Genomic DNA, 115,343 nt, shown 5'->3' on the forward strand with positions numbered 1-115,343 from the left:
TGCTTTCTATAATTATCTAATGCCATTTTAGATTGTGTAATAAAGTCTAAAGAAGATTGATAGTTTAAAGCAATATATCGATAATAAAGAACATCAATCGTAAACATTTGTGCTAATAAAGATGTTGTAGCGCCCATGCGCATTTCATTTTCATCAGTTTCACCATAATCTAGTACGATATCTGACATTTGAGAAATGGTATTGTTGGGTGAACTAGTTATTGTCACAATTGGAATATGATAATCTTCAACTACTTTAGCAATAGATTGCATTTCACTTTGTGTTCCATTGTTTGTGATAAAAATAACGCAATCTCGACTATCACAAGAAGCAAGCATCGTAGTGAAAATATGTGTTTCTTGTGCAAGTTGTGCATTCATACCAATCCGTGAAAGCTTTTGATATAAGTCGGTCGCTACGACAAAAGATGCACCATATCCATAAATGAATATTCTATTAGAATGTTTGAATTGATCGCAAATGAGATCTACGGTTTTATCGTTCAGATTATTATTTGCTTTAGTTAATGCACCATTTGCACGAGCAAGCATCTTCTTTTTAAGTGATGAGGTGCTTTCATTATCAACTAATTCAACATTATAAACAGTTGTTTCTTTAGGCATGTACTTTGATAGTTCGATTTTTAATTCTTGAAAACCACCATCTACCAATTTTTTACTAAATCGGATAATAGATGATGGACTCGTATCAAGTTCTTGTGCAAGATCTTGAGAATTCATCTTTATGACTTCGTGTGGTGCATTTTGAATATAATTTGCTATTTTTTTCTCGTTTTTTGTTAAATAGGGATACTGGTTATCTATTTCATATAAAATGTTCGTCATTTTAATCACCCAGTTTGTTAGAGTTTCTCATTTTTTTTGTAGTTCCAAATAAAAATGTCATGATAAAGCCACCTATATATGCTGAAATTAAACCAGCAATATAACCTAGATACATATTGTCTGAGATTAAAGGTAATAAAGATAAGCCACTAGGTCCAACAGCTTTAGCGCCTATATGACCAATTCCTCCAATAACAGCACCGCCAATACCGCCACCAAGACATGCAGTGAAAAAAGGTCTACCGAGTGGCAACGTTACACCATAAATCAATGGTTCCCCTATACCTAAGAAACCTACGGGTAATGCGCCTTTTAAAGTATTTCTAAGTGGTTGATTATGACGACAGCGTACCCATAAAGCAAGGGCAGCACCAACTTGACCAGCACCAGACATTGCAGCGATAGGTAGTAAATAGGTTGCGCCAGTACTATTAATAAGCTCGATATGGATTGGTGTAAAAACGTGATGAAGTCCTAACATGACTAATGGAAGGAAAAAGGCACCAATAATAAATCCGCTAAAGATACCACCAACGTCAATCACCCAATTCACAACATGCACTAAACCATCTGATATAAAACCAGCAATTGGCATTATTATAAATATCGTCAATAAACCAATGGTAAGTAGTGATAGGGTGGGTGTGATAATAATATCTATTGATTCTGGTACTGCTTTATGTAGTTTCTTCTCAATCATACTTAAGATCCAAACGGCAAATATAACACCTATAATTCCACCTTGACCAGCAACAAGAGGTTCTCCTGTGAAAATATTTTTTATAGGATTTTCATCGGTTAGACCTGTTAATAATGTTGTACCTCCTATAACACCACCTAAACCTGGTGTAGCACCAAAAACTTTAGCACTATTAATCCCAGTGAAAATGGCTAAGTAAGCTAACATACCATCTTTAATAACATTTAATACGGTAACAAGTTGTTTCATGAAATCTCCAGATATCATGTGCGCAGTTAACATATTGTTTAATACTGCAGCTATACCACCGATTAAACCTGCCCCTATAAATGCCGGGATTAAGGGGATAAAGATGTTAGAAATGGACTTTAAAATACGTTGCCATTTACTTTGCTTTCTTGAATTTTGATAATGCTTTTTATTTTCGTTAGCAAGTTGTTCAGCTTGTGATTTATAGCTTTGATTTTCAGAATGATTGATGTCTTCACCCAATGGTACATGACTGTATTCAGCCATTTTATTAGCGACCTTATTAACAATACCTGGACCAACAATAATTTGAAGATGATCATCTTCGACAATCCCCATGACACCTTCAATTTGATGTAGTTTATCGTAATTTACAATACTTGAATCATTGATAGTTAATCGAACTCTAGTCATACAATGCATTATTCGCTGTATATTTTCGATGCCACCTACAGCTTTTATAATTTCTTGAGCAAGTCGTTCTTCTTTACTCATGGAATTAGCCTCCTTTAACCTTTGATGGCTTGCTTAATCACTCCATTATGTTGTAGTAATTTTTGTTGTGCTTCATCTTTGGTTATGTCACTTAAATTCATGACAATTGCAGTTTTAATATCTTTATCGGCTTTTTCATAGAGTAACTTTGCTTCTTCGTCATTTAAATCACATATTTCTTTAATGATGCGTATTGAACGGTGAATTAATTTCTGATTGGTTGGTTTTAAATCTACCATTAAATTATCATAAACTTTGCCAACACCTATCATTGTCATTGTAGAAATCATATTGAGAACGAGTTTTTGTGCCGTTCCTGATTTTAAACGTGTTGATCCTGTTAGTACTTCCGGACCTACAGGTATTTCTAATGCATATTGCGCTACTTTACTCATTTTACTGTCTGTATTACATGAGATTGAAACACTAGTAGCACCCACTTTGTTAGCATAAGTTAAAGCACCTTTAACATAAGGTGTGCGCCCACTTGCAGAAATACCTATAACCATATCATTTTCAGTTAAACCAATATTCTCTAAATCTTTTTGACCTAGCGCTTCATTATCTTCGGCACCTTCAACAGCTTTTGTCATCGCTTTAGGGCCTCCAGCAATAATACCTATTACTTCATTTGGTGAAGTGTTAAAAGTGGGTACACATTCAGCAGCATCTAGTACACCTAATCTACCGCTTGTTCCTGCACCAATGTATATCAATCTACCGTGCTGGCTAAATTTTGCAATTGACTCATTAATAACGTTTGTTAACTTTGGAATAATAGATTCTATAGCTTTAGGAACTAATTGATCCTCTTGATTCATTGTTTTAAGTGCATCTTGAATTGACATTTCATCTAAATGCATTGTTTGTGCGTTACGTGATTCAGTTGTTAAATCATTCAATGCTTATGTCTCCTTTAAACATATAAATTCAAAAGTATCGCCTGGCTGCATGATTTTAAGAAAAGGAAGATCTTGTTTACAAATACGTGCAAGACGATTGATATTTGAATGTCCTGGAAGAGATGTTTTAATAATTTGAAGTTCACCTTCATAACGACCATTGAGGTGGTTATCGATAGTAATATCTCCAGGCAAACGTTGTTCGATACCAATAGGTGTAATTTTCTGATTCACCATTAATCTAGATGTTTGAGAACGTAAGACATGTTCGGGCGAATCAATTCTTACATGGTGTTTTGCATATAATAGATTTAATAAATGATTATCATTATTTTCGACATTATTGATATGCAATACAAAGTGATGTTGAACAAATATTTGATAAAGTTGTTTAGCTAAATTGATTTCCAAACCATTGTCAGCAATAACGATAGTATTAATACCAGTTAGCTGTAGTTCATGTACAGCTTGAAAAGCATGTTCATGCCTATGATTTTCTATTGTAGGTAAGCCTTTGTATAGAGGACCTCTTAAGTTTGTTCCAGGAATAAAAGCAAATATCTTAGCATTTGGATCGAACAAATGAATAAGATTATTTTGCTGTTGAAGTGATGACAAACTTAATCCTGTATCAGGTCTAGGATAATAATTATGACAATAAATAAGTGTTCGAATATTTGGATTACTATAAATAGTAGATAATATATGATGCGTTATTGTACTAGCATTAATACAACATTGATATCCTCTTTTTTGAATATCAAGAATAAGATTCACATTAAGTTGATCATCAATTCTAATAACAAATTCCCCGTTTGAGAATTGATCTAATAAACTGTAAAAGTGGTGATTAAGTAAAGAAGGATTTACATCAATAATAAAAGTGATTGAATATTGCGATAATAACTGGCACAATTCTCCCAAATGCGACAGTTTAAATTGATCATCTTCTTCTGGTATTTGAAGGGAAGTAAAAATGGTATCGTATCCCTGAGATACCATTGATAGAATATAAGATTCATTCAATCTATGTCCTATAGATACCGAGAAACCAAGCATGATCATCCTCCTCAAATAATTGCTTAATCATATCCGATTATAACGCTAATATTATTAATTTACAATTTGCATATTAGAATAAAGTATAAAATTTTTACAAAAAAATTAAAAAACAATAAAAATTAAAATAAATAGTTGTTTAGAGGTTAATGTGTATTCATTAAATATTGTAGAGAAAGAAGTTTTTTAATTGGTATAAGATTTATAATAAGTTAAACTGTCGAAAATCATTAATTGATAATGATTGATGGTTTGGCAACTGTCTCCATTTTTTGTAATGTTAAAAGGATGTTCGTTGAGAAAGGTGATTAAGTTTTTATAATTGTTTAAATTTGGATCAGTAGGTTTAAATTGATCTGATAATTGTGAGTTCATCCAGTGAGATTCTTCAATGAGTAAAGTGGTAAATTCGTTTAATGTGGTCTCGAATTTGTTATGATTAAAAAGTATATAATACTTTAATTTTTCAGTTATCATAATGAGTTGAGTTAATTTTAATTCTATGTGGGTAAATGTTTCTTGTGAATTCATAAAGCCTCCGTTTAGATATAATGATAAAAAGAAAGGATACATAATATGAAACTTTCGAATAAAGGGTATCGTTTTAAAGATATTGCGTGGAGAGATTTGTTATTAATACCAATTATCTTCATTGGTTTGATAATATTTTCTATGGTAGGTTTTGGGATATTAAATATACATTATACTCACCCAGATAAATTAATGCAGTCAATGATGGCGACTGTTGCACAAGTGATGAGTTATATTATTGCAATTTTAAGTTTTTACCTAATGCATTTAAAATCATTTTCCAAAAGATTTAATAATGGAATTAATTATGTAAAAAAGCATTGGATATTATTAATTGCCATGTTGCTTATAGCACTTGGGGCATCATCGCTTTATGAGTGGTTGATGCAATTTTTACCGAAGTCATTACAGTATAGTGAAACGCAAAATGAATTAGCACTTGATCAATTATTCAAAATACCTTTATTTTTACCTATAGCGTTTCTTTTAATTGTCATTGTTGCACCTATTGTTGAAGAATTGGTGTTTAGACATATTCTTATCGGAGAGTTAGGTAAGAAGTTTAATTTTATTTTTATGGGGATTATTTCAGCAGTAACGTTTACTTTAATACATGTTAGTGGTGCGAAATCACCATTTGAATTTGGGGCATACTTTATATTAGCAATTATATTGGTGGTTAGTTATTTAAAAGCTAAAAGAAATTTAGCGTCCTCAATTACCATTCACATATTAAATAACCTCATATCATTTATATGGACGCTATTTATTGTTTATTAGAAAAACGAAGTATAGCCTGTGACATAAAAGATGTCACAGGCTATATGTATATTGTCGCCTAGTGAGATAGTTATAGAAATCATTTAAAGTCATACTTTTTGTGTAACAAATTAGTATGACTTATTTAATAGCAATAAGCTATTAAGAACAAAAGGTTCGCATGAACTAAAGAGTTCATGCATAAGAGTTACTACGCACTAAAGTGCAAGTACCTCTAATGAATTAGGAGTGAAATAAAGGATTACACTAGCTAAAGCTAGTGCATAAGAACCACTAGCCTAATAAAATTAGGAGTGGTTCTTTATATTTCAGGTGGGGTCTGATAAAAATTGCTGATAGTTATCAATTGTTATATCTTGTGTTTTAATTGTTTTTTCAAATGAATAAGAAATGTCTTGTATATCTCTTATTAAAAGTTCTCTAGTGGAACCTAAGCCAATTTCGAATACGATAGCATGCCATTGACCATCTTTACACAACAATCCAATAAAGATTACATTTTCAGCAACAGTTCGATCTTCTTCGTAAAAATCTACTAGCATCACTTTACGCTCAGAACAGTATATTAAAATATCAGAAAAAATATTGGGTAATGTAACCTGAGTAGTGTCTTCAAATTTTATATAATAGTCCATCTTTTTTAATAATTTGCGTATACGTGTTTGCGGTAAACTTAAACATTGTTTCAAAATAGCCTGAATTTCTTTCGCATAGGGCAAAGTTGAATAAGATTGACTTTCATTTAAAGTAAGAAATAATGCAGAAAGTTGAGCATCTGTTAAAGTTAGCGCAATTTTTGATTGTGATTCTTGAATTTTATAGCCGCCTTGACTGCCATGTGATGCATGTATTTGTACACCTTGATTTTCTAAATCATCAATATCTCTAAGAATTGTACGTTTTGAAACTTTAAATCTTTTTGCTAATTCAGAAGCAGTAATCTTATTACTTTGCTGAATTTCTTGTATCAGTCGATTTTGACGTTCTAATTTATTCAATGAAAGTCACCTCCAATAAACATTACATATTACAATAATTATATCATATAAGCGACAATGATGACATTTGTAGCTTATTTTAGAAATAAAAAGTGAAAAATATCTCAAAAAAATTTAGAAAACGATTACAAACGGAAAAAGTTTATGTTAATATATTATTTGTAACAGGGGGAGCGATTAACAAAGGGGTAGAGCTATATAACAGGTAGCTGATAATCGTTCGAGTTACACTAAAACATCTTCAATATTTATTACTTACTTTCCTTTCTATTTGTCGGCTAGCATAAGACTAGCCGATTTTTTTTATGTCAATAATGTTAATGTAGGACTAAAATTTTTAAGTACAATATATTATGACTATGTTAGAGTAGATTTTAATGAATTATAGTTTTTAAATAAAATTTGAACATACAATGATAAATAGAAAAAAATAAAGAGGTGTTATAGATGACTAATTATCAACTAAATGATATAGATCAAATGGTTACAGAATGGTTAGAAAATATAGACAATATTATCCCTAAATTAATTTTTGATATGCATACTGAAACAAAATTAAATCGATTTGATTTAGTGACGAATGTTGATCAGCAAATCCAAAATGAATTTCAACAATTTTTAAGTAACCACTTACCAGATCATCAATTATTTGCTGAAGAAAAGAGCAATGAAGGGATTGATCCTAGGCAAGGCCATGTATGGATTATGGATCCTATAGATGGTACAGCGAATTTAGTTAAACAGCAAGAAGATTATTGTATAATTCTAGGTTATTTCGTAGATGGAGAACCTAAAATATCATATATCTATGATTATCCACATGGACATTTATATAAAGCGATTGAAAATAAAGGTGCATATGATAATAACCAAATATTATTAGCCCCGCCAATCATAGATATAAAAGATGCCATTCTATCATTTAATACACAAGTGTTGAATGATGAAACAATGCATGAATTATATGAGGCATCCTTTGGACATAGAATTATAGGATCATGTGGTTTAGATTCATTAAGAGTGATTAAAGGTCAATTTGGTGCACATATCAATACTAATCCTAAACCTTGGTATATCGCAGCTCAATTCTTATTTGCAAAAGAACTTGGTTTAAAAATGAGTTCATTGGATGGCAAACAAATAGACTTATCAACTGCAGCGCCATTTATTATAAGTAATGAAGGATGTTATAAAGAAGTCCTTGAAATTTTAAATAGTGGTTCTGGATACGGAAAATAATATTATAAATATATTGCCTCATCACTATATGATGTCCATATTTGACACTTAGATTATTCTTTTAAATTAATTTTTGTATAATAAGACTTTAGAAGTATAGTAAAATTAATTTTCTATTATATAATAATTAAGGTATGTAGTATGTGACACAGTTAAGGAAAAGGAGTGATGGGTGTGCGCAGATCAGAAAAAAATAAAATGAGTCTACCCGCAAAAATTTTAGTTTGGTTTATCGGAATATTATTTATTTTAGCCTTAGTAGCAGTGATTTATGTCGTTGCTAAAATTTTTATCACTGGCGATAAAATACATAATCCTTTAGATAGAGATCATTCTCACTTGAGAGATGGAAAGGTTAATTTAAAAAATGGTGATCCATTTACAATTGCACTATTTGGTGTAGATTCAGATGCTGAACGTAAGGCACAGGGTGGCGGCTCTCGTAGTGATACGATTATGATATTATCAATTAACCCAGAAAAGAAAAAAACTGAAATAGTTAGTGTTCCTAGAGATACACAAGCTAAAATTGTAGGAAAGGGTACAACAGAGAAAATAGCGCACGCTTATGCTTATGGTGGGCCTAGTATGTCTATCAATTCATTAGAAAAATTAATGAATGTACCTATTGATCATTATGCAACCATTGATATGGACGGATTACACGATATGATTGATACACTTGGCGGTATAGATGTTGTCAGCAATGATACTTTTACAACTAATGGCGTTCATTTTGAAAAAGGAAAGAAAACACACGTAAATGGAAAAGAAGCAATGAGCTTTATTCGAAGTCGTAAAGAAGAAGGTGCTGGTGGTGACTTCGGACGTCAAGAACGTCAGCAACTGATATTAGAAGCTATGGCAAATAAAATGACTAGCGCATCTTCTATTGCACACTTCCCATCTTTAATGAATGAAATCCAAAAAAATGTGAAGACAGATTTATCATTAGGTGAACTGAATACTATTAGAAGTAAATATAAAGATGCAAATGATACAGTTAATCGTCATCAACTAGATGGACAAGGTGGCATACAAGACGATGGATTATATTACTTTGTGCCAAGCGATAGCTCTCTTCAAGAAAATGCTAATTTATTAAAAGAAAATCTAAATATGTAATAAAAATTCATAATTTCAATTAATAAAGAACAATGGTGTTAATAGTTAATACCATTGTTCTTTTTTTGCAATTCTCAAAAGCTTTAATTTTATATTAAAATGTAAAAAGTCCTTAACATTGTATGTTTTAAGTTATACAATTAATATGATTCTATCTATTCATATATGTGGGGCATGTAGTTGGATAAGAATAAAAGAAAATGACGTTAGCAATTACGGAAAAATATATAATGGGGTGAAAGTATGAAAGAACATTTAATCGTTACCCTTGACGGAACAGATTATTTAGTTGAACCAGGTACCAATTTATTAGAATTCATACGTTCAAGAGATACATTTGTACCAGCGATTTGTTATAACGAATCAATGGGACCAATTCAAACTTGTGATACTTGTACAGTAGAAATAGATGGCAAAATTGAAAGAGCATGTGGAACATCAATTGATAGACCAATGACAGTTAATACAACAACAGACCATGTTCAAGCTTCTCAAAAAGAAGCGTTAGATCGTATTTTAGAAAAACATATGCTGTATTGTACAGTTTGTGACTATAACAACGGTGATTGTGAAATTCATAATACGATGGATGAGTGGGGGCTCCAACATCAAACTTATGAATATAAAGAAAAGCCATATGAAAAAGATTATGGTCCATTTTATCGTTACGATCCGAACCAATGTATTTTATGTGGACGCTGTGTAGAGGCATGCCAAGATATAGAAGTTAATGAAACAATTAGTATTGATTGGGATAGAGAACACCCAAGAGTAATTTGGGATAATGATGTTCCTATTAATGAATCTTCATGTGTATCTTGTGGTCAATGTGCAACAGTGTGTCCATGTAATGCAATGATGGAAGTCAATATGGAAGGTAATGCTGGTTATATGACTGATACAGAGCCAGGTTCATTAGCTGCTATGATTGATTTAACTAAAAAGGCTGAGCCAGGATATGGACCATTATTTGCCATTTCAGATTCTGAAGCAGAAATGCGTAAAGAACGTATCAATAAGACTAAAACAGTATGTACATATTGTGGTGTTGGATGTTCATTTGAAGTATGGACTAAAGATAGAGAAGTATTAAAAGTACAACCTTCACACGATTCACCAGCAAATAAAATTGCATCATGTGTTAAAGGTAAATTCTCATGGGGCCATATTAATTCAGATCAACGTTTGACTAAACCTTTAGTACGTAAAGATGGACAATTCCATGAAGTAGAGTGGGATGAAGCGTTAAATGTAATCGCTGATAACTTTACTAAAATTAAAGAAAAATATAATGCAGACCATTTAGCATTTATTTCTTCGTCTAAGGCAACTAATGAAGAATCTTATTTAATGCAAAAATTATCACGACAAGTTATTGGTACAAACAATGTTGATAATTGCTCAAGATATTGCCAAGCACCAGCAACAAAAGGGTTATTTAGAACTGTTGGACACGGCGGAGATTCTGGTAGTATTGAAGATTTAGAAAAAGCAGCTATGACTGTACTTATTGGTACAAATACTGCAGAGGCACATCCAGTTATCGCGTCACGTATGAAACGTGCACAAAAACTATTTGGCCAAAAATCTCATGTGTTTGATATTAGAAAACATGAAATGGCTGAACGTGCTTATGAATTCTATCAACCTAAACCAGGAACTGACTTAGTTTGGTTAAGTGCAGTAACAAAATATATCATCGACCATGATTTACATGACAAAGACTTTTTAGATGAATGGGTAGATGATTTTGATAAGTATTATGAATCATTATCAACATTCACTATGGAATTTGCAGAAGAAACAACTGGTATTCCAAAAGAACGTTTAATTAAATTTGCTAATGAAGTAGCCAAAGCTGAATCAGTATCTATTTGTTGGGCAATGGGTATTACGCAACAAGATATCGGTAGTGATTCAAGTACTGCTATTTCTAATTTATTATTAGTTACAGGAAACTATCGTAAACCAGGTACAGGTGCTTATCCATTACGTGGACATAATAATGTTCAAGGTTGTAGTGATATGGGTAGTATGCCAGACAAAATTACAGGTTATCAAAGTGTTGAAGCGGATGATGTTCGTGCTAAATTCGAAAGAGAATATGGCGTAGAATTAAATAAAAAACCAGGTCGTGATAACCACCAAATGATTGAAGGTATTCATAATGGTGAAATCAATTCACTATATTTATACGGTGAAGATACTGGTATCGTTGATTCAAATATCAATTTCGTTCAAGCAGCTTTCGAAAAATTAGACTTTATGGTAGTTCAAGATGAATTTTTAACATATACAGCGACATATGCTGATGTTGTACTACCTGCAAGCCCATCATTAGAAAAAGATGGTACATTCACAAATACAGAACGTCGTATCCAACGTTTATATAAAGCTTTAGAACCTAAAGGCGATTCTAAACCTGACTGGGAAATTTTCCAACTTATTGCTAATCGCTTAGGTTTTAATTGGAATTATCAACATCCTAGCGAAATTATGGATGAAATTGCGCGTTTAACACCTTTATATTCAGGTGTAAGTTATGAGCGTTTAGAAGGGTTCAATAGTTTACAATGGCCAGTTCATGAAGATGGCACAGATGAACCATTACTTTATTTAGAAGGATTTAATTTTGATAATGGTAAAGCTAAACTTTATCCATTAACGTTTGATAATTACTTTAAAGAAGATGAAGTTTATGACCTTCACGTTAATAACGGTCGATTATTAGAACATTTCCATGAAGGAAATATGACGTATCAAACTGAAATGATTAAATATAAAATGCCTAACGCATTTGTTGAAATCTCACCAGAACTTGCTAAAGATCGAGGTATTCATGAAGGCGCAGAATTAAAATTCATTTCTGAATCAGGTGAAGCTACTTTATTAGCACATATTACTGATAGAGTGAGCGGCAAACAAATTTATATTCCATTAAATAATGACGCCCTTGAAAATGGTGCTATGGGTGCGATCAATGCACTTACGAATAGTGATGTGGATCCTGAAACAGATACACCATCATATAAACGAACTAGCGCTCGCATGGAAGTGATTTCTAAACGTGGTAAGTCACCATTGAATCCAACTAACTTCCGTGTAGATAAACAACGTAATCCACAATACAGTGTTAGAGTTGATAAAAAATGGGATCGTGAGGACTATGTTTTCCCGGGAAATCAGGTGAATGACTAATGGCAGAAAGAATAACTGAAATCAAACGTATGCAAAAGTCACCCGAACAAGTTAAAGCAGAAAGTCTTAACGAAGTATTGGATGCTATATCTGAAAACAAAGACAGTATCTTAAAAGCCATACGATTAGTTAAAGTATTAGATGAAGCGAAAATATTAGATGCATTAAATGGTGGTATTAAAGGTAGACAAGTAATTATTAATAAATTTGCTGTTGAACTTAATAAAGACATTTATACAAGATTACTTTCAAATATGGCATCATTAGTATTCTTATTAGGAGACTTAAATGTTAAAGATTTAAGTGAAATGCTTAATAAACTTAATAAAGGTATGCATGTTGCAAATCAAGCAAGCCCTAACTCTAAAACAACGATTAGAAGCTTAATGGGTGTATTAAAAGATGATGATATGAATCGTAGTCTTACATACATGCTAAACTTATTAAAAGGCATGTCTCGAGAAGACTAATTAACATTTGAGGTCAGAACATTTTATCTAGGATAAGCATATTCTCCTATGATGTTCTGATCTCTTTTCTTTATGTCGACAGAAATTTAAAAAATCATGTATCATGTATATTAAATATTATTTTAAAGAATAGAGGTGTCGTATGATAAATCCTAATATATTAAAAGCAATGGCAATTGTATCCAACGTGTTATTAGTGATAGGTATTATCTTTTTAATTATGTTGAAATTAGTGTTAGCCATTACTTTTTTTGCAGTGTCATTAGCTATTAGCTTAGTTATATTTAATGTACTCTTCAGAGATAAAACAGGAATGAAGATTGCTATTAATGTTTCTTTCTTTATAGTTGTCGTGGCAATTGTCGTTGCTTATTTCGTATTATCTAAATAGTTATAAATAGGAGCTTTGAATAAATGAAAAATATGAGTAAAGCCCGCTTGAGTACATTAGTTATCATTGTACTAATTATTATTTTTGGTATTTTGTATATTATTTTCGATACTAATTTATTTAACAATGATAAACGTGTTTCATTTAATGAAGCAGTATCAAGACAACAAAATAAAGGTGTTCTAAATACAAAAGAAGAAAATGGTGAATTTAAAAAGGCGAATGAATCTGATATTAAAAAAGCAATGTCAATTCACCGTGGTGATAATAAACTAAAATACATGGACATATCTGAAAAGGTTCCTATGTCGGAAGCGGAAGTAAATAAGATACTAAAAGGTAAAGGTATATTAGAAAAACAAGGAAAAAGCTTTTTAGATGCCCAAGATAAATACGAAGTAAATATTATTTATTTAATCAGTCATGCTATTATTGAAACAGGTAATGGACAATCAGATTTAGCTCATGGCATTAAAGATGGTAAACATCGTTATTATAACTTTTATGGTATAGGTGCTTTCGATGAAAATGCAGTGCATACTGGTAAAAGTTATGCTAAAAAGCAAGATTGGAATTCACCTAGAAAGGCTATTTTAGGTGGTGCAAAATTTGTTAGAAAGCAATATTTTGAAAATCAGCAAATTTCTTTGTATCAAATGAGATGGAATCCACAAGAACCCGGACAAAATCAATATGCTAGTGATATACATTGGGCAGATAATATTGCCAAGTTTATGAAAAAATATTACGAACAATTTGGTATAAAAAAAGATAAAGTTAGAAAAGATTTTTACTTATAGTCGGTTTCAAATACAAAAGATTAACGTTAGATAGGAAGTTACTATTCATCTGTAATGATGTAGTATACTTCCTTTTTTGTGAAATTTGAAATTTATGTTGTAAGGACCGAATTTTTTTAAAGTTTGAGATATGATAAAATATATTAGAATCACAATGATGAGGTGGAATCATATGAAAATCGCAATCGTCGGTGCAGGTATTGGTGGATTAACTGCTGCTGCACTATTACAAGAACAAGGTCATCAAGTTAAAGTATATGAAAAGAACGACGCTATTAGAGAAATAGGTGCTGGGATAGGTATTGGCGATAATGTGATTAAAAAATTACATAATCACGATTTAGCTAAAGGTATTAAAAATGCAGGTCAAAATTTAACAGCAATGAAAACATTTGATGAACAAAATAATCCATTAATGACTGCTTTTCTTAAACAAGATACACTTAATGTGACATTATCTCGTCAAAAACTAATTAATATTATTCAATCGTACGTTGAACCTGACAGTATTTACTTAAATCATAATGTAACTAAAATAGATAATAATAACTCAAAGGTGACGTTACATTTTATTAAACAGGAAAGTGAAGCATTTGATTTGTGTATTGGTGCAGATGGTATTCATTCCACTGTGAGAAATACTATAGATGAACAAAGTAAAGTACAATATCAAGGTTATACATGTTTTCGTGGTTTAGTGGATGATGTCCAATTAGAAGATCCATTTGTAGCAAAAGAATTTTGGGGTAGAAAAGGTCGAGTAGGTATTGTTCCTCTTGTAGGCAATCAAGCGTATTGGTTTATAACAATTAATACCAAAGAAAATGATCTTAAATACAAATCATTTGGTAAACCACATTTACAAGCGCGTTTTAACCATTACCCAAATGAAGTAAGACATATTCTAGATAAACAAAGTGAAACTGGTATTATATTAAACAATATTTATGATATGAAACCACTCAAATCCTTTGTAAAAGAACGTACTATTTTATTAGGTGACGCTGCACATGCTACAACTCCAAATATGGGACAAGGTGCAGGCCAAGCAATGGAAGACGCAATTGTATTAGCTAATTGTCTAAAAGAATATGATTTTACTAAAGCACTAGAACGTTATGATAAATTAAGAGTCAATCATACATCTAAAGTGATTAAAAAATCACGCAAAATCGGTAAAATAGCTCAATATCAAAATAGATTAATGGTTAAGGCTAGAAATACTGTTATGAAGATATTACCTAATAAAATTGCCTCTAATCAAACTAAATTTCTTTATAAATCTAAAGAAAAATAAAGAGTTACTTCAGAATTTTATTAGATTAGCAGTACTTGTGTCAGAGACATAAAGTTATTAAGAAAAGAGAAACAGCAATCAAGCTCTTTGATGAGCTTGATTGCTGTTTTTAATTACCATTATTTATTATTCACAATAAATTGAGGCGTTTCGCCATTAAGTTTTTTAATAGTGTCGTTAGCAACAATTTTAGCCATCATATCTCTTGCTTCAAATGTTGCATTACCAATATGAGGTGTTAGTACTACATTTTTTAATGTTTTTAATTCATCAGTGATTTGAGGCTCAAATTCATAAACGTCTAAAGCAGCGCCTTCAATTTCTTTATCTTTTAGTGCTTGTACTAATGATTGTTCGTTGACGATAGGACCACGTCCTGCATTTACTAAGTAAGCTGTTGATTTCATTTTCTTAAATTGCTCAGTATCAATTAAATGGTGTAAATCAGGATTGTATGCAGCATTTATAGTAATGAAGTCTGCATTTTCCAATAAAGTATCTAAGTCTACGTATTTAGCTCCGATATCTCTTTCTTTTTCTTCTTTACGGTGAGGCCCAGTGTATAACACGTCCATATCAAATGCACGGGCACGTTTTGCAACTGCACCACCAATTTCACCTAAACCTATAATACCAATAGTTTTTTCAGATACTTCTCGTCCTCTAAAGAATAAAGGTGCCCAACCATCAAATCCTTTAGTACGAGATAATTCATCACCTTCAACGATACGACGCGCAACACTTAAGATAAGACCAATTGTTAAATCAGCTGTTGCGTTAGTTGAAGCTTTCGGCGTATTTGTAACATCGATATTTTTTTCACGTGCATAGTCAATATCGACATTGTTGAAGCCAGCACCATAATTTGCAATGATTTTTAAGTTTTTACCACTATCAATAACTTCTTTATCAACGTTTGTTGATAGTAAACTTACTAATGCTGTTGCATCTTTAACACCATTTATCAATGCTTCTTTACTTATTAAACCTTCGTCATCATACATTTCTACTTCAAAATGCTTTTTCAAAAGTTCTAATCCAACTTCTGGAATTGCACCTGCGATAAATACCTTTTCCATCCTAATCACTCCTTTTATCAACAGTATATAAAAAGATACGAGTCTTAACAATTAATTCAACTATAAGAATAGGTCAAATTAACTTATTAATCGTAATCCGATTACAGCAGCTAATATCATAGCAATACAAATAATACGAAACACATTTTTAGATTCATTATAAAAAATCATACCTATAATAGTACCTCCCGCTGTACCAATGCCTGTCCAAATAGCATAAGCAGTACCCATAGGTATTTCAGTCATTGAAAGCTTCAATGTGCTAAAACTACAGACAAAAGCTATCCCAATTAAAATCATAAATATTTTATTTTTAGTTCGAGACCATTCATTCATAAATACAACGCCAGTAATTTCTAAACAACCAGCGATGATGAGATATATCCATGACATTATTGATGACCTCCTTCAACATCTTCATTCGTTGAAAGTTTTAAACCGACAATTCCTAATATTAATAATATAATTAGAAATAATTTAATAAATGTAAAAGGTTGATTGAAAAAGACCATATCAACAATAACTGTACCTGCAGCTCCTATACCAACAAAAAAAGCGTATACAGTACCTACAGGTAAGCTTTTAGTAGTATCAATCACAAGATAGAAGCTTAAAAATATAAAAATAAGTGTTACTAACCAACTAATAAATGAATCAGCGTTATTCAAACCAGTAACCCATATGATTTCTACTAATCCTGCTAAAATGACTTTTAACCATTTCAATATCGTATTCCTCCTAATAAAATAACAATAAATCTATTCTCTCAAAATCGGTGATAAGAGGCAAAATGTAAGTGTTATAACATAAAAAAACTTGTAAATGATTAATTAATCATTTACAAGTTTGTATTCATTATTCAAATTACTATCAATACTAGATATGGATATAGTTGTATGAACCAGCTTCACTTGCTGAGATTGTACGTGTACTAACAGAGAAAGGTCCACCATTATAGTTCATTTCTGAAACTGTAACTGATCCATCGCTGCTAACATTTTCAACATAAGCAACGTGACCGTAGCCGCCAGCTGATGATTGTAAAATTGATCCTGCTTTAGGTGTGTTGTTTACTGTATAACCAGCTTGTTGTGCTGCTGATGCCCAATTTCTAGCATCTCCCCAAGTTGAACCAATTTTTCCACCAACTTTGTCATATACGTACCAAGTACATTGACCAGCAGTATATAAATTACCAGATGAAGAGTTCTGTGTAGTAGTAGATGTTGTAGTAGTTGTAGTTGAAGTCTGTGTTGTATTATATGATTGATTATTTGGTTGATTAAATTCAGCAGCATCTGCATGATGAGATGTTGTACCGAAATATGCAGCGCCAATGCCTGCTGTTAATGTAGTAATAGTTGCAATTTTTTTCATGATAAATATCCTCCCGAATTTGTTTGGTATTAATATGTAAAGTGATATGGTGTAGCGATCCAAATATCATCTTCATTTACCAATTTAAGTTTTAATCGTTTTACGACAAGAGTAACTTTAACAGATATCAATGACTTTGTGTATGTTGTTACACTATCGTAATTAAATTAAAAAAACCATGACTCTTGTTGTAATAAACAAAAATCATGGTAATAAATATAGTTAACGCTTCCAAAGGCGTTGTTAATATATTTTTTTAATATAAGTAACATTTCTAAAAAACATATATTACAAGAGGTTGTAATAAACTATCCAGAAATTATTTGAAAAATCTTATGCTTAAAGGAATTAAATATTCTTTACCACCATAATATTTTACACATGCAATGATAGTAAAAATAAATGATAGTAAACATAGAACTAATAATGCAATTATGCCAACAATATAGAAGATGATGCCAATTATTGCGGCAGTATCATTATTCATACTTAAACCGATAATAAAAGGTATTAACATAATTACTGTAAGAATGATTGTCCAAATAGTATACGAAATAGCAAAATTAAAATAGTTCTTACCAGCTTTATCAACAAGTTTAGATTCTTTACGTTTAATAACCCAAATAATAATCGGTCCAATAATGCCACTAAATAAACTTAGTAGATATATTAGCATAGACATAAGACGTGAATCTTCATCGTTCGAATCAACCATTTGAGACGTTTGATCAGATATTTCATTATCTTGAAATTGTTCTGCCATAGGAATACCCCCGTTTTATATGTAAATTAAATTTATTACATCTTTACTATATCAAATGTTTATAAATTAATAAATAAGTTTTTAGTTTATATAATAACATGTTTTGTCTTATCGTCTATCTACAGGTTTATTTATTTTAAAATAGGATATATAAAATTATTAGTTTCGTCATTAAGTATTCTGTAACCTAAGTTTATATATAAATTTAATATGTAAATGATGACTAAACTAAATAAATAGTTTAATCATATTGTATTAACAATTATAATGTAGAAATGTAAAATTATTAATGATTTACGAAGGTATAGAGTGGGACTAGGATAACTTTTTATAAAGCCATTTTAGTTCCACCTTTTTAATGAAATATAAATAAGAAAGAGGTTTTTATATGAAAATTGCAATTATTGGATCAGGTAATGGTGCAGTAACAGCTGCTTTAGATATGGTAGACAAAGGGCATGATGTTAAATTATATTGCCGAAATCAATCTATTGAAAAGTTCAATAAAGCATTTGAACGTGGTGGGTTTGATTTTAATAATGAAGGCGAAGAAAAATTTATAGAATTCACTAATATTAGTGATGATATTGAAGATGTAATGAAAGATGCAGAAATTATTCAAGTTATTATTCCTTCTTCATTTATAGAATATTATGCAAAAGTGATGTCTTATCATGTGACAAATAATCAATTAATATTCTTTAACATTGCAGCTTCTATGGCATCTATTCGTTTTATGAATGTATTAGAAGACAGACATATTGATGTTATGCCTAATTTTGCAGAAGCGAATACATTAACATATGGGACTCGTGTTGACTTTAATGAAGCACGCGTTGATTTATCTTTAAACGTACGTAGAGTTTATTTCTCAACATTTAACAGAGAAGAATTGAATGATAGTTATGATAAAGTATCAGAAATTTATCCAAACCTAGTTAAAGAAGAAAGTTTACTTAAAACTAATTTAGAAAATGGTAACCCCGAAGTTCATCCAGGACCAACTTTATTAAATGTAGGTCGTATAGATTATGCAGAAGAGTTCTCATTATATAAAGAAGGAATAACAAAACATACGGTACGTTTACTTCATGGCATTGAATTAGAACGTTTAAATTTAGGACGTAAATTAGGTTTTGAGTTAGAAACCGCTAAAGAATCAAGAATTCAAAGAGGGTATTTAGAACGTAAAGATGAAGACGAACCATTAAATAGATTATTTAATACCAGTCCAGTATTTTCTCAAATTCCAGGTCCTAATCATGTGGAAAATAGATATCTGACAGAGGATATTGCATATGGTCTAGTGCTATGGTCAAGTTTAGGCCGTGTCATAGATGTACCTACACCTAATATAGATGCAGTCATTGTCATTGCTTCTACTATATTAGAACGTGATTTCTTTGAAGATGGTTTAACTGTAGAAGAATTAGGATTAGATAAATTAGATTTAGAATAATTACATGTCAAAAATATTGAAAGGAAAGAGGTCTTGTTTCAAAAAGAAAAGTATAGATAAGGGGAAAATATATGAAAAGACAACCAACTTTTTTAGAATCGATATCTACTATTATAGTTATGGTAATAGTAGTAACTACTGGTTTTGTAATATTTAACATACCTATTCAAGTATTGTTATTGATCTCTTCTGCATATGCAGCTTGTATTGCATACCGTGTAGGCTTACGATGGGAAGATTTGGAAGAAGGAATTTCTAAGCGTTTAAATACAGCAATGCCAGCTATATTTATCATTTTAGCAGTAGGTATTATAGTTGGTAGCTGGATGTTTTCAGGTACAGTTCCGGCACTCATTTATTATGGTCTTAATTTCTTAAATCCGAGTTATTATTTAGTATCAGCTTTTATAATTAGTGCAATTACTTCAGTAGCAACAGGGACTGCTTGGGGATCTGCATCCACTGCAGGGATTGCTTTAATATCAATAGGAAATCAATTAGGCATTGATAGTGGTATGGCTGCCGGTGCAATTATTGCTGGAGCTGTTTTTGGTGATAAAATGTCGCCACTTTCTGATACTACCAATTTAGCAGCTTTAGTTACAAAGGTGAATATCTTTGCACATATCAAATCGATGATGTGGACAACAATTCCTGCATCAATCATAGGTTTAATTGTTTGGTTTTTTGCTGGATTACGCTACCATAGTCAAACTAATCCTAAACAAATTGAACAATTACTACATGAACTTGCAAAGATATATCATATCAATGTATTTGTATGGATTCCTTTAATTGTTATAATCATTTGTTTACTATGTAAAATATCTACAGTACCTGCGATGTTAATATCAAGTTTAAGTGCATTATTAGTCGGTACATTTAATAATCATTTCAATATTGTTGATGGATTTAAAGCGACATTTAATGGCTTTAGCCATACAATGACGAATCATAGCCATGTGTCGAATAATGTTAAAGCACTTATTGAGCAAGGCGGTATGATGAGTATGACCGAAATTATAGTTACGATATTTTGCGGTTATGCATTTGCGGGGATAGTAGAAAGAACAGGTTGTTTAGACGTATTGTTAAAAACTGTCTCTAAGGGTGTTAATTCAGTAGGGACACTGATTTTAATAACAGTTGTATGTTGTCTTATGTTAGTTTTTGCGGCAGGTGTAGCTTCTATCGTCATCATTATGGTTGGCGTTTTAATGAAAGAAATGTTTGAAGAAAGACAATTATCACAAACTGTGTTATCAAGAACGTTAGAAGATTCAAGTACAATGGTGTTACCTTTAATTCCTTGGGGTACTTCAGGTATATACTATGCACAACAATTAAATGTAAATGTTAATGACTTCTTTATTTGGACAGTTCCTTGTTACATTTGCGCAATTATAGCAGTGATATATGGCTTTACAGGAATAGGAATTAAAAAAATTAATAAAAATGAAGTTTAAATTAATAAATAAGTGGAAAGTAATAAATACGTTAAAACAATTACATAGGTATAAATTGTAGCGATTATATCTTCATTATGTTTTAACTATGATAAATATCCTTCTAATTAGAGTAGGGGTTAAGTTTTGTAGCGGAATTTAACCGTGAAATATTAGACTAAACGAATTCTTTTAAACAACATATTAATAAATTGCCAATTATTATGAGAAAGACTAATCAAGAAATTTATTTGAATTTGTTTATAATCAAAGAACCAGGTGAGATATATTGATATTACCTGGTTCGTTTGGTTATTGACTATGTCGAATGATAAGTTACGACATTTTTGATGAGTAAATAATAGTTGCACTAATATAATATAAGAAGACCGAGCTATGAAATCACTAGAAAGTGACTTATAGTTCGGTCTCTTTTTATTAATATTTAAAATTGATTAGTGAATGTAGTTATATGAAGCGGCTTGGCTAGCTGAGATTGTACGTGAAGTAACAACACCAGCACCATGACCATAATTCATTTCAGATACACGTACTGAACCATTACTATTTACACTTTCAACATATGCAACGTGACCATATCCACCTTGAGTTGTTTGTAAAATAGAACCAGCAGCTGGTTTATTATTTACTGTATAACCTGCAGCTGCAGCAGCATTTGCCCAGTTATTAGCATTGCCCCAAGTTGATCCAACTTTACCACCTACGCGATCATATACGTAATAAGTACATTGACCAGCAGTATATAAGTTACCACCATTTGAAGATGCTTGAGATAATGATACACCGTTTGATGATGGTGCAGTAGTAGTAGTTACATGTACATTGCTGCTTGAAGTTGAGTAACTAGCACCAAGACCACCTGTACGTTGGTTGTTTTGATTATAAGCTTGTGTATTATAGCCGTAATCATAACTATTTTTGTAGCTATTGTAATTATTGTTATAACTATTGTAATTATTATTGTTGTAATTGTAAGCTTGAGTATTGTAACCATAATCGTAGCTATTATTTTGGTTTACATGATTTGGACTCCAGTTACCTTTCCAAGTGTAGTGGTAGTTACCTTGTTGATCGATTGTGTATGAGTAACTATATGAACTTGGGTCATTTGGGTTGTAGCCCCCGTTATTATTTTCTGCTGCTTGAGCATCATGACTTGCAAAAGCGAAAGTAGCGATTCCTGCAGTTGCGATTGTAGCTGTAGCGATTTTTTTCATTTGATAAATATCCTCCTAAAATATGTTTAAAAAGTTTAAATAGCATTAATGCTATAGTTTATGTAAGTTTTATTTCGTTTGTTAACGACAAGACATACTTTACCAAAAAAAAGTGAATTTGTGTGCCTTGTTATTGATTTGTAATTTTATGCTAATATTGTTACACAATTTAAAATTAATATAATAGTACATGAAAGGCACATAAATATGGTGGTTAAGCTATTTATCAAATATATTAAAAAAGTTACAAAATGATGTGTTACATATCTGTAAATTTACAGAAAATTTAAATTGAATATAGATGAAAAGTATAAACAAAATTTTTAAGTGTGAGACAACCTCTTTTAATCATACGTTGACTAACGTGCATATTTTAGAATCAAAGTAAGATGAATGAGCAGTGATAAAATATTAAGAAATATGGATAAAGTAACATATAGTTCAAAACATGCTATTTAAATATAATTAAAAATTGATATAATATTAAAATAAATTGCTACTATAAATTTTTGAATCATTATACAATTAAGTAAGAAGATAGATGTTATCTAATTTAAAGATTTAAAAGAAATGGGGACAAAATAAAGATTAGAAATATGTCTATATGCAACGTGAGGAATTTAAATGATAGAAAATTATTCAATTCGTGTTTTCAAGAATTTAATTATTAATAATAGTAAAGAGACAAATGTTAAACTTGTTTATTGGTTGAAAGGGAATGGAGATATATTAATCAACTTAAAAAGATATAAAATGCAAACCGGTAGCATTGCACTTATTATGATTAATGATTTGTATCAAATTAATAGTGAAGAACAAGCTATAACTAGTCTAATAGAAATTTCGGCAAAGGATTTTATGAGATTTATGACTACTGGGACGAGTTTATTAGGTGGAGAAATTAATTCAGAAAATCATACAAGAATATCTTGGTTATTAAAGAAACTAATTGAATTAAGATGTATCAATCAAACTCAATACATGACGATAGATAAAGTTATTAAATACTTGTGTATCGAACTATGTTCAGTTGATTCAAATATTAATGATAATGAAAAATTATCTTTTATTGCTGAACCAGTTCATGAATACTTAGTTAAGAATCATTCACAAAAAATTATTAAAAGTGATCTCGTGTCTGCTACAAAAATACCTAGCCAATTATTAACAGAAATGTTTCGTCATACGCCATTCAATAGTTTTAATCAATATTTAAATCATATTAGACTTAGATTTTGTTTATTAGATATTATTTCAACGAATCTTCCTATTGAAGATATAGCTGGTAAGCATGGGTTTAATCACTATTCTCGATTTATACAACTTTTTAAAGAAGCTTATGGACAAACTCCTAAATTAATTAGAAAGAAATACATAGGAACATCTATCTCAAATAATGAAACTGAAGAAATTAAATTGGACGAAAATGTGTTTAAACTTATACGTAATATAGAGAAAGGTTCTAATAACACATCTATACAATGTGATATTCAATTTTCTGCGCAAGACAAACAGAATTGTATTTTTCCATATCAACTTTATATAGAAATAAATAAATTAATGACGTTGAGTCATTTTGATTTATTAAAATTAAAAAATAAATTGAATTATAGAAGTAATGAGATACATCTCATTATTGACGTTGATTTTGACTTAATTATGCAAAATATAAAAATATTTGAAGATAACATAACTCAATTGTTGACATTAATGGACGATGTACATATGACGCCTGTTTATAAAATCAAAACTAAACAATCTAAGCATTTTACAGCGCAAGAAAGAATAGCATTACAACAATTTATGAATACGTTGTTTCAAGTATCAAGACGCTTTAGAAATGAAAATATTGAATTTTTAATGCATGAATTAAGTTTATTTGAAATAAAAGAACTTAAGCAAATTTTAAATTCATATTTTGATAATCACATTTTGCTATGGAGACCTAATGAAGAACAATTAGCAATAGTTGAACAAGTTGAAACATTCGTTGACTATATTATTCTTCCAATAAATCAGACAGATAAAATCAAATTAGCGCAACCAAATAAGTTAATGATAAGTAATTTATTTACAAATACAACAAAAGAACTTATTGATATAGTTGATTTAAAAAATTTGAAAAATATATTTAAACATCTATGTAATATGAGATCTATTCATTTATATTGGCAACATTTAGATTTGAAAGAAAAACAGTCATCTCAAATTTCATTGTCAGATTCCATTTTATTTATGCTAAATATTTTTAATCAACTACGAGGGGATATAGTTTATCTAGATACACAATTATTAGTTACTAATTATAAAAATGAATATCAATGTATTGCACTATTTGATTTACCTATTTCCAAAAATCCAAATGTTGAGCAAGTTCAATTAAATTTCTCAAGTATTAATAAAATCACTCATGCTGAAATTAACATGATTAATTATCAAACATTTATGAAACCAATGAAAAACGATAATGAATCAATTGTAAGTGAAATGAAAATAGAGAACCTTTATTGGATTGGCGAAATGACTAAAAAAGACATAGAAGAAAGCTTAATTCGATTACCAAGTATGACAATAGCACATATTAAAATATTGATTTAGTTAATTATGCATGACTGATTAGTAGAGAGGAAGATATGTCATGTCATATGTGAAAATGAACTGTTTTGTAGCACACTATATGTTAGTTAAATTAGCTAATGATTATTTAAAATATTCATACCATTTAACTATAAATCATATTAAATTACTCTACTTTATATTATATTTATATGATGAAAATAAGCATATAGATATTAGCCAACTCGAAATGTATAATAAGCGATCGAAATTTTCAATTTTAAAAATGTTGCAATATTTGTATCAAAACAATTGGATATCAAAAGAACGTGATGACAAAGATCAACGAAAATTGGTTATTACTATGTCAGAACAACAGAAGAATAAAATTCATTTATTATTTAATGAAATTGATGAGATGCTAGAATCTCGAAAGATAGTTATAAATCAGAGAGTAAGTAACCACATTTTATATTTTATTAAATGTGGTGAGGTACTTGATGATATGGATGAACAATTAATGATTAATAATCTCTCTTTGGAAGAGGTGTATTTGTTAGCAATATTACTTAATAATGATAATAAAATGACAGTTAAGTATATGAGATATAAAACTCAAGTAGGTATAGTTTCTTTAAGTTCTATAATAAAAAAGTTAAATCAAAAAGGCTATATAATCAAAGAACGTAGTTTAGAAGATGAAAGAACGATTATATTAAAATTGAACGATTGTAAAGCACCTTAATACTTTCTATTATTGAATCATGTTACAATACTTTAAAACAAGGAATGAAGAACTTGTAAATTAGTAAGTGATAGAAGGAGTTAACATATGATTTTAGATAATGTAAATCCCAATGATTTATTTCCAACAGAGAAAAAAGGGCCTTCTGTATTAGGCATTATGGATTACGAAGTTAGAGGACAGTCACAATTTGAAGGTGCATTTATAGCTACTTCAGAAAGAATTATAATGAATGTAGATATGAATGGACAATTTTATTATAGAAGTATTGGGTATGATGAAGTTAATGATATACAATGTGATGGTAAAACAATCACTTTTGATTTTAATATTGGTAAAATTCCAATGCATGATTTTAAATCTAAAGATGTACAAAGTTTTGTTGATTTTGTTAAAGAAAAATTATAATCAAAGTAATTTAGAGTTTCAAAATCAGCTGAATTAAAATTATTAATATAGCGATAAACCGTGAATAAATTAATTCTTAATTTTTTCTGGCTTATCGCTTTTTTTATTTTAAAAGTTTAAACCTGTGGAATTACTTCTAAAAAGTCATTTAATCAGATAGTTATTATAAAATAATTAAAATATAACCAATAATTAAAAGTATTAAAATTTTGATATGCATATTTTAATAACCTTGAATAAAGTTAAATAAATGTTTGTGAAAAGTAATAAATATATAAATGCAAATTCGAGTAATAAAATTATTGAATTTTTATACTTGTTTGTTTAAAATGAACTTTGTAACATGGGTGGAGTTCAATTCAGTTAGATGAAATTATGTGAGCCTTGCTACAACAAGATGTGCATCAGAGGAGTGGTTTTTAAAATGGCAAAAATAAAAAATATTAATGATTTAGTAGAAGCTACATTTCAAGTGAAAAAGTTCTTTAGAGACACTAAAAAGAAATATAATTTGAATTATGAGGAAATTTATATTTTGAATTATATCTTAAAAAGTGGTTCTACTGAGATTTCTTCTAAAGAAATTGCGACATGTTCTGAATTTAAACCATATTACTTAACAAAAGCATTACAAAAATTAAAAGAGTTAGATTTATTATCGAAAAAAAGAAGTGTTCATGATGAACGTACAGTTATAGTATATGTAACTAAAGAACAAAAAGATAAAATTAAAAAGCTCATTGATGAATTAGAACAATATATCTAAGTAACTCGTTTTATTATATTGTATTTCTTATATTAAGGGTTCAAATTCAGGTGATTGATGTAATGGAAAAGTAGGTTTTGGAATTGAGAAGTGGAATGGAGTATATAAATTTATATGATATGCTCCATTTAATAGGGTAGCTAGGAAATGATAGATGTTGATCAGTAAGAAAGTTTATTAAATAGAAAAGAGATTTATTTAATGGTTAGTGAATGTGTTTTTATTGTTAATACGATAAAGAGTATCCATTGATCACAAATTGAATAGCATCTAAACTACATAATATAGCTTCATCCTTATTTTTTAGCTTGAAAAAGGCATGGTTACATTTGTAACCATGCCATTTAATTTAATATTTTCTTAAAAAGTTAATTTCTCTATCATACAGTTCATTAGCAATATAAGATTGGGCTTTTTCAAGTATGGATTCTATATACTGCGTACGGTTAGACAAAATTCTAATTGAAAGTCCATGAGTAGGTAATTGCGTTATACCTAATCGACAGTTTAATTCTTTCTCAAAGTGTTTAATTTGATTATAAATTTCATCAATGAATTTTTGATTTACACTAGGATGAATAAAATATGCTGAGCCTAAGTGTGTATAATTTTCCATGTAACCTAAAGAATCAATTGAATTTTTTTCAGGATTTAACATAAGATTGTCGTATGTTACGAGTTCATTATTGATATAAATTTCATTAACTAAATGCATATATTTATATGAAAAGTTTTTATCATCTGATGAGTAACCAGGTGTGAGAATATCGGTATAAAACATCGCACTTGTTTCATCTAAATCAAAACGATTGTGTTGATAAAATTTAGCATTTTCATAAGCAATGATTGGATCAGCTACGTATTCCATATAAGCATTAGGTTTTAATTGGAAAGTTTGATATTGTTCAACATGATCTTTTAAAGTTTTATAAATTTTTGTAGCACCTTGAGACGTTAGTGTGACACTAGCATTATCTTCAATATTGAAATTCATAGAATAACGGTCACCATCAAGGTAACCACCACCTACATTAACAATGTAGAAAGTAGGGGTAGTTGACCCGTTTAGGTAAACAGGACGTATGACTTTTAATGCTTTTTCAAAAAAGATGTCACGTGCTACAGAACGTTTACCATTGTTAAAAACCGTTAAATCAAGTTGACCTGTCCAAGATTGTTGAGACATTATGATAATCCTTTTAGTAACGTATCTCGTTCAATCCACTCAATAACTTCATCTAGGCCTTCATCTGTTTTTAAGTTTGTAAATGCGAATGGTCTGTCACCACGAAATACTTTTGTATCTTCAGCCATTTGGTCTAAAGAAGCGCCAACGTGAGGTGCTAAGTCTGTCTTATTGATGATAAAGAAATCAGATTTAATCATACCTTGTCCACCTTTACGTGGAATTTTTTCACCTTGGGCAACGTCGATAATATAAATTGAAAAGTCAACAAGTTCAGGACTAAATGTTGCAGCTAAATTATCGCCACCAGATTCAATGAAAATAAGTTCGATGTCATCATTTCTTTCTAACAATTCATCAATAGCAGCAAAGTTCATAGAAGCATCTTCACGAATTGCTGTATGCGGACAACCACCAGTTTCAACACCGATAATTCTATCTTCTGGTAAGACACCTGTATTGACTAAGATTTTTTCGTCTTCTTTTGTATATATATCGTTTGTTATAACGCCAATGCTCATATCTTTAGCTAGACGTCTAACAACTTTTTCTATTAATTGAGTTTTACCTGCACCAACAGGTCCACCAATTCCAATTTTAATTGGTTCAGTCATATATTTGACCTCCTATGAAATAAATATTCTTACATTTACATTTTCGTGTTCCATTTGATTTAATTCTAATCCAGGCGCAGTCATACCAAAGTCACTTTCATCAAGAGATAAAACATGATTTCGTGTTTCTTCTATATAAGGAATCATTTGAGTTACAACTTTTTGACCGGCAGTTTGACCTAAGGGAATAGCTCTTACTGCATTTTGCGTGAGACTAGATACATTTTGATAGAGATAATAATCAATAATTGTACTAATATCAACGCCTAAATAATGACCAAGCATAGTAAAACAAATTGCTGGATGTAGCTTAGCTTTTTTATTTTTCATTTGTTCATGATACCAATGAATCCATTCACTATCGTATAATTCCATAGCTAATTTCACCATTCTTGTGCCCATTTGTTTAGCTCCGACACGAGTTTCTTTAGGTAAACTTTGAACAAAGATAAGTCGATCCATACGTAAGATTTTATCAACATCATTATTGTCTAAGGCTTCGTATACAATTTTCATTGCTAAACCATCAGAATAAGTTAGCTGTTCATTTAAAAATAATTTTAACCATTGAACAAATGTTAAATCATCATGTACCGCTTCATGTTGAATATATGTTTCCAAGCCGAATGAATGACTAAATGCACCGGTTGGAAACTGTGAATCACAGAACTGAAATAAGCGTAAATTTTGATGATCAATCATGAGAATGTCCTATATGTCTAAACGCTTGGTTTACTTTTCTATCTTCATGACTATAAGGAATACCTAAAGATTTAAGTAAATCTTCAACGAGATAGTCATATTGTACTAACATCTCAGTTTCTGTGAACTGTGCAGGTAAATGACGATTACCAAGTTGATGGGCAATATCTCCCATTTCTTTTAATGTACGTGGTTTGATAACAAGTAAATCTTCAGAATTTACATCAACGATAATCATATTTGTATCATCTTTATATAAAATATCACCGTACTGTAAATCGATAGGTTGTTTCAAACGAATACCAATTTCATTACCATGATCCGTTTTTACGCGTTGGATACGTTTAACTAAGTCAGAATTTTCTAGATAAACTTTTTCTACATGTTTATTTTTTTCATCAGCTGATAAATTAGCAATATTGCCTTGAATTTCTTCTATAATCATTAACAATTTTCCTCCTAGAACAAGAAGTATCTTTGAGTTAATGGTAACTCAGTAGCAGCTTCACTTGTAATTTTTTCACCGTCAACAAATACTTCATATGTTTGTGGATCAACATCTAATTTAGGTGTTGCACTGTTATTTTTCATATCTGCTTTAGATAAATTACGAATGTTTTTAACAGGTCTAACCATACGTTGTAAGTTAAGTTGTCTATAAATACCATTTTCAAATGCAGTGTTAGAAACGAAAGTCATTGCTGTATGAGTGATATTACCACCATATTGACCATACATTTTACGATATTTCATAGGTTCTGAAGTTGGAATAGAGCCATTAGCATCACCGTTAACTGCTACATTGATTAAACCACCTTTAACTACAAGTTCAGGTTTAACGCCAAAGAACGCAGGATCCCATAATACAAGGTCAGCTAATTTACCTGATTCAATTGAGCCAACATATTCTGAAATACCATGTGTAATCGCAGGGTTAATAGTGTATTTAGCAATATAACGTTTAATACGATTGTTATCATTATATTCTGAGTCGCCTTCTAAAGCACCACGTTGTTCTTTCATACGATGTGCAGTTTGCCAAGTACGTGTAATCACTTCACCTACACGACCCATAGCTTGAGAGTCAGAACTAATCATACTGAATACACCCATATCTTGTAATACGTCTTCTGCAGCAATTGTTTCTTTACGAATACGAGAATCCGCGAATGCAATATCTTCAGGAATAGAAGCATTTAAATGGTGAGTAATCATTACCATGTCTAAATGTTCGTCTACAGTATTATGTGTATAAGGTAGAGTTGGGTTTGTAGATGAAGGTAAAATATTTGAATATGAAGCGGACTTAATTAAGTCAGGTGCGTGACCACCACCAGCACCCTCAGTATGGTACATGTGTAAAACACGGTTCTTAATTGCTTTCATAGTGTCTTCCATAAATCCAGCTTCATTCAATGTATCAGCATGTAAAGCGATTTGGACATCGAATTCATCTGCAACATCTAAAGCATGACTTAAAGCTGAAGGCGTTGCACCCCAGTCTTCGTGTACTTTTAAACCAATAACCCCAGCGTGAATTTGTTCAATAAGTGCTGTATGATTGACAGCTTGTCCTTTACCTGTGAAACCTACATTGATAGGTAATGCTTCAGCAGCTTCTAACATACGATGTATATGCCAAGGTCCAGGTGTAACGGTAGTTGCTTTTGCACCTTCAGATGCACCAGTTCCGCCACCAATATGAGTAGTGATACCACTTTCTAAAGCAACTTCAGCTTGTTCTGGGTTAATAAAGTGAACGTGTGTATCAATACCACCCGCTGTAACAATTTTACCTTCAGCAGAAATAATATCTGTTGTACTTCCGATGATTATATTGACGTTATCCATAATATCTGGATTACCCGCTTTACCGATTGCAAAAATATAGCCGTTTTTAATACCAATGTCACCTTTAACTACTTTGTCATAGTCAATAATGACTGCATTAGTTATAACTAAATCGGCTACATTTTTATCATCACGAGTCACGTTAGGATTTTGAGCCATACCATCACGGATAGATTTTCCGCCACCGAAAGTTGCTTCGTCACCATAATTGGCATAATCTTTTTCAACTTCTGCGAATAGGTTAGTGTCGCCTAATCTAATTGCATCTCCAACTGTTGGACCATATAAACTTGTATATTGTGATTGAGTCATTTTAAAGCTCATTATCTTTTACCACCTTTTTTATTGGTATTTTCATGACCTTCGTCATTATAAACACCAGCGTACTCGTCGTCTTCACCAGTAGGGCGATAAACACGGGAGCCATCAATTGGACCATTAACGAATCCACGGAAACCATAAATTCTACGGTTACCAGAATACTCTACTAGTTGCACGTGTTTTACATCGCCAGGTTCAAATCTGACAGCGGCACCAGCTGGAATATCTAAATGTTTACCATATGCTTTGTCTCTTTCAAATTCTAAACCTAAGTTAGCTTCAAAAAAGTGGAAATGTGAGCCAATTTGAATAGGACGATCTCCAACATTCTTAACTTCAATAACTGTTTCAGGTGAATTTGGATTAATTTCAATATCTGTTTTTTTTACTCTAATTTCTCCAGGAATCATATTTATGTCCTCCTTAGACAATTGGATGATGGACAGTGATTAATTTAGTTCCATCTGGGAATGTTGCTTCAATTTCAATTTCAGTAATCATACTTGCAACCCCATCCATAACATCTTCTTCATTTAAAATTGTTTTACCATAACTCATCAATTCAGCTACAGTTTTACCGTCACGAGCACCTTCTAATAATTCATCGCTAATTAATGCAAGTGCTTCTGGATGATTTAATTTAAGTCCTCGCGCTTTTCTGCGACGAGCAACTTCTGCAGCTACAACTATCATTAATTTATCTTGTTCACGTTGTGTAAAGTGCAAAATAATCCCTTCTTTCCCGAAATAAAGTTCGCAATAAACTTGCAAATTTTATATTAGGACGATTTTTAATTTTAAACAAGTATAACGATTCCATAAATTAAAAATTTAATTAAAATGGGCAAAACTTTTAATGATTACAGCGTGTTTACTAATATTATTTGAATTTTTTAATTAGTAAAACATTTTCATTCTTTATATCGAATTAATACACATTAATATTAAATTGTTGTATCATATTCATTGTCGAATTGGGGGAAAAGTTCATGAAATCCATTCAAATCATTTTGAAAAACATTTCACAAGTTTTATTAATTAATAATCATTACACAGGGCTTTTTATATTAATTGCATTATTTGTTGGTAATTGGAAAGTCGGAATAAGTGCATTAATTGGAAGTATCATTGCATACATACTTGCGCCATATATTAACTATTCTCAAGAAGAAATAGATAATGGATTAGCAGGTTTTAATCCTGTATTAACTGCAATAGCTTTGACATTATTTTTAAATGAAAACTGGGCAGGTATTCTAATTACATTGATGGCAACAATATTAACATTACCTGTTGGATCAGCAATAAGAGAATGGTTAAAGCCATACGGAATAGCAATGCTTACAGCACCATTTGTCATTTTGACGTGGTTTGCAGTTTCTATATCTGAACAAGTAAAAGCTGTGAAAACACCATTAAATTTATTACCAAACACCATTAAACCAGTGACAAGTAATTCTGGTCATCATTTAAATTTACTACATTCCATTTTAGATGGGTTTAGTGAAGTATTTTTAATACCTAGTGTATGGGCTGGATTATTAATACTTATTGGAATTTTAATTGGCTCAAGAAAAGCGTTTGTTTTTGCAATAGTAGGAAGTATTATTGGTTATTTAATTGTTGGTTTATTAGGTGGTAACACTGATAACATCAACCAAGGACTATTTGGATATAATTTAATTTTAACTGCAATAGCTTTAGGCTCAACATTTAAAACGTCAATTAATACATATGTTTCTGCCTTTTTAGGGTTATTACTAGCAGTACTATTAAATCTAGGTTTGAACACAATGCTTGAACCTCTTGGGTTACCTTCATTAACAATGCCATTTATATTAGCAACATGGATTATGTTATTTGCAGGCCGTCAAAATAGAGATATAGGAAGTAGAAATTAATTAAAAATTATGGGACTCACCATTAAAGTAGTGAGTCCCATAATTTTTTTATTAAGATGTTAAATAGTGTGTTGTGCGATGTTCAATTTTATGGAACACATACTCAATAACAATTGCCAATGCCCAGTAAAATATCGCTGCTACTGTATATACTGGTACAAATTGATAACCTTCATTAGCAATTTCAGTACTTATCGCCATAATTTCTGTTACTTGTACAGCAAAGGCAAGTGATGTTCCTTTTAATAACATAATAAATTGATTTTCAATATTAGGTAATGCATAGCCAAACGCTTGAGGGAAAACAATGCGTCTATAAACATTCCATTTAGATAAACCTACAGTTTGAGCAGCTTCAATTTGTTTAGGATCAACAGAAAGCAAACCGCCTTTAATAGATTCTGATAAATAGGCCGTCGCATGCAATGCAAAGGTGATTGCAGCAATCATCAATGGATGTGCCATATCTGGATTAAGTGAAGTATGAAAAATTGAGTTGAACCATAGAATAAGTGCTGGCAAACCATAATAGAAAATGAATAATTGAACTATGAGCGGTGTACTTCTGAAAAATGAATTATAAACGATTACTAATTGAGATAGTACAGGTATTCGTTGCAATCGAATAATCGCAAATACTGTACCTATAATAATACCAATCAACATAGCTATAAGTGTAATTGCAATTGTATTTGGTACACCCTTTAAAACTTCAATGAAGGTATGTAAAATGAATGACATTTGATTGCCTCCTATGCTTGATATGGTTTTTCTGAAACTTTATTAATTAATGTAAACACACCTTGAACAATCAAAGCGAGCATCCAATATATAATAGAAATAACAATATATACTTCTAACATTCCTAAACCATAATTATTGCCAATAATAAGTTGAACTTGTCCCATCATGTCTATAATTCCAATAGTAAATGCTAACGATGTATCTTTAATTAATTCTATAATCTGAGTCGTTAAATTAGGAATACTGTTACGTAAAGCTTGTGGAACGATAATATTTTTTAGTATTCTCGGATAGCTTAAACCTACTGATAATCCAGCTTCAATCTGACTATATTCAACAGATAAATAACCAGCTCGAAAGACTTCTGATAAATAAGCAGCACTATGAAGACTAAAAGCTAATATTATGAAAAATAATCTGTCAAAGTGATTAATGTTTATATGAAATATTAATAAAAATTGAGGTAATGCAAAATATACTAAAAACAATTGAAGTAGAAGAGGGGTACTTCTCATAAATGATTGGTATATTCTGACGCAAGGCGCCAATATAGGCGTTTGCTTAATACGAATCATTGTTAATAATAGTCCTAATATAATGGCAAAGATTAAAGCGCTTATAATCATTACTAGAGTAATAGGAAGTTGTTGTAATACTTGATTAAATAAATCTAACCATTGTGTGGCAGACATATTATTGCACCTCCAATTGTTTCTTATGCTTATTGATATTTTCTAAATCATCAAACACATCAATATCAAAATATTTTTTAGATAATTTTTGAAGTTTACCTTCTTTTTTTAATTCTTGAGTAGCTTGATCAATATCATCATGTAATTGTTGATTATCTTTGTTATAAACGATGTGAAGCGGTTCTTTTTTAACAATGCCACCAATTTTAACATCTTCATTTACTTTTTCTTGAATCGCTTTATATGTATTCCAATTTAAAAACATTGCATCACGTCGATGATTACCAACCATTTTTAAATTATCTCCATTAGAAGGTGCTTGAATCGTATCTATATTGATAGGTTCTTTATGTGACTTGTTATATTGTTTTAATATAGAAAATAAACCACCACTTGGTGCCATTGGAGTTAATCTCTTATTAGTTAAATCGCTAAGCTGATGTATATCATGATTATTTTTATTAACTGCAAGCATAGGTAATGCATAACTGTAAGGAACATCTTGATATAAAAATTGTTTTTCGCGTTCGGGTGTTTTAAAGAACCAATTAATTCCCATATCAAATTTTTTAGAACCTATACCTACTAGGTTAGATTCTTCTTCACCAACTTCATATTTAAAATGATATTGTGGTAATTTCTTCTCTAATAATTTCATATAATCCATATCAAGTCCTACAAATTCATTCTTTTTATTAGTATATAAATATGGAGGATTTACTTCTGCCGATAACGCTACTTTGATTTCTTTTGGATGAGCTTTAGTAGCACGTTGTGATTGATCATTTGAGCATGCAGATAAAGCTATAGTAGATATAAATACGCTCATTAATACTAACCAAGGGGAGAATCGTTTCAATTTACATCTACCTCCGTTCTAATACGTTGTATAAAACGTTGGATACGGTCATTATCTTGATTATATAAAACATCACTTGGTGAACCATGTACGACTAGTTCTCCGTTATCAATAAATAAAATTTGATCAGCAATAGCTTCAGCAAAGCTAATTTCGTGAGTTACTATAACCATTGTCATTCCTTGTTGTGCAATACGTTGTATAAGATTTAATACACTTTGGATTGATTCAGGGTCTAATGCAGATGTAGGTTCATCTAATAATAGTACTTTAGGATTTAATGCAAGTGCACGTACTATACCAACACGTTGACTTTGACCTCCTGATAGTTGGATAGGGTACTTATCTTTATGTTCTAATAAATTCACCATATTTAAGTGATCTTCAGCAATATGTATCGCTTCTCTTTTTCCTTTACCTTGCCCATAAATTAAGCCCTCAGTAATATTCTCTAATACGGTTTTGTTTTTAAATAAATTATAATTTTGAAAAACCATTGCTGATTGTTGTCGAAGATGATAAATATCTTTTTTAGTATGTTGTTCAGCATTAAATTGATAATCATCAATCGTTATCGAACCTTTAGAAGGAGTTGCGAGTGCGTTGAGAGTACGAAGTAAAGTTGTTTTTCCTGAACCACTAGGTCCAATAATAGCTGTCACGGTTCCCTGTTCTTGTGAAAAATTAATATCTTTTAAAACCTGATTTGAATGATAAAAATGAGATAAATGTTCTACTTGTATCAAGGTATCAGCCTCCCAAATATATTAAAGTAAATTTATCATATTAATTCTTATCGGTAAAGTAGGAATTGTGAAATATCAGTCCTTTTATTTAATAATGTTGAGTGTTAAACTAAGGATAATTAACAAGCTATTAATACTATGATGAGGTGAAAATAATGACACAGTCATTCTTGGTGCAATCAGAGATACAACATAAATGGATAAAAAAGTTTAAAACAATAGAAGAGCAGTTTAAATCGTATGCGGAGCAAAATGATATTGCCTCACGCTTTCCATTTGAAAATATAGAGTGGTTAATTAATGAAGGATATACTTTATTAACATTACCAAAAGCATACGGCGGTGAAGGCGCTACGATTGAAGATATGGTTATTTTGCAAACTTATTTAGCAGAAATAGATGGCGCAACTGCCTTATCAATAGGTTGGCATTTAAGTGTAGTGGGTCAATTATTTGAACAACAATTGTGGGAACCTGAATTATTAGAAGAATTTGCCGAAGCAGTGAAAAAAGGCGCACTCGTTAATCGTGCAGTAAGTGAAGCTGAAACTGGTAGCCCTACACGCGGAGGACGTCCGGCAACTCATGCAGTAAGAGAAAAAGACGGCTATATTTTAAATGGTGTCAAAACATTTACTTCAATGAGTAAGGCATTAACACACTTTATTGTAGGAGCATATGTAGAAGAATTAGATCAAGTAGGATTCTTTTTAGTTCCAAGAAATGTTGAAGGCGTGGACATCGCCGATAATTGGAACATGATTGGTATGCGTGCTACTGAAAGTCATGATTTAGTGTTAAATAATGTAAAAATTCCTCATAAATATTTTGTTGAACAGAAACGTAAACCTGGAGCAAATGGTTGGATTTTGCATATTCCTAGTGTCTATTTAGGAATCGCACAAGCAGCTAGAAATTACGCAGTAGATTTCACTAAAACGTATAGTCCGAATAGTATAGAAGGAACTATTGCAGAATTACCTACAGTTCAACAAAATTTAGGTAAAATGGAATCTCTATTATTATCGGCAAGACATTTTTTATGGAGTACTGCCCACGGTTATCAATTATATGAGAAAGACACAGAAATTTGGAATGAGACTTCTGCAAGTAAAGTACTTGTATTAAATCAAGGATTGGAAGTTGTAGATTTAGCAATGAGAATTGTAGGAGCAAAAAGTCTTGAGATGGAAAGACCATTACAAAGATATTATCGAGATATGCGCGCAGGTCTTCATAATCCTCCGATGGAAGATATGGCATATACTAATATTGCAAAAAGCATTACAGGATTAATATAGTAATAAGTTACTTTATTGAAATAAATTTATTAAAATTTAAAAAAACTGGTGAAATTGCTTATTGTAAAAATATATGTAAAGTTGTATAATTTTAATGAAATTGATAATCGTTTTCAATGGGAGGAAAAAATGAAGAAATTATTATTACCTTTAATAGCACTAGTGTTAGTTTTAGCTGCATGTGGTAACAACTCAGACGATAGTTCAAAGAATTCTGAGAAGAAATCTTACAAAACGGATGATGGGAAAACAATAAAAGTTCCTAAGGATCCAAAAAGAATTGCTGTTGTAGCTCCATCATATGCTGGTGGCGTGAAAAAATTAGGTGGAAATGTAGTAGCAGTAAGTAATCAAGTCGATCAAAGTGATATTTTGAAAGACAAATTTAAAGGTGTAACTAAAGTTGGAGACGATGATGTCGAAAAAGTTGCAAAAGAAAAACCAGATTTAATTATTGTCTTAGATCAAAATAAAAACATTAAAAAATATAAAAAAATCGCAGCAACTGTACCATTTAACTATGCGAAACATAGTTACTTAGAACAACAAGAAGAACTAGGTAAATTACTAGGTAAAGAAGATGCAGTTAAAAAATGGGAAAAAGAATGGAAAGATCAAACTTCTAAAGACGGCAAAGAGATTAAAGATAAAATTGGTAAAGATAAAACTGTAACTATCTTTGATGAATTTGATAAAAAATTATACACTTACGGCGACCATTGGGGCCGTGGCGGAGAAATTTTATATCAAGCATTCGGTCTTAAAATGCCAAAATCAGTTGATGATTTAACTAAAAAAGCTGGATTTGCTGAAGTTAAACAAGAAAAAGTTGATCAATACGCTGGCGATTACATTGTATCTACAAGTGAAGGTAAAGCAACACCTGCATATGAAAAAACAAATATGTGGAAAAACTTACCTGCAGTTAAAAATGGTAATGTGATTAAAGTTAAAGCAGAAACATACTGGTATAATGATCCATATAGCTTAGACTTCATGCGTAAAGATTTGAAGAAAAAATTAATGGATACTAAATAAAAAGATAATAAAAAAACGATATCAATAACTTAGAAGTTGAGACGCAAATTGTGTCTCAACTTCTTTTATGTAGTAGTAAATTATGAATTTTGTTTGTGATTTCGATATAATTACATATAAATTGAAAGAAATAAAATAATAAAAAGGAGAAAAACAATGAAAAAAGTTTATTTTAATCATGATGGTGGCGTTGATGATCTTATATCTTTATTCTTACTTTTACAAATGGAAGAAATAGAACTTGTAGGTGTAAGCACGATTGGAGCAGATTGCTATTTAGAACCATCTTTAAGTGCGTCTATCAAGATTATCAATCGCTTTTCCAATCAAAAACTTGATGTTGCACCATCATTTGAAAGAGGGAAAAATCCATTTCCTAAAGATTGGAGAATGCATGCATTTTTCATGGACGCGTTACCAATTTTAAATGAAAAAGTTACTTTAACAAATTCAAAAGAAAATCATCTTGAGGCTTATGAAGATATCATTAACATTCTTCAAAATACTGAAGAAAAAATTACATTGTTATTTACTGGTCCTTTAACTGACTTAGCTAAAGCATTAAAAATACAACCAACTATAGTGAACAAAGTAGATAAATTAGTTTGGATGGGAGGAACATTTTTAGAAAAAGGTAATGTTGAAGAACCAGAGCATGACGGCACGGCAGAATGGAATGCGTTTTGGGATCCAGAAGCGGTGAAAACAGTATTTGATAGTGATATCAAGATAGATATGGTAGCTTTAGAAAGCACCAATCAAGTTCCTTTAACTTTAGAAGTGAGACAACGTTGGGCAGATGAACGTCATTATACAGGTATTGATTTCTTAGGTGTTAGTTATGCAGCTGTACCACCATTAACACATTTTATAACAAATTCGACTTACTTTTTATGGGATGTGTTAACAACAGCTTATGTAGGTAATCCTAAATTAACTAAATCAGTTAAATTGAATGTAGATGTTAAAGCACATGGTCCAAGTCAAGGTAGAACATTTAAATGTAATGATGGCCGAGAGGTTAATGTGATTAATTATGTAGAGCGAAATAATTTCTTTAATTATATAAGTGATTTAGCAAAACGTGTCAACTAATGTAAACTTTTTATTCCATTAAGTTTACATTAATGGTATAATCATTCTCATGTAAGGAGGATGAAATGATGAGTACAAAAGAATTAGTATTTACAGCTTTGATGGCAGCCATCATTTGTATTTTAGGTTTGGTACCACCAGTACCTTTACCAATTATGCCAGTACCAATTGTATTGCAAAATATAGGGATATTTTTAGCAGGAATAATGTTAGGAAGAAAGTTAGGAACTTTAAGTGTTGTTGTATTTTTACTGTTAGCTGCAGTAGGACTACCAGTGTTATCAGGTGGTAGAGGGGGTATCGGCGTTTTCGCAGGTCCTTCAGCAGGATTTTTATTCTTATATCCAGTTGTAGCTTTCTTTATCGGATGGATAAGAGACAAATATTTACATAAAGTAAACTTTATAATGCTATTAGTTGCTACTATTATCATTGGTGTACTTGGATTAGATATACTAGGTACCATTATAATGGGATTCATTATAAATATACCTATTTCTAAATCCATCGTATTATCATTAACTTTTATGCCTGGGGATATAGTTAAAGCAATTATTGCAAGCTTAATAGGAGCGACTTTACTTAATCACTCTCGATTCAAACAGTTGATAAAATAAAATCAGTGTAAGACAATGTTTCATATATAGAATCATAACAATTCTAATTATCTGCTGAGATGGGGTAATATTTATGAAGCATTTGACGATGTCTGATATATATTTGGAAGGTAATATTTTTTTAGAAGATTCAATGAAGACCGTTTATTTAACACCATCAGATGCACTTCAATTTGCCAACAATACTTGGTTATATCATCAGTGCCCATCACAAGTTCAATGGTTGAAAGATATTGAAACCCAAAAGGAAATGCATGTTGCACAAGGTTCCAATCACTTATCTTTTTACTTTCCTGAGAACGATCAACTTAATGAACAGTGGTTTGAACTGTTTAAAGAATTAGGATTTGAACTTGGTGTATTAGAATTCTATATCATTGAAGCAAATGACTTAGCCCAATTAAGTAGAAATCAAGATGTAAGATTAATCAAAGTAAATCGTACTAACTTAAATGATTATCTTGATATTTTCTATCAATTTTCATTACCATATGGCAAAAAATATGCTAAAAAAAATGTTGAAAAGATTAGACAAAACTTTGATAACATGAAAGCAACGCCTATGATTGGATATTTAGAAAATAAGCCAGTAGGTATTGTCGATGTGATAGAAAATAAAAACTCTGTAGAAATAGATGGATTTGGCGTACTTGAAAATTACCAAAGAAATGGTATCGGTCGTACAATGCAATCGTATATAGGGGAATTAGCAGGGCAACGCCCAGTTATTTTAGTTGCAGATGGTGAAGATACAGTTAAAGATATGTATTTGAAACAGGGTTATGTATATAGAAGTTTTAGATATCAAATATTAAAAGAAAATATATAAAAAGAGCTGCTGTTGATTTCAAACACTAATTGAAATCAACAGCAGCTTTTATACGTTCTGGATGGCTATATATATTAAAGTTACCGTCTCTAATAAATCCAACAGCAGTAATGTTTAAATCATCTGCTAATTGTACAGCTAATGTCGTTGGTGCTGATTTAGATAAAATAACGCCTACGCCAATTTTGGCAGCTTTAATTAAAATTTCCGAGGAAATACGACCACTAAATATTAAAATTTTATTTCTTACAGGAATATTATTTTGTATACAAAATCCAAATAATTTATCTAGCGCGTTATGACGACCAATATCTTGACGATGTTCAAAGAAGTTATCACCATCGCTAATAGCCGCATTGTGCAATCCGCCTGTCTGCTTAAATATTGTACTGGCAGTTTGTAAGCGAGTCATCATATTTAAAACTTGCTGAGGAGTAATAGTGATATTAGATAAGGATGTTTTAGCAGTAGCAGCATCGTTATGAAAATAAAATTCACGACTTTTACCACAACATGATGCAATCATTCGTTTACTAGAGTATTCGAATCGATCATTTAGCGATTTTGTTAGTTCAACATGGGCAAACCCTCTACTATCATCTATTTGTAATGATTTTAGTTCTGCTTTTTTTAATAATGCACCTTCTGATGCTAAGAACCCCAATACTAATTCTTCCATATTAGTAGGACTACAAATAACAGTTGCAAACTCTTCACCATTGACCATGATAGTTAATGGGAATTCTGTTACATAAGTATCTACAGTATCCTTTAATTCACCATTTTCAAATCTAATAATGTGCTGATTGGATGAAACATCTTTATTCATTTTGTAACTCCTTTATATCACTATAAATTCTATATTAGTGCGTTTTTCACAAAATATAAATAAATTTGCTTTGATAGTTATTTATATTTAAAAAATTAAAGTATATAATCTACATATAGATATTAACTTCAAATAAAATATAAATCTATTAAATTCGAAGTGTAATGTACTTTAAGGAGGAATTTTTGTGAAGATTAAAAGTTTATTTGTGATTTTGTTAATGGGACTTTTGGTTCTAGCCGGATGTTCGAATTCATCATCGGATAATGGAAAGAAAAGTGAAAAATCTGACAGTAAAGATAAGAAACAAGAATTACAAATTTCAGCAGCAGCAAGTTTAACAGATGTTAGTAAAGAATTGAAAAAAGAATTTGAAAAAGATCATAAAGATGCTAAAGTTGATTTCAACTATGGTGGTTCAGGTGCTTTAAGACAACAAGTTGAATCTGGTGCACCAGTAGACGTTATTATGTCAGCTAACACAAAAGATGTTGATATCTTAAAAGATAAAAAGAAAGCGCATGATACATATAATTATGCCAAAAATAAATTAGTACTTATAGGCGACAAAGATAAAAATTATAAATCTGTTAAAGATTTAAAAGATAATGAAAAATTAGCTTTAGGTCAAATCAAAACAGTACCTGCAGGTAAATATGGTAAACAATACTTACAAGAAAATAATTTGTGGGATGCAACAAAAGACAAAGTAGTTTACGCAAAAGACGTTAAACAAGTATTAAACTATGTACAAAAAGGTAACGCACAACAAGGATTTGTTTATAAAACAGATTTATATAAAAATAAAAAGAAAATTGATTCAGTAAAAGAAATTAAAGAAGTAAAATTATCAAAACCAATTACTTATGAAGCAGGAGCGACTTCTGATAAAAAATTAGCTAAAGAATGGATGGAATTCTTAAAATCAGACAAAGCTAAACAAATCATCAAAGATTATCAGTTCTCAGCATAGGGGTTGTTTTTAATGCCTGACTTAACTGCATTTTGGCTATCGATTCGAGTAGCAACTTTGAGTACATTGATTGTAATGGTACTTGGAATTATTGTATCAAGATGGTTATATCATCGTAAGAAACGATGGGTTAAAATCATTGAAAGTTTTATATTATTACCTATTGTTCTTCCGCCCACAGTAATGGGGTTCATATTATTAATTATATTTTCACCACGAGGTATTGTAGGAAAATTCTTCAGTAATATATTGCATTTACCAGTAGTATTTACATTGACTGGGGCTGTTATTGCATCTGTTATTGTTAGTTTTCCACTGATGTATCAACATACAATTCAAGGTTTTAATAGCATTGATAAACGTATGTTGGATACTGCTAGAACAATGGGAGCAAGTGAAGGAAAGATTTTCTATAGAATAGTATTACCTTTATCTAAACGTTATATATTATCAGGAATTATGATGAGTTTCGCTAGAGCTATCGGTGAATTCGGAGCAACTTTAATGGTTGCCGGCTATATTCCTAATAAAACAAATACTCTACCACTAGAAATTTATTTCTTAGTTGTTGAAGGAAAAGAAAATCAAGCTTGGTTGTGGGTGTTAGTTCTAGTAGCATTCTCTATTGTTGTTATTATGACAATCAATTTATTAAATTATGATAAGTTTAGGGAGCGTGATTAAATGTTGAATATTGATATTACACATCAAATTAATCAACGTCCAATTCATATTCACATTGAAGATCAGGTTCCCAAAATATATGCAATCCAAGGACCGTCTGGAATAGGCAAAACGACTATATTAAATATGATAGCCGGTTTAAAAAAACCAGATGATGGAATGATTCAAATTAATGATCGTGTACTAACCGAAACTGAAAAGCATATTGATATAAAAATTCAACAAAGACAAATTGGTTATTTATTTCAAGATTATCAATTGTTTCCGCATCTCACAGTGAAACAGAATATTACATTTATGACATCTTCATCGGAGCATATTGATAATTTATTAGAAACACTAAATATAAAACATTTAATGAATCATTACCCAATCACCTTATCAGGTGGGGAAGCACAACGTGTTGCTTTAGCAAGAGCTTTAAGTATAAAACCAGATTTAATACTACTCGATGAACCATTTTCTAGTTTAGACGATCAGACTAAACGTGAAAGCATAGCCTTAGTTCGAAAGATTTTTAATGAGTGGCAAATTCCTATTATATTTGTTACACATTCGAATGAAGAAGCCAAAGAACTTGCAGACGAAATGATTATGATTTCTTAACCATAATAAAACTTTAATTATTAATCAAAATTAATGAGAGTCAATTTTAATAAGTTCCTATCAGAGTAAACATTGAAAAATGAGAACTTTGATAGGAACTTTTTATGTTGAGGTTTTGTCACTTTGAGACACAAGATTTATAATAGAGATAACATATTTCAAGGGAGATTCAAAAATGAATCAGGAAATGAATCAGGATAGATATTCAAGACAAATGTTATATAAACATATAGGTGTTGAAGGTCAACGCAGTATTAGTCAAAAACATGTGATGATTGTTGGTATGGGTGCTTTAGGCACACATGTTTCAGAAGGCTTAGTAAGAGCCGGCATACAACAACTTACGATTGTTGACAGAGATTATATTGAATATAGTAATTTGCAACGGCAAACTTTATTTACTGAGCAAGATGCACTTGATATGCTGCCTAAAGTCATTGCTGCCAAGAAACATCTGCAATCAATTCGACAAGATGTGACAATCAATGCATTAGTCTCACATGTAGATACTTACTTTTTAGATAAACATACATCTGGAATTGATTTAATCATTGATGCAACTGATAATTTTGATACAAGACAACTTATTAATGATTTTGCTTATCAAAATTCAATTCCATGGATTTATGGGGGAGTTGTACAAAGTACTTATGCTCAAACTACCTTTGTTCCAGGAAAGACACCATGTTTTAATTGCTTATTACCACATTTACCTTCAATTAATTTAACTTGCGATACTGTAGGTGTGATACAACCGGCTGTAACAATGACAACTAGTTTTCAAATCACTGATGCATTGAAAATACTCACGCATCAAGATACCGATATTAAATTAAAATATGGTGATGTGTGGGAAGGATATCATCATGCCATTGGTTTTAAAAATATGCAAAATGACTCATGTTCTACCTGCGGACAATCACCTACTTATCCTTATTTGAATAATAGTCAACGTCAGTACGCAACATTATGTGGCAGAGATACAGTGCAATATATTAATAAAGATATTACCCAGGAAATGCTTATATCATTTTTAAATTCTCACCATATTCAATATAAACAAAATCCATATATGATTGTATTTTCATTTAAAGGTTATAGAATCGTAGCATTTAATGGAGGTCGATTATTAATACATGGATTAACTAGTCCTAACGAAGCTACTAAACTAATCAATCAATTATTTGGGTAAACATTTAAGGAGGAGAAATCATGCATCAACATATTAAACTGGATAGAGATATTGAAGTGGCAATTTTAACTGTATCGGACACAAGAGATTATAATACTGATAAAGGTGGACAACTTATTCAAACATTATTAGAAAATGAAAATGTTAATGTGAAAGATGACTATTATAAGATTGTAAAAGACAATCAGCAAGATATTCATGAACAACTTTCTACATGGTTAAAACAGAATGATATAGATGTCATTATAACGACTGGTGGGACAGGTATAGCACAAAGAGATGTGACAATTGAGGTTGTACGTCCTTTATTAGATAAAGAAATTGAAGGATTTGGAGAAATGTTTCGTTATTTAAGTTATACAGAAGATGTAGGCACGAGAGCTATTTTATCTAGAGCAATTGCAGGTACACATCAGGATAAACTGTTATTTTCACTTCCAGGATCAACTGGTGCAGTTAAATTAGCTATGGATAAACTTATTAAGCCAGAATTAAATCATCTAGTTCATGAATTAACAAAATAATATAAAAGAGGACTGAAGTCAAAGTTTCATTGCTTCAATCCCAATTAAGTATACAGTTATTTTATTTATTATTCTGGACGCTTGTAATCGCCTGATTTACCACCAGATTTAGCAGCTAAATAAGTTTGTCCTATTGTCATTCCTTTATCAACAGCTTTCGTCATATCATATATTGTTAAAGCTGTTACCGATGCAGCAGTTAGTGCTTCCATTTCTACACCTGTTTTTCCGGTTGTTGATACAGTTGCTTTTATATGCAATTCGTATTGGTTAGATTGATAAGTATCCCATTCAAAAGCGACGTCTATACCAGTTAATGGAAGCGGATGACACATTGGTATTATTGTAGAAGTATTTTTAGCTGCCATGATGCCAGCAATTTGTGCAGTATTTAATACGTTACCTTTAGCATTAGTATTTTGAACAATTTGTTGATAAATAGTTTCGTTCACTATAATGCTGGAATAAGCGATTGCTGTTCGTTTTGTAATTTCTTTATTTGAAACATCAACCATTTTCGCATTACCCTGTTGGTTAATGTGTGTAAAATCTGACATATTAACCCTCCTTATCGATACAAGTATATCACGAAATAAATATTTTGGAGATGATCATATGACATTTGAAAAAAGAAGTCCAATTCCCGTTAAAGAAGCAATTCAACGTGTTGTAAAACAAGATATAAATTCTAGCAAAATTTCAGTTCCTTTAAATCAAAGTACTGGCCATATTTTAGCAAGTGACATTGTAGCTACTTATGATATACCAAGATTTAATAAATCACCATACGATGGATTTGCGATTAGAAGTCAAGACTCTATAGGAGCAAGTGGTGAAAATCGTGTACATTTTAAAGTGATTGATCATATTGGCGCTGGCTCCGTGTCTGATAAAAAAGTTGGTGAACATGAAGCGGTAAGAATTATGACAGGTGCACAATTACCTGAAGGAACAGATGCAGTTGTCATGTTTGAACAAACTGTACAACAAGAAGATACGTTTTCAATTAGAAAGACATTTGAACAACATGAAAATGTTTCATTGAAAGGTGAAGAAACACAGACTGGAGACCTTGTTTTGAAAGCAGGACAACAAATCAATCCAGGAGCTATAGCTGTATTAGCAACATATGGTTATACAGATATTGAAGTATGGAAGAAACCAAGTATAGCTGTTATTGCGACAGGTAGTGAGTTACTAGAAGTGGAAGATGAGCTTCAACCTGGTAAAATTAGAAACTCAAACGGTCCGATGATTAAAGCATTAGCTGAACAATTTGGATTAAAAGTAGGTACTTATCAAATTCAGCAAGATGATTTACAAAGTAGTATTGAAGTCGTTAAAAAAGCGATGAATGAACATGACATTGTTATTACTACAGGTGGCGTATCTGTCGGAGATTTTGACTACTTACCTGAAATTTATCAAGCACTACATGCAGAAGTATTATTTAATAAAGTTGCAATGAGACCTGGAAGTGTAACAACTGTTGCAGTTGCTAATAATAAATATTTATTTGGTTTGTCTGGTAATCCTTCAGCATGTTTCACAGGATTTGAATTGTTTGTAAAACCAGCAATTAATCAAATGATGAACGCTAATGCAGTTTATCCTCAAATTGTTAAAGCTACATTAATGGAAGATTTTACTAAAGCTAATCCATTTACTAGATTTATACGTGCTAAAGCTACATTTACATCTGCTGGCGCTACAGTTGTTCCATCTGGATTTAATAAATCAGGTGCAGTAGTCGCTATTGCTCATTCAAATTCAATGATTATGTTGCCAGGAGGAACACGAGGGTTTAAAAAAGGACACCTAGTAGACGTTATACTTACAGAATCATCTGCTTATGAAGAGGAATTGAATATATGATTCTTCAAATAGTCGGATTTAAAAATTCTGGAAAAACAACACTCATGATGCATGCAGTTAATAAATTAAAATCTATAGAGTTAAAAGTTGCGACAATAAAACATCATGGGCATACTGGTTCGGATATTGAGTTACAAGGACAACATGTGGATCATATGAAACACTTTGAATCAGGTGCGGACCAAAGCATTATACAAGGGCATGAATATAGACAGACTGTAACTAGAATTAATGAACAAAGCCTTTCAAAGATTATTAAAGACTCTGTTACAATTGATTATGACATCATTTTAGTTGAAGGTTTTAAGGATGAAAAATATGAAAAAATCATAGTTTATAACAGTGAATCACAATTGCAAAAGCTAAATCATTTAAACAATGTATGTTATAAGATAAAATTAAATGAACCTAATGCTTATCAATTATTTGATGAATGGTTAATAAATAAAGTGACACATAAGGATTGAGTGTAATGAAACAATTTGAAATCGTTAAAGAACCAATTCAAATAGAGCCATATCGTGCATTTACACTAAACGAACATCAAGGTGCAATGGTGACGTTCACTGGACATGTTCGTGAATGGACTAAAGGAGTAAAAACTGAGTATTTAGAATATGAAGCTTATATTCCAATGGCTGAAAAGAAAATGGCTCAAATAGGTCAAGAAATAGAACAAAAATGGCCAGGTACTATAACAACTATAGTACACAGAATTGGTCCTCTTGAGATATCAGATATAGCTGTCTTAATTGTAGTATCGTCTCCTCATCGTAAAAATGCATATCGTGCGAATGAATATGCCATAGAACGAATTAAAGAAATAGTACCAATATGGAAAAAAGAGATATGGGAAGATGGTGCTGAATGGCAAGGCCATCAAAAAGGCGACTATGATGAAGCTAATGGGAGGAAATAAATTGGAAGTACTTTACTTTGCAGAATTAAAAGATATAGCTAATCAACAGTCAGAAACAATAGATGTTTCAGATCCTTTAACTGTAGAAGCGTTTAAAGTGATGATTGTTGAACATTATCCAGAAATGGAACATAAGCAATTTCAAATTGCAGTTAATGAAGAATTCGTTAAATTAACTGATAAGATTGAACCTGGTGATACTGTAGCACTCATTCCACCAGTGAGTGGAGGATAAATAAATGAAAGCAATTATACTCGCTGGAGGCCAATCAAGTCGATTTGGGCGTCCCAAAGCATTTGCTTCAGTTGACGGACAAATGTTTTATCAGCGAATAGTGAATGTACTTAAATCAACAAATATGTTTAATGACATTATTATTAGTACGAATAGTCAACTTAAAAATGAATTTAAATATCAAAATATAGTTGTAGATAAAGACAATTATAAAGGAAAAGGACCGCTAGCAGGCATATTGTCAGTGATGGAACAATACCCGGATGAAGAATTGTTTTTCGTAGTGTCAGTTGATACTCCGATGATAAACGAAAAAGCCATAAATCAACTATATCAATTTATGATGTCTCATCTTATTGAAGATCAAATAGATATAGCAACGGTTAAGTCAAATGGATATATGATTCCGACGATTGGTTTTTATAGTCCTAAAACGAAAAATGTAATTGAACAAATTTTGAATTCTGATGATTATAGTTTTAAGAAACTGTATGAAGAAATGAATGTAGATTGGATTAATGTAGAAGACATCGATGCACCGTCATATTGGTATTATAATATCAACTCTCAACAAGATTTGGACACTTTAAAACAACAGTTAGATCAATAAGGAGGGTCCATTATGGTGGAGCAAATTAAAGATAAACTTGGTCGCCCGATAAGAGACTTAAGATTATCAGTCACAGATAGATGTAATTTCAGATGTGATTATTGCATGCCAAAAGAAATATTTGGCGATGATTTTGTCTTTTTACCTAAAGATGAATTATTGTCTTTTGATGAAATGGTCAGAATTGCTAGATTGTATGCTCATTTAGGAGTTAAAAAGATAAGAATAACAGGTGGGGAACCATTATTAAGAAGAAATCTTTACCAACTCATTGAGCAACTGAATCAAATAGAAGGCATTGAAGATATAGGTATGACTACTAATGGATTACTTTTAAAAAAACATGGTCAAAATTTATATAATGCAGGCCTTAGACGTATTAACGTGAGTTTAGATGCTATTGACGATGAAGTCTTTCAAGCAATTAATAATAGAAATATTAAAGCTTCTACAATATTAGAACAGATTGATTATGCGATTTCGATTGGTTTACAAGTTAAAGTGAATGTCGTTATTCAAAAAGGCGTGAATGATGATCAAATCATACCTATGATTGAATATTTTAAAGATAAAGCTATTGAAATAAGATTTATTGAATTTATGGATGTCGGTAATGACAATGGCTGGGACTTTAGCAAAGTAGTGAGTAAAGATGAAATGTTAAATATGGTTGAACAACATTTTGAAGTTGAGCCTGTAGAACCTAAATATTTTGGAGAGGTAGCTAAATACTATCGTCACAAAGATAATCAAGTGAAGTTTGGACTTATAACTAGTGTATCTCAATCATTTTGTTCAACATGTACGAGAGCCCGTTTATCCTCAGATGGTAAATTTTACGGATGTTTATTTGCAGATGTAGAAGGATTTGATGTTAAGAACTTTATGCGCTCTGGTGCAACAGATGAGGAATTATTAGAGCAATTTAAAGCACTTTGGCACATTAGAGATGATCGATATTCAGATGAACGAACAGAACAAACAGTAAAAAATAGAAAACGTAATAAGATTAATATGAATTATATTGGTGGATAGTATTAAATTTTAATTTAAATAAGTAGAAAAATAGAGTCATATTTATACAATCATAAAATCTTTTATAGATTATATGTGTCTCGTCATTTCAATACAATAACTTTTATATACTTTTCACTATTAAACATGTACTTTAAAATGTTGAATTTCTAAACAAAATTTAGACTTAAATTTAATATTTGTAATAGATAAAATGCTTACTATGTTATATAATAAAGTTAAGCAATTTAATTGTACAATACAAACATAACATCTAAGAATCAACATAGGAGGCATTTTAATATGAATAATAAAGTACAAGGGTTTATTGCATCTGAAAGAGAACTAAGTCAACTTAAGCACTGGTTAAAAACATCTTATCGCACTTCAATTGAAGAATTTGTCGTTTTATACAAAGTCTTTGAAGGTGAGAAGATTAGTGGTAAAGAATTAAGAGATACGTTACATTTTGAAATGTTATGGGACACAAGTAAAATTGATGTGATTATCCGTAAGATTTATAAAAAAGAACTTATTTCAAAATTACGTTCAGAAACAGATGAGCGACAAGTTTACTACTTCTTTAACGCAAAGCAAAAGAAATTAATGGATAAAATGATAAACGAAATCGAAGCAATTAGTATTGCAAACTAAATATATAAAATAAAAGCTAGAGACATCATCTTTAATGTGATGTCTCTAGCTTTTTAATTTATTTGTAGTAACTACTATTCATATGAATATGTGTTTTTAACTTTTTTACCATGAACAAAGAAATATACAATTGTAGTTAGAATGCCTAAAATAGCCATTGCTCCATAAATTTGACTATATGAAATCATATGTGTAAATAAACCTAAGAATGAAGGACCGAAGCCAATACCAACATCTAATCCGATAAAGTAAGTTGATGTAGCTAAGCCATACTTAAATGAAGGTGATACTTTAATTGAAATAGCTTGCATTGATGAAGAAAGGTTACCGTAACCAATACCTAGTAATACACCAGAAAGTAATAATAATCCACTATTAAAACTAAACATTAAACAAATGAAACTTAGTATAAGAGCAATAAATGAAGGGTAAACGACTACATTTTCATTTTTACTATCCATTAAACGACCGGCAATAGGGCGTGTAACTAAAGAAGCCACTGCGTAGAAAATAAAGAAGTAACTAGCCGCACTGACTAAATCACGTTGCTCAGCAAAAGCTTGTAAGTACGTTAATATCGCTGCATAAGTAATACCAACTAATAACATAACAATTGCAACTGGTACAGCTTCTTTAGCGATGAAATTATGAATACTAAAGCCATTTGAACTTGTGGAATTTTGTTCTTTATTCGTAGGATTAAAATCAATATTAATAAATAAGGATAAGATAAGTCCTAAAATGCCTAACACAATACATAACGTAAATAGTAAGGTGATAGAAAATGCATTCAGTAACAAAATACCAAAGAAAGGACCAACAGCTGTACCTAAAACTAAACTTAGTGAAAATAAGCTAATGCCTTCACTTTTACGTGTTTGTGGTGTGACATAAGCTGCGATAGTACCAGTTGCTGTTGTAGCAATTGCAGTTGCAATACCGTTGATTAAACGTACAAACATTAAGAAATAAATATTACCAGGAATAAAATACAATGCTTGAGTTATCACAAGACAGAAAAGACCAAACATTAAAATCTTTTTAGGACCAAATGTATTTACATATTTACCCGTTCCAAAACGACCAATTAATGATCCCACAATAAATAACCCCACGACTAGTCCAGCTAAACTATCAGATGCATGATATTCAGATTTACTATAGCCTGCGATGACTACAATCAATAAATACATACATAAGTACACGAAAAAATTTATGATGAAATTAAGATTGAAGCGTTTAGTAAAGATAGGTGCTTTAATAGATGAAGTTTCACTCATTCTTGACTCTCCTTTAGTATTGTTTCATAAATAATTGACATTGAATTAGTAATTTCTGTCAGTTGTTGCTCATTTATACCAGATTTTTCAATAATTTCATCCTGTATTTCATTTACCTCTTTATTGATAGTTTCAAAAAATTGTCGACCTTCTTCAGTTAAACTTAACCATTTTTGTCGTTTATCATTTCCAGTAGTATAAGAAATTAATTCTCTTTCGAGTAAAACTTTAATAAATTTTCTAGCAGTCGGTTTTTCTATAGCACGACGATAAGATATATTAACTAAGGTCGTTGGTTGAAATTGCGCAATATCTTTTAAAACGAGCCATTGGCCAGTATGAATATTATGTCGTTCTAATATAGGCTGAGTTAATTTAATATAAGGTCGATAAATACTAATAAAACTATTGAAAAATTTGTTGTTAATCATGAGCACACCTCAAAATTTATAATTTAGTTAGCTTAGCTAACCTTTTTGAAACGCAAGATTCATTATAAAACTAAAAGCAATATTTTTCAATACCAATTTAAAGTAAGTTTTTAGAAGTATAATACTTCGTATTTTGTTAAAATAAGAACTGAGAAATGAATAAAAAGGGGACAAAAAGATGGATTTGAAATTTGATCATATCATTCATTATATTGATCAATTAGAGCAATTTAAGTTTCCAGGTAACCTTATCACGTTGCATTCAGGTGGAAAACACAATAAATTTGGAACATTTAATAAGTTATCGTATATAAATGGAAATTACATAGAATTTTTAGATGTAGAAGATCAAGAAAAATTGCAGAAATTAGCTAAAACTGAAGAGGGAAGAGTATCATTTGCTACTAAAATAGCTCAAGATCATTTTAAACAAGGATTCAAAACCATTTGTCTAAGAACAAATAATATAGACGCTATTAAGCAAACACTGGAAGAACGTAATATAGAAGTTATTGGTCCAGTAAATATGGAGAGAGAAACTAAAAAAGGTGAAAAAATAACTTGGCGACTTTTATATATTGCTGATCCTAGTTATATGGTTAAACCACCATTTTTCATACAATGGGATCAAGGTGAAGCTAATCGATATGCACAGTTAGAACCTTTATATCAAACCCAATTCTCTATAGAGATGATAATAGTTACTACTAGTCAACGAGAAAAGACAGTACAAAACTGGCAAAATTGGTTTGATATGCAAGTTGTAAATGAAACTGATAAATACACTGATTTAATTTTAAAGGAAGATCAAATGTACTTTAGAATTGAAGATGGTAAAGAATCTGGTTATCACACTGTCGTGTTTAAAGACGCTGAGGCAACATCACCATATTCAATATATATAAGAGGTGCAAAATATCGTTTTGAACCTAATAATTAATATAGATAAGTATAAGCACTTTGTATGATAATGGCGATATGGACAACTACAATAATAATCGAAGCAATACTTAAATACATGCTAAATTGAGTTGTTCTAATAAGTAAAAAGAACAATGATAAAACGAAACTAAATGCAGCCAGTATGACTCTTAAGCTAAAATATTGGACTGTTAAATCATTATTCAAACTAATGACAATGATAAGAGCGTTTAAGATGATAAATAAAATTAATAGCGTTGGACGCAATTTGAACACCTCTTTCGTAAGAATTTTAGTGTTTTATTATACCAATTTTAAAACTGCTTTAAAAATTATTTAGCTGAAATAAAATAACTTATAGGAATTAAAGAACATGTTTTTAATGTTGTTGTAGATTCATTTATGTGTTTTATCGACACTCATAGATAGACGTTGTATAATTATAGTTATTGTTAATAAAAAGGAGATATTATAAACCATGGAAAAGATGAATATCACTAATCAAGAACATGACGCATTTGTAAAATCTCATCCAAATGGCGATTTACTGCAACTTACGAAATGGGCAGAAACAAAGAAATTGACTGGATGGTATTCAAGAAGAATTGCGATAGGTGAAAATGGTGAAATTAAGGGCGTTGGACAATTATTATTCAAAAAAATTCCGAAACTACCATTTACATTATGTTATGTATCTAGAGGATTTGTAACTGATTACGATAATAAAGAAGCATTATCACAATTATTAGAAGAAGCGAAAAAAGTAGCTAAAGAAGAAAAAGCTTACGCAATTAAAATAGATCCAGACGTTGAAGTAGAACACGGTGCTGAAGCATTGAAAAATTTACGTAATTTAGGATTTAAGCATAAAGGATTTAAAGAAGGTTTATCTAAAGATTATATTCAACCAAGAATGACAATGATCACACCAATTGATAAATCTGATGAAGACATTATTCAAAGTTTTGAAAGACGAAATCGCTCTAAAGTGAGATTAGCATTAAAAAGAGGTACGAAAGTTGAAAGAGCTGGTAGAGAAGGATTAAAAACATTCGCACATTTAATGCAAATTACAGGAGAACGAGATGGATTCTTAACTAGAGATATTAGTTACTTTGAAAATATATATGATGCATTACATGAAGATGGCGATGCAGAATTGTTCTTAGTTAAATTAGAACCAAAACCAGTGCTTGAAACAGTGAATTCAGAAATTAAAGAATTAGAAAATGAAATTGAAAAACTTCAAAATAAAAAGCAAGATAAAAAAACACTAAATAAAATCAATGATGCTAATAATAAAATTAAAAAATCTCAAGATTTAAAAGATGATTTATTAAGACTTGAAAAAGAACATCCAGAAGGTATTTATTTATCAGGTGCATTATTAATGTTTGCAGGTAGTAAATCTTATTACTTATATGGCGCTTCATCTAATGACTTCCGAGATTTCTTACCTAATCATCATATGCAATATACTATGATGAAATATGCTCGTGATCACGGAGCTAAAACATATGATTTTGGTGGAACTGATAATAATCCAGACAAAGATTCAGACCATTATGGATTATGGACATTTAAAAAAGTATGGGGAACTTACTTAAGTGAAAAAATTGGTGAATTTGATTATGTTTTAAATCAACCACTTTACCAACTTATTGAACAAGTTAAACCAAAATTAACAAAAGCTAAAATTAAACTATCACGAAAATTAAAGCGTAAATAGATTTTTTATTATCTGAACGATTCTATAAATAAAGAACGTTCAGATTTTTTTAGAATCATTTTTTAAAATAATAGAATATAGCACTATATATAAATTGATAAAAGGGGACACTAATTATATGATCAAAAAGCTATTGCAATTTTCTTTAGGCAATAAGTTCGCAATATTCTTGATGGTATTACTCGTTATTTTAGGTGGAGTGTATGCTAGTGCCAAGTTAAAACTTGAATTATTACCGGACGTAGAGAATCCTATGATCTCAGTTCAAACAACAATGCCTGGTGCCACACCACAAACTACTCAAGATGAGATTAGCAGTAAAATAGATAGTCAAGTTAGATCGATGGCATATGTTAAAAGCGTTAAAACTGAATCTATCCCAAATGCTTCAATTGTAACTGTAGAATATAATAATGATACAGACATGGATAAAGCTGAGGAACAGTTAAAAAAAGAAATTGATAAAATTAAATTCAAAGACGGGGTCAGTGATCCTGAATTAACAAGAAATTCTATGGATGCATTTCCTATCGTAGCTTATTCTTTAACAGATAAAGATAATGATTTAAAATCAGTAACTAAAAAATTAAACCAGCAACTTATTCCAAAATTACAAACAATCGATGGTGTTCAAAATGCTCAATTAAATGGCCAAACAAATCGTGAAGTAACATTAAAGTTCAAGCAAAAAGAACTTGATGAAAAAGGTGTTACAGCAGATGATGTCGAAAACTATTTAAAAACAGCGACTCGAGAAACGCCGCTAGGGCTTTTCCAATTTGGAGATACTGACAAATCTATCGTTGTCGATGGACAGTTTACATCAGTCAATGCACTGAAAAACTTAAAAATCCCTGCAACGATTGCCGGACAAGGACAAAGTAGTGATAGCAGCGACGATGGAGAGAGCGACAGCTTAATGCCATCTGATCAATCATCAGCGTCCGCTGGTAGTTCTAAACAAAGTTCATCAGGCTCTATGCCTACATTTAAATTAAAAGACGTAGCTAATATTACGGTTGGTGATGAACGTACATCCATTTCGAAAACGAATGGAAAAGATGCAGTAAATTTACAAATAACAAAAGCTCAAGATGCTAATACCGTTCAAGTTGCAAAAGATGTACAGAAAAAAGTAGATGAATTTGAAAAAAATAATAGTGAAATGAAAGCTATTAAAACGATGGATACTGCTAAACCAATTGAAGATTCTTTATATACTATGATTGAAAAAGCAGCATTAGGAACAATCGTAGCTATCGTAGTTATATTGTTATTCTTAAGAAATATACGAACAACAGCTATTTCAGTCGTTTCAATACCAATGTCAATATTAATTGCACTCGTAGCATTGAAATTATCTAATGTGTCACTAAATATATTGACTTTAGGAGCATTAACAGTAGCTATTGGACGAGTTATAGATGATTCTATCGTTGTGGTTGAAAATATATATAGACGTTTATCTGATAAAAATGAACAACTCAAAGGTGATTCATTAATCATAAACGCAACAACTGAAGTGTTTAAACCAATACTATCTTCAACATTGGTTACTATTATTGTGTTCTTGCCATTAGCATTTGTGTCAGGGTCTGTTGGTGAAATGTTCAGACCATTCGCACTCTCAATTACATTCAGTTTATTAGCTTCATTATTAGTATCAATCACAGTAGTTCCAGCGCTAGGTTCTACGCTATTTAGAAAAGGAATCCAAACTAAACCTCAAAAACAAAAGCATGGGGTAGTTAGTGAGGGGTATAAAAAGGTATTAAATTGGTCACTTAATCATAAGTGGATCGTCATTATAATTAGTATTGTATTACTAGTTGGAAGTATTGGATTAGGTGCTGCAAAATTAGGCACAAGTTACATTTCATCAGGAGATAATAAATTCATGGCGTTAACTTATACGCCTAAACCAGGTGAAACTGAAAAATCAGTGCTCGAACATGGTGAACAAGTTCAAAAGTATTTAAAATCTAAAGATAAAGTTAACACTGTTCAATATTCTGTAGGAGGGCCAACACCATCTGATCCTACTGGTAGTACAAATAGTATGGCGTTGATGGTAGATTATGATAAAGATACGCCAAACTTTGAAGAAGAGCCAGATAAAGTATTAAAACATGTTGATTCATTTAAACATCCTGGTCAATGGAAGAACCAAGATTTAGGTACTGGTGCTGGAAATGATTCTATTGAAGTAACAGTTAAAGGTCCATCAACGGATGCTATTAAAGGTACTGTTCATAAAATTGAAAGCACTATGAAAGATGTTAAAGGTATCAATAATGTTAAATCAGATTTATCACAAACATACGATCAATATGAAGTAAAAGTCGATCAAAATAAAGCGGCAGATAATGGAATATCAGCTAGTCAGCTTGCGATGAATTTAAATGAAAACTTACCAGAAAAAACAATTACGACAGTTAAAGAAAACGGTAAGAAAATAGATGTTAAAGTAAAACAAAACAAGCAAACTGATTGGTCACAAAGTAAATTAGAAAATATTAAATTGAAAAAACCAACAGGTGGTTCAATTAAATTAAGTGAAATTGCTAGTCTTAAAAAATCAACTACACCAAGTAAATTGACTCAAGAAGATGGTGACTATTCAACTACAGTTTCAGGTAAGATTACGACAAGTGATGTAGGTGGTACTTCACAAAAAGTAATGTCTAAAATTAATAAAATTGATAAACCACATAGCGTAAAAGTGAATGTTGGAGGCGCAACTGATGACATCAACTCTGCTATATCTCAACTTGCAATAGCTATGTTAGCAGCAATAATTATAGTGTATCTTATATTAGTAATTACATTTAAAGGTGGATTAGCTCCATTCACTATTTTATTCTCATTACCATTTACAATAATAGGTGTTGTATTATCACTTGTGATTACAGGCGAAACTATCTCAGTACCTAGTTTAATTGGTATGTTGATGTTAATTGGTATTGTTGTTACAAATGCCATTGTTTTGATAGATAGAGTTATTAATAATGAAAAATCAGGTATGGATATGAAAGCTGCTTTAATTGAAGCGGGAGGAACGAGAATTCGTCCTATATTAATGACAGCAATAGCAACAATAGGTGCTTTAGTACCGTTGTTATTTGGTGAAGATAGTTCTATCTTAATATCTAAAGGAATGGCAGCAACTGTTATTGGAGGACTAATATCTTCAACAATATTAACGCTTGTTGTTGTTCCAGTAATTTACGAAATTTTATTCACAATTAAAGATAAAATTTATCGTAAACTAAACAGAAAATAATTAAAAAAGCATCATTCCTTCAAAAAGGAATGATGCTTTTTACTTTAGTATAAAATTAAAGTTAGAATGATATAAATCACAAACAAACCGATTGATAATATATTTAAAATATTAACGCCTTTATCATCATTCTTAAGTGTTTTAAATGCAGTAACTTCTACATTTCCAACTAAAAGTAGCAACACTATAAATACCCACCAGTTCTCACTAGGGAACTGCATCGTTGTAATTGCTACAACAAATAACAATAATATACCCATTATGATTCTTAAAATTCTAGTGAAAATTGAATTCATCTTGAATATACTTATGTAACTTACAATTAAGTATAGTAAAGGCAATAAGATTAAGTATAATTTCATGAATTGACATCCTTTCTTTTCCGAATATATATTAGCACGTTCACATACTTATGACTAGGATGTCTAAAGAAATGTAGTTAAATTGTGACATGTAATTAATTATTGTTCATTTATTTGCTTTCTTACATTGGCCATTTCTTTCTCAATTTCTTCAAGCTGATTGACTAAAGGATCGATATTTTGATTTAATGACTCGCGCTTTTCTAAGTCACCTTGTAGTCTAGTATAATCATATTTTAGTTCTGTTAATTTACTTTCTAAATCCATTATACAATCGCTCCTTAATTTAAAGTATGATTAAATTATAGCATGAAACAAACTAGTTCTAAAATTTATAGCAAATGTGTTAAAGTTATCAATTGAAAGTGTTGAGATACGTGAAAGAAGGGCTAATATGACAGAACAATTTGTAATGATCATTCTTTTAATTGCTTTAGGCTATTTTTTAAAGCGTATTAATTATTTGAAAGCAACAGATAGCCAAGTGCTTTCAACAATAGTATTAAATGTGACTTTACCTTCTTTAGTTATCGTGAATTTAAATAAAGCTGATTTAAACCTATCATTTTCTATTTTGCCTATTATGATGATTATCTACGGTGTTGTCGCAAAAATAATTGTTATTTGGAGTTTCCGTAAATACGATAATCAAATGCGTGGTTCTGTTGGTATGATGATTGGAGCTATGAATATTGGATTATTTGCTTATCCATTAGTAGATGCTATATGGCCAAGTAAGGGAATGGTTTATTTTGGCATGGTTGATATTGGTGGCGCAGTTATTATGTTTGGTCTCACTTACTTTGTTGGAAGTTACTTTAGTGAGGGAAGTGACCAATTCAATTTTAAATTCTTAGTTAAGAAATTAATTCAATCTGTACCACTGGTTACTTATATTGTTATGTTTATACTTAATATGGCGAATATTCATTTACCTAAAGTGTCTATTGATTTCTTTTCAATTTTAGGAAAAGCTAATATGCCACTATCTATGATTTTATTAGGCGTAATGTTGAACTTTACTATTGAAAAAGCTTATTTACCTGCAGCAATGAAATATCTTTCTCTTCATTATGGAATTGGTCTTATTGCTGGATTAATTGTATATTTCTTCTTACCAGTTTCAGATCAGATGATTAAAACGACATTGCTTATCACATGGTTATTACCAGTTGGTGTGGCAATTATTCCTTATTCAATACAATTCAAATATAAAACACTACCCTTAATAGGGATGGTAACTAATTTATCAATTGTTATAAGTATTGTTATTATATATGTTTATCAAGCGTTCTTTGTTTCATAATAAATAGAAATAGTTATTTATAAATAAAAAGCCATGCAATTCATGAACACACTACATTAATTTAATGTATGTTACACATGAAAATTGCATGGTTTATTGTTTGACTTAGCCTTTACCTCCCATGAAAGCTGGATAGTTTGTCATACCGCCATCTACATAAATAGTAGTTCCGTGGATATAACTAGCTAAGTCTGATGCTAAGAATAATGCAGCATTAGCGATATCTTGAGCATCTCCAATTTCTCTAGCTGGGATCATTTCTAATGTTTTCTCACGAGTTTTTGGATCAGAGAATTTTTCTTTAGTATGTTCAGTAACAACAGCTCCAGGGGATATATTATTAATACGAATTCCATATTGTGCATATTCCATTGACATGGTTTCCATCATTAATTTTAATCCACCTTTACTTGAAGCATAGTGAACATAATTTGGCCATGGAATAGTATCATGAACACTTGAAGTATTAATAATAACACCTTTTTTATCTTCTTTTCTGAAGAGTTTTACTGCTTCACGTGAACCTATAAACGCACCTGTTAAGTTGATATCTATCACTTTTTGCCATTCTTCAATCGTCATTTCATGCGATGGTGTTGCTTTTTCAAAACCAGCATTGTTAATCATGATATCTAAAGTACCGAAATGGTCTACAGATTGATTGATTAAATTAATGACATCTTCTTCTTTAGCCATATCTCCTTGAACGAGTAACGCATCTCCACCAGCTTGTTTGATGATATTTACAGATTCTTGTAATGATTCATCATGTTTATCAGAACGATAGTTAAGCACGACTTTTGCTTTGGCTTTACCAAAATTTTCTGCAAAAGATTTACCGATACCACTACCAGCTCCTGTAATGATAACAACTTTATTTTCTAATTCTTTAAACATGGAAATGCCTCCTAAAAATGTTTTATTTTAGGTTACCTAAAATAATTGCTGCAATAATAATGAGTATGATACCTGACCAAATACCCATCATCTGACGACGGTCTTTTTTCTCTCCTAAAATAAAAATGCCACCAAGTGTAGATACGATAACTAATAATTGAGATAATGAAAAACTAGTTGCAACACCTACTTTAGGTTGAGAATAGAACATAAATAAGTTACCGATTGCCCATACAATACCAGGAATTAAATTGAGGGCAGTAGACTTGATAGACGTTTTGTGATTCATTGAAAGAATGAAACCACCAATAGCCATACCAACAGATTGGAAGAATAGTGCTTTTGTACCACTAACATTGAAGATATCTCCTAGTACGACATAGCCAACATAACCTACTGTTGAAATTAGAAGGATACCCATTGCTTTTTTAAATTCAGGATCATTTGATTTACCTTCATTTTTAGCTTTTAATGATGTTAATGCGATACCTGAAACTAATAAGACCATAGAAATCAGTCCGAATACGACTTGTATCATTGTGCTCCATTCGCCTAGGAATATAACACTAAATAAAGTAGTACCAACTAATTGCATACCAGTAGAAATTGGCATTGTTTTTGAAACACCAATTAAATTAACAGATTTTAATTGGTTACCTTGACCAAATGCCCATAATGCACCTGAGAATAATCCAACAATAATAACAGTTAAATCATCAAATGCTGCATTACCTGTTAGTAATAAAATAATACCAACAATGAGTGCACCTAAAGTAGTACCTCTAATTTGATTATAGGGGCCTCCACCTACGAATACATTGATTATTACAACACTACCCCAAAATAGTGCAGGTAATAATGCTATTAAAATATCAAGAAACTGCATATGTTTCTCACTCTCCTAAATAAACGAATTAAGTGCTTCCCCTTTAATAACACTTGAAGTTAATTCTAAAACAATTAAGTTGAATAGTAAAAAACATCGGCTTATTTTAGAAAAGTAAAAAGGGGAGTAGGACCGAAATAAATTTTGGAAAATTATTATTTCAGTCCTACTCCCAAGTTTAATCAATAATTAAGTTTCTGGATTAGTAGCATTTTCATGAATGTATTGTGGTTCTAATTTATACTTTTTATATTCATAATTAGTAGTAAATCCAAGTTCATTAAAACGTTCTACGAGCTTACTATTTTTGTTTCGAATTTTAAAATAAACTTTATGCAGTTCATAATGAGAAAAAGCGTAATGCAAAGCATACTCCAATAAATCAAAAGCAATTCCTTTCATTCGATAATCTATGTGAGAACTGAAATATTTAATTTCTGCTTTAGATTTTTGAGGATTAACATGTAGATATAAATAACCTTTTAAAAGTCCTTCGCTTACAAAAAGAAATAGCTTATTATTTTCATCTAATGTATTAACAATATCATCTGCTTTCATTGCATCATGTTTAAATGTCTTATGATGCATTTTTGCCAATGCTCTATGGAAACCTTTTTGATATTCTATAATATTTTGTTCATTTTCTAATTCCCCAATATCTTGATGTGCCTCTAAATAATAGTCAGTAAAATTATAACTTGCTTTTATTTGCTTAATAAAAGGTTTATAAGTTTGAACGCCTTCTTCAAATGAAAAGTTATATATAGCATTATCAGGTTGATTTTCTGTCATTGCATTGAATAGGTTTTGAAATAACTGTGGAGTGACGTCAAAATTTGGCTCTATAAAAGGGCCAATTATCTTAAACTTATGTGTTTCATAAGAAATCGCAATGATTAATGCTTTTATTTGATTATTATCAGAAATGGCAAAAGCGCCAGGAGTTTTAATTGCTTCTTCTAATAAATGATCAAATTCTGCAAATTGTTGAGCTATTTTATATAAATAGGAAGTTACTTGGTAATCAGCAGTTTCAATAAAAGCTTTTATTTTTTTAGGGTCTTTCAACTGAATAATATCCATGTTCTTACCTCCGTACCGTATTTATTAATTTAATTATATGAGTAATTGCATTGAAATGAAAGTTAATATATATACGTACATGTTACAATTAAGGTAACTATTCTTAAAGCAAATTAATCAAACATAAACTTAAAATGTATTAAATATAGAAAGGGAACTATAACTCATGCAATCATTAATTTTAGCGGAAAAACCATCAGTAGCTCGAGATATTGCAAATGCACTCAATATCAATCAAAAAAGAAATGGCTATTATGAAAATAATCAATATATTGTTACTTGGGCATTAGGACATTTAGTGACTAATGCAACGCCAGAACAATATGATAAGAAATATCAAGAATGGAAACTTGAAGACTTACCAATAATTCCAAAACATATGAAAACAATAGTTATAGGTAAAACTAGTAAACAGTTTAAGACTGTAAAATCACTAATACTTAACCAGAATGTGAATAAAATTATAATTGCTACTGATGCAGGAAGAGAAGGAGAGCTTGTAGCAAGATTGATTTTAGATAAAGTGGCAAATAAAAAGCCAATCAAACGATTATGGATTAGTTCAGTAACTAAAAAAGCAATCAAAGATGGATTTAACCACTTGAAAGATGGAAGACAATATCAACATTTATATGAAGCAGCTTTAGCCAGAAGTGAAGCGGATTGGGTGGTTGGTATTAATGCAACAAGAGCATTAACAACAAAATATGATGCACAGTTATCACTTGGACGCGTACAGACGCCAACAATTCAACTAGTACAATCTCGTCAAAATGAAATTAATCAATTTAAACCACAAACCTATTACACTCTTACAGCTATAGTGGATGGTTTTGAATTTAATTATGTTTCAAAACAACAAAGAATTACTGACCAACAAAAATTAAAAAATATTATGAATCAAATAAATAAACAGCAAGGTAATATAGAAAAAGTTGAATCTAAAATTAAGAAAACATTTCCTAAGCCACTTTATAATTTAACTGATCTACAACAAGACGCTTATAATCGATTTAAAATGGGGACCAAAGAGACACTAAATACGTTACAAAATTTATATGAAAGACATAAATTAGTAACGTATCCACGTACAGATTCCAATTATTTAACTGCAGATATGGTTTCTACAATAAAAGAAAGATTACAAGCCTTATTAGCTACAGACTATAAAGAAAGTGTTCGTAATTTAATAGGAAAGTCATATTCCGCTAAAATGCATATATTTAATGATCAAAAGGTTTCAGATCACCATGCTATTATACCTACTGAGATAAGACCTGATTTTTCACAATTAAGTAATAGAGAAAGTAAAATTTATATGCTTATTGTAGAAAGATTTCTAGAAAGTTTAATGCCTCCTTATGAATATGAAAGTATTAAAGTACACTTAACTGTTAATGGTTATCAATTTGAATTACAAGAAAAAGTTACAAAACAATTAGGGTATAAGGCTTTAAAAGAAAATGAGCAATCAGTTGTTACTCAGCATCCTTTTAAAAACAATCAAGTCGGCACTGTCTCAAATTCTAAAATTAAAGATCATCAAACAACACCACCTGACTATTTTAATGAAGGAACATTATTAAAAGCGATGGAAAATCCTCAAAACTATATTCAACTTAAGGATAAAAAACATGCACATACTCTGAAGGAAACAGGCGGTATTGGAACTGTTGCGACACGTGCGGATATCATTGAAAAACTATTTAATATGAATGCAATAGAATCAAGAGATGGTAAAATTAAAGTAACTTCAAAAGGTAAACAAATTTTAGAATTAGCACCTCAAAAATTAACATCACCATTATTAACTGCTGAATGGGAAGAAAAATTATTGCTTATTGAAAAAGGTAAATATAATAAACAGCAGTTTATAAAAGAAATGAAAGAATTAACAACAGAAGTAGTGAACACAATTAAGAATAGCGAACAAAAATATAAACATGATAATTTAACTACAACAGAATGTCCTACTTGTGGCAAATTTATGATTAAAGTTAAAACTAAAAATGGACAAATGTTGGTATGCCAAGATCCATCTTGTAAAACAAAGAAAAATGTCCAAAGAAAAACAAATGCACGTTGTCCTAACTGTAAAAAGAAAATGACTTTATTTGGTAAAGGTAAGGATGCGACATATAGATGTACATGTGGTCATTCAGAAACACAAGCTCAAATGGATAAACGTATGAAAGAAAAATCAAGCGGTAAAGTTTCTAAAAAAGAAATGAAGAAATACATGAATCAACAAGAAGAATTAGACAATAATCCGTTCAAAGATGCTTTGAAAAATCTAAAACTATAAATAAATTCGAACAAAAGGAAAAAGAATATAACTAAAGTTCGTATTTAGTATTGTCATTTTAGAGATTTGGTATTAAACTTATTAAGTATTTCAAAAAAAGGAGCATTAGCCGTGAAAAAATACTTCAAGTTCGATGAACATGGTACTAACTTTAAAAAAGAAATTTTAGGTGGTATCACTACGTTTTTATCAATGGCGTACATACTAGCTGTAAACCCTCAAGTATTAAGCCTAGCAGGAGTCAAAGGTGTATCTGAAGATATGAAAATGGATCAGGGAGCCATTTTTGTTGCGACTGCTTTAGCTGCGTTTGTAGGTTCGCTATTTATGGGACTCATAGCAAAATACCCTATAGCATTAGCACCTGGCATGGGATTAAATGCATTTTTCGCATTTACAGTAGTTCTTACAATGGGGATACCATGGAAAGTCGGATTAACTGGCGTTCTATTCTCAGGTATATTCTTTGCAATATTAACAGTAACCGGATTAAGGGAAATAATTATTAACGCAATACCTTATCAAATGAAGATGGCTGTTTCTGCTGGAATAGGGTTGTTTATAACCTTTGTAGGTTTACAAAGTTCAGGAATTATTGTGAAAAATGATTCAACATTAGTTACCCTAGGGCATTTAACGAAAGCACCAGTATTATTAGCAATATTTGGTATTGTTATTACCGTTATTTTATACACTAAAAAAGTACCGGGTTCTATATTTATAGGTATGATAATTACTGCAATAGTAGGAATGATAACTGGACAAATACATACGCCAACTGGCATTGTAGGTCACGTTCCAAGTATTAAACCAACTTTCGGAGCTGCATTTGAATCATTTAAGGATCCAGGTCAATTATTTACTATTCAATTTTTAATTGTTATTCTAACATTCCTATTTATTGATTTCTTTGATACTGCAGGAACATTAGTAGCTGTTGCAACTCAAGCAGGAATTATGAAAGATAATAAACTTCCTAGAGCAGGTAGAGCGTTATTTTCAGATTCATTAGCTACAATTGTTGGTTCTATATTCGGTACAACAACGACTACTTCTTATATAGAATCTACGTCAGGTGTTGCAGTTGGTGCAAGAACAGGATTCGCAAGTATTGTTACAGGTTGCTGTTTCTTACTAGCTTTATTCTTTAGTCCACTAATTGCAGTTGTAACAAGTGCTGTAACTACACCGGCATTGGTAGTGGTAGGTGTACTAATGGCTGCAAACTTTGCGGAAATCAATTGGAAAAAATTCGAAGTCGCTGTACCTGCTTTTATAACAATCATCATGATGCCTTTATCTTATTCAATTGCAACAGGTATAGCTTGTGGATTTATCTTTTATCCAATTACAATGATTATTAGTAAAAGACATAAAGAAGTACATCCAATTATGTATGTATTAATGGTATTATTTATCTTATACTTTGTATTCGTACATGGCTAAATAAAAAATAAGACGCTCGTACTTAAAATAGTACGAACGTCTTTTTTTAGTTGTGAAATGAATTCAAGTTTATTTAGACTTATGACCATCTTTATATTGAGTATAAATAACGCGAGCATTTTTATTAGGAACATAAGTTGGAGCAGCTAAGACTATAAATACAAAGAAAATCATTAATACGAATAAAGCCCAATGTATAATCATACCAATAAATGGAATGAATGCGACAAACGAACCAATAATACCTAAAATAGGTATAATGACCATTGGTTTAATTGTGTTTTGTTTATCAACTAATAGAATAATCGTTAAAACCAAATAGAGAAAAGCGTTAAATAATAGAGGTTGCCAACCAAAACTTAAAATTACACTGCCACCTAAAAAAGGAATCCCATAAAAGAACTCACATATAACTAGGAAGACGCCAATAATGGATAGGGCAAGCTTAATACCGTTTTTCAAATGATTCACCCCCGTTCTCTACTATTATAATAGAAAATGATTAAGGTTAATATTAATATGATTAAATTTAGTCTTGTAATTACATATTTAAATATAAAAATTTCCCTAAAAAGGTTGAACAAGAGATACATTTAAAGTACAATAACAAAGTATGTGTTAGACAAAACAGAAAAAAGTTAATGAAAACAATTGATTTATCAGTGTTTTTCATGTAACATATCTAATGTTGGACTTTAAATAACGCGATGAAGCGAAAGGTTACTGACACACCCGGCCGCTTTGCCATGGCGCTGTGTGAGATAGTTTTCGTGGAGAAGTCTATCACTTAAATGTAGACGAATAAGGAGGGAAAATTATGGCAAAACAAAAAATCAGAATCAGATTAAAAGCTTATGATCACCGTGTGATTGATCAATCAGCAGAAAAAATTGTTGAAACTGCTAAACGTTCTGGTGCAGATGTTTCTGGACCAATTCCGTTACCAACTGAAAAATCAGTTTATACAATCATCCGTGCCGTGCATAAGTACAAAGATTCACGTGAACAATTCGAACAACGTACACATAAACGTTTAATCGATATTGTTAACCCAACACCAAAAACAGTTGATGCTCTAATGGGCTTAAACTTACCATCTGGTGTAGACATCGAAATTAAATTATAATAGAAAAAATTAGGAGGTGGACTTTCGATGACCAAAGGAATCTTAGGAAGAAAAATCGGGATGACACAAGTGTTTGGAGAAAACGGTGAATTAATCCCAGTAACAGTAGTAGAAGCAGGACAAAACGTTGTATTACAAAAGAAAACTGAAGAAGTTGACGGTTACAACGCAATCCAAGTAGGATTTGAAGATAAAAAAGCATATAAAAAAGGTTCAAAAACTAACAAATATGCTAATAAACCAGCTGAAGGTCATGCTAAAAAAGCTGACACAGCACCTAAGCGCTTCATTCGTGAATTCAGAAACGTTAATGTTGATGAATACGAAGTAGGTCAAGAAGTCTCAGTTGATACATTCGAAACTGGTGACATCATTGATGTTACAGGTGTTTCAAAAGGTAAAGGTTTCCAAGGTGCTATTAAACGCCACGGACAATCTCGTGGACCAATGGCTCACGGTTCTCATTTCCACAGAGCACCAGGTTCTGTAGGTATGGCTTCAGATGCTTCAAGAGTATTTAAAGGTCAAAAAATGCCAGGCCGTATGGGTGGAAACACAGTTACTGTACAAAACCTAGAAGTAGTACAAGTTGACACTGAAAACAGTGTAATCTTAGTAAAAGGTAATGTACCTGGACCTAAAAAAGGTTTAGTAGAAATTTCAACTTCAATTAAATCAATTAAAAAAGGTAATAAATAATCAATAAGCGAAAGGAGGAAAATGCATAATGGCTAATTATGATGTTTTAAAAGTAGACGGATCAAAAAGTGGTTCAGTTGAATTAAGCGATGCAGTCTTTGCAATCGAACCAAACAATAGTGTCCTTTTCGAAGCTATCAATTTACAACGTGCTTCATTACGTCAAGGTACACATTCAGTTAAAAACCGTTCAGCAGTACGCGGCGGTGGACGTAAACCATGGAGACAAAAAGGAACAGGTCGTGCTCGTCAAGGTACAATTCGTGCACCTCAATGGCGCGGTGGTGGTATTGTATTCGGACCAACTCCAAGAAGTTACGGATATAAAATGCCTAAGAAAATGCGTCGTTTAGCATTACGTTCTGCATTGTCATTTAAAGTTAAAGAAAATGGATTTACAGTTGTTGATGCATTCGGATTTGATGCACCAAAAACAAAAGAATTCAAAAATGTTTTAACTACATTAGAACAACCTAAAAAAGTATTAGTTGTTGTTGAAAACGAAGATGTTAACGTTGAATTATCAGCACGTAACATCCCTGGTGTTCAAGTAACAACTGCTCAAGGTTTAAATGTATTAGATATCACAAGTGCTGACAGTTTAGTAATTACTGAAGCTGCTGCTAAAAAAGTTGAGGAGGTGCTCGGATAATGGAAGCTAGAGATATTCTTAAGCGCCCCGTAATCACTGAAAAATCTTCAGAAGCAATGGCGGAAGATAAATATACTTTCGATGTTGATACTCGTGCTAACAAAACACAAGTTAAAATTGCTGTTGAAGAAATCTTCGACGTAAAAGTTGATAATGTAAACATCATCAACTATAAACCTAAGAAAAAACGTATGGGCCGTTACCAAGGCTACACAAATAAAAGAAGAAAAGCGATTGTTAAACTAAAAGAAGGTTCAATCGACTTATTCAACTAAAACATTACCAATAAGGAGGTAAACGACAATGGCTCTTAAAAAATATAAGCCAATAACTAATGGTCGTCGTAATATGACTTCATTAGATTTCGCTGAAATTACGAAAACTACACCAGAAAAGTCATTATTACAACCGCTACCGAAAAGAGCGGGACGTAACAACCAAGGTAAATTGACTGTTCGCCATCACGGTGGAGGACATAAACGTCAATACCGAGTTATCGATTTCAAACGTAACAAAGATGGTATCAACGCTAAAGTTGATTCAATCCAATACGATCCAAACCGTTCAGCTAACATTGCTTTATTAGTATATGCTGACGGAGAAAAACGTTATATTATCGCACCTAAAGGATTACAAGTAGGACAAGTAGTTGAAAGTGGTGCTGAAGCAGATATCAAAATTGGTAATGCTTTACCATTACAAAACATTCCTGTAGGTACTGTAATTCATAATATTGAGTTAAAACCTGGTAAAGGTGGACAAATCGCTCGTTCAGCTGGTGCTAGTTCACAAGTGTTAGGTAAAGAAGGTAAATACGTATTAATCAGATTACGCTCTGGTGAAGTTCGTATGATTCTTTCAACTTGCCGTGCTACAATTGGACAAGTTGGTAATATCCAACACGAACTAGTAAATGTTGGTAAAGCAGGTCGTTCAAGATGGAAAGGTATCCGTCCAACAGTTCGTGGTTCTGTAATGAACCCTAACGATCACCCACACGGTGGTGGTGAAGGACGTGCTCCAATCGGTAGACCATCTCCAATGTCACCTTGGGGTAAACCTACGCTTGGTAAGAAAACTCGTCGTGGTAAAAAATCTTCAGACAAACTTATCGTTCGTGGACGTAAGAAAAAATAATAAAATTAACTTATTTGGGTGTGCGGCTTAATTGCTGCACGCACAGAATAAGAAGGGAGGCGCCCAAATGGCTCGTAGTATTAAAAAAGGACCTTTCGTTGATGACCACTTAATGAAAAAAGTGGAAGCACAAGACGGAAGTGAAAAAAAACAAGTAATTAAAACATGGTCTCGTCGTTCTACAGTTTTCCCAAATTTCATTGGTCATACTTTCGCAGTATACGATGGACGTAAACATGTACCTGTATATGTAACAGAAGATATGGTAGGTCACAAATTAGGTGAATTCGCACCAACTCGTACATTTAAAGGTCATGCTGTTGACGATAAAAAAACAAGAAGATAATTTTTAAAAAGTAGAGGAGGAAATCCTAATGGAAGCAAAAGCGGTTGCTAGAACAATAAGAATCGCACCTCGTAAAGTAAGACTAGTTCTTGACTTAATTAGAGGTAAAAATGCTGGAGAAGCTATTGCAATTTTAAAATTAGCAAACAAAGCTTCATCACCAGTGATCGAAAAAGTATTAATGTCCGCTTTAGCAAATGCTGAACATAACTACGACATGAACACAGATGAATTAGTAGTAAAAGAAGCTTATGCTAATGAAGGACCAACTTTAAAACGTTTCCGCCCACGTGCGCAAGGACGTGCAAGTGCGATAAACAAACGTACAAGCCACATTACAATCGTCGTAAGTGACGGTAAAGAAGAAGCTAAAGAAGCTTAATAACTTTCTAAGGAGGGAATACTGTGGGTCAAAAAATTAATCCAATCGGACTTCGTGTTGGTATCATCCGTGATTGGGAAGCAAAATGGTATGCTGAAAAAGATTTCGCTTCATTATTACACGAAGATTTAAGAATCCGTAAATTTATTGATAATGAATTAAAAGAAGCATCAGTTTCTCACGTAGATATCGAACGTGCAGCTAACCGTATTAATATCGCAATTCACACTGGTAAACCAGGTATGGTAATTGGTAAAGGCGGTTCAGAAATTGACAAACTTCGTAACAAATTAAATGCTTTAACAGATAAAAAAGTACACATCAACGTAATTGAAATCAAAAAAATTGATATTGATGCAAGATTAGTTGCTGAAAATATCGCACGTCAATTAGAAAACCGTGCTTCATTCCGTCGTGTACAAAAACAAGCTATTACAAGAGCTATGAAACTTGGTGCTAAAGGTATCAAAACTCAAGTATCAGGTCGTTTAGGCGGAGCAGATATCGCTCGTGCTGAACAATATTCTGAAGGAACTGTTCCACTTCATACATTACGTGCTGACATCGATTACGCACACGCTGAAGCAGATACTACTTATGGTAAATTAGGCGTTAAAGTATGGATCTATCGTGGAGAAGTTCTTCCTACTACTAAGAACACTAGTGAAGGAGGAAAATAATCATGTTACTACCAAAACGTGTTAAATATCGTCGTCAACATCGTCCTAAAACAACTGGTCGTTCTAAAGGCGGTAACTATGTAACATTTGGTGAGTATGGTTTACAAGCTACTACAACGTCTTGGATCACATCTCGTCAAATCGAATCAGCTCGTATTGCAATGACTCGTTATATGAAACGTGGTGGGAAAGTTTGGATCAAAATCTTCCCTCATACACCATATACTAAAAAACCTTTAGAAGTACGTATGGGTGCTGGTAAAGGTGCGGTTGAAGGCTGGATTGCAGTCGTTAAACCTGGTAGAATCTTATTTGAAGTCGCTGGGGTACAAGAAGAAGTTGCCCGCGAAGCACTACGTTTAGCAAGTCACAAACTTCCAGTAAAAACTAAGTTTGTAAAACGTGAAGAATTGGGTGGTGAAACAAATGAAAGCTAAGGAAATTAGAGACTTAACCACTTCAGAAATCGAAGAACAAATCAAATCTTCAAAAGAAGAGCTTTTTAACCTACGCTTTCAGTTAGCTACAGGTCAATTAGAAGAAACGGCACGTATTCGCACAGTAAGAAAAACGATTGCTCGTCTAAAAACTGTTGCTCGTGAAAGAGAAATTGAACAAAGTAAGGCTAATCAATAATTAATTGAAAGAGGAGGTTACAAAAGTGAGCGAAAGAAATGATCGTAAAGTTTATGTAGGTAGAGTTGTTTCTGACAAAATGGACAAGACTATTACTGTACTTGTTGAAACTTACAAAACACACAAATTATACGGTAAACGAGTAAAATACTCAAAAAAATACAAAACTCATGATGAAAACAATTCAGCTAAATTAGGAGACATTGTTAAAATTCAAGAAACTCGTCCTTTATCAGCAACAAAACGTTTTCGTTTAGTAGAAATTGTTGAAGAGTCAGTAATTATTTAATACAAGATTAGAGATAAGGGAGGTTTAACTAATGATCCAACAAGAGACACGTTTAAAAGTAGCAGACAACTCTGGTGCTCGTGAAGTTCTTACAATCAAAGTATTAGGTGGATCTGGTCGCAAAACAGCGAACATCGGCGATGTTATCGTATGTACTGTTAAAAATGCAACACCAGGTGGCGTTGTCAAAAAAGGCGAAGTTGTCAAAGCTGTTGTAGTACGTACTAAATCAGGTGTACGCCGTAACGATGGTTCATATATCAAATTTGATGAAAATGCATGTGTTATCATTCGTGATGACAAAGGCCCACGTGGTACTCGTATCTTTGGTCCGGTTGCTCGTGAATTACGTGAAGGTAACTTCATGAAGATCGTATCATTAGCACCAGAAGTACTATAAAATCAATTAACCAAAATATATAAGGAGGTGCCCACATGCATATCAAAAAAGGTGACAACGTAAAAGTTATCGCAGGTAAAGACAAAGGTAAAGAAGGTAGAGTAGTTGCTACTGAACCTAAACGTGACCGTGTCGTTGTGGAAGGTGTTAATGTTATTAAAAAACACCAAAAACCAACTCAATTAAACCCTGAAGGTGGAATTTTAGAAACAGAGGCAGCTATCCATGTTTCTAACGTACAATTATTAGACCCTAAAACAAACGAACCAACTCGTGTAGGTTACAAATTTGTTGATGGTAAAAAAGTTCGTATTGCAAAAAAATCTGGCGAAGAAATCAAATCTAATAATTAATTACTAGTTGAAAGGAGGATCCACTTTGAACCGTTTAAAAGAAAAATTTAATTCTGAAGTTACTGAGAACTTAGTAAAAAAATTCAACTATAGTTCAGTAATGGAAGTACCTAAAATTGACAAAATCGTAGTGAACATGGGTGTTGGTGACGCTGTTCAAAACTCTAAAGTGTTAGATAACGCTGTAGAAGAATTAGAACAAATTACTGGTCAAAAACCATTAGTAACTAAAGCTAAAAAATCAGTTGCAACATTCCGTTTACGTGAAGGTATGCCTATCGGTGCGAAAGTTACACTTCGCGGAGAAAGAATGTATGAATTCTTAGACAAACTAATTTCAGTATCATTACCACGTGTACGTGACTTCCAAGGTGTTTCTAAAAAAGCATTCGATGGTCGCGGTAACTACACATTAGGTGTTAAAGAACAATTAATTTTCCCTGAAATCGATTATGATAAAGTAAGCAAAGTAAGAGGAATGGATATTGTTATCGTAACTACTGCTAACACTGACGAGGAAGCTCGTGAATTGTTATCAAACTTCGGTATGCCATTTCGTAAATAATCTCTAAAAGGAGGCTAATTAAGTGGCTAAAACTTCAATGGTTGCTAAGCAACAAAAAAAACAAAAATTCGCAGTTCGTGAATACACTCGTTGTGAACGCTGTGGTCGTCCACATTCTGTATATCGTAAATTTAAATTATGCCGTATTTGTTTCCGTGAATTAGCTTATAAAGGCCAAATTCCTGGCGTACGTAAAGCTAGCTGGTAATAAAAAGAGTCTGAAAGGAGGCAACAATCAATGACAATGACAGATCCAATCGCAGATATGCTAACTCGTGTAAGAAACGCTAACATGGTTCGTCACGATAAATTAGAATTACCTGCATCTAATATCAAAAAAGAAATTGCCGAAATCTTAAAAAATGAAGGTTTCATTAAAAACGTTGAATACGTAGAAGACGATAAACAAGGTGTTATTCGTTTATTCTTAAAATATGGTCAAAACAATGAACGTGTTATCACAGGATTAAAACGTATTTCAAAACCAGGTTTACGTGTATATGCTAAAGCTAACGAAGTACCTAAAGTACTTAATGGTTTAGGTATTGCATTAGTATCAACTTCTGAAGGTGTAATCACTGATAAAGAAGCAAGAAAACGTAATGTTGGTGGAGAAATTATCGCATACGTTTGGTAATAAATAATAAGGAGGTGCCATAACATGAGTCGTGTTGGTAAGAAAATTATTGACATCCCTAGTGACGTAACAGTAACTTTTGACAATAATCATGTCACTGTTAAAGGTCCAAAAGGTGAATTATCAAAAACATTAAATGAAAGAATGACATTTAAACAAGAAGAAAACACAATTGAAGTTGTAAGACCATCTGATTCTAAAGATGACAGAACAGATCATGGTACAACTCGTGCTTTATTAAATAATATGGTACAAGGTGTTTCTCAAGGTTTCGAAAAAACACTTGAACTTGTTGGTGTAGGTTACCGTGCTCAAATGCAAGGTAATGATTTAGTACTTAACGTTGGATACTCTCACCCAGTAGAAATTAAAGCTGAAGACGGCATTACTTTCGCTGTTGAGAAAAATACAACTGTTAAAGTTTCTGGTGTATCTAAAGAGCAAGTTGGAGCAATCGCTTCTAATATCCGTTCAGTAAGACCTCCAGAACCTTATAAAGGTAAAGGTATTCGTTACCAAGGTGAATACGTACGCCGTAAAGAAGGTAAAACTGGTAAATAATAGATAACACTCTAAAGAAAGGAGTATTAAAATGATCAGTAAAATTGATAAAAATAAAGTGCGTTTGAAAAGACATTCACGTGTTCGTACTAAATTATCAGGTACAGCTGAAAAGCCACGTTTAAATGTATATAGATCAAACAAACACATTTACGCACAAATCATCGATGATGTTAAAGGCGAAACATTAGCTCAAGCTTCATCTAAAGATAAAGATATCGCTAGCGAATCAGCAACTAAAGTTGATTTATCAACAAAAGTTGGCGAAACAATTGCTAAAAAAGCAAATGATAAAGGAATTAAAGAAATCGTATTTGATCGTGGAGGTTACTTATACCACGGACGCGTTAAAGCATTAGCAGAAGCTGCTAGAGAAAACGGTTTAGAATTTTAATTTAAAGGAGGGACAAATACATGGCTCGTAGAGAAGAAGAAACGAAAGAATTTGAAGAACGCGTTGTTACAATCAATCGTGTTGCTAAAGTTGTTAAAGGTGGACGTCGTTTCCGTTTCACTGCATTAGTAGTAGTTGGAGACAAAAATGGTCGTGTAGGTTTCGGTACTGGTAAAGCTCAAGAGGTACCTGAAGCAATCAAAAAAGCTGTTGAAGCAGCTAAAAAAGATTTAGTTGTAGTTCCACGTGTTGAAGGTACTACACCTCACACAATCACTGGCCGTTATGGCTCAGGTAGCGTATTTATGAAACCTGCAGCTCCTGGTACTGGTGTAATCGCTGGTGGTCCAGTTCGTGCGGTATTAGAATTAGCAGGTATCACTGATATCTTAAGTAAATCATTAGGTTCTAACACACCAATTAACATGGTTCGTGCAACTTTAAATGGTTTACAAAACCTTAAAAACGCTGAAGATGTTGCGAAATTACGCGGCAAAACAGTTGAAGAATTATATAATTAAGGAGGGAAAATAAGTTATGGCTAAATTACAAATTACCCTCACTCGTAGTGTTATTGGTCGTCCTGAAACACAACGTAAAACTGTTGAAGCTTTAGGTCTTAAAAAGACTAACAGTTCAGTAGTTGTTGAAGATAACCCTGCTATTCGTGGGCAAATCAACAAAGTTAAACATTTATTAACTATAGAAGAAAAATAATTAAGGAGGTGCCGACATGAAATTACATGAGTTAAAACCAGCAGAAGGTTCTCGTAAAGAACGTAACCGTGTAGGTCGTGGTGCAGCAACTGGTAATGGTAAAACAAGTGGCCGTGGACATAAAGGTCAAAAAGCACGTTCAGGTGGTAAAGTAAGACCTGGATTTGAAGGTGGACAATTACCATTATTCCGTCGTTTACCAAAACGCGGTTTTACTAACATAAATCGTAAAGAATATGCTATTGTTAACTTAGACCAACTTAATCAATTCGAAGATGGTACTGAAGTAACTCCAGCTTTATTAGTAGAATCTGGTGTTGTTAAGAATGAAAAATCTGGTATTAAAATACTAGGTAATGGCTCACTAGATAAAAAATTAACAGTGAAAGCTCATAAGTTCTCAACTTCAGCAGCAGACGCTATTGATGCTAAAGGTGGAGCACACGAGGTGATCTAATGTTTCAAACGCTTGTGAGCTTCTTTACAACTAAAGAAGTTCGAAACAAGATTTTCTTTACTCTAGCAATGTTAGTTATATTCAAGATTGGGACTTACATTCCAGCTCCTGGAGTAAATCCTAATGCTTTTGATCAAGCAGCAAAAGGTTCTCAAGGTGTCACTGATTTACTTAATACATTCGGTGGAGGAGCCTTGAAGAACTTTTCAATATTTGCGATGGGTATTATGCCTTATATTACTGCATCTATCGTAATGCAATTATTACAGATGGATATTGTTCCTAAGTTCTCAGAATGGGCGAAACAAGGTGATGTAGGTAGAAGGAAAATCAACAATGTAACACGTTATTTCGCTATAATATTAGCATTCATTCAGTCAATTGGTATGTCATTTCAATTTAATAATTTATACGGAGGACGCTTAATTGTAAGCCAATCTGTACTAACTTATTTATTGATTGCACTTACTTTAACAGCAGGAACTGCATTCTTGATATGGCTTGGTGACCAAATCACTCAGTTTGGTGTTGGTAATGGTATTTCACTTATCATCTTTGCAGGTATTTTATCAACTTTACCTTCAAGCATTATTCAAGCAGGTCAACAAGCATTTGTTGGTCAAGAAGATACTTCATTAGCTTGGTTAAAAATAGTAGCATTAATTGTAGCATTAGTATTGTTAACAGTAGGTGCTATATTTGTACTTGAAGCAAAACGTAAAATTCCTATCCAATATGCGAAGAAACAAACAGCTCAACGATTAGGTTCACAAGCAACTTATCTACCTTTAAAAGTTAACTCAGCTGGTGTTATTCCTGTTATTTTTGCGATGGCATTTTTCTTATTACCAAGAACGTTGACGCTATTCTTCCCTAAAGCTGAATGGGCTCAACAAGTTGCAGATACTGCAAATCCATCAAGTAACATAGGAATGGTAATCTATATTGTATTAATTATTGCGTTTGCATACTTTTATGCATTTGTACAAGTTAATCCAGAAAAAATGGCTGACAACCTTAAAAAACAAGGTAGTTATGTCCCAGGTATTAGACCTGGTGAACAAACGAAAAAATATATTACTAAAGTTCTTTATCGCTTAACGTTTGTTGGTTCTATTTTCTTAGCAGTCATTGCGATTTTACCGATCTTAGCTACGAAGTTCATGGGCTTACCAAGATCTATTCAAATTGGTGGTACTAGTCTTCTTATCGTTATCGGTGTTGCTATTGAAACTATGAAATCTTTAGAAGCACAAGTAAATCAAAAAGAATATAAAGGCTTTGGTGGTAGATAATTTGTAGGAGGGCACTTATGAATATCATTTTAATGGGCTTACCTGGTGCAGGTAAAGGTACTCAAGCGAGTGAAATTGTTAAGAAATTCCCAATACCACATATATCGACTGGTGACATGTTCAGAAAAGCGATTAAAGATGAGACTGATTTAGGTAAAGAAGCTAAATCATACATGGATCGTGGAGAATTAGTCCCTGATGAAGTTACTGTGGGTATCGTTAAAGAAAGAATTTCTGAAGACGATGCAAAAAAAGGATTCTTATTAGACGGTTTCCCTAGAACTATTGATCAAGCAGAAGCTTTAAATTCAATTATGGCTGAACTTGATAGAAGTATTGATGCTGTCATCAATATTGAAGTCCCAGAGGAAGAACTAATGAATCGTCTTACAGGTCGTCGTATCTGTGAGAAATGTGGTACGACTTATCATCTTGTATTTAATCCTCCAAAAGTTGAAGGTATTTGTGATCTTGATGGTGGTAAATTATATCAACGTGAAGATGATAATCCGGAAACTGTTTCAAATCGTTTGAAAGTTAATGTTAAACAATCTAAACCAATATTAGAGTATTACGATAATAAAGGTGTATTGAATAACATTGATGGTTCAAAAGATATTGAAGAGGTTACTACTGATGTCATTGATATCTTAGATCAATTACAATAGTTCAGCTTTTACGATCTATTATGATGTGAATGTTTAATTAAACTGTAGTATAAAATTTAATATGAGTGACAAATGACGATAATAATTCCCGTAATTTTTGTTAAACTTATTAAAACTAGTCACAAATAGATTCGTATCGTTGAAGTTGTCTATTGACGATAACCTTACTATTGCAAAAAGGGGGAAGTTAATCAATGGCTAAACAAGATGTTATTGAATTAGAAGGTACTGTATTAGATACTTTACCAAACGCAATGTTTAAAGTAGAATTAGAAAATGGTCATGAAATTTTAGCACACGTAAGTGGTAAAATTAGAATGAACTACATTCGAATTCTACCTGGCGACAAAGTAACTGTTGAGATGTCTCCGTATGATTTATCACGCGGTAGAATTACTTATCGTTATAAATAATCGTCACTCCATAATATAGGGAGGTATTAAAATGAAAGTAAGACCATCAGTAAAACCAATTTGCGAAAAATGTAAAGTCATTAAACGTAAAGGTAAAGTAATGGTAATTTGTGAAAATCCTAAACACAAACAAAGACAAGGTTAATAAAAGAGAGGTGTAAATGTATATGGCACGTATTGCAGGAGTGGATATTCCACGTGAAAAACGCGTTGTTATTTCTTTAACTTATGTATATGGTATCGGTACTTCTACTGCGAAAAAAATCGTTGAAGAAGCTAACGTATCAGCAGACACTCGCGTAAAAGATTTAACTGACGATGAATTAGGTCGCATCCGTGAAGTAGTAGATAGCTACAAAGTTGAAGGTGACTTACGTCGTGAGCAAAACTTAAACATTAAACGATTAATGGAAATTTCATCATACCGTGGTATTCGTCACCGTCGTGGCTTACCAGTTCGCGGTCAAAAAACTAAAAACAACGCTCGTACGCGTAAAGGCCCAGTTAAAACTGTAGCGAACAAGAAAAAATAATCGGTAAAGGAGGCAAAAAATAAATGGCACGTAAACAAGTATCTCGTAAACGTAAAGTGAAAAAGAATATTGAAAGTGGTGTTGCACACATCCGTTCAACATTCAATAATACAATTGTAACGATTACTGATGAATTTGGTAATGCATTATCTTGGTCATCAGCTGGTGCATTAGGATTCAAAGGATCTAAAAAATCAACACCATTCGCAGCGCAAATGGCGTCTGAAACAGCTTCAAAAACAGCTATGGAACATGGCTTAAAAACTGTAGAAGTAACAGTTAAAGGACCTGGACCAGGCCGTGAATCTGCTATCCGTGCGTTACAATCAGCAGGACTTGAAGTAACAGCAATTAGAGACGTTACTCCAGTACCTCATAATGGTTGTCGTCCACCAAAACGTCGTCGCGTTTAATTTATTGTTGTGTTGTTACAGGTCACTGAGCAAACATTATAAATCTAGTCGACGTATATAAGGAGGATATTTGTAAATGATAGAAATCGAAAAACCTAGAATTGAGACAATTGAAATTAGTGAAGATGCTAAATTCGGTAAGTTCGTTGTTGAACCACTTGAACGTGGCTACGGTACTACACTAGGAAACTCCTTACGTCGTATCCTACTATCTTCATTACCAGGATCAGCAGTAAAGTACATCGAAATTGAAGGCGTGTTACACGAATTCTCAGCAGTAGATAATGTAGTTGAAGATGTTTCTACAATTATTATGAACATCAAAAAATTAGCATTAAAAATCTATTCTGAAGAAGATAAAACTTTAGAAATCGATGTTAAGGATGAAGGCGAAGTTACTGCAAGTGATATTACTCACGACAGTGATGTAGAAATTCTAAATCCAGAACTAAAAATTGCTACTGTTTCTAAAGGTGGACATTTAAAAGTTCGTCTTGTTGCTAATAAGGGTAGAGGTTACGCATTAGCTGAAACAAATAATACTAGTGATTTACCAATTGGTGTAATTCCAGTAGACTCACTATATTCACCTGTTGAACGTGTAAACTATACAGTTGAAAATACACGTGTAGGTCAAAGTAGTGATTTTGATAAATTAACTTTAGATGTTTGGACTAATGGTTCAATCACTCCTCAAGAATCAGTTTCATTAGCAGCAAAAATAATGACTGAACACTTGAATATCTTTGTAGGTCTAACTGATGAAGCTCAAAATGCTGAAATCATGATTGAAAAAGAAGAAGATCAAAAAGAAAAAGTATTAGAAATGTCTATCGAAGAATTAGACTTATCTGTACGTTCATATAACTGTTTGAAACGCGCAGGAATCAATTCTGTACAAGAGTTAGCTGATAAATCTGAAGCTGACATGATGAAAGTGCGTAATTTAGGTCGTAAATCTCTTGAAGAAGTTAAATATAAATTAGAAGATTTAGGATTAGGATTAAGAAAAGAAGATTGATAAAGGAGGTTAACTCATGGGTTACAGAAAATTAGGTCGTACTTCTGATCAACGTAAAGCTATGTTACGTAACTTAGCTACAGCACTTATCGTAAGTGAACGTATTGAAACAACAGAAGCTCGTGCAAAAGAAGTTCGCAGTGTAGTAGAGAAATTAATCACTTTAGGTAAAAAAGGAGATTTAGCTTCTCGTCGTAATGCAGCTAAAACATTACAAAATGTTGAAATCTTAAATGAAGATGAATCAACTCAAACTGCTCTTCAAAAATTATTCGGTGAAATCGCTGAACGTTATACAGATCGTCAAGGTGGTTACACTCGTATTCTTAAAGTAGGCCCTCGTCGTGGTGACGGTGCTGAATCAGTAATTATCGAATTAGTATAATTTAATTATAAATACACTAACTACTTATATATAAAGCAAATGAGTGCAACGATAAAATCTGCCACATACAGATTTTGTCTAGCTCAGAGTACCCCATCAAACTAAATATTAAATTAAAGCGTGAACTCAACAAAACTGATGGGGTGCGCGCTTTTTTATTTTAAGCTGAGATACTATTTCTCAGCTTTTTTAATTATAAAATTATTTTAATTGGTGTTTAATCATTTAAATAAGAAAATGAAAATGTTAATAAACAAATTGTGGAAGTATACATATGTTTATAAATCATGTAAAATATTAAAGGTAATTACTACATTGGGGAGGAATAAATGTGATGGATCAAGATAATATTATTGAATTTAGTAATGTATCATTTAAATATCAAAGTGATTCTGCCTTCACGTTAAATGATGTATCATTTAATATTCCTCGTGGCCAATGGACAAGTATAGTAGGACACAATGGATCTGGTAAATCAACTGTTACTAAACTAATGGTAGGAATTGAAAACTGTGATGAAGGTCATATTATTCTAAATAACCAAGGTGTAACTAAAGAAACGATTACACAAGTAAGAAGACAAATAGGCATTGTCTTCCAAAATCCAGATAATCAGTTTGTTGGTTCAACTGTTAAATATGATGTTGCATTTGGTTTAGAGAATCTGTCTATACCATATAATGAGATGCATGAAAAAGTAGACAAAGTTTTAAAACAAGTTGATATGTTTGATTTAGCTGATTACGAACCTCACTCATTATCTGGTGGTCAGAAACAAAGAGTAGCTATAGCTAGTGTGTTAGCTTTAAATCCTTCTATAATTATTTTAGATGAAGCTACTTCAATGTTAGACCCAGTGGCAAAGAAATCTTTACTTGATTTAGTAAGAGCATTACAACGTGAACAACACATAACGATTATTTCTATTACACATGATTTATCAGAAACAATGAGTGCTGATAATATTATAGTTATGAATCAAGGCAAAGTGTATAAACAAGGTAAACCTAATGACATATATGATGATATAGTTAATTTAAATAAAATCGGTCTTGAACTACCGTTTTCAATGAAGATGAATCAACTGTTAACTGGAAAATCAACATTCGTTACATATGAAGGGTTGGTTGATTTATTATGAGTTTTAAAATGAATAATGTGAGTTATACTTATCAACTTGGCACACCTTATGAATATACTGCTATAAAAAACATTTCAGTTAAATTTGAAAAAGGTCATTATTATACGATTGTCGGTCAAACTGGTAGTGGTAAGTCAACGTTAATTCAACATATTAATGGTTTATTAAAACCGACTAGTGGTGATATCAATTTTAATGGTATTTATATTAATCACAAATCAAAGGATAAAGTTTTGAGACCAATACGCCAAAATGTTGGAATGGTTTTTCAATTTCCTGAATCACAGCTTTTTGAAGATACTGTTGAAAAAGAAATTGAATTTGGTCCTAAAAATTTTAATATGAATATTCAACAAGTCAAAGAAAAAGCATTTGATATGTTACTTGATTTAGGTTTTTCAAGAAATGTGATGTCGTTATCACCATTTCAAATGTCTGGAGGTCAAATGAGAAAAATAGCTTTAGTTTCAATATTAGCTATGGATCCAGATATTATAGTAGTCGATGAACCAACAGCTGGTTTAGACCCTAAAAGTAGACATCAAGTAATGTCATTGCTTAAAAAATTACAAAATGAACAAAATAAAACTATTATTTTAGTTACGCATGATATGAATGATGTAGCAAAATATGCTGATGAGGTCATTGTGATGCAAAAAGGTGAAATCAAGGTTAAAACAAGTCCTCGCAAGTTATTTAGTGAACCAGATAATCTAAAAAAGTGGAATATAACTATGCCTGATGTTGTCCGCTTACAGCAAGATTTTGAAACTAAATATCAAACTAAACTATCTTCAACCGCGTTAACTGAAGAAGAATTTGTTGATTTATATAGGGAGTGGCAAAATGAAAAATAAATTAATCATTGGACGTTATCTCCCGACCAATTCATTTATACATCAGTTAGACCCAAGATCAAAATTGATATTTGTATTTGCTTTTATTATATTTATTTTTTTATGTCATTCTTTCGGAACATATGCATGGCTTTTTGTTCTTATTCTAATCATTATGAAAATGGCTAAAATTAATTTTATGTTTTTGATTAAAGGTTTAACACCTATATTTATCTTTCTAATTTTTACATTTTTAATGCATGTATTCTTTACTAAAGGTGGTACTATTCTTTTTCAATGGAACTTTATAACTATTGAAAGTAAAGGGATATTAGAAGGTATTTTTATCTCATTAAGATTGATATTTATTGTAATGATAGCTACTATAATGACTTTATCGACTAGTCCAATAGATTTAACTGACGCATTTGAAAAGTTATTAACGCCACTCAAATGGCTTAAAATACCTTTACATCAATTAAGTATGATGATGTCTATTGCATTAAGGTTTATACCTACATTAATGGACGAATTAGATAAGATTATTTTAGCTCAAAAATCTAGAGGTTCAGAGATAAGTTCAGGTGGGTTGGTAACAAGAATTCAGGCATTTGTCCCGTTACTGATTCCATTGTTTATTTCTGCTTTCCAGAGAGCCGAAGAATTAGCGATAGCTATGGAAGTGAGAGGGTATGATGCTCATGCTGAGAGAACTAGCTATAGAATGCTCCAATGGCGTCTGAGAGATACATGTACATTATTATTACTTATTCCTATATTAGCTATCCTATTGTTAATTAAATTTTTTGGAGTGTAAAAGTATTGCGTATATTAGTAGAAATAGAATATCAAGGTAATCAATTTTTAGGATTTCAAATTCAACAACAAGGTCGCACAATACAACAACAATTTGAAAAAATTCTTAAAAGAATGCATAAACGTCATGTAAGAATACATCCCTCTAGTCGAACAGATAGAGGAGTGCATGCTTATCAACAGTATTTTCATTTTGATACTGACTTAAACATTGAAAATAATAAATGGCAATATGCAATGAATAGTGCATTGCCGGATGATATATATGTTAAAAGCGTTCAACACGTAGATGAAGATTTTCATTGTCGTTATGATTGTGTAGGGAAAAAGTATAGATATAAAGTATATCAAGCCGAACATCGGAATCCATTTGAAAGTGGATTAAAAACGTATGTATCTGAAATATTAGATCTAGATAGCATGAATAAAGCAGCACAATTATTTATTGGTACTCACGACTTTACTGGTTTTTGTTCCCAAAAAACTGAAGTTCAAAGTAAAGTAAGAACATTATATGAAAGTAAAATTATTAAAACAGAAGATGGTTTTGATTATATAGTAACTGGTTCAGGCTTTCTGTATAATATGGTTCGTGTATTAGTGGCATTTTTAATAGAAGTTGGAAAAGGTAAAAGAAAACCTGACGAAATACCGGTATTACTTGAAGAGAAAAACCGCAATAAAATACCTTTTACTGCACCATCTGACGGTCTATATTTAGAGAAAATATATCTGTCTGATCATGAATTAATGGATGAATTTGGTAATCATATTAAAATCCATTATAAAAAATCATTACAAAATGATTGAATTGCATTGACAAAAGGTCTATGAAATTATAAGATTATTAACGGTATTGTTTTATATCCACCCCACGATAAGCCCCGGAATCTTATTGTGTTACAAGATATATAAGCAAAATAGAACAACAGTTAACAAAATAAATGAAATCTACGCTTTAAATCGTAACAAATTTTTAATTCAAACAAATAGAATTTAGACAATACAAAGTAACTTAGGTTAATCAATTTTGTCTAGAGACTAAAACGAAGCATTTATTTTTAGGAGGACAATTATTATGCGTCAAACATTTATGGCAAATGAATCAAACATTGAGCGCAAATGGTATGTTATCGATGCTGAAGGCCAAACATTAGGTCGTTTATCATCAGAAGTAGCATCTATCTTACGCGGTAAAAATAAAGTAACTTATACACCACACGTTGATACAGGTGATTATGTAATCATCATCAACGCTTCAAAAATCGAATTCACTGGTAACAAAGAGCAAGACAAAATGTATTACCGTCACTCAAATCACCCAGGTGGTTTAAAATCAATCTCTGCTGGTGAATTAAGAAGAACAAACCCAGAACGTTTACTTGAAACTTCAATTAAAGGTATGCTACCAAGCAGCCGTTTAGGTGAAAAACAAGGTAAAAAATTATTTGTATATGGTGGCGCTGAACATCCACACGCTGCACAACAACCAGAAAACTACGAGTTACGTGGTTAATTAGAAGGAGGAAATTACATTGGCACAAGTTGAATATAAAGGCACAGGCCGTCGTAAAAACTCAGTAGCACGTGTACGTTTAGTACCAGGTGAAGGTAACATCAAAGTTAACAACCGTGACGTACGTGACTACTTACCATTTGAATCATTAATCTTAGACTTAAACCAACCATTCGATGTTACTGAAACTAAAGGTAACTATGACGTTTTAGTTAACGTTCACGGTGGTGGATTCACAGGACAAGCACAAGCTATCCGTCACGGAATCGCTCGTGCATTATTAGAAGCAGATCCTGAATACAGAGGTTCTTTAAAACGCGCTGGATTATTAACACGTGACCCACGTATGAAAGAACGTAAAAAACCAGGTCTTAAAAAAGCTCGTCGTTCTCCTCAATTCTCAAAACGTTAATATATACAAATTATTGCGAAGTTTTTCGCTATCAGATTTGTTTACAATTAATAAGAACGATAAATCAAGCACTTCTCGAATCTTCGAGAAGTGCTTTTTTTGTTGGGATAAAATAAATTTTAAATTAATACTTGAAAGTGACGTTACGTTATCCCTTATGTTTAATTTATGGAGGGATTAAGATGAATAGTACTAATCAAGTTATGAGTTATTTAGTTAGTTTAAAGGAAAAGAAAATAAAATTTTTAAGCGAGGTGAGAAATTTTGGAATTTCAATATAGTTTAAAACAAATTATGGATATTACTGGAGTAACAAAGCGAACATTACATTATTATGATGAGATTGGTTTATTAAAAGTACAAAAGAACGAAAATAATTATAGGGTTTATAATCAAAATGATTTAGTTAGACTTCAAAAAATATTATTACTTAAAAATTTAGATATGAGTATAAAAGAAATATATGAAGTTATTGATTATAATGATGAACAATTAAAATCTGTATTAGAAAATCAAAAAGTGAGTCTAACTCAAAAAATAAATACTTTAGAAAATTCGAGAATAGCAATTGAAAAATTCATTAATAATATACCAATTGTAGAAATTGAAGAATTGAATCATGTACCTTACAAACAATATCAAGAAGAAGCAAAGATAAAATATGAAAATTTAGATGTTTACAAAACGTATACTAATAAACATAATGACCAATTACTTTCAAATAAAGAAAATATAGAAAGATTAGATCAGATTTTTGAAAAGTTTAATGGCTTAGCAATAAATAAAGTTAATATTAGTGAAGCTAAAGATGTTGTATATGAGTGGAAAGACCTGATGAATCTATATACTCATTTTGATAATGAATTACTATGTTTGATTGCTGACACTTATCATAACGATGTGAGATTCAAAAATTATTTCAAGAAATTTAATAATCCTTATCTAACTAGTTTTATTTCAGAAGCAGTCAATTATCATTTATCACAAGTTCAATCATAAAATAAACGCACTTCTCGAAAAAATCGGGAAGTGCTTGTTGATTTAACTATTCAGTTGATCAATGACCTCAACCATATCCTCATTGATGACAAGTGAGGCTTCATTATCATAAGGAGTTGCATCTTTATTGATAATAACTAGATTGTCACCTTTAAAATTTGATACTAATCCAGCAGCAGGTTGCACAACTAGTGAAGTACCAAGTACAACCAACGCATCTGCATTTTCGATTTTTTGTAATGCATTCATAATCACTGATTGGTCCAACATTTCACCATACAGAACAATGTCAGGTCTAATAGTACTACCACATGCGTCACATTGTTTTAACTGTCTATCAAGCACGTCTTTTTTAGTGTATGACTTATGACATTTAGGACAATAGAATCTGTTTAATGTTCCATGTAATTCATCAACATGCTTACTGCCTGCATCTGAATGAAATCCATCAATATTTTGAGTAATAACCCCTAGAGATTGACCGTTGTGTTCTAAATGAGCAATCCATTCATGTACACTATTAGGTAATTTATCAGCATAAATTAATCTTTTATGACAGAAATTGATAAATCCATCAGGATCGTCTTCAAAATAATCATGGCTTAATAGATATTCTGGTGAATAGCCGTCTTTTGAAATTTCATCAAATAGGCCTCCCATAGATCTGAAATCTGGAACGCCACTTGCTACAGATACACCAGCACCCGTAAAGAATACAATTTTCTCAGAGTTATCAATTAGTTGTTTTAAACTTTCAATTTTATTATTCAAAAATACACCTTCTTGTAAAAAATAGATTATACAGCATATCACTTTTAACATATGACTTCTTTACATTTATATATTATAGTAATAATGTTAAAGATATTGAAGTGATTTTATACATACTATTAAATACAGTTGAACAATGTATTTTGCATACAATTAAAATTAGTAAATGATTAGGTAGATTCAGTATTTTTACTATTGAATAATCATGAATATTGATAAAAGATGGAAATTGAATGATGACACTGGCCTAATGTAAGGAGGTATTTATTTAGTGAATAAGCACGAACGTTTAGATGAGATTGCTAAGCTAGTCAATAAAAAAGGAACAGTGAGGACCAATGAAATCGTTGAAGGTTTAAATGTTTCTGATATGACAGTAAGAAGAGATTTAGTTGAATTAGAAAACCAAGGTGTTTTAACGAAAATACATGGTGGAGCACGTAGTAATTCAAATTTTCAATATAAAGAAATGTCACATAAAGAAAAGCACACACACCAAATTGAAGAAAAAAGATATATTGCTAAAAAAGCAGCCAGTTTAATTGAAGATGGTGATACATTATTTTTTGGACCAGGAACGACGATTGAAGTTCTTGCCGAAGAAATAAACCATCATTCTTTAACGGTGATAACAAATTGTTTGCCCGTTTATAAGATATTATTAGAGAAACAAACAACCAATTTCAGAGTTTATTTACTAGGTGGAGAAATGAGACATTTAACAGAAGCATTTGTAGGTGAAATGGCAAACTCAGTATTAGAAAAGCTTCGTTTTTGTAAAATGTTTTTTAGTAGTAATGGTGTTAATAAAGGTAGTGTTATGACGTCTTCTTTAGATGAAGCCTACACACAGCAACTTGCAGTAGAACATTCAGTTGAAAAATATTTACTAGTAGATCATACCAAAATAGGAAAAAATGATTTTACTTCAATTTGTCACTTGGATGATCTGACCGCAGTTATAATGGATAATCAAGATCAAGAGAAGCTAGAACAAATTAAAACATATATAGAAGTAGTAGAATAATATATTACTTTCAGAATAAATGACCTCGAATCAAACGATTCGAGGTTTTTTGTTTGAAATAATTACTTATTAAACGAATTTCAACATAATAAAACATTTTTCTGTGAAAAATCGAATATTTAGCTACAAATGTTTGGAAAAGTGTTTAATTCAAACAAAATACAAACATATAATGTTGAATTTATGTTGGTTTAAGTTTATAATTTAAACGTAAAGATTTGAAAGCCTTTTCTTTAAATATATATAAGATGCTTTTAATGACTATATTTGATAAGGAGAATTGCTATGACAATCATAATTGGATCAGATGTGGATGGTAAGCGTTTAAAAGATTTAATTAAAACATATTTAGTAGAAAGTAATTTTGATATTTTAGACGTTACTGAAGGTAAAGATTTAGATTTTGTAGATTCTACACTTGCCATTGCTAAAGAAGTACAAAAGAATGATGACAATTTAGGAATCGCAATTGATGCGTTCGGAGTTGGGAGCTTTATGGTTGCTACAAAAATTAAAGGTATGATCGCTGCGGAAGTGTCAGATGAAAGATCTGCATATATGACAAGAGGTCATAATAACTCAAAAATGATTACGTTAGGTTCAGAAATCGTAGGGGACACATTGGCACAAAATGTAGTTAAAGGTTTTGTTAATGGACACTACGATGGCGGGCGTCACCAAATACGCGTAGATATGCTTAATAAAATGTGCTAATTAGAGGAGGATTAACAATGAAAATAGCATTAGGTTGCGATCATATTGTAACTGATACAAAAATGGAAGTTTCACAGTTTTTGAAATCAAAAGGTCACGAAGTTATCGATGTAGGAACATATGATTTCGCGCGAACTCATTACCCAATTTTTGGTAAAAAAGTGGGTGAACAAGTAACAAGTGGGAATGCGGATCTAGGTATTTGTATTTGTGGAACTGGTGTTGGTATAAACAATGCAGTTAATAAAGTACCAGGTGTTAGAGCCGCACTTGTAAGAGATATGACTTCTGCCCTTTATGCCAAGGAAGAGCTAAATGCAAATGTCATTGGTTTTGGAGGTAAAATCATTGGTGAACTTTTAATGTGTGACATTATCGAAGCCTTCATTGAAGCAGAGTATAAACCTTCTGAAAAAAATGAAAAATTAATTGCGAAAATTAAACATTTAGAAACACATAACGAAGACCAAACGAACCCTAATTTCTTTAATGAATTTTTAGAAAAATGGGATAAAGGCGAATATCACGATTAAAGGAAGACACATATGATATTAACACTAACTTTAAATCCGTCTGTAGATATTTCATATGCTATTGAAGATTTTCAGCTTGATACTGTGAATCGAGTATCGAACATTGATAAAACTGCTGGCGGAAAAGGACTCAATGTAACTCGAGTATTGAATCAACTAAACGAATCAGTTATAGCTAGTGGATTAATCGGTGGTCAACTGGGCGAATTTATTGAACAACAATTAGAAGACTCACATATTAAACATTCTTTTTTCAAAATTAAAGATGTTACTAGAAATTGTATTGCTATTTTACATCAAGGTAAGCAAACGGAAATTTTGGAAAAAGGGCCAACTATTAGTAAAAAAGAAGGACAAAACTTCTTAGAACACGTTGATGAATTGATTCGACAAACTAAAGTGGTTGTTATTTCAGGAAGTCTACCTAAAGGTTTAAATAACAATTACTATTTGAAGATTATTGGAAAATGTCATGATGAACAGGTTCCATTAATACTAGATAGCTCTGGAGAAACATTAGTATCTTCTTTAAAAGGATTACATAAGCCAACTGTTATAAAACCCAATATTGATGAACTATATCAGTTATTAGGTCAACCTGTTGATGAAAGTATAGATGGGCTAAAACAAGCAGTAAATGATTCATTATTCAAAGATATAGAATGGGTCATTGTTTCATTAGGAGCAAAGGGTATGTTCGCTAAGCATCATAATCAATATTACAAAGTCAACATACCTTCTATTAAAGTATTAAATCCAGTTGGTTCTGGAGATTCTACAGTTGCCGGTATAGCTTCTGCATTGTTAAACAATGAAAGTGATGATGAACTTCTCAAAAAAGCTAACACCTTAGGTATGCTCAATGCTCAAGAATCACGTACAGGATATGTCAATATCAAAAACTATGACGAATTATATCATCAAATTGAATTATTAGAGGTGTAAATAATGGTAAAAACTCAAAATAAAACGACAGCAATTTCACAATTAAGTAATGAAAATGGTGTTATTTCAGCATTAGCATTTGACCAACGTGGTGCTTTAAAGCGAATGATGTCTAAATTCCAAACAACTGAACCAACAGTTGAACAAATTGAAAAATTAAAAGTACTTGTAGCTGAAGAACTTACACAATATGCATCATCTATTTTATTAGACCCAGAATATGGTTTACCAGCTACTGAAGCTAGAAATAAAAACTGCGGATTATTATTAGCATATGAAAAAACAGGTTATGACGTAAATGCTAAAGGTCGCTTACCTGATTGTTTAGTTGAATGGTCAGCTAAACGTTTAAAAGAACAAGGCGCAGATGCAGTTAAATTTTTACTTTACTACGACGTTGATGATGATGAGTATATCAATGTTCAAAAGCAAGCATATATTGAAAGAATTGGTTCTGAATGTGTTGCAGAAGACATCCCATTTTTCTTAGAAGTTTTATCATATGATGACAATATTTCAGATAATAGCAGTGTTGAATACGCAAAAGTTAAACCTAGAAAGGTTAACGAAGCTATGAAATTGTTCTCTGAACCACGTTTTAACGTGGACGTACTAAAAGTTGAAGTACCAGTAAATATGAAATATGTTGAAGGATTTGCTGATGGAGAAGTTGTTTATAGCAAAGAAGAAGCGGCTCAACATTTTAGAAATCAAGAAGCATCAACGAATCTTCCATACATTTATTTAAGTGCAGGTGTTTCTGCAGAATTATTCCAAGAAACATTAAAATTTGCACATGAATCAGGGGCTAAATTTAATGGTGTACTATGCGGCCGTGCAACATGGGCTGGTGCAGTTCAAGTATATATTGAACAAGGTGAAGCCGCTGCACGTGAATGGTTAAGAACAACAGGATTTAAAAATATAGATGATCTTAACAAAGTACTAACTCAAACAGCGACATCTTGGAAATAACATAATTTAAATTGAGGGGAGTATATCGCTCATGAATAGAGAAGAAGTACAATTAATTGGTTTTGAAATAGTTGCTTTTGCAGGAGATGCACGGTCTAAATTTTTAGAAGCATTGACTGCTGCACAAAATAAAGACTTCGATAAAGCTGAAGCTTTAATTGAAGAAGGAAAAGGTCTTATTGCAGACGCGCACAAAGCACAAACAAGTCTTTTGGCTAAAGAAGCCCAAGGAGAGGATATCGCATATAGTGTGACAATGATGCATGGTCAAGACCATTTAATGACAACTATATTATTAAAAGATGTGATGTCACATTTAATTGAATTATATAAAAGAGGGTGAAGACCTTGATGAAAAAGTTAATTGCTCAAATTGAAAAGGGTAAACCATTTTTTGAAAAGTTATCGAGAAATATTTATTTAAGAGCCATTCGTGATGGCTTTATATCAGCAATGCCTGTTATTTTATTTTCAAGTTTATTCCTATTGATTGCATTTGTACCGAATGTATTTGGCTTTAAGTGGGATAAAGAGATGGAAGGCATTTTAATGAAGCCTTATAACTACACAATGGGTCTTGTAGCATTATTAGTTGCTGGAACAACTGCCAAATCTTTAACAGATTCATATAACCGCAAGTTAGAAAGTACGAATCAAATTAACTTTATTTCTACTATGCTTGCGTCAATTTGTGGATTTTTATTCTTAGCAGCAGATCCTGCTAAAGAAGGTGGATTCTTAAACGCATTTTTAGGAACAAAAGGTTTATTAACAGCGTTTATTTCTGCATTTGTAACTGTTATTGTTTATAACTTCTTTATTAAACGTAATATTACTATCAAAATGCCTAAAGAAGTACCTCCAAACATATCTCAAGTATTTAAAGATATTTTTCCATTTTCAGCAGTCATTTTAATTCTTTATGGATTTGATTTAACTGTTAGAGCAACAATCGAAACTAATGTTGCAGCAGCGGTTCTTAAAGTATTCGAACCATTATTTACTGCAGCAAACGGATGAATTGGAATCACAATTATCTTTGGTGCATTTGCTTTGTTCTGGTTTGTTGGTATACATGGTCCATCTATTGTAGAACCAGCTATTGCAGCTATTACATATGCAAACATTGAAGCAAACTTTAAGTTAATTCAAGCGGGTGAACACGCAGACAATGTTATTACCTCTGGTACTCAAATGTTTATCGTAACTATGGGTGGTACAGGTGCAACATTAGTAGTTCCATTTATGTTTATGTGGATAGCTAAATCTAAACGAAATAGAGCTATAGGTCGTGCGTCTGTGGTACCTACATTCTTTGGTGTTAACGAACCAATTTTATTTGGTGCACCTTTAGTATTAAACCCTGTATTCTTTATTCCATTTGTTTTAACACCAATTGTTAACGTATGGATCTTTAAATTTTTCGTAGATGTATTAGGGATGAACAGTTTTTCTGTTAACTTACCGTGGACTACACCGGCACCTTTAGGTATCGCCATGGGTACACAATTTGCATTATTATCATTTGTCTTAGCATTAGTATTAATTATTGTGGATATTATTATTTATTATCCATTCTTAAAAGTTTATGATAATGAAATTTTAGAAGAAGAAGCTGGTAATAAAGAAAGTAATAGCGAATTACAAGATAAAGTAGCAGCTAACTTTGATACTAAAAAAGCAGATGCAATATTAGCTTCACATTCTAATACAGAAGCAGAGTCAACATCTGACTTAACTAATAATATTACAGAACAAACGAATGTATTAGTCCTTTGTGCAGGGGGAGGAACAAGTGGATTACTAGCTAATGCACTTAATAAAGCAGCAGAAGAATATCATGTTCCAGTTAAAGCAGCTGCTGGAGGATATGGTGCACATAACGATATTATGAAAGATTATCAATTAATCATTTTAGCCCCTCAAGTAGCATCCAATTTTGAAGATATTAAACAAGACACTGATAAATTAGGTATTAAATTAGTTAAAACTCAAGGTGTCGAGTACATTAATTTAACACGTGATGGACAAGCAGCATTAGCATTTGTACAAAAACAATTTGAAAATTAGATAGGAGCGTTTTTCATAATGACTAAACAATTACCTGAAGATTTTATTTTTGGTGGAGCGACTGCCGCATATCAAGCAGAAGGAGCAACTCAAACTGATGGTAAAGGACGTGTTGCATGGGATACTTATCTAGAAGAAAATTACTGGTATACTGCTGAACCAGCAAGTGATTTTTATCATCGATACCCAATTGATTTAGAATTAAGTGAAAAATTTGGTGTTAATGGTATCCGTATATCAATTGCATGGTCAAGAATTTTTCCTAAAGGATTTGGGAAAGTTAATCCAAAAGGAGTAGAATACTATCATAATTTATTCAAAGAATGCCATAAACGTCATGTAGAGCCATTTGTTACGTTACATCATTTTGATACGCCAGAAGTATTGCATAAAGATGGTGATTTTTTAAACCGTAAAACCATTGAATATTTTGTAGATTATGCTGAATATTGTTTCAAAGAGTTTCCAGAAGTAAAATACTGGACTACTTTTAATGAAATTGGACCTATTGGTGATGGACAATACTTAGTTGGAAAATTCCCACCAGGAATTACATACGATTTCGGAAAAGTATTTCAATCACATCATAATATGATGGTTGCACATGCTAAAGCAGTAAAGTTATTTAAAGATGGTGGTTATAAAGGAGAAATTGGTGTTGTACATGCATTGCCGACTAAATATTCATTAAATCCTAACAACCCAGAAGACGTTAGAGCAGCAGAATTAGAAGACATCATTCACAATAAATTTATTTTAGATGCAACATACTTAGGTAAATATTCAAGAGAAACTATGGAAGGTGTTCAACATATTTTAGCTGTTAATGGTGGTAAATTAGATATTAAAGAAGAAGACTATCAAATTTTAGACGCTGCTAAAGATTTAAATGACTTTTTAGGTATCAATTACTACATGAGCGATTGGATGAAAGCATATGATGGTGAATGTCTCATCACACATAATTCAACTGGAGATAAAGGTGGATCAAAGTACCAATTAAAAGGTGTTGGCCAAAGAGAATTTGATGTCGATGTACCTAGAACGGACTGGGATTGGATGATTTATCCTCAAGGTTTATATGATCAAATTATGAGAGTTGTAAAAGATTATCCGAATTATCATAAAATCTATATCACTGAAAATGGATTAGGCTATAAAGATGAATTTATTGAATCTGAAAAAACAGTTCATGACGATGCTAGAATTGACTACATTAAGCAACATTTAAATGTTATTGCTGATGCAATTAAAGATGGCGCTAATGTAAAAGGTTATTTCTTATGGTCATTAATGGATGTATTCTCATGGTCAAATGGTTATGAAAAACGATATGGATTATTCTATGTAGATTTTGATACACAAGAACGTTATCCGAAGAAAAGCGCATATTGGTATAAACAAGTAGCTGAAACAAGAGAAATAAAATAACTTATAAAACAAGGTGTATTTAAAATAATGCGCCTTGTTTTTATGTGCGGTGGTTGTAAAAATACTATATACTAATAGAATATATAAAATAGAAGAGGTAATCTAATGAAAGCAAAATGGCTATTAATTATAAGTATTTTAATCATCGCATTCATTGCAATTGCTACAGTGATGATTACACGTCAACATCATTCTACTAAAGTAAACGATCAACGTTTTATAAAAAGTCATACGGCTACTATCTTTTTACATGGATATGGTGGAAGCGAAAAGTCTGAAACGTTTATGGTAAAACAAGCAAATCAACAGGGTGTAACCCAAAATGTAATTACAACTAAGGTAGATAGCAATGGTGAAGTTAACTTCAAAGGACATATGAAGTCAAAAGCTATAAACCCTATTATCAAAATAGGATTGGAAGATAATAAAAATGGGGACACATCACAAAACGCAAAAAATATTAAAAATGTTTTATCCCAATTAAAGTCAAAATATGAAATAAAGAAATACAATTTCGTAGGTCATTCAATGGGCAACTTATCCTTTGCATATTTCATGAAAATGTATGGTACAGATAAAAAGTTACCACAATTAAATAAAGAGGTTAATATAGCAGGTACTTTTAACGGCGTATTAAATCTAAATGAAAAAGTAAATGAAATTAGTGTTGATAAAAATGGTAAGCCAAACAAAATGACTGATAATTTTAAAGAATTATTACCGCTGAAAAATATTTATAAAAATAAAGATATCAAGGTATTGAATATATATGGAGATTTAAAAGACGGCACACATTCGGATGGACGTGTCTCTAATAGTTCATCAAAGTCACTTCAATACTTAATTGGCAATAGTGTTAGTAGTTATAAAGAATCTAAATATACAGGTGAATCTGCTCAACATAGTCAATTACACGAAAATAAAAAAGTTGCCGATGAAATCGTAGAATTTTTATGGGCTAAATAAAAAAAGGTACAGTTTCTAACTGATATGAATTCGTACTTAATTATTAAAATTAATCGGTTAAGTCGAAAACAGCTAGAGATTGTACTTTTTTATATTTTTTAAGAAATCACAACCACGATTCATTCTTAATTTAAAATTTTATTTTCTTATACAATTAAGTTGGCATGATTTAGACATCTTGAATTGAGGTATTTAAATATTATCAATAATTAAAAAGGATGATTTCATGGATAATAAACAAATTATTTTTAATAAATACCCTGAAGGTATGCCACAAGATGATACATTCAAATATGAAGACATAGATATTACTGAGCCTAAAAATGGTGAAGTACAACTAAAAACATTATATATTTCAGTGGATCCATATATGCGTGGAAGAATGTCTAAAGGAGATTCTTATGTTCAACCATTTGAAATAGGACAAACTATAGAAAGTCACGTTGTAGCACAAGTAACTGCATCACAAGTAGATGGATTTAAACAAGGTGATATTGTTACCGGCGTATTACCATGGAAAAAATATAATACTGTAACTAGTGATAAAGTACGAGTTGTACCATCTACTGAGGTACCGTTAGAATTATATTTAAGTGTACTAGGTATGCCAGGACAGACTGGTTATCATGGATTATTAGATATTGGTCGTCCTCAAGAAGGTGAAACTGTTGTTGTATCAGCGGCATCTGGAGCGGTCGGTTCTGTTGTAGGTCAAATTGCTAAAATTAAAGGATGTCGTGTTGTTGGTATTGCTGGTGGACCAGAAAAAGTATCTTACCTAACAGACACATTAGGGTTTGATGCAGGTGTTGATTATAAAGACAATCAATTTTCAAGTAATCTAGAACAAGCATTACCTGATGGCGTTGATGTATATTATGAAAATGTTGGTGGCCAAATTAGTGATGAAGTATTCAAACATTTAAATCGTCATGCGCGTATACCTGTATGCGGTTCTATTTCTGCATATAATCACCCTGAAGAAGACATTGGACCAAGAATTCAAGGAACATTAGTGAAAAAACAAGCTATGATGAGAGGATTCTTAGTAGCCGAATTTGCCGATGATTTCAAAAACGCAAGTGAACAATTAGCTGAGTGGGTACAACAAGGTAAAATTAAAACACAAACATCAGTTGAAGAAGGTTTTGATAAAGTTCCTAATGCTTTCAGAAACTTATTTACTGGAGATAACTTCGGTAAGCAAGTAATTAAAGTAGCAGATGTTGAATAAATTCTTTAAAATTAAAAGAAAACAAAGCTCATATTTATTTATAAATATTGATAGAGGTGGCTTAATATGAAAGCAATAGGATTTGAAAACCCATTTACTTTAGATCAAGGTAATCAGTTTAAAACTTTTCAGTTGAATACACCCTCACCTTCAGGACATGATATTTTAGTGAAAGTACAAAGTATAAGTGTCAACCCAGTTGATACGAAACAAAGACTGTTGCCTGTCGAACAATCACCAAGAATACTAGGCTTTGATGCAGTTGGCACTGTTGAAGCTGTTGGAAATGAGGTCACAATGTTCAAAGTAGGAGACACTGTGATGTATTCTGGTTCACCGAATCAACATGGTTCTAATGCTGAATATCAATTGATACAAGAAAACTTAGTTGCACACGCACCTAATAATATTTCAGCTGAACAATCAGCGAGTTTGCCTTTAACAGGGCTCACTGCATCAGAAACATTATTCGACTGCTTTAATATCTCATATAATCCAGACGATAATAAAGGTAAGTCTTTATTGATTATTAATGCTGCAGGTGGAGTTGGAAGTATCACTATACAAATAGCTAAATATTATGGATTACATGTGATAACAACTGCATCTAGAGAAGAAACCCAAAAATGGTGTTATGATTTGGGCGCTGATATTGTTTTAAATCTTAAAGAAGATTTAAAACAACAACTCATAGAACATGATATTAATGAAGTAGATTATATCTTCTGTACATTTAATACTGATATGTATTATGAAAAAATGATTGATATGATTAAACCACGAGGTCATATTGCAACTATAGTAGCCTTTAATGATAAACAAGATTTAAACTTACTTAAGCCTAAAAGCATTACGTTCTCACATGAATTTATGTTTGCTAGACCTATTCATCAAACAAACGACATGATTAAACATCATGAATATTTAAAAGATATAGCTATTAAAGTAGAACAGGGACATTATCAACCAACTACGACACAAGTATTAAATGGTCTAACTGAAGATAATTTATATAAAGCGCATCAAATATTAGAGAGTCAATCAATGATAGGTAAGTTAGTCATTAATATTTAAATTGAATAAAAATAAGTTGACTAAAGGAAAGTCGATTGAATATCACGAGTATTCAATCGACTTCTTTAGTTAATATATGGTTTAAAGATTATATTATGAAATAACAGTAAAACGTATTTGTTCTATTAGTAATTAATAATACTAAAGATAAAAAATATTTTAAGATTTTTTGAAATAAACGTTTTCAATAACAATTAATTGGGAATAAAGCATATAAGTAGTACTTAATTAAATATTAAAACTGATAAATTAGTTTTAAATTATTGGTTTTACTTTATTTATGATAGGGTACTCATTTTGTGTGATACTAAAAAGTAAAATATTAATTGAGGAGGTGTCATACGAGGTGAAAAGACTTAAAAACTTTATCCTTGGCTTACTTATCGTAGTCATTGTTGGTTTCTTATTGTTTATGTATGTTAAAGACAGTCGTATTTCTCAATACCAAGACTACTTCTTACAATTCAATTGGTTCCAACCACTATTGATTGGGCTAGCAGGATTATTAATATTAATCGGTTTAATATTAGTATTAAGCATATTCAAACCTACGTATCGAAAACCTGGATTGTATAAAGAATTTGATGATGGACATGTATATGTATCAAGAAAAGCTGTTGAAAAAACTGTTTACGATACTATTGCAAAATACGATCAAGTTAGACAACCTAATGTTGTCTCAAAAATGTACAATAAGAAAAAGAAATCATTTATTGATATAAAAGCAGATTTCTTTGTACCAAACAATGTACAAGCTACATCTTTAACAGAAAGTATTCGTTCAGATATTAAACAGAATGTTGAACACTTTACTGAAATGCCAGTAAGAAAATTAGAAGTAAACGTCAAAGATCAGAAAACTTCTGGTCCAAGAGTGTTGTAAGGGAGGGATATCATGGCTAACAATAATAACCAAAATGGACAAGACTCTACGCAACAACTTATTAACATATTGAAAACTTTTAAATGGAGAATCATTGGATTTTTAGCATTTTTACTTATAGCTATATTATTCCTAACTTTAGGTTTTTGGAAAACAATCTTAATAATTGTTTTATGTTTAATAGGAATTGGTATTGGGTATATTAAAGACCGTACACAAGACTTTTTGAATTTTCTAAATAGATGGAGTTAACGTAACTCTAGACATTTAAGATATTCATATTAACTTTTTATAAAACTAACAATTAAACATTTTATTGATAAAGGAGAATGCAAAATGGCAGTAGATAACAATAAAGCAAAACAAGCATACGATAACCAAACAGGTGTTAACGAAAAAGAAAAACAAGAACAACAAAAACAACAACAAGAAAATCAACAACCACAATTTGAAAATAAATTAACTTTCTCTGATGAAGTTGTTGAAAAAATCGCTGGTATCGCAGCTCGTGAAGTTAAAGGTATCTTAGACATGAAAGGCGGATTCACTGATAGCTTTACTAACGCTTTCTCAAGTGGTAATAACGTTACAACAGGTGTTTCAGTTGAAGTTGGCGAAAAACAAGCTGCAATCGACTTAAAAGTAATCTTAGAATATGGTGAATCAGCACCTAAAATCTTCCGTAAAGTAACAGACTTAGTTAAAGAACAAGTTAAATATATTACTGGTTTAGAAGTTGTAGAAGTTAACATGCAAGTTGACGATGTAATGACTAAAAAAGAATGGCAACAAAAACATGAAAAAGATAACAACCAAAACAACAACAATAACGACAGACAAGGTTTACAATAATCTGTCATTCAAGTTAGTTGGTTGAACAATCATTAAATAAAAGAATCCGAGAGACCTTCATATGAGTGTCTCTCGGATTCTTTTATTTGTTATATAATTTATTAATGACAACCTGACAACTGTTATAAATTCTATACATTAAACATGTAATGGATTGTTCACTTTAATATAAGTATATTCATGTGCTTCATCTTCTAAGCGCATCGTTGTAACACATTTATAATCAATCGTTTTGGCAAACATAACGTCTTTGATTTCTGAAATTCTTTCTTCTGAAATATGAGTAATATCGTTTAAAATTTGCTCTATGATAGTTGCAATATCTTTCCAAATATTTGCTTCTAAATCATTAACATTTGATGATTGTGCAACAGTTAATACTAACTCACCTAAATGATTTTGTACTGTTGAATAGAATGCTTTATTAAATACAGTTGTTTTAGAGTTAGTTAAAATGCGAGATTTTTCATGAAAATCATCTGTTGAATATCCCATATCATTTAAATATGCTTTATCAATGCGTAATCCTTCAAAATCTCTTACATATAAGTGATTTAAAGAACCATCTTCATTAAAATGAACAATTGAATTTTGTAAATGTGCTTCAAGCGCAATTCCATATTTGGTTAATAGCGGCATTACAATACCTAAAAGCGCTTTACTATATTCTTTCATCCATGCTCGAGCAGCACTTTCATATGACGTATGTTGATAATGAGTTTGATATAACTTTATCAGAGATACGATTGGTGCTTCTGTATTGTATGGATAATAAGATACTAAACTAGATGGAATCATAGATATTATTCCATTTTTAAGTTGATTATTAATATTTGTTCTGAATAATGTACCTAGTTGTTCGCTACGTTCTGTTTGTAACGGGTCTTGATCATGAGAATTATAAAAGTGAATGCCAGCAATTTCATCAACAATTGATGAATCATACGGTTTGAATGTTGCATCACTATTTAAAATTTGATTTAAAATTTTTGTCATAAGAGGTCCGTTATGTGTTGTTTGTTCAGACAATGTACGAATCTCTCCTGTGATATGAACATTGGTTGATAGTTTGATATGTGGGTCACTATTAGGCGCTTTAGGCATTAATGTTCTAAATGATAAACCGGCATAATAAGGTAAAGTATATTGTGATTTGATAATCATTTGTTGAGCAATTTCATCGTGATAATCTCGGTCTAGAACTTCATCATATTGCCAAGGGTGGACAATCATAACTTGATAATCATCTATATTAAGCTGATGATGTTGTTGCATTTCCTCTTGAAGTTTTTGATACATACTTGGGAACAATTGCTTAATAGTGTCGTTATATGACATTGATAATGATTGAACATTACAAAAACGATGATGTATCAGTATTACTTTAAGCGAGATAGGTTGTGAGAATTCTGATGAATACATAAATGTTTCATTTGAATTCATACCTTTTCTCAATTTAGCACCGGGATGTAGTGGGTGACCTTCTATAACAGCTTGTTCAGATCGTAAATAGCTGTCCTCATCACTTTTTATAATGTCGAATAAAGTTCTTGACTCGTCTTGCATTGAATACGACTGGTAGCTCATTGCGAATATCATATTAGCCGCACTATTATTTAAATCATCTTTAAATTGATTACTTGCCTCATTATTTAATTCTGGTGCTTCAATTAATATCCAATCTAGAATATCATTTGGATGTTCTACGCGATGAAATGTCTGATCTGATTCTGTATTAGATTTATAAAAAAATGGACCTTTCACATCTACACGATTGAAAGTATGCTGACCACTAATAGGGGCATATAGTAATTTTTGTGCAGACTTAAATTCTATTTCTAAAACATTAGTAGTTTCGCAAGGTAAGGATTCAATTTTATCAGAATTAAGTATTCTACTATGATCATTACCATGAACAAGATTTTCTCTATGTATAGATGTAACTAATCGCTGTGTAACCTTATCGCGACCATTAGCAATTTGATTAATAAAATGGTTTGCCCATTCTGGATGTGATTGACTTAAGAAATCATATGCATCTTGCTCATCCTTAGTCATATATAAATTATTTTTATTTGTGTTTTTAATTGAATTCATATTTCACCTCTAAAAAAATATTTTACAAAAATTAATAAGATTTGTATAATCCATATTAATGATAATGATTATTATTATCAATTAAAAAGACAGGTGAAATTTATGGCAAAATTTTTCTTTTCCAGTTCATTTCTTCTGTTTTTGGGGAATTGGATTGGGCAAATCGGTCTCAACTGGTTTGTGCTTACTACATATCATAACGCAGTTTATTTAGGTTTAGTTAATTTTTGCCGACTCGTACCGATTTTAATATTAAGTGTATGGGCTGGTTCTATTGCTGATAAATATGATAAAGGAAATTTATTACGTATTACAATATCTTCATCATTTTTAGTTACAGCAATATTATGTGTATTAACTTATACCATTGATAATATTCCTGTGTATTTTATCTTAATATATGCTACGTTACGTGGAATGTTAAGTGCTGTTGAAACACCGGTTAGACAAGCCGTTTTACCAGAGTTATCTAATAAAATTACAACAACACAAGCTGTCTCATTCCACTCATTTATTATCAATATTTGCCGTTCAATTGGTCCTGCAATTGCTGGTGTTATATTAGCAGCTTATCATGCACCAACAACGTTTTTAGCCCAAGCACTTTGCTATCTCTTAGCAGTTGGTCTATGTATACCGATTCATATTAAAGCAACAGAATTAGGTAAAAATAATAAAGAGATGTCACTTAAAGTAGTGATGAATTATTTCAAACACAATTTAGAAGCAAGTAAAATCTTTATCACATCTCTATTAATTATGGCAACTGGTTTTTGTTATACGACAATTTTACCTGTTCTTACAAATCATGTATTTCCAGGTCAATCTGAAATATTTGGTATAGCTATGACTTGTTGTGCGATAGGCGGTATTGTGGCCACTATTATTTTACCTAAAATACTTGATCATATTAATGCAGTAAAAATGTATTATTTGAGTTCTTTTCTATTTGGCTTAGCATTATTAGGAATTATTATTCACAATTTAGTTGTGATGTTTATTTGTATTTCGTTAATTGGATTGTTTAGTCAATGGGCAAGAACAACCAATAGAGTTTATTTCCAAAATAGTGTTAAGGATAGCGAAAGGGGTAAGGTATTAAGTATTGTTATGATGGATCGCGGCATGATACCTTTAGGAAGTTTAATTATGAGCTTCTTTGCGGATCAATTCGGTGTATTAAATACATTTTTAATTATGGGCATTAGTACTGTAGCTATTTCAGTCATCTTTTACTTAATGCAACGAATTACTAAAATTGGAGGAATTTCATAATGGAGCGCAATGAATGGTTACTTGCGGATGAAAATATTCAGCATCGGATATTGAATGCAATCATCAAAGAACAGATATGTCCAGAAGATGCCAAAATAAATAAATCATTTGAAAACATTGAGTTACAATATCATGGCCGTGTATTAACTGGTCGTATTTTAAGAAAAAGTATGTTGGAAAGATATGTATTTGATGGACAGTTTACATATCAATGTGCTGAACAAAAAATCCAAATTAGTAACCTAGAACAGCTACTAAAAATATTAAATGACCAATTTGATATCAAAATATCTGATCGTTTATACCGAGAATTAATTCATAGTAGAGACAGTTTTGTCGAAACATATAAACAATTCAATAATAGAAAATCACTTATACATCAGAGTATGAAATTTTCTATGTTACCAGATACTATAAACTTCTTTACTTGGTTACAACATTTAAATGCTAATGATACTACTGATGATTTAAGTTATTCAGAAAGTTTAGTTATTGAAGGACATCCAACTCACCCTCTAACTAAAACGAAATTACCGCTGACTAAGGATGAGATTCGTAGATATTCACCGGAATTTGAAAAAATTATACCATTACATATTATGCTAGTTTCTTCTTCGGAAATGGTTACGACATCCATGGAAGGGGATGACCAATTTATAATAAATAATGTCATCCCAGAATTAAAAGATAAAATACAACATTTTTTAAATCCTTTTGATTTGAATGTGGATGACTATAGAGCAATATTTGTCCACCCTTGGCAGTATGACCATGTGATTGGAGATAAATTTAAAACGTGGATAAGTGAAAAAATATTAATCCCAACTCCATTTACAGTAGATTCAAAAGCAACATTATCATTTAGAACTATGGAATTATTAAAACGACCTTTCCATGTTAAGCTTCCAGTAAATGTTCAAGCTACTAGTGCTGTACGAACTGTATCTACTGTAACAACTGTAGATGGTCCGAAATTAAGTTTTGCATTACAAGATATGCTAAATATTTATCCTGAGTTAAAAGTAGCTGCAGAACCATTTGGAGAATATATTAATACAGATCCTGATTTAGCTCGACAACTCGCTTGTATTATTCGAGAAAAACCAGAATTAAATCAAGTAGGTTCAACTATTGTCAGTGCGAGTTTAGTTAATCGTAATCCAGTTGATCTTGAGGTGGTTGTAGATAGTTATATCAAATGGCTGGATAATGAACTTACTAAAGATAATATTGAACGTTTTATGCGTGAATATACACGTACTTTAGTGAAACCACTCATTGCGTATATTCAAGATTACGGTATTGCATTAGAAGCTCATATGCAAAATACAATAGTTAATCTTGGGCCTAACTATCAAATTACATTTTTAGTAAGAGATCTAGGTGGATCACGTATAGATATCAAAACGCTTCAGCAAAAATTACCCCACATTGAAATAACAAATGAAAGTTTAATAGCTGAAAATATTGAAGCGGTTATAGCTAAATTCCAACATGCAGTGATTCAAAATCAATTGGCTGAATTAATCCATCATTTTAATCAATATGATTTTGTTAATGAGAATAACTTATTTAAGATTGTGCAACAAGAAGTAGAATCAGCTATTGATAGTAATAAAAATCATGCGCATGCATTATATCAAGTACTATTTGGTTCAACGATTTCAGTTAAAGCATTATTAAGTATGAGAATGGAAAATAAAGTTAAAAAGTATTTAAATACAGAATTGGACAATCCAATAAAAAAAGAGGTGTAGTACATGGCAAATTTAAAAATAAATTTATCAAAAATACAATATAATGCCAAAGTACTTCAAACAATTTTAGATTCTAAGCAAATACATTTTACACCAGTGATTAAATCTATAGCTGGAGATAGACAAATTGTACAAAAATTAATTGATTTAGGAATCACACATTTCGCAGATTCCAGATTAGAAAATATCAGTCAATTAAATGATTTTAATTGTTCTTATACTATATTACGATCCACAAAACAATCTAAGTTAGCTGACATGATTCAATGTACAAAAATAAGTATACAAACTGAATTAAACACTATTTTTGAAATCAATCGTATTGCTAAAAAACTAAATATAAAACATCAAGTGATTTTAATGGTTGATTGGAAAGATGGTAGAGAAGGCATACTAACTTATGATGTCATAAAATATATTGAACAAATTTTACAACTATCTTATATTCAATTGGTAGGAGTATCATTTAACTTCATGTGTTTCAAATCAAAATTACCAATTGAAGATGATGTATTTATGATAAATAAATTTGTTAGTGCTATAGAACGAGAATTAGGTTACCGTATGACCATCGTTTCAGGTGGCAACTCAAGTATGTTACCGTTAACAATGTATAATGATTTAGGTAAAATAAATGAATTACGAATAGGAGAAACACTATTTAGAGGTGTCGATACTACTACAGATAAACCAGTAGCACATTTATATCAAAATACCATTGTACTTGAAGCGGAAGTTATAGAAATTAAACCACGTTTAAATCACATAACAAATCAATCATATTTACAAGCTATTGTTGATATTGGATATATAGATACAGATACGACTCACATTACTCCGATTGCAAATGATATTCATATATTGGGTGCGTCTAGTGACCATTTAATGATTGATTTAAATAATCAGGATCATTATCAAGTAGGTGATATGATTCAATTCGAATTAAGTTATGAAGCATTATCACGCTCAATGTATAATAAAAATCTTGAAAAAGTTTATATACTAGATTCAAAAGTAGAAACCCTCATAGAAAGTTTTAATCAGTCTTTATGTTCAATGCATAAATCATAATTAAATATAAATTTTAATAATTAAGAGTACCGACACATGCAAACTTGGTTAAATTTGCACACAGTGTTGATTACTCTTTTTTTATTCTCTTAAAAAATCCAATTCCATCTAATTATTAATACGAAAAGTAATATATATTTAAAATGTATTCAGAGGACTCAAATTAATTTCAAAAATTATAAAAAGTATGTTGACAATGATAATCGTTATCAATAAACTGTTATATGAAAGCATATACATACAATAAGGAGTGGAATCATGAAGGGAATAAAGATTTTTAGCATAATTGGCATATTATTTGCTTTAATTTTAGTTACTGCCTGTGGAAATAACGACAGTTCAAATAGCTCTAGTAGTAAAGAACCTAAAGATGGTGTGAAAATTAAACACGCTGAGGGCACTACTAAAGTACCTAAGCATCCTAAACGAGTAGTTGTACTTGAATACTCATTTGTTGATGCATTAGCAGCATTGAATGTAAAACCAGTGGGTATTGCTGATGATAATAAAAAAGAACGTATTATCAAACCACTTAGAGATAAAATTGGAAATTATACTTCAGTAGGTACACGTAAACAACCTAACTTAGAAAAAATTAGTAAATTAAAACCAGATTTAATCATTGCAGATAGCAACAGACATAAAGGTATCTACAAAAATTTAAGTAAAATTGCGCCGACAATAGAATTGAAAAGCTTTGATGGTGACTACGATGATAATATAGATGCTTTCAAAACAATCGCTAAAGCACTAGGTAAAGAAAAACAAGGTGACAAACGTTTAGAAGAACATGACAAGAAAATTGCTAAGTACAAAAAAGAAATTAAATTCAACAAAGATGAAAAAGTATTACCAGCTGTAGCAGCAAAATCAAGTTTCTTAGGACATCCAAGTGAATCATATGTAGGTCAGTTCTTAAAAGAATTAGGATTCAAAGAAGCCTTAACTCCTAAAGTAACTAAAGGTTTAAGTAAATACTTAAAAGGACCTTATCTTGAAATGAGTTCTGAAACATTATTAGATGTTAATCCTGGACGTATGTTTGTTATGACTGATAAAGCAAGTCCAGATGAACCAACATTCAAAAAAATGCAAAAAGATCCAGTTTGGAAAAAATTAGATGCAGTTAAACATGATCGAGTAAGTGTTGTAGACAGAGACCTATGGGCAAGAGCGCGTGGTTTAATTTCTTCTGAAGAAATGGCCAAAGAATTAGTAGAAATTTCTAAAAAGGATCAAAATAAAGAAGATAAGTAAGGTGGAAAATTATGACTATGAAGCATCAAAGTAGTCAATCCGCTATATTACAAAATAAAAGAAAACGCACTACACTCACATATATTGTGAGTGTGTGCTTTCTTTTTATTTGTATTTATTTAAATTTAGCGATTGGTTCTTCTCATATAGTATTTAAAGATATTGTTCATTATATTACAGGACATACGGATACGGAACAGACATTTTTAATACATAATTCAAGAATGCCTCGTATGTTAGCAGGATTATTAATAGGTGGCGCTTTAGGTCTAGCAGGACTATTAATGCAATCTATAACTCGAAATCCCTTAGCATCACCACAAATATTTGGTGTTAATGGTGGGGCATCTTTTGTCATTGTACTAATCACTGTTCTTGTGCCAGCTCTTGAAAATTATTCAATGATATTAGCAATGATTGGTGCATTTCTAGGTGGTTTAACCGTGTATACTTTGTCAGGTTCAACTAGATCTATGACACCAGTCAAACTTGCACTAGCTGGTATGGCAGTCCATTTATTTTTTAGTAGTATGACACAAGGTGTTATCTTATTAAATGAAGATTCAAACTCATCTGTTATGTTTTGGTTAGTAGGTTCATTGTCTGGCGTGAAATGGCCAGAAATTATTGTCATTTCACCATGGTTAATTGTAGCAATGATTATCACTATGCTTATGGGACGTCAATTAACAATCATGGAATTAGGTGATGATATTGCTAAAGGACTAGGTCAGAAAATTCAAGTCGTTAGATTAATATTAGGTTTATTAGTTGTTATATTAGCAGGTTTATCAGTATCAATTGCTGGTCCAATAGGTTTTGTAGGGTTAATTGTGCCACACATAGTAAAACGTTATATCAATAATAACTATATTTTAATGATTCCGCTCACTATAATCATTGGTGCAGATTTATTATTATTCTCAGATGTGTTATCAAGACTAGTCACTTATCCATTTGAGTCACCTGTAGGTATAGTAACTTCTTTCGTTGGTGCATTTTACTTCTTATTAATTACTGTTAGAGGGGTGAAACGCATATGACAAAAAAGAAGCATATGATTAGATATAGCATTGTATTTATACTATTAATACTAAGTACTTTATTTAGTTTGTGTGTGGGTTCAGTAATCGTTAATCCTATTGAAGCAATACAAGGTATATTTACACAAGATAATTTTATTTTGAATGAGTATAGAATTCCAAGAACTTTATTGGGATTGATTATCGGATGTAGTTTAGCGATATCTGGTGCAGTAATTCAAGGCGTTGTTAGAAACCCTCTTGCTTCTCCTGATGTAATAGGTATATCTAAAGGTGCAAGTTTAGCAGCAGTTATTATCATTATGCTATTTCCATCAGCACCCTTAGCAGTATTGCCAATCGGATCGTTCTTTGGTGCATTAATTATTAGTTTGATTTTATCATTCTTGATTTCTAAATTTGATGTCAAAGGTTCTAACTTAGCTTTAATTGGTTTAGCTATTGGTGCTATCTGTACAGCTATCGTACAATTTTTATTAATTAGAAATCCTATGGATGCAAATAATGCATTAGTATGGTTAACAGGAAGTTTATATGGACATAATATTTCGAACTTTTTATCTATTGTTCCTTGGTTTGTAATTACACTTCCGATTATTCTAATTCTTAGTCATCAATTAGATATTTTAGGTTTAGGAGATAATGTTGCTTTAGCTTTAGGTGCAAGAGTTAAACTGTTAAAAATGGTGTTACTTATTTTATCTGTAATGCTAGCAGGAGCTTCTATTGCAGTTGTGGGTGGTATTAGCTTCTTAGGTTTAATTTCACCACATATTGCTAGACAACTAGTCGGACATAAAAATATGCATGTTGTTATTATGTCAGGTTTTATTGGAGCAATATTATTAACATTTGGCGATGGTTTAGCAAGAGGTATACATCCACCGTTAGATATTCCTGTGGGTGTCATTATCGCAATCATCGGTGCGCCATATTTCTTATTCCTATTAAGAAAAATGTAATAATGAACGAACAGTACAGCATAAATTAATAAGATGCACCAAGCAGCATCGTATGATGTTGCTTGGTGCATTTTCAATTTGAAGTTAATCATACGTTGATTGTTAATGGATAAATAATAATAATTAGCGGAATGTCATTGCACTTTGAACATAAATCGAGTATAGTTATAAATACTTAATTATTCATAAAAGTGTATATATATTAATAAAACATTCAATGATTTTATTGAAATGGATGAATACATAAAATTGCAATTATAAATAGAGAGAAATGGATGACATAAAATGAATGGACACACTAAGCAAGAGATTATTAAAGGTAGACTAAAATTTATTACAATGTCGCTTATCGGAATTATACTATTTTTAATTCCTATACCAGTTGAACAAGATGGCAAAAAGCAAACAACATTACCTGTCGCATTTTTAGCCAATTGGTTAAAAGATGTTGTCGGTGATGCTATGCCTATTATTATCGTCACAATTATTACATTATCAGCAATATTAACACTACTTTGTTCTACAGTTTTAAAAAGTAAATTGAATCCAACAGGTTTAATGTATAATGCATTCAATGTTAATATCAGCTGGATGATTTTAAGATTGTTAGCAGTGATATTTGCCTGGGTTACTTTCTTGAAAATAGGTCCTAAGATGATATATTCAGAAGACACTGGAGGTCTTGTATTTTCAAGTCTATTACCTACATTAGTTGCTGTGTTTTTATTTGCAGCATTATTTTTACCATTGTTAATGGAGTATGGATTACTAGAACTATTGGGACCATTATTTAGACCCATTATGCGTCCATTGTTCACATTACCGGGAAGATCAACAGTAGATAATTTAGCTTCATTTATAGGTGATGGTACAGTAGGAGTATTAATTACAAGCCGTCAATATGAAGAAGGGTTTTACTCTAGAAGAGAAGCAACTGTGATATCCACGACATTTAGTGTTGTTTCAATTACATTTGCGATAATTATAGCTGATACAGTTAAAATGCAAGATAAATTTTTCTTATTCTATTTAAGCGTGATTATATCATGTTTAATTGCGGCAATGATTATGCCTAGAATTTGGCCATTAAATAAAATTCCTGATGAATATGCAAAAGAAGTTTCAAGTGATGCTAGAACTGAACAGTTGCCAGAAGGTAAAACAGCAATTGGTCATGGCTTCGATATGGCAACTGAAGTTGGAATCAAAGCACCAGGTTTAAAAGACTTTTTTAAATCAGGATTTAAAACGGTTATAGATATGTGGTTTGTTATTTTACCTGTAGTTATGAGTATAGGAACAATAGCAACAATAATAGCTAATTACACACCTCTATTTGAATATATTGGAAAACCTTTTGTTCCATTTTTACAATTACTTCAAATTCCCGAGGCGACACATGCATCTCAAACCATATTAATTGGTTTTGCTGACATGTTTTTACCATCAATTTTAATTGAAAGTGCACACAGCGAAATAACTCGTTTTGTTATCGGTGCGTTGAGTATTACACAATTGATTTATTTATCTGAAGTAGGTGGGGTTATTCTAGGTTCTAAAATACCGGTCAATATAGGGAAATTATTTATTATCTTCTTAATCAGAACGGTTATCACTTTACCTATCATAGCTTTAATTGCACATCTATTTCTATAATTAAAAAAGCCAAGTAGTCATTTAATATAACTGTATAAGTGTTAGTAACAAAACTTAACATATACATTTTAAAATGCATCTACTTGGCTTTTATTATAAATTAAAGTTTAAGGATTAAGAACAGAAAGAACATTCGCTTTTACAATTTCACTTTTTATAACTGGGGAAGCTTCTTTATTATCTGATTGTTTAGGACGTTGATGTGCTTCTTTAAATGCATCGCTATTTAACCAATTTTTGAAATCTTCTTCAGTATCCCACCATGTGTTAACATACATATCTTCAGTGTCATCATCTTTCTCTACTTGCCAAACTTCAATCTTGTTAAATCCTTTTAACGATTCGATTTTCCCACCTTTTGTAAATCTTGGTGCCATTTTTTCAGCAAATCCCTGTTTGACAGTAATACGATTAGTTACTACGAACATTTATATCACTCCTCTATTAATATTAAATACTATTATTATTACTTAAGTTTATATAAATTATAATACTTGTTACAGCATTAATAAAAACAAAAGGGGACAATAACTTAAAACATTATGAAATGCTAAGTTATTGCCCCGATATATACAGAAGTAAACCTATTTTTAGAGTTTACTTAGTTAGCTCATTATAAACTTTTTGATCATTTTGAGTATAAATAATGTATTCATGGTCAGCTGTATCAATTACAACTCGATTTGTTTTGCCAAAAGTAGAACCTATTCTAGAGATTTCTCTACCTTCAGCGTTTGGAACAGCATGGATGTCTTGGTCTTGATAAATATTTTTAATTTCGTTTGTAGGTATTTTAATATCTGCAACTCTCCATTGAATTCTTACTTCGTTATTATCTTTTTTTACTGTCATTGCCATGATTCAATACACATCCTTTAATTATTTTTGTACATATATCATATATTATTTTGGAAACGTTTTCAACACATAATGTGATACTTTTTATAAATTAAGTCATACTAATTGGAATGATGTTGATTTGGTAAATAGTAACCGAAAATACGTTCGTATAAAGTGGTTAAATATGGTAAAATATTGCTATTAAAGGAGAGGTAATTATGACTGGAAAGACACATGCATCGTGTGGTTTATTAGTAGGCGCATTAACAACTCAGTATTTTCATACAGACTTATTTTCATCAGTAACAGTGGTTGTCTTATCAGTGATTTCTAGTTTGTTACCAGATATTTGTCATACACAAAGTAAAATTGGACAGAAATTTAAATTACTTAGTTTTTTCATTCGACTTATTTTTGGACATCGAACATTCACCCATTCCTTATTATTTATTGGTATTATAGGTTTTTTATTATATCTCATCGATACGCCAGTATATTATGGAGTAGCTATTATCATAGGCTTGTTTTCACATGTTATACTAGATATGATTACACCTAAAGGAGTAAAATTTTTATATCCTTTACCTATCACAATTAAAATGCCGATTAACTTTAAAACAGGTGGGCTTGTAGATTTATCTCTTGCTACTGCATTAACAGTTGGTGCTGTTTATGTGTTTTTTCAAATTGGAGTAAATGATATCATACATTATTGGAGATACTTTTTTGCGAATGATTAAAAATTGTATAGTGTATTTATGATAAGGTTATCGAGCGAAAATTTATATTTTACATAAGGAGACTAATTGATGTTAGACAAAAACAAATTAGAGAAATTTAATCAACAGCATATATATGAATATGAAAAATTAATGAGCACTAATGAAAAACAAGCACTTGAAGAGAAAATTGAAACACTAGATTTAGAAGACATTCAAAAAATGTATAACAACTTATATGTTAATAGACAAACAATTGATGATACTTCGGATGTTTCAGAAGTTAAGTATTCAGTAAAGTCTAATATGGATAATGAAACGATAAATACATATAAAGAACAAGGCATTGAAGCAATTAGAAATGGGCAGTTTGCTGTTGTGTTGATGGCTGGAGGTCAAGGAACTCGATTAGGTTATTCTGGACCAAAAGGTTCATTTGAAATAGAAGGTGTTAGTTTATTTGAACTACAGGCACGTCAATTAATTGATTTAAAAGAACAAAGTGGTCATACGATAGATTGGTACATCATGACAAGTGATATTAATCATGAAGCAACTAAAGATTACTTTGCTCAACATAACTATTTTAAATATGACCCTGAAAAGATTCATTTCTTTAAACAAGATAATATTGTAGCTTTAAGTGAAGCGGGTCAACTTGTATTAAATGAAACTGGACATATCATGGAAATACCAAATGGTAATGGCGGTATATTTAAATCGCTTAAAAAAGCGGGTTATCTTGACAAGATGAAACAAGATAATGTGAAATATGTATTCTTAAATAATATTGATAATGTATTAGTAAAAGTATTAGATCCTATGTTTGCAGGATTCACTGTTGCTAACAATAAAGATATTACATCTAAAACGATTCAACCTAAACATGGCGAAAGTGTAGGAAGACTTGTGAACAAAGATAGTAAAGATACTGTACTTGAATACTCTGAACTAGACCCAAATATAGCTAATCAATTTGAAAATGCTAATATCGGAATACATGCTTTTAAATTAGGATTTATTATGAGTGCAGTAGATAGAGAATTACCGTATCATATAGCTATAAAAAATCTGAAACAACTAGATGAAGATTTTGGTGTAATAGAACAACCAACTTTAAAATTTGAACTATTTTATTTTGATATATTCCGTTATGGTACAAGTTTTATCACACTACAAGTTCCTAGAGAAGAAGAATTTTCACCTTTAAAAAACAAAGAAGGTAAAGATAGCGTAGAAACAGCTACTGCTGATTTA

134 protein-coding genes and 1 pseudogene (2 of these 135 cut by a window edge) are annotated in these 115,343 nt (G+C 31.4%); 97 read left to right on the plus strand and 38 right to left on the minus strand.

The window, feature by feature from the left end; genetic code table 11:
* From N524_RS0104905 to N524_RS0104925, 5 genes are all read right to left on the minus strand, one after another.
* A protein-coding gene (locus tag N524_RS0104905; RefSeq protein WP_017636462.1) for a MurR/RpiR family transcriptional regulator crosses the window boundary here: on the minus strand, positions 1-845 show its 5' portion. Its footprint begins 28 nt before the window's first position; only the first 845 of its 873 coding nucleotides appear in the window; its start codon is at positions 843-845; the stop codon falls past the left edge of the window.
* A 1-nt stretch (position 846) separates the two neighbouring features.
* Positions 847-2,289: a PTS transporter subunit EIIC gene (locus N524_RS0104910; protein WP_029055820.1), complete on the minus strand. Its 1,443-nt coding sequence runs from the start codon at positions 2,287-2,289 to the stop codon at positions 847-849.
* A gap of 14 nt (positions 2,290-2,303) precedes the next feature.
* Positions 2,304-3,191: an N-acetylmuramic acid 6-phosphate etherase gene (gene murQ / locus N524_RS0104915; protein WP_017636460.1), complete on the minus strand. Its 888-nt coding sequence runs from the start codon at positions 3,189-3,191 to the stop codon at positions 2,304-2,306.
* 3 nt (positions 3,192-3,194) lie between these two features.
* Positions 3,195-4,250 carry a MupG family TIM beta-alpha barrel fold protein gene (locus N524_RS0104920; RefSeq protein WP_017636459.1) on the minus strand — a complete coding sequence of 352 codons (1,056 nt, stop codon included), beginning with the start codon at positions 4,248-4,250 and terminating at the stop codon, positions 3,195-3,197.
* A 186-nt stretch (positions 4,251-4,436) separates the two neighbouring features.
* Positions 4,437-4,781 carry a hypothetical protein gene (locus tag N524_RS0104925; RefSeq protein WP_029055821.1) on the minus strand — a complete coding sequence of 115 codons (345 nt, stop codon included), beginning with the start codon at positions 4,779-4,781 and terminating at the stop codon, positions 4,437-4,439.
* Between the two features lie 45 nt (positions 4,782-4,826).
* On the opposite strand from N524_RS0104925, the gene N524_RS0104930 reads away from it, so the two are divergent.
* Positions 4,827-5,561 (plus strand): CPBP family intramembrane glutamic endopeptidase, encoded by a 735-nt coding sequence (locus N524_RS0104930; RefSeq protein WP_017636457.1) that lies wholly within the window; start codon positions 4,827-4,829, stop codon positions 5,559-5,561.
* Between the two features lie 308 nt (positions 5,562-5,869).
* On the opposite strand, the gene N524_RS0104935 is transcribed toward N524_RS0104930, so the two are convergent.
* Positions 5,870-6,559, minus strand: a complete 690-nt coding sequence (locus N524_RS0104935) for a helix-turn-helix transcriptional regulator (RefSeq protein WP_029055822.1) — start codon at positions 6,557-6,559, stop codon at positions 5,870-5,872.
* Positions 6,560-7,006: 447 nt separating this feature from the next.
* Here N524_RS0104935 and N524_RS0104940 point away from each other — a divergent pair, with 447 nt between their 5' ends.
* From N524_RS0104940 to N524_RS0104970, 7 genes are all read left to right on the plus strand, one after another.
* On the plus strand, positions 7,007-7,798 hold the full coding sequence (locus tag N524_RS0104940; protein ID WP_029055823.1) for an inositol monophosphatase family protein: 792 nt from the start codon (positions 7,007-7,009) through the stop codon (positions 7,796-7,798).
* Between the two features lie 174 nt (positions 7,799-7,972).
* Positions 7,973-8,923 (plus strand): LCP family glycopolymer transferase, encoded by a 951-nt coding sequence (locus tag N524_RS0104945; RefSeq protein WP_029055824.1) that lies wholly within the window; start codon positions 7,973-7,975, stop codon positions 8,921-8,923.
* Between the two features lie 243 nt (positions 8,924-9,166).
* Complete coding sequence (gene fdhF, locus N524_RS0104950) at positions 9,167-12,121, plus strand: formate dehydrogenase subunit alpha (protein ID WP_029055825.1); 2,955 nt, start codon at positions 9,167-9,169, stop codon at positions 12,119-12,121.
* The gene (locus N524_RS0104955; protein WP_029055826.1) at positions 12,121-12,591 is read left to right on the plus strand and encodes a DUF1641 domain-containing protein; all 471 of its coding nucleotides are present in this window, start codon (positions 12,121-12,123) and stop codon (positions 12,589-12,591) included. The genes fdhF and N524_RS0104955 overlap by 1 nt, the downstream gene beginning before the upstream one ends.
* Before the next feature lie 142 nt (positions 12,592-12,733).
* Positions 12,734-12,982, plus strand: coding sequence for a hypothetical protein (locus tag N524_RS0104960; protein ID WP_017636451.1), 249 nt, complete (start codon positions 12,734-12,736; stop codon positions 12,980-12,982).
* Positions 12,983-13,005: 23 nt separating this feature from the next.
* A complete protein-coding gene (locus N524_RS0104965; RefSeq protein ID WP_029055828.1) occupies positions 13,006-13,782 on the plus strand; it encodes an N-acetylglucosaminidase in 777 nt (258 codons plus the stop codon).
* Between the two features lie 172 nt (positions 13,783-13,954).
* Entirely contained in the window at positions 13,955-15,079 is a 1,125-nt protein-coding gene (locus tag N524_RS0104970) for an FAD-dependent monooxygenase (protein WP_029055829.1), read from the plus strand.
* Between the two features lie 119 nt (positions 15,080-15,198).
* Here N524_RS0104970 and N524_RS0104975 read toward each other — a convergent pair whose 3' ends face one another.
* From N524_RS0104975 to N524_RS0104995, 5 genes are all read right to left on the minus strand, one after another.
* On the minus strand, positions 15,199-16,158 hold the full coding sequence (locus N524_RS0104975) for a 2-hydroxyacid dehydrogenase family protein (RefSeq protein WP_029055830.1): 960 nt from the start codon (positions 16,156-16,158) through the stop codon (positions 15,199-15,201).
* Positions 16,159-16,236: 78 nt separating this feature from the next.
* On the minus strand, positions 16,237-16,551 hold the full coding sequence (locus tag N524_RS0104980; protein WP_029055831.1) for a DMT family transporter: 315 nt from the start codon (positions 16,549-16,551) through the stop codon (positions 16,237-16,239).
* The gene (locus N524_RS0104985; protein WP_029055832.1) at positions 16,551-16,883 is read right to left on the minus strand and encodes a DMT family transporter; all 333 of its coding nucleotides are present in this window, start codon (positions 16,881-16,883) and stop codon (positions 16,551-16,553) included. Before N524_RS0104985 ends, N524_RS0104980 begins: the two co-directional genes overlap by 1 nt.
* Positions 16,884-17,034: 151 nt before the next feature.
* Positions 17,035-17,535 carry a CHAP domain-containing protein gene (locus tag N524_RS0104990; RefSeq protein ID WP_017636445.1) on the minus strand — a complete coding sequence of 167 codons (501 nt, stop codon included), beginning with the start codon at positions 17,533-17,535 and terminating at the stop codon, positions 17,035-17,037.
* A gap of 319 nt (positions 17,536-17,854) precedes the next feature.
* Positions 17,855-18,298, minus strand: a complete 444-nt coding sequence (locus N524_RS0104995) for a DUF4870 domain-containing protein (RefSeq protein WP_029055833.1) — start codon at positions 18,296-18,298, stop codon at positions 17,855-17,857.
* A 388-nt stretch (positions 18,299-18,686) separates the two neighbouring features.
* On the opposite strand from N524_RS0104995, the gene N524_RS0105000 reads away from it, so the two are divergent.
* Together N524_RS0105000 and nhaC are read left to right on the plus strand one after the other, a co-directional pair.
* Positions 18,687-19,757, plus strand: coding sequence for an NAD/NADP-dependent octopine/nopaline dehydrogenase family protein (locus N524_RS0105000; protein WP_029055834.1), 1,071 nt, complete (start codon positions 18,687-18,689; stop codon positions 19,755-19,757).
* A gap of 71 nt (positions 19,758-19,828) precedes the next feature.
* A complete protein-coding gene (gene nhaC / locus N524_RS0105005) occupies positions 19,829-21,223 on the plus strand; it encodes a Na+/H+ antiporter NhaC (protein WP_029055835.1) in 1,395 nt (464 codons plus the stop codon).
* Positions 21,224-21,657: 434 nt separating this feature from the next.
* Here the strand turns inward: nhaC and N524_RS0105010 are convergent, their stop codons facing one another.
* Positions 21,658-22,440, minus strand: a complete 783-nt coding sequence (locus N524_RS0105010; RefSeq protein ID WP_029055836.1) for a CHAP domain-containing protein — start codon at positions 22,438-22,440, stop codon at positions 21,658-21,660.
* Between the two features lie 624 nt (positions 22,441-23,064).
* Between N524_RS0105010 and N524_RS0105015 the strand changes: the two genes are divergently transcribed.
* The 4 genes from N524_RS0105015 to N524_RS0105030 all read left to right on the plus strand — a co-directional run bounded on the left by N524_RS0105015 (position 23,065) and on the right by N524_RS0105030 (position 26,915).
* A complete protein-coding gene (locus tag N524_RS0105015; RefSeq protein ID WP_029055837.1) occupies positions 23,065-25,038 on the plus strand; it encodes a helix-turn-helix transcriptional regulator in 1,974 nt (657 codons plus the stop codon).
* A gap of 40 nt (positions 25,039-25,078) precedes the next feature.
* Positions 25,079-25,741, plus strand: coding sequence for a transcriptional regulator, SarA/Rot family (locus N524_RS12760; RefSeq protein ID WP_225880639.1), 663 nt, complete (start codon positions 25,079-25,081; stop codon positions 25,739-25,741).
* Positions 25,742-25,828: 87 nt separating this feature from the next.
* Positions 25,829-26,149, plus strand: a complete 321-nt coding sequence (locus N524_RS0105025; protein WP_029055838.1) for a PH domain-containing protein — start codon at positions 25,829-25,831, stop codon at positions 26,147-26,149.
* A 424-nt stretch (positions 26,150-26,573) separates the two neighbouring features.
* Positions 26,574-26,915 carry a transcriptional regulator, SarA/Rot family gene (locus N524_RS0105030; protein WP_029055839.1) on the plus strand — a complete coding sequence of 114 codons (342 nt, stop codon included), beginning with the start codon at positions 26,574-26,576 and terminating at the stop codon, positions 26,913-26,915.
* A 349-nt stretch (positions 26,916-27,264) separates the two neighbouring features.
* Here the strand turns inward: N524_RS0105030 and N524_RS0105035 are convergent, their stop codons facing one another.
* The 7 genes from N524_RS0105035 to N524_RS0105065 are packed head-to-tail and all read right to left on the minus strand — an operon-like array spanning position 27,265 to position 32,315.
* The gene (locus N524_RS0105035) at positions 27,265-28,101 is read right to left on the minus strand and encodes an urease accessory protein UreD (protein WP_017638565.1); all 837 of its coding nucleotides are present in this window, start codon (positions 28,099-28,101) and stop codon (positions 27,265-27,267) included.
* Positions 28,101-28,715 carry an urease accessory protein UreG gene (ureG, locus tag N524_RS0105040; RefSeq protein ID WP_017638564.1) on the minus strand — a complete coding sequence of 205 codons (615 nt, stop codon included), beginning with the start codon at positions 28,713-28,715 and terminating at the stop codon, positions 28,101-28,103. The genes N524_RS0105035 and ureG overlap by 1 nt, the downstream gene beginning before the upstream one ends.
* Before the next feature lie 12 nt (positions 28,716-28,727).
* Positions 28,728-29,417 carry an urease accessory protein UreF gene (locus N524_RS0105045; RefSeq protein ID WP_017638563.1) on the minus strand — a complete coding sequence of 230 codons (690 nt, stop codon included), beginning with the start codon at positions 29,415-29,417 and terminating at the stop codon, positions 28,728-28,730.
* Positions 29,410-29,862 carry an urease accessory protein UreE gene (ureE, locus tag N524_RS0105050; protein WP_017638562.1) on the minus strand — a complete coding sequence of 151 codons (453 nt, stop codon included), beginning with the start codon at positions 29,860-29,862 and terminating at the stop codon, positions 29,410-29,412. The genes N524_RS0105045 and ureE overlap by 8 nt, the downstream gene beginning before the upstream one ends.
* Positions 29,863-29,876: 14 nt before the next feature.
* Positions 29,877-31,592, minus strand: coding sequence for an urease subunit alpha (gene ureC, locus N524_RS0105055; RefSeq protein WP_017638561.1), 1,716 nt, complete (start codon positions 31,590-31,592; stop codon positions 29,877-29,879).
* Entirely contained in the window at positions 31,592-31,999 is a 408-nt protein-coding gene (locus N524_RS0105060) for an urease subunit beta (RefSeq protein ID WP_017638560.1), read from the minus strand. Before N524_RS0105060 ends, ureC begins: the two co-directional genes overlap by 1 nt.
* 13 nt (positions 32,000-32,012) lie before the next feature.
* Positions 32,013-32,315 carry an urease subunit gamma gene (locus N524_RS0105065; protein WP_017638559.1) on the minus strand — a complete coding sequence of 101 codons (303 nt, stop codon included), beginning with the start codon at positions 32,313-32,315 and terminating at the stop codon, positions 32,013-32,015.
* A gap of 263 nt (positions 32,316-32,578) precedes the next feature.
* On the opposite strand from N524_RS0105065, the gene yut reads away from it, so the two are divergent.
* The gene (yut, locus tag N524_RS0105070; RefSeq protein WP_029055840.1) at positions 32,579-33,490 is read left to right on the plus strand and encodes an urea transporter; all 912 of its coding nucleotides are present in this window, start codon (positions 32,579-32,581) and stop codon (positions 33,488-33,490) included.
* A 51-nt stretch (positions 33,491-33,541) separates the two neighbouring features.
* Here yut and N524_RS0105075 read toward each other — a convergent pair whose 3' ends face one another.
* From N524_RS0105075 to N524_RS0105090, 4 genes are read right to left on the minus strand one after another with little or no spacing between them, the layout of a single operon-like run.
* The gene (locus tag N524_RS0105075; RefSeq protein ID WP_029055841.1) at positions 33,542-34,231 is read right to left on the minus strand and encodes an amino acid ABC transporter permease; all 690 of its coding nucleotides are present in this window, start codon (positions 34,229-34,231) and stop codon (positions 33,542-33,544) included.
* A gap of 11 nt (positions 34,232-34,242) precedes the next feature.
* Positions 34,243-34,926, minus strand: a complete 684-nt coding sequence (locus N524_RS0105080; RefSeq protein ID WP_029055842.1) for an amino acid ABC transporter permease — start codon at positions 34,924-34,926, stop codon at positions 34,243-34,245.
* 1 nt (position 34,927) lies between these two features.
* Entirely contained in the window at positions 34,928-35,755 is an 828-nt protein-coding gene (locus N524_RS0105085) for an amino acid ABC transporter substrate-binding protein (protein ID WP_070453748.1), read from the minus strand.
* Positions 35,756-35,781: 26 nt separating this feature from the next.
* Positions 35,782-36,531 (minus strand): amino acid ABC transporter ATP-binding protein, encoded by a 750-nt coding sequence (locus N524_RS0105090; RefSeq protein WP_017638554.1) that lies wholly within the window; start codon positions 36,529-36,531, stop codon positions 35,782-35,784.
* A gap of 155 nt (positions 36,532-36,686) precedes the next feature.
* Here N524_RS0105090 and N524_RS0105095 point away from each other — a divergent pair, with 155 nt between their 5' ends.
* The 5 genes from N524_RS0105095 (at position 36,687) to N524_RS0105115 (ending at position 41,411) form a co-directional block, all read left to right on the plus strand.
* Entirely contained in the window at positions 36,687-37,832 is a 1,146-nt protein-coding gene (locus N524_RS0105095; protein WP_017638553.1) for an acyl-CoA dehydrogenase family protein, read from the plus strand.
* A gap of 129 nt (positions 37,833-37,961) precedes the next feature.
* Positions 37,962-38,870, plus strand: coding sequence for an ABC transporter substrate-binding protein (locus tag N524_RS0105100; RefSeq protein WP_029055844.1), 909 nt, complete (start codon positions 37,962-37,964; stop codon positions 38,868-38,870).
* 156 nt (positions 38,871-39,026) lie between these two features.
* The gene (locus tag N524_RS0105105) at positions 39,027-39,965 is read left to right on the plus strand and encodes a nucleoside hydrolase (RefSeq protein WP_029055845.1); all 939 of its coding nucleotides are present in this window, start codon (positions 39,027-39,029) and stop codon (positions 39,963-39,965) included.
* Between the two features lie 68 nt (positions 39,966-40,033).
* The gene (locus tag N524_RS0105110) at positions 40,034-40,582 is read left to right on the plus strand and encodes a biotin transporter BioY (RefSeq protein WP_029055846.1); all 549 of its coding nucleotides are present in this window, start codon (positions 40,034-40,036) and stop codon (positions 40,580-40,582) included.
* A gap of 73 nt (positions 40,583-40,655) precedes the next feature.
* Positions 40,656-41,411, plus strand: a complete 756-nt coding sequence (locus tag N524_RS0105115; RefSeq protein WP_017638549.1) for a GNAT family N-acetyltransferase — start codon at positions 40,656-40,658, stop codon at positions 41,409-41,411.
* 25 nt (positions 41,412-41,436) lie between these two features.
* Here N524_RS0105115 and fdhD read toward each other — a convergent pair whose 3' ends face one another.
* Positions 41,437-42,240 (minus strand): formate dehydrogenase accessory sulfurtransferase FdhD, encoded by an 804-nt coding sequence (gene fdhD / locus N524_RS0105120; RefSeq protein WP_029055847.1) that lies wholly within the window; start codon positions 42,238-42,240, stop codon positions 41,437-41,439.
* Between the two features lie 187 nt (positions 42,241-42,427).
* Between fdhD and modA the strand changes: the two genes are divergently transcribed.
* The 5 genes from modA to N524_RS0105145 all read left to right on the plus strand — a co-directional run bounded on the left by modA (position 42,428) and on the right by N524_RS0105145 (position 46,219).
* Complete coding sequence (gene modA, locus N524_RS0105125) at positions 42,428-43,213, plus strand: molybdate ABC transporter substrate-binding protein (RefSeq protein ID WP_017638547.1); 786 nt, start codon at positions 42,428-42,430, stop codon at positions 43,211-43,213.
* Positions 43,214-43,225: 12 nt separating this feature from the next.
* Complete coding sequence (modB, locus tag N524_RS0105130; RefSeq protein ID WP_017638546.1) at positions 43,226-43,897, plus strand: molybdate ABC transporter permease subunit; 672 nt, start codon at positions 43,226-43,228, stop codon at positions 43,895-43,897.
* On the plus strand, positions 43,898-44,503 hold the full coding sequence (locus N524_RS0105135; protein ID WP_017638545.1) for an ATP-binding cassette domain-containing protein: 606 nt from the start codon (positions 43,898-43,900) through the stop codon (positions 44,501-44,503).
* Positions 44,504-44,690: 187 nt separating this feature from the next.
* A complete protein-coding gene (locus N524_RS0105140; protein WP_029055848.1) occupies positions 44,691-45,695 on the plus strand; it encodes a ThiF family adenylyltransferase in 1,005 nt (334 codons plus the stop codon).
* A 20-nt stretch (positions 45,696-45,715) separates the two neighbouring features.
* Entirely contained in the window at positions 45,716-46,219 is a 504-nt protein-coding gene (locus N524_RS0105145) for a MogA/MoaB family molybdenum cofactor biosynthesis protein (RefSeq protein WP_017638543.1), read from the plus strand.
* Between the two features lie 68 nt (positions 46,220-46,287).
* Here the strand turns inward: N524_RS0105145 and moaC are convergent, their stop codons facing one another.
* Entirely contained in the window at positions 46,288-46,776 is a 489-nt protein-coding gene (gene moaC, locus N524_RS0105150; RefSeq protein ID WP_017638542.1) for a cyclic pyranopterin monophosphate synthase MoaC, read from the minus strand.
* A 58-nt stretch (positions 46,777-46,834) separates the two neighbouring features.
* Here moaC and N524_RS0105155 point away from each other — a divergent pair, with 58 nt between their 5' ends.
* The 7 genes from N524_RS0105155 to N524_RS0105185 all read left to right on the plus strand — a co-directional run bounded on the left by N524_RS0105155 (position 46,835) and on the right by N524_RS0105185 (position 51,526).
* Positions 46,835-48,094 carry a molybdopterin molybdotransferase MoeA gene (locus N524_RS0105155; protein WP_029055849.1) on the plus strand — a complete coding sequence of 420 codons (1,260 nt, stop codon included), beginning with the start codon at positions 46,835-46,837 and terminating at the stop codon, positions 48,092-48,094.
* Positions 48,091-48,561, plus strand: a complete 471-nt coding sequence (gene mobB / locus N524_RS0105160) for a molybdopterin-guanine dinucleotide biosynthesis protein B (protein ID WP_029055850.1) — start codon at positions 48,091-48,093, stop codon at positions 48,559-48,561. Before N524_RS0105155 ends, mobB begins: the two co-directional genes overlap by 4 nt.
* Positions 48,562-48,566: 5 nt before the next feature.
* Positions 48,567-49,013, plus strand: a complete 447-nt coding sequence (locus tag N524_RS0105165; RefSeq protein ID WP_017638539.1) for a molybdenum cofactor biosynthesis protein MoaE — start codon at positions 48,567-48,569, stop codon at positions 49,011-49,013.
* Between the two features lies 1 nt (position 49,014).
* Positions 49,015-49,248 (plus strand): molybdopterin converting factor subunit 1, encoded by a 234-nt coding sequence (gene moaD / locus N524_RS0105170; protein ID WP_029055851.1) that lies wholly within the window; start codon positions 49,015-49,017, stop codon positions 49,246-49,248.
* A gap of 4 nt (positions 49,249-49,252) precedes the next feature.
* On the plus strand, positions 49,253-49,858 hold the full coding sequence (gene mobA, locus N524_RS0105175; protein WP_029055852.1) for a molybdenum cofactor guanylyltransferase MobA: 606 nt from the start codon (positions 49,253-49,255) through the stop codon (positions 49,856-49,858).
* Positions 49,859-49,870: 12 nt separating this feature from the next.
* Entirely contained in the window at positions 49,871-50,893 is a 1,023-nt protein-coding gene (gene moaA / locus N524_RS0105180; RefSeq protein WP_029055853.1) for a GTP 3',8-cyclase MoaA, read from the plus strand.
* A 282-nt stretch (positions 50,894-51,175) separates the two neighbouring features.
* Entirely contained in the window at positions 51,176-51,526 is a 351-nt protein-coding gene (locus tag N524_RS0105185; protein ID WP_017638535.1) for a SarA family transcriptional regulator, read from the plus strand.
* A gap of 74 nt (positions 51,527-51,600) precedes the next feature.
* Here N524_RS0105185 and N524_RS0105190 read toward each other — a convergent pair whose 3' ends face one another.
* Together N524_RS0105190 and N524_RS0105195 are read right to left on the minus strand one after the other, a co-directional pair.
* Complete coding sequence (locus N524_RS0105190; RefSeq protein WP_017638534.1) at positions 51,601-52,806, minus strand: MFS transporter; 1,206 nt, start codon at positions 52,804-52,806, stop codon at positions 51,601-51,603.
* Positions 52,803-53,237 (minus strand): MarR family winged helix-turn-helix transcriptional regulator, encoded by a 435-nt coding sequence (locus tag N524_RS0105195; protein WP_017638533.1) that lies wholly within the window; start codon positions 53,235-53,237, stop codon positions 52,803-52,805. The genes N524_RS0105190 and N524_RS0105195 overlap by 4 nt, the downstream gene beginning before the upstream one ends.
* A gap of 178 nt (positions 53,238-53,415) precedes the next feature.
* On the opposite strand from N524_RS0105195, the gene N524_RS0105200 reads away from it, so the two are divergent.
* Positions 53,416-54,177 (plus strand): VOC family protein, encoded by a 762-nt coding sequence (locus N524_RS0105200; RefSeq protein WP_029055854.1) that lies wholly within the window; start codon positions 53,416-53,418, stop codon positions 54,175-54,177.
* On the opposite strand, the gene N524_RS0105205 is transcribed toward N524_RS0105200, so the two are convergent.
* A complete protein-coding gene (locus N524_RS0105205; protein WP_017638531.1) occupies positions 54,174-54,425 on the minus strand; it encodes a hypothetical protein in 252 nt (83 codons plus the stop codon). The two genes, N524_RS0105200 and N524_RS0105205, sit on opposite strands and share 4 nt — an antisense overlap.
* Before the next feature lie 211 nt (positions 54,426-54,636).
* On the opposite strand from N524_RS0105205, the gene N524_RS0105210 reads away from it, so the two are divergent.
* Together N524_RS0105210 and N524_RS0105215 are read left to right on the plus strand one after the other, a co-directional pair.
* A complete protein-coding gene (locus N524_RS0105210; protein WP_017638530.1) occupies positions 54,637-55,887 on the plus strand; it encodes a lipid II:glycine glycyltransferase FemX in 1,251 nt (416 codons plus the stop codon).
* Positions 55,888-56,005: 118 nt separating this feature from the next.
* Positions 56,006-59,170 carry an efflux RND transporter permease subunit gene (locus tag N524_RS0105215; protein WP_029055855.1) on the plus strand — a complete coding sequence of 1,055 codons (3,165 nt, stop codon included), beginning with the start codon at positions 56,006-56,008 and terminating at the stop codon, positions 59,168-59,170.
* A gap of 44 nt (positions 59,171-59,214) precedes the next feature.
* Here the strand turns inward: N524_RS0105215 and mspA are convergent, their stop codons facing one another.
* The gene (mspA, locus tag N524_RS0105220) at positions 59,215-59,532 is read right to left on the minus strand and encodes a membrane stabilizing protein MspA (protein WP_017638528.1); all 318 of its coding nucleotides are present in this window, start codon (positions 59,530-59,532) and stop codon (positions 59,215-59,217) included.
* Positions 59,533-59,631: 99 nt separating this feature from the next.
* Positions 59,632-59,799, minus strand: a complete 168-nt coding sequence (locus tag N524_RS13550; protein WP_017638527.1) for an SE1832 family protein — start codon at positions 59,797-59,799, stop codon at positions 59,632-59,634.
* Between the two features lie 127 nt (positions 59,800-59,926).
* Here N524_RS13550 and N524_RS0105230 point away from each other — a divergent pair, with 127 nt between their 5' ends.
* Positions 59,927-60,838 carry an AEC family transporter gene (locus N524_RS0105230; protein ID WP_029055856.1) on the plus strand — a complete coding sequence of 304 codons (912 nt, stop codon included), beginning with the start codon at positions 59,927-59,929 and terminating at the stop codon, positions 60,836-60,838.
* Between the two features lie 105 nt (positions 60,839-60,943).
* Here N524_RS0105230 and N524_RS0105235 read toward each other — a convergent pair whose 3' ends face one another.
* The 3 genes from N524_RS0105235 to N524_RS0105245 form a co-directional block, all read right to left on the minus strand.
* Positions 60,944-61,735, minus strand: a complete 792-nt coding sequence (locus N524_RS0105235; protein ID WP_029055857.1) for a glucose 1-dehydrogenase — start codon at positions 61,733-61,735, stop codon at positions 60,944-60,946.
* Positions 61,736-61,757: 22 nt separating this feature from the next.
* On the minus strand, positions 61,758-62,621 hold the full coding sequence (locus N524_RS0105240; protein ID WP_029055858.1) for a GRP family sugar transporter: 864 nt from the start codon (positions 62,619-62,621) through the stop codon (positions 61,758-61,760).
* Positions 62,622-62,810: 189 nt separating this feature from the next.
* Positions 62,811-63,704 carry a GNAT family N-acetyltransferase gene (locus N524_RS0105245; protein WP_029055859.1) on the minus strand — a complete coding sequence of 298 codons (894 nt, stop codon included), beginning with the start codon at positions 63,702-63,704 and terminating at the stop codon, positions 62,811-62,813.
* Between the two features lie 166 nt (positions 63,705-63,870).
* Between N524_RS0105245 and N524_RS0105250 the strand changes: the two genes are divergently transcribed.
* Together N524_RS0105250 and N524_RS0105255 are read left to right on the plus strand one after the other, a co-directional pair.
* Positions 63,871-66,009, plus strand: a complete 2,139-nt coding sequence (locus N524_RS0105250) for a DNA topoisomerase III (protein ID WP_029055860.1) — start codon at positions 63,871-63,873, stop codon at positions 66,007-66,009.
* 111 nt (positions 66,010-66,120) lie between these two features.
* The gene (locus N524_RS0105255; RefSeq protein WP_017638521.1) at positions 66,121-67,455 is read left to right on the plus strand and encodes an NCS2 family permease; all 1,335 of its coding nucleotides are present in this window, start codon (positions 66,121-66,123) and stop codon (positions 67,453-67,455) included.
* A gap of 69 nt (positions 67,456-67,524) precedes the next feature.
* Here the strand turns inward: N524_RS0105255 and N524_RS0105260 are convergent, their stop codons facing one another.
* Positions 67,525-67,917: a hypothetical protein gene (locus N524_RS0105260; RefSeq protein ID WP_017638520.1), complete on the minus strand. Its 393-nt coding sequence runs from the start codon at positions 67,915-67,917 to the stop codon at positions 67,525-67,527.
* A gap of 355 nt (positions 67,918-68,272) precedes the next feature.
* Here N524_RS0105260 and rpsJ point away from each other — a divergent pair, with 355 nt between their 5' ends.
* The 36 genes from rpsJ (at position 68,273) to N524_RS0105445 (ending at position 87,934) form a co-directional block, all read left to right on the plus strand.
* Positions 68,273-68,581: a 30S ribosomal protein S10 gene (gene rpsJ / locus N524_RS0105265; RefSeq protein ID WP_001118667.1), complete on the plus strand. Its 309-nt coding sequence runs from the start codon at positions 68,273-68,275 to the stop codon at positions 68,579-68,581.
* A gap of 27 nt (positions 68,582-68,608) precedes the next feature.
* Entirely contained in the window at positions 68,609-69,280 is a 672-nt protein-coding gene (gene rplC, locus N524_RS0105270; protein ID WP_017638519.1) for a 50S ribosomal protein L3, read from the plus strand.
* Positions 69,281-69,308: 28 nt separating this feature from the next.
* The gene (rplD, locus tag N524_RS0105275; protein ID WP_017638518.1) at positions 69,309-69,932 is read left to right on the plus strand and encodes a 50S ribosomal protein L4; all 624 of its coding nucleotides are present in this window, start codon (positions 69,309-69,311) and stop codon (positions 69,930-69,932) included.
* The gene (gene rplW / locus N524_RS0105280) at positions 69,932-70,207 is read left to right on the plus strand and encodes a 50S ribosomal protein L23 (protein WP_002450524.1); all 276 of its coding nucleotides are present in this window, start codon (positions 69,932-69,934) and stop codon (positions 70,205-70,207) included. Before rplD ends, rplW begins: the two co-directional genes overlap by 1 nt.
* Positions 70,208-70,235: 28 nt before the next feature.
* Positions 70,236-71,069, plus strand: coding sequence for a 50S ribosomal protein L2 (gene rplB, locus N524_RS0105285; RefSeq protein WP_017638517.1), 834 nt, complete (start codon positions 70,236-70,238; stop codon positions 71,067-71,069).
* Between the two features lie 67 nt (positions 71,070-71,136).
* Complete coding sequence (gene rpsS, locus N524_RS0105290; RefSeq protein WP_002450522.1) at positions 71,137-71,415, plus strand: 30S ribosomal protein S19; 279 nt, start codon at positions 71,137-71,139, stop codon at positions 71,413-71,415.
* Between the two features lie 28 nt (positions 71,416-71,443).
* The gene (gene rplV / locus N524_RS0105295; protein ID WP_029055861.1) at positions 71,444-71,797 is read left to right on the plus strand and encodes a 50S ribosomal protein L22; all 354 of its coding nucleotides are present in this window, start codon (positions 71,444-71,446) and stop codon (positions 71,795-71,797) included.
* A gap of 23 nt (positions 71,798-71,820) precedes the next feature.
* Positions 71,821-72,477, plus strand: a complete 657-nt coding sequence (rpsC, locus tag N524_RS0105300; RefSeq protein ID WP_017638515.1) for a 30S ribosomal protein S3 — start codon at positions 71,821-71,823, stop codon at positions 72,475-72,477.
* A 2-nt stretch (positions 72,478-72,479) separates the two neighbouring features.
* A complete protein-coding gene (rplP, locus tag N524_RS0105305) occupies positions 72,480-72,914 on the plus strand; it encodes a 50S ribosomal protein L16 (protein ID WP_002450520.1) in 435 nt (144 codons plus the stop codon).
* On the plus strand, positions 72,904-73,113 hold the full coding sequence (gene rpmC / locus N524_RS0105310; RefSeq protein WP_000644737.1) for a 50S ribosomal protein L29: 210 nt from the start codon (positions 72,904-72,906) through the stop codon (positions 73,111-73,113). The genes rplP and rpmC overlap by 11 nt, the downstream gene beginning before the upstream one ends.
* Before the next feature lie 25 nt (positions 73,114-73,138).
* Entirely contained in the window at positions 73,139-73,402 is a 264-nt protein-coding gene (gene rpsQ / locus N524_RS0105315; protein ID WP_002432741.1) for a 30S ribosomal protein S17, read from the plus strand.
* Between the two features lie 31 nt (positions 73,403-73,433).
* On the plus strand, positions 73,434-73,802 hold the full coding sequence (gene rplN, locus N524_RS0105320; RefSeq protein WP_017638514.1) for a 50S ribosomal protein L14: 369 nt from the start codon (positions 73,434-73,436) through the stop codon (positions 73,800-73,802).
* A 35-nt stretch (positions 73,803-73,837) separates the two neighbouring features.
* Positions 73,838-74,155: a 50S ribosomal protein L24 gene (gene rplX, locus N524_RS0105325; protein ID WP_029055862.1), complete on the plus strand. Its 318-nt coding sequence runs from the start codon at positions 73,838-73,840 to the stop codon at positions 74,153-74,155.
* 25 nt (positions 74,156-74,180) lie between these two features.
* Positions 74,181-74,720 (plus strand): 50S ribosomal protein L5, encoded by a 540-nt coding sequence (gene rplE, locus N524_RS0105330; protein WP_026083545.1) that lies wholly within the window; start codon positions 74,181-74,183, stop codon positions 74,718-74,720.
* A 22-nt stretch (positions 74,721-74,742) separates the two neighbouring features.
* Entirely contained in the window at positions 74,743-74,928 is a 186-nt protein-coding gene (locus tag N524_RS0105335) for a type Z 30S ribosomal protein S14 (RefSeq protein WP_001829713.1), read from the plus strand.
* A gap of 30 nt (positions 74,929-74,958) precedes the next feature.
* Positions 74,959-75,357 (plus strand): 30S ribosomal protein S8, encoded by a 399-nt coding sequence (gene rpsH, locus N524_RS0105340; RefSeq protein ID WP_002450517.1) that lies wholly within the window; start codon positions 74,959-74,961, stop codon positions 75,355-75,357.
* A gap of 24 nt (positions 75,358-75,381) precedes the next feature.
* Positions 75,382-75,918, plus strand: a complete 537-nt coding sequence (rplF, locus tag N524_RS0105345) for a 50S ribosomal protein L6 (protein WP_017638511.1) — start codon at positions 75,382-75,384, stop codon at positions 75,916-75,918.
* Positions 75,919-75,949: 31 nt separating this feature from the next.
* Positions 75,950-76,312, plus strand: coding sequence for a 50S ribosomal protein L18 (gene rplR, locus N524_RS0105350; RefSeq protein ID WP_017638510.1), 363 nt, complete (start codon positions 75,950-75,952; stop codon positions 76,310-76,312).
* Positions 76,313-76,332: 20 nt separating this feature from the next.
* Entirely contained in the window at positions 76,333-76,833 is a 501-nt protein-coding gene (gene rpsE / locus N524_RS0105355; RefSeq protein WP_002450514.1) for a 30S ribosomal protein S5, read from the plus strand.
* Positions 76,834-76,849: 16 nt separating this feature from the next.
* On the plus strand, positions 76,850-77,029 hold the full coding sequence (gene rpmD / locus N524_RS0105360; protein ID WP_002432330.1) for a 50S ribosomal protein L30: 180 nt from the start codon (positions 76,850-76,852) through the stop codon (positions 77,027-77,029).
* 16 nt (positions 77,030-77,045) lie between these two features.
* The gene (gene rplO, locus N524_RS0105365) at positions 77,046-77,486 is read left to right on the plus strand and encodes a 50S ribosomal protein L15 (protein WP_017638509.1); all 441 of its coding nucleotides are present in this window, start codon (positions 77,046-77,048) and stop codon (positions 77,484-77,486) included.
* Positions 77,486-78,781, plus strand: coding sequence for a preprotein translocase subunit SecY (gene secY, locus N524_RS0105370; RefSeq protein WP_017638508.1), 1,296 nt, complete (start codon positions 77,486-77,488; stop codon positions 78,779-78,781). Before rplO ends, secY begins: the two co-directional genes overlap by 1 nt.
* Positions 78,782-78,798: 17 nt before the next feature.
* Positions 78,799-79,449: an adenylate kinase gene (locus N524_RS0105375; RefSeq protein WP_029055863.1), complete on the plus strand. Its 651-nt coding sequence runs from the start codon at positions 78,799-78,801 to the stop codon at positions 79,447-79,449.
* Positions 79,450-79,643: 194 nt separating this feature from the next.
* On the plus strand, positions 79,644-79,862 hold the full coding sequence (infA, locus tag N524_RS0105380; protein ID WP_001829792.1) for a translation initiation factor IF-1: 219 nt from the start codon (positions 79,644-79,646) through the stop codon (positions 79,860-79,862).
* A 31-nt stretch (positions 79,863-79,893) separates the two neighbouring features.
* Positions 79,894-80,007: a 50S ribosomal protein L36 gene (rpmJ, locus tag N524_RS0105385; protein WP_000868342.1), complete on the plus strand. Its 114-nt coding sequence runs from the start codon at positions 79,894-79,896 to the stop codon at positions 80,005-80,007.
* Between the two features lie 22 nt (positions 80,008-80,029).
* Complete coding sequence (gene rpsM, locus N524_RS0105390; protein WP_002450510.1) at positions 80,030-80,395, plus strand: 30S ribosomal protein S13; 366 nt, start codon at positions 80,030-80,032, stop codon at positions 80,393-80,395.
* Between the two features lie 23 nt (positions 80,396-80,418).
* Entirely contained in the window at positions 80,419-80,808 is a 390-nt protein-coding gene (gene rpsK / locus N524_RS0105395; RefSeq protein WP_002450509.1) for a 30S ribosomal protein S11, read from the plus strand.
* Positions 80,809-80,884: 76 nt separating this feature from the next.
* Positions 80,885-81,829, plus strand: coding sequence for a DNA-directed RNA polymerase subunit alpha (locus tag N524_RS0105400; RefSeq protein ID WP_002450508.1), 945 nt, complete (start codon positions 80,885-80,887; stop codon positions 81,827-81,829).
* Between the two features lie 16 nt (positions 81,830-81,845).
* Positions 81,846-82,214, plus strand: a complete 369-nt coding sequence (gene rplQ, locus N524_RS0105405) for a 50S ribosomal protein L17 (RefSeq protein WP_017638506.1) — start codon at positions 81,846-81,848, stop codon at positions 82,212-82,214.
* A 331-nt stretch (positions 82,215-82,545) separates the two neighbouring features.
* Entirely contained in the window at positions 82,546-83,355 is an 810-nt protein-coding gene (locus tag N524_RS0105410; RefSeq protein ID WP_029055864.1) for an energy-coupling factor transporter ATPase, read from the plus strand.
* Complete coding sequence (locus tag N524_RS0105415; RefSeq protein WP_029055865.1) at positions 83,352-84,212, plus strand: energy-coupling factor transporter ATPase; 861 nt, start codon at positions 83,352-83,354, stop codon at positions 84,210-84,212. Before N524_RS0105410 ends, N524_RS0105415 begins: the two co-directional genes overlap by 4 nt.
* Positions 84,202-85,008, plus strand: coding sequence for an energy-coupling factor transporter transmembrane component T family protein (locus tag N524_RS0105420; RefSeq protein ID WP_029055866.1), 807 nt, complete (start codon positions 84,202-84,204; stop codon positions 85,006-85,008). Before N524_RS0105415 ends, N524_RS0105420 begins: the two co-directional genes overlap by 11 nt.
* Before the next feature lie 5 nt (positions 85,009-85,013).
* Positions 85,014-85,817, plus strand: a complete 804-nt coding sequence (gene truA, locus N524_RS0105425) for a tRNA pseudouridine(38-40) synthase TruA (protein WP_029055867.1) — start codon at positions 85,014-85,016, stop codon at positions 85,815-85,817.
* Positions 85,818-86,085: 268 nt separating this feature from the next.
* Positions 86,086-86,523 (plus strand): 50S ribosomal protein L13, encoded by a 438-nt coding sequence (gene rplM, locus N524_RS0105430; RefSeq protein WP_029055868.1) that lies wholly within the window; start codon positions 86,086-86,088, stop codon positions 86,521-86,523.
* A gap of 19 nt (positions 86,524-86,542) precedes the next feature.
* Positions 86,543-86,935, plus strand: coding sequence for a 30S ribosomal protein S9 (gene rpsI, locus N524_RS0105435; protein ID WP_002450501.1), 393 nt, complete (start codon positions 86,543-86,545; stop codon positions 86,933-86,935).
* Between the two features lie 264 nt (positions 86,936-87,199).
* Complete coding sequence (locus N524_RS0105445; protein ID WP_029055869.1) at positions 87,200-87,934, plus strand: MerR family transcriptional regulator; 735 nt, start codon at positions 87,200-87,202, stop codon at positions 87,932-87,934.
* Between the two features lie 42 nt (positions 87,935-87,976).
* Here the strand turns inward: N524_RS0105445 and N524_RS0105450 are convergent, their stop codons facing one another.
* A complete protein-coding gene (locus N524_RS0105450) occupies positions 87,977-88,705 on the minus strand; it encodes an NAD-dependent protein deacylase (protein ID WP_029055870.1) in 729 nt (242 codons plus the stop codon).
* 271 nt (positions 88,706-88,976) lie between these two features.
* Here N524_RS0105450 and N524_RS0105455 point away from each other — a divergent pair, with 271 nt between their 5' ends.
* The 14 genes and pseudogenes from N524_RS0105455 (at position 88,977) to N524_RS0105520 (ending at position 101,409) form a co-directional block, all read left to right on the plus strand.
* Entirely contained in the window at positions 88,977-89,732 is a 756-nt protein-coding gene (locus tag N524_RS0105455; protein WP_017638471.1) for a DeoR/GlpR family DNA-binding transcription regulator, read from the plus strand.
* A gap of 285 nt (positions 89,733-90,017) precedes the next feature.
* Positions 90,018-90,446 carry a galactose-6-phosphate isomerase subunit LacA gene (gene lacA, locus N524_RS0105460; protein WP_017638472.1) on the plus strand — a complete coding sequence of 143 codons (429 nt, stop codon included), beginning with the start codon at positions 90,018-90,020 and terminating at the stop codon, positions 90,444-90,446.
* 17 nt (positions 90,447-90,463) lie between these two features.
* Entirely contained in the window at positions 90,464-90,979 is a 516-nt protein-coding gene (gene lacB, locus N524_RS0105465; protein WP_017638473.1) for a galactose-6-phosphate isomerase subunit LacB, read from the plus strand.
* 12 nt (positions 90,980-90,991) lie between these two features.
* Positions 90,992-91,924 (plus strand): tagatose-6-phosphate kinase, encoded by a 933-nt coding sequence (gene lacC, locus N524_RS0105470; protein WP_017638474.1) that lies wholly within the window; start codon positions 90,992-90,994, stop codon positions 91,922-91,924.
* 3 nt (positions 91,925-91,927) lie between these two features.
* Positions 91,928-92,899 carry a tagatose-bisphosphate aldolase gene (gene lacD / locus N524_RS0105475; RefSeq protein WP_029055871.1) on the plus strand — a complete coding sequence of 324 codons (972 nt, stop codon included), beginning with the start codon at positions 91,928-91,930 and terminating at the stop codon, positions 92,897-92,899.
* A 31-nt stretch (positions 92,900-92,930) separates the two neighbouring features.
* Complete coding sequence (locus N524_RS0105480; protein ID WP_023373578.1) at positions 92,931-93,242, plus strand: PTS lactose/cellobiose transporter subunit IIA; 312 nt, start codon at positions 92,931-92,933, stop codon at positions 93,240-93,242.
* Positions 93,243-93,247: 5 nt separating this feature from the next.
* Positions 93,248-94,969: pseudogene (locus N524_RS12765) on the plus strand (lactose-specific PTS transporter subunit EIIC).
* An 18-nt stretch (positions 94,970-94,987) separates the two neighbouring features.
* Positions 94,988-96,400 carry a 6-phospho-beta-galactosidase gene (gene lacG / locus N524_RS0105490; RefSeq protein WP_029055872.1) on the plus strand — a complete coding sequence of 471 codons (1,413 nt, stop codon included), beginning with the start codon at positions 94,988-94,990 and terminating at the stop codon, positions 96,398-96,400.
* Positions 96,401-96,505: 105 nt separating this feature from the next.
* Complete coding sequence (locus tag N524_RS0105495) at positions 96,506-97,366, plus strand: alpha/beta hydrolase (RefSeq protein ID WP_029055873.1); 861 nt, start codon at positions 96,506-96,508, stop codon at positions 97,364-97,366.
* 226 nt (positions 97,367-97,592) lie between these two features.
* Entirely contained in the window at positions 97,593-98,600 is a 1,008-nt protein-coding gene (locus N524_RS0105500; protein ID WP_017638479.1) for an NADP-dependent oxidoreductase, read from the plus strand.
* Between the two features lie 66 nt (positions 98,601-98,666).
* Positions 98,667-99,674, plus strand: coding sequence for a zinc-binding alcohol dehydrogenase family protein (locus tag N524_RS0105505; RefSeq protein WP_029055874.1), 1,008 nt, complete (start codon positions 98,667-98,669; stop codon positions 99,672-99,674).
* A gap of 346 nt (positions 99,675-100,020) precedes the next feature.
* A complete protein-coding gene (amaP, locus tag N524_RS0105510; protein WP_017638481.1) occupies positions 100,021-100,557 on the plus strand; it encodes an alkaline shock response membrane anchor protein AmaP in 537 nt (178 codons plus the stop codon).
* A 12-nt stretch (positions 100,558-100,569) separates the two neighbouring features.
* Positions 100,570-100,809: a DUF2273 domain-containing protein gene (locus N524_RS0105515; protein ID WP_002450482.1), complete on the plus strand. Its 240-nt coding sequence runs from the start codon at positions 100,570-100,572 to the stop codon at positions 100,807-100,809.
* Positions 100,810-100,893: 84 nt separating this feature from the next.
* Positions 100,894-101,409: an Asp23/Gls24 family envelope stress response protein gene (locus tag N524_RS0105520; RefSeq protein ID WP_017638482.1), complete on the plus strand. Its 516-nt coding sequence runs from the start codon at positions 100,894-100,896 to the stop codon at positions 101,407-101,409.
* Positions 101,410-101,547: 138 nt separating this feature from the next.
* Here the strand turns inward: N524_RS0105520 and N524_RS0105525 are convergent, their stop codons facing one another.
* Positions 101,548-103,506, minus strand: coding sequence for an IucA/IucC family protein (locus N524_RS0105525; protein WP_029055875.1), 1,959 nt, complete (start codon positions 103,504-103,506; stop codon positions 101,548-101,550).
* Between the two features lie 102 nt (positions 103,507-103,608).
* On the opposite strand from N524_RS0105525, the gene N524_RS0105530 reads away from it, so the two are divergent.
* The 7 genes from N524_RS0105530 to N524_RS0105560 all read left to right on the plus strand — a co-directional run bounded on the left by N524_RS0105530 (position 103,609) and on the right by N524_RS0105560 (position 112,527).
* Positions 103,609-104,781 carry an MFS transporter gene (locus tag N524_RS0105530; RefSeq protein WP_029055876.1) on the plus strand — a complete coding sequence of 391 codons (1,173 nt, stop codon included), beginning with the start codon at positions 103,609-103,611 and terminating at the stop codon, positions 104,779-104,781.
* Positions 104,781-106,538 (plus strand): IucA/IucC family protein, encoded by a 1,758-nt coding sequence (locus tag N524_RS0105535; protein WP_029055877.1) that lies wholly within the window; start codon positions 104,781-104,783, stop codon positions 106,536-106,538. The genes N524_RS0105530 and N524_RS0105535 overlap by 1 nt, the downstream gene beginning before the upstream one ends.
* 3 nt (positions 106,539-106,541) lie before the next feature.
* On the plus strand, positions 106,542-107,609 hold the full coding sequence (locus N524_RS0105540; RefSeq protein ID WP_029055878.1) for an alanine/ornithine racemase family PLP-dependent enzyme: 1,068 nt from the start codon (positions 106,542-106,544) through the stop codon (positions 107,607-107,609).
* A gap of 258 nt (positions 107,610-107,867) precedes the next feature.
* Positions 107,868-108,866: an ABC transporter substrate-binding protein gene (locus tag N524_RS0105545; protein ID WP_029055879.1), complete on the plus strand. Its 999-nt coding sequence runs from the start codon at positions 107,868-107,870 to the stop codon at positions 108,864-108,866.
* A gap of 11 nt (positions 108,867-108,877) precedes the next feature.
* Complete coding sequence (locus tag N524_RS0105550; RefSeq protein WP_017638488.1) at positions 108,878-109,909, plus strand: FecCD family ABC transporter permease; 1,032 nt, start codon at positions 108,878-108,880, stop codon at positions 109,907-109,909.
* Positions 109,906-110,871 carry a FecCD family ABC transporter permease gene (locus N524_RS0105555; protein ID WP_017638489.1) on the plus strand — a complete coding sequence of 322 codons (966 nt, stop codon included), beginning with the start codon at positions 109,906-109,908 and terminating at the stop codon, positions 110,869-110,871. The genes N524_RS0105550 and N524_RS0105555 overlap by 4 nt, the downstream gene beginning before the upstream one ends.
* Positions 110,872-111,156: 285 nt before the next feature.
* Positions 111,157-112,527, plus strand: coding sequence for a YjiH family protein (locus N524_RS0105560; RefSeq protein WP_029055880.1), 1,371 nt, complete (start codon positions 111,157-111,159; stop codon positions 112,525-112,527).
* Between the two features lie 107 nt (positions 112,528-112,634).
* On the opposite strand, the gene N524_RS0105565 is transcribed toward N524_RS0105560, so the two are convergent.
* On the minus strand, positions 112,635-112,955 hold the full coding sequence (locus N524_RS0105565) for a heme oxygenase (protein ID WP_017638491.1): 321 nt from the start codon (positions 112,953-112,955) through the stop codon (positions 112,635-112,637).
* Between the two features lie 169 nt (positions 112,956-113,124).
* Positions 113,125-113,385: a SunI/YnzG family protein gene (locus N524_RS0105570; protein WP_017638492.1), complete on the minus strand. Its 261-nt coding sequence runs from the start codon at positions 113,383-113,385 to the stop codon at positions 113,125-113,127.
* Between the two features lie 200 nt (positions 113,386-113,585).
* Between N524_RS0105570 and N524_RS0105575 the strand changes: the two genes are divergently transcribed.
* Complete coding sequence (locus tag N524_RS0105575; protein WP_017638493.1) at positions 113,586-114,107, plus strand: metal-dependent hydrolase; 522 nt, start codon at positions 113,586-113,588, stop codon at positions 114,105-114,107.
* 69 nt (positions 114,108-114,176) lie between these two features.
* Positions 114,177-115,343, plus strand: the 5' portion of a protein-coding gene (locus tag N524_RS0105580) for a UTP--glucose-1-phosphate uridylyltransferase (RefSeq protein WP_029055881.1). Its footprint extends 21 nt past the window's final position; 1,167 of the gene's 1,188 nt are visible here — the first part of the coding sequence; the start codon lies at positions 114,177-114,179; its stop codon lies beyond the right edge, outside the window.

Source organism: Staphylococcus sp. URHA0057 (assembly GCF_000620265.1).
GTDB lineage: Bacteria > Bacillota > Bacilli > Staphylococcales > Staphylococcaceae > Staphylococcus > Staphylococcus pasteuri.

Excerpts from the sequence above, each read along its gene's own strand:
- N524_RS0104910 (WP_029055820.1), bottom strand. The coding sequence starts at position 2,289 with ATGAGTAAAGAAGAACGACTTGCTCAAGAAATTATAAAAGCTGTAGGT.
- N524_RS0104920 (WP_017636459.1), bottom strand. The coding sequence starts at position 4,250 with ATGCTTGGTTTCTCGGTATCTATAGGACATAGATTGAATGAATCTTAT.
- N524_RS0104925 (WP_029055821.1), bottom strand. The coding sequence starts at position 4,781 with ATGAATTCACAAGAAACATTTACCCACATAGAATTAAAATTAACTCAA.
- N524_RS0104930 (WP_017636457.1), top strand. The coding sequence starts at position 4,827 with ATGAAACTTTCGAATAAAGGGTATCGTTTTAAAGATATTGCGTGGAGA.
- N524_RS0104940 (WP_029055823.1), top strand. The coding sequence starts at position 7,007 with ATGACTAATTATCAACTAAATGATATAGATCAAATGGTTACAGAATGG.
- fdhF (WP_029055825.1), top strand. The coding sequence starts at position 9,167 with ATGAAAGAACATTTAATCGTTACCCTTGACGGAACAGATTATTTAGTT.
- N524_RS0104955 (WP_029055826.1), top strand. The coding sequence starts at position 12,121 with ATGGCAGAAAGAATAACTGAAATCAAACGTATGCAAAAGTCACCCGAA.
- N524_RS0104960 (WP_017636451.1), top strand. The coding sequence starts at position 12,734 with ATGATAAATCCTAATATATTAAAAGCAATGGCAATTGTATCCAACGTG.
- N524_RS0104965 (WP_029055828.1), top strand. The coding sequence starts at position 13,006 with ATGAAAAATATGAGTAAAGCCCGCTTGAGTACATTAGTTATCATTGTA.
- N524_RS0104970 (WP_029055829.1), top strand. The coding sequence starts at position 13,955 with ATGAAAATCGCAATCGTCGGTGCAGGTATTGGTGGATTAACTGCTGCT.
- N524_RS0104975 (WP_029055830.1), bottom strand. The coding sequence starts at position 16,158 with ATGGAAAAGGTATTTATCGCAGGTGCAATTCCAGAAGTTGGATTAGAA.
- N524_RS0104980 (WP_029055831.1), bottom strand. The coding sequence starts at position 16,551 with ATGTCATGGATATATCTCATCATCGCTGGTTGTTTAGAAATTACTGGC.
- N524_RS0104990 (WP_017636445.1), bottom strand. The coding sequence starts at position 17,535 with ATGAAAAAAATTGCAACTATTACTACATTAACAGCAGGCATTGGCGCT.
- N524_RS0104995 (WP_029055833.1), bottom strand. The coding sequence starts at position 18,298 with ATGGCAGAACAATTTCAAGATAATGAAATATCTGATCAAACGTCTCAA.
- N524_RS0105000 (WP_029055834.1), top strand. The coding sequence starts at position 18,687 with ATGAAAATTGCAATTATTGGATCAGGTAATGGTGCAGTAACAGCTGCT.
- nhaC (WP_029055835.1), top strand. The coding sequence starts at position 19,829 with ATGAAAAGACAACCAACTTTTTTAGAATCGATATCTACTATTATAGTT.
- N524_RS0105010 (WP_029055836.1), bottom strand. The coding sequence starts at position 22,440 with ATGAAAAAAATCGCTACAGCTACAATCGCAACTGCAGGAATCGCTACT.
- N524_RS0105015 (WP_029055837.1), top strand. The coding sequence starts at position 23,065 with ATGATAGAAAATTATTCAATTCGTGTTTTCAAGAATTTAATTATTAAT.
- N524_RS12760 (WP_225880639.1), top strand. The coding sequence starts at position 25,079 with ATGTCATATGTGAAAATGAACTGTTTTGTAGCACACTATATGTTAGTT.
- N524_RS0105025 (WP_029055838.1), top strand. The coding sequence starts at position 25,829 with ATGATTTTAGATAATGTAAATCCCAATGATTTATTTCCAACAGAGAAA.
- N524_RS0105030 (WP_029055839.1), top strand. The coding sequence starts at position 26,574 with ATGGCAAAAATAAAAAATATTAATGATTTAGTAGAAGCTACATTTCAA.
- N524_RS0105035 (WP_017638565.1), bottom strand. The coding sequence starts at position 28,101 with ATGTCTCAACAATCTTGGACAGGTCAACTTGATTTAACGGTTTTTAAC.
- ureG (WP_017638564.1), bottom strand. The coding sequence starts at position 28,715 with ATGACTGAACCAATTAAAATTGGAATTGGTGGACCTGTTGGTGCAGGT.
- N524_RS0105045 (WP_017638563.1), bottom strand. The coding sequence starts at position 29,417 with ATGATTGATCATCAAAATTTACGCTTATTTCAGTTCTGTGATTCACAG.
- ureE (WP_017638562.1), bottom strand. The coding sequence starts at position 29,862 with ATGATTATAGAAGAAATTCAAGGCAATATTGCTAATTTATCAGCTGAT.
- ureC (WP_017638561.1), bottom strand. The coding sequence starts at position 31,592 with ATGAGCTTTAAAATGACTCAATCACAATATACAAGTTTATATGGTCCA.
- N524_RS0105060 (WP_017638560.1), bottom strand. The coding sequence starts at position 31,999 with ATGATTCCTGGAGAAATTAGAGTAAAAAAAACAGATATTGAAATTAAT.
- yut (WP_029055840.1), top strand. The coding sequence starts at position 32,579 with ATGAAATCCATTCAAATCATTTTGAAAAACATTTCACAAGTTTTATTA.
- N524_RS0105075 (WP_029055841.1), bottom strand. The coding sequence starts at position 34,231 with ATGTCATTCATTTTACATACCTTCATTGAAGTTTTAAAGGGTGTACCA.
- N524_RS0105080 (WP_029055842.1), bottom strand. The coding sequence starts at position 34,926 with ATGTCTGCCACACAATGGTTAGATTTATTTAATCAAGTATTACAACAA.
- N524_RS0105085 (WP_070453748.1), bottom strand. The coding sequence starts at position 35,755 with ATGAGCGTATTTATATCTACTATAGCTTTATCTGCATGCTCAAATGAT.
- N524_RS0105095 (WP_017638553.1), top strand. The coding sequence starts at position 36,687 with ATGACACAGTCATTCTTGGTGCAATCAGAGATACAACATAAATGGATA.
- N524_RS0105100 (WP_029055844.1), top strand. The coding sequence starts at position 37,962 with ATGAAGAAATTATTATTACCTTTAATAGCACTAGTGTTAGTTTTAGCT.
- N524_RS0105105 (WP_029055845.1), top strand. The coding sequence starts at position 39,027 with ATGAAAAAAGTTTATTTTAATCATGATGGTGGCGTTGATGATCTTATA.
- N524_RS0105110 (WP_029055846.1), top strand. The coding sequence starts at position 40,034 with ATGAGTACAAAAGAATTAGTATTTACAGCTTTGATGGCAGCCATCATT.
- N524_RS0105115 (WP_017638549.1), top strand. The coding sequence starts at position 40,656 with ATGAAGCATTTGACGATGTCTGATATATATTTGGAAGGTAATATTTTT.
- fdhD (WP_029055847.1), bottom strand. The coding sequence starts at position 42,240 with ATGAATAAAGATGTTTCATCCAATCAGCACATTATTAGATTTGAAAAT.
- modB (WP_017638546.1), top strand. The coding sequence starts at position 43,226 with ATGCCTGACTTAACTGCATTTTGGCTATCGATTCGAGTAGCAACTTTG.
- N524_RS0105135 (WP_017638545.1), top strand. The coding sequence starts at position 43,898 with ATGTTGAATATTGATATTACACATCAAATTAATCAACGTCCAATTCAT.
- N524_RS0105140 (WP_029055848.1), top strand. The coding sequence starts at position 44,691 with ATGAATCAGGATAGATATTCAAGACAAATGTTATATAAACATATAGGT.
- N524_RS0105145 (WP_017638543.1), top strand. The coding sequence starts at position 45,716 with ATGCATCAACATATTAAACTGGATAGAGATATTGAAGTGGCAATTTTA.
- moaC (WP_017638542.1), bottom strand. The coding sequence starts at position 46,776 with ATGTCAGATTTTACACACATTAACCAACAGGGTAATGCGAAAATGGTT.
- N524_RS0105155 (WP_029055849.1), top strand. The coding sequence starts at position 46,835 with ATGACATTTGAAAAAAGAAGTCCAATTCCCGTTAAAGAAGCAATTCAA.
- mobB (WP_029055850.1), top strand. The coding sequence starts at position 48,091 with ATGATTCTTCAAATAGTCGGATTTAAAAATTCTGGAAAAACAACACTC.
- N524_RS0105165 (WP_017638539.1), top strand. The coding sequence starts at position 48,567 with ATGAAACAATTTGAAATCGTTAAAGAACCAATTCAAATAGAGCCATAT.
- mobA (WP_029055852.1), top strand. The coding sequence starts at position 49,253 with ATGAAAGCAATTATACTCGCTGGAGGCCAATCAAGTCGATTTGGGCGT.
- moaA (WP_029055853.1), top strand. The coding sequence starts at position 49,871 with ATGGTGGAGCAAATTAAAGATAAACTTGGTCGCCCGATAAGAGACTTA.
- N524_RS0105185 (WP_017638535.1), top strand. The coding sequence starts at position 51,176 with ATGAATAATAAAGTACAAGGGTTTATTGCATCTGAAAGAGAACTAAGT.
- N524_RS0105190 (WP_017638534.1), bottom strand. The coding sequence starts at position 52,806 with ATGAGTGAAACTTCATCTATTAAAGCACCTATCTTTACTAAACGCTTC.
- N524_RS0105195 (WP_017638533.1), bottom strand. The coding sequence starts at position 53,237 with ATGATTAACAACAAATTTTTCAATAGTTTTATTAGTATTTATCGACCT.
- N524_RS0105200 (WP_029055854.1), top strand. The coding sequence starts at position 53,416 with ATGGATTTGAAATTTGATCATATCATTCATTATATTGATCAATTAGAG.
- N524_RS0105210 (WP_017638530.1), top strand. The coding sequence starts at position 54,637 with ATGGAAAAGATGAATATCACTAATCAAGAACATGACGCATTTGTAAAA.
- N524_RS0105215 (WP_029055855.1), top strand. The coding sequence starts at position 56,006 with ATGATCAAAAAGCTATTGCAATTTTCTTTAGGCAATAAGTTCGCAATA.
- mspA (WP_017638528.1), bottom strand. The coding sequence starts at position 59,532 with ATGAAATTATACTTAATCTTATTGCCTTTACTATACTTAATTGTAAGT.
- N524_RS13550 (WP_017638527.1), bottom strand. The coding sequence starts at position 59,799 with ATGGATTTAGAAAGTAAATTAACAGAACTAAAATATGATTATACTAGA.
- N524_RS0105230 (WP_029055856.1), top strand. The coding sequence starts at position 59,927 with ATGACAGAACAATTTGTAATGATCATTCTTTTAATTGCTTTAGGCTAT.
- N524_RS0105235 (WP_029055857.1), bottom strand. The coding sequence starts at position 61,735 with ATGTTTAAAGAATTAGAAAATAAAGTTGTTATCATTACAGGAGCTGGT.
- N524_RS0105240 (WP_029055858.1), bottom strand. The coding sequence starts at position 62,621 with ATGCAGTTTCTTGATATTTTAATAGCATTATTACCTGCACTATTTTGG.
- N524_RS0105245 (WP_029055859.1), bottom strand. The coding sequence starts at position 63,704 with ATGGATATTATTCAGTTGAAAGACCCTAAAAAAATAAAAGCTTTTATT.
- N524_RS0105250 (WP_029055860.1), top strand. The coding sequence starts at position 63,871 with ATGCAATCATTAATTTTAGCGGAAAAACCATCAGTAGCTCGAGATATT.
- rpsJ (WP_001118667.1), top strand. The coding sequence starts at position 68,273 with ATGGCAAAACAAAAAATCAGAATCAGATTAAAAGCTTATGATCACCGT.
- rplC (WP_017638519.1), top strand. The coding sequence starts at position 68,609 with ATGACCAAAGGAATCTTAGGAAGAAAAATCGGGATGACACAAGTGTTT.
- rplD (WP_017638518.1), top strand. The coding sequence starts at position 69,309 with ATGGCTAATTATGATGTTTTAAAAGTAGACGGATCAAAAAGTGGTTCA.
- rplW (WP_002450524.1), top strand. The coding sequence starts at position 69,932 with ATGGAAGCTAGAGATATTCTTAAGCGCCCCGTAATCACTGAAAAATCT.
- rplB (WP_017638517.1), top strand. The coding sequence starts at position 70,236 with ATGGCTCTTAAAAAATATAAGCCAATAACTAATGGTCGTCGTAATATG.
- rpsS (WP_002450522.1), top strand. The coding sequence starts at position 71,137 with ATGGCTCGTAGTATTAAAAAAGGACCTTTCGTTGATGACCACTTAATG.
- rplV (WP_029055861.1), top strand. The coding sequence starts at position 71,444 with ATGGAAGCAAAAGCGGTTGCTAGAACAATAAGAATCGCACCTCGTAAA.
- rplP (WP_002450520.1), top strand. The coding sequence starts at position 72,480 with ATGTTACTACCAAAACGTGTTAAATATCGTCGTCAACATCGTCCTAAA.
- rpmC (WP_000644737.1), top strand. The coding sequence starts at position 72,904 with ATGAAAGCTAAGGAAATTAGAGACTTAACCACTTCAGAAATCGAAGAA.
- rplN (WP_017638514.1), top strand. The coding sequence starts at position 73,434 with ATGATCCAACAAGAGACACGTTTAAAAGTAGCAGACAACTCTGGTGCT.
- rplX (WP_029055862.1), top strand. The coding sequence starts at position 73,838 with ATGCATATCAAAAAAGGTGACAACGTAAAAGTTATCGCAGGTAAAGAC.
- rpsH (WP_002450517.1), top strand. The coding sequence starts at position 74,959 with ATGACAATGACAGATCCAATCGCAGATATGCTAACTCGTGTAAGAAAC.
- rplF (WP_017638511.1), top strand. The coding sequence starts at position 75,382 with ATGAGTCGTGTTGGTAAGAAAATTATTGACATCCCTAGTGACGTAACA.
- rplR (WP_017638510.1), top strand. The coding sequence starts at position 75,950 with ATGATCAGTAAAATTGATAAAAATAAAGTGCGTTTGAAAAGACATTCA.
- rpsE (WP_002450514.1), top strand. The coding sequence starts at position 76,333 with ATGGCTCGTAGAGAAGAAGAAACGAAAGAATTTGAAGAACGCGTTGTT.
- rpmD (WP_002432330.1), top strand. The coding sequence starts at position 76,850 with ATGGCTAAATTACAAATTACCCTCACTCGTAGTGTTATTGGTCGTCCT.
- rplO (WP_017638509.1), top strand. The coding sequence starts at position 77,046 with ATGAAATTACATGAGTTAAAACCAGCAGAAGGTTCTCGTAAAGAACGT.
- secY (WP_017638508.1), top strand. The coding sequence starts at position 77,486 with ATGTTTCAAACGCTTGTGAGCTTCTTTACAACTAAAGAAGTTCGAAAC.
- N524_RS0105375 (WP_029055863.1), top strand. The coding sequence starts at position 78,799 with ATGAATATCATTTTAATGGGCTTACCTGGTGCAGGTAAAGGTACTCAA.
- infA (WP_001829792.1), top strand. The coding sequence starts at position 79,644 with ATGGCTAAACAAGATGTTATTGAATTAGAAGGTACTGTATTAGATACT.
- rpmJ (WP_000868342.1), top strand. The coding sequence starts at position 79,894 with ATGAAAGTAAGACCATCAGTAAAACCAATTTGCGAAAAATGTAAAGTC.
- rpsM (WP_002450510.1), top strand. The coding sequence starts at position 80,030 with ATGGCACGTATTGCAGGAGTGGATATTCCACGTGAAAAACGCGTTGTT.
- rpsK (WP_002450509.1), top strand. The coding sequence starts at position 80,419 with ATGGCACGTAAACAAGTATCTCGTAAACGTAAAGTGAAAAAGAATATT.
- N524_RS0105400 (WP_002450508.1), top strand. The coding sequence starts at position 80,885 with ATGATAGAAATCGAAAAACCTAGAATTGAGACAATTGAAATTAGTGAA.
- rplQ (WP_017638506.1), top strand. The coding sequence starts at position 81,846 with ATGGGTTACAGAAAATTAGGTCGTACTTCTGATCAACGTAAAGCTATG.
- N524_RS0105415 (WP_029055865.1), top strand. The coding sequence starts at position 83,352 with ATGAGTTTTAAAATGAATAATGTGAGTTATACTTATCAACTTGGCACA.
- N524_RS0105420 (WP_029055866.1), top strand. The coding sequence starts at position 84,202 with ATGAAAAATAAATTAATCATTGGACGTTATCTCCCGACCAATTCATTT.
- rplM (WP_029055868.1), top strand. The coding sequence starts at position 86,086 with ATGCGTCAAACATTTATGGCAAATGAATCAAACATTGAGCGCAAATGG.
- lacA (WP_017638472.1), top strand. The coding sequence starts at position 90,018 with ATGACAATCATAATTGGATCAGATGTGGATGGTAAGCGTTTAAAAGAT.
- lacB (WP_017638473.1), top strand. The coding sequence starts at position 90,464 with ATGAAAATAGCATTAGGTTGCGATCATATTGTAACTGATACAAAAATG.
- lacC (WP_017638474.1), top strand. The coding sequence starts at position 90,992 with ATGATATTAACACTAACTTTAAATCCGTCTGTAGATATTTCATATGCT.
- lacD (WP_029055871.1), top strand. The coding sequence starts at position 91,928 with ATGGTAAAAACTCAAAATAAAACGACAGCAATTTCACAATTAAGTAAT.
- N524_RS0105480 (WP_023373578.1), top strand. The coding sequence starts at position 92,931 with ATGAATAGAGAAGAAGTACAATTAATTGGTTTTGAAATAGTTGCTTTT.
- lacG (WP_029055872.1), top strand. The coding sequence starts at position 94,988 with ATGACTAAACAATTACCTGAAGATTTTATTTTTGGTGGAGCGACTGCC.
- N524_RS0105495 (WP_029055873.1), top strand. The coding sequence starts at position 96,506 with ATGAAAGCAAAATGGCTATTAATTATAAGTATTTTAATCATCGCATTC.
- N524_RS0105500 (WP_017638479.1), top strand. The coding sequence starts at position 97,593 with ATGGATAATAAACAAATTATTTTTAATAAATACCCTGAAGGTATGCCA.
- N524_RS0105505 (WP_029055874.1), top strand. The coding sequence starts at position 98,667 with ATGAAAGCAATAGGATTTGAAAACCCATTTACTTTAGATCAAGGTAAT.
- N524_RS0105515 (WP_002450482.1), top strand. The coding sequence starts at position 100,570 with ATGGCTAACAATAATAACCAAAATGGACAAGACTCTACGCAACAACTT.
- N524_RS0105520 (WP_017638482.1), top strand. The coding sequence starts at position 100,894 with ATGGCAGTAGATAACAATAAAGCAAAACAAGCATACGATAACCAAACA.
- N524_RS0105525 (WP_029055875.1), bottom strand. The coding sequence starts at position 103,506 with ATGAATTCAATTAAAAACACAAATAAAAATAATTTATATATGACTAAG.
- N524_RS0105530 (WP_029055876.1), top strand. The coding sequence starts at position 103,609 with ATGGCAAAATTTTTCTTTTCCAGTTCATTTCTTCTGTTTTTGGGGAAT.
- N524_RS0105535 (WP_029055877.1), top strand. The coding sequence starts at position 104,781 with ATGGAGCGCAATGAATGGTTACTTGCGGATGAAAATATTCAGCATCGG.
- N524_RS0105540 (WP_029055878.1), top strand. The coding sequence starts at position 106,542 with ATGGCAAATTTAAAAATAAATTTATCAAAAATACAATATAATGCCAAA.
- N524_RS0105545 (WP_029055879.1), top strand. The coding sequence starts at position 107,868 with ATGAAGGGAATAAAGATTTTTAGCATAATTGGCATATTATTTGCTTTA.
- N524_RS0105550 (WP_017638488.1), top strand. The coding sequence starts at position 108,878 with ATGACTATGAAGCATCAAAGTAGTCAATCCGCTATATTACAAAATAAA.
- N524_RS0105555 (WP_017638489.1), top strand. The coding sequence starts at position 109,906 with ATGACAAAAAAGAAGCATATGATTAGATATAGCATTGTATTTATACTA.
- N524_RS0105560 (WP_029055880.1), top strand. The coding sequence starts at position 111,157 with ATGAATGGACACACTAAGCAAGAGATTATTAAAGGTAGACTAAAATTT.
- N524_RS0105565 (WP_017638491.1), bottom strand. The coding sequence starts at position 112,955 with ATGTTCGTAGTAACTAATCGTATTACTGTCAAACAGGGATTTGCTGAA.
- N524_RS0105570 (WP_017638492.1), bottom strand. The coding sequence starts at position 113,385 with ATGGCAATGACAGTAAAAAAAGATAATAACGAAGTAAGAATTCAATGG.
- N524_RS0105575 (WP_017638493.1), top strand. The coding sequence starts at position 113,586 with ATGACTGGAAAGACACATGCATCGTGTGGTTTATTAGTAGGCGCATTA.